Consider the following 115,343-nt stretch of genomic DNA (forward strand, 5'->3'; position numbering starts at 1 on the left):
TTTGTTCAAATCCAATAGGCAAGGCATAGTCAAATGTAGCAAGGTCTTTGTTGGTATCCATGAAAAAGCTGCGATCCATTTGTCTGAAATAGGTGATGATTTCTTTTCTTCGTTCGCTCATCACGTTCACCCCCTTTCTCGTATTGTGTTTTTAGTAAACAAAGCGATAGCTGAGTCATGCATTTTCTGAACAGTCTTGTTACATTGAGTTTAATGAAAAACGAGCAAGCTGTATAGGAAGTAGACTGGAATTTATCCAGAAAAAGAGAGGGCGATTCGTATGGGTTTTCAACAAATGGTTATGAGGTCAATTGAAGAAGGTATTCATCAAAATGATCAGAGATTGGAACTTGCTACTTTTGGGATGGGCTGCTTTTGGGGACCGGAAGCACGCTTTGGTAGCATGCCAGGAGTGGTCCGAACCTGTGTGGGTTTTACTGGCGGAACAACACCAACGCCTACGTACCGGCAAATGGGCGATCACACGGAAACAGTTCATATCAGTTTTGATCCACGAGTCATCAGCTATGAAGCTATCCTTCGAGAATTCTGGCAAAATCATTACCCAAATCGCGATAATTATAAAGGGAGACAATATATTTCTTTAGTCCATTACCATACAGAGCAGCAGCGCAAAACGATTGAAAACATTCGAAAAGAAATGGAAACACAACTCCGTGAGCCAATTGAAACGGAAATTGCACCTTTTGGTGAATTTACGTTAGCTGAAGAACGCCACCAAAAATATTATTTGAAACGGTACCCAAAGGCTTTAGAGCAACTGGCAGAACTTTTTCCTGAAAAGGAATTATTAACAGACTCGACTTTTGCTGCTCGGCTAAACGGTTTTGTAAAAGGCTATGGAACAAAAGACAGTGTGCGAGAAGACATAGCGCAGTGGCGTATCGGAACCGTTGAAAAAAAATGGTTGACTGATCTTTTTTTGAAGTTGAAATGGTAGATGGGCTTTTACCTGAGATTGGATTTTGTCAGAAACTGTAGGAGATTAAAGTGCTAACCCATATAATAGAAAGAAAAGAGAAAAGTAGGAGATACCTAGTGGATCAAACAACATTGCTGTTAGCTTTACTGCCAATTGTCGTAATTCAATTTGCACTAATGATTTTTGCTTTAATCAATTTGATAAAAAACCCCAATCCGAATGGTCCGAAATGGATGTGGGGAATCCTGATTGTTATCGTCAATATTTTAGGACCGATTCTTTACTTTGTAATCGGGAGGAGAAACTATTGAATATAGTGGAAGTGGAAAAACTAACAAAGCGTTACGGACAACAAGAGGTTGTGAAGAAACTTTCTTTTGTATTAGAAAAAGGCACTGCTACCGCTTTAATCGGTCCGAATGGAGCAGGGAAAACGACAACCTTGTCGATGTTAGCCAGTTTACTGTCTCCTTCAAATGGAACAATTACACTAGCTGAAAATTTGACCATCGGTTTCCTTCCTCAGTATCCTCAATTTTTTCCGTGGTTGACAGCGTTAGAATTTGTGGAAATGGCTGCGAAAATAAGTGGGATTGAAGCGAGAAAAGCGAAATTGCAAGCAACTCGCACCTTGGAATTTGTAGGACTTGAGACGGCAATGAATAAAAAGACAGGCGCTTTTTCAGGGGGAATGAAACAACGCCTTGGCCTTGCGCAGGCTATTGTCCATCAGCCGAAACTTCTTTTATTGGATGAGCCGATTTCAGCTCTAGATCCGACGGGGCGACGTGAAATCATGGATTTATTGAAATCACTACAGCAGGACACAACAATTCTGTACTCTACTCATATTTTAAATGATGCAGAAGAAATGACTGACCAGTTGTTGTTTATGAAAGATGGGTGTTTGATTGAGCAAGGATCTCTAAGCGAAGTCAAGAATCGGCATGCCGCCCCGCACATTCGCATACAGTTTCAAAATCAGACTCAAGCGTTAGACTTTGCTAGGAGACAGTCATGGGAATCTGAGGTGAAAGAGAGTTTTGTGTTTTTGCCTGTTCATGAAAACTATCCAAACATGCAGCAAGTTCTTCGTATTCTGGCTTCTGAACAACAGGGCATTATAGGGGTTGAATCACAAGCGGCTTCGCTAGAAGAAATCTTTTTAAAGGTGGTCGCTGCCAAATGAAGCAATTTCTTATTTTAACGCAAAAAGAGTGTTTGGAAAATATACGGAATTATAAAATTTTCTGGATACCCGCAGTTTTCATTCTTTTAGGGATTACCGAGCCTGTAGTCAATTATTTCCTTCCTCAAATCTTGGAGTCCTCCGGCGGTTTACCAGATGGCGCAGTGTTAGAATTACCAACACTTATGCCAGAACAACTATTGATAGCAGTCATGGAACAATTTCAAACGATTGGTATAGCTGTACTGATTTTAGCTTATATGGGAAGCATAGCTGGAGAACGAAAAAGCGGGACAGCCACTTTGCTGTATGTTCGACCACTTTCTTTTTCAGCTTATTTTCTAAGCAAATGGTCAGTCGCATCTGTTGTTTCCTTGGTTAGTGTCTGGCTTGGCTTTCTGGCGGGCTATTACTACACATTCCTTTTTTTTGGAGAAGTTGGATTTGGCAAGCTTGTTCAACTAATGGGAACTTATAGCATTTGGGTAGTGCTCATTCTAACGATTGTTTTAGCAGCAAGCGCCGTTTCACCAAATGGTGGAATTGCAGCGGCGGTTGCATTTGCAATATACCTGATCTTGCAATTAACGGATAGCTTATTCGGTACGACTTGGTCGATTTCACCGGTGAAAATCCCACAGTACGGAGCGGCTTGGTTAACGGGATCTTCCGATGGAGGTAGTCTCGTAGGAGCTATAGGGATAGCTATTTTATGTATTTTTCTTTTAAGCGTTTTAGGTAGTGTGGCAGCACGAAAAAATAAAGCCAAGACCAAAGTTTGAGTTGCCACTCACCAATCTACTGAGAAACTTGCACGTTTTTTAGTACAACGAGTAGCATGGATTAAAGGAGTGGGAACAAATGCTACATCATGTAGAACTCAATGTTTCAAATCTAACTGAAGCTAGGTCATTCTATAGCGAACTGCTACCACTACTGGGCTATGTATTATTTCAGGAGTGGGAACAAGGGTTCAGCTACAAATCAGGTCCTACCTATCTTGTTTTTGTTCAAACACAAGAGGAATTCTTACAAACGTCTTTTCATCGCAAAAAAACCGGATTGAATCATTTGGCGTTTCATGCAATTTCATGTGCGCAAGTAGACGAAATGACTGGAAAAATGAGACAATTGGGTGTGCGAATTTTATACGAAGACCTTCATCCCTATGCAGGTGGACCAAATTGTTATGCAGTTTTTCTAGAGGGACCTGATCGTTTGAAAATCGAAATTGTAGCACCGATTTAAGTAGATTAAAAGATGGAGCCGACTCCAATTGTTCGAATGAGAATTGAATAGAGGTTAGTTTATGAAAAAAATGATCGGACTTATGTTGTTAGTGTTACTAGTGGGGAGTGGCATTTGGGTCAGTAACAAGTGGGTGCAAACTACGGAATACACGGTAGCTTCTAAAGAGTTGCCAGTTGCTTTTGATGGAGCAACTGTTGTTCAGGTATCGGACTTGCACAATGCCACCTTCGGAAAAGATCAATCTTCACTGATTGAAAAGGTATCGGCAGCCAATCCGGACGTCATTTTTTTGACGGGCGATCTTATCGATAGTAATCGTTATGATTTGGAGGCTAGCTTGGTGTTAGTTGATGCGCTTGTGGAGATGAGTAAAGTGTATTACGTGACGGGAAACCACGAAGTGGCTTCCAATAAGATTGAGGAAATAACAGCTGCGTTACGTAAACGGGACGTCGTGGTTTTGGAAGATGAGCAAGTTGAATGGAAAAAAGCACAATCGTCAATCCAGATTGCAGGAATTAACGATCCTTTGACAGAGCCTGAGATACACGAAGACGAAGCTACACAGGGGAGTCTTGAGCATGCGCAACTGACTGACAATTTTACCTTGTTGCTAGCACATCGTCCTGAATATTTTCCGATTTATGCAGAAGCTGGAGTAGATGTAGTGTTTTCAGGACATGCCCACGGCGGACAAATTCGAATTCCTGGCCTTGGCGGTTTAGTTGCTCCAGGACAAGGCTGGTTTCCGAAAGTAACGGAAGGGATCTTTGACAAAGATCAATCGAAAATGGTTGTTAGCCGTGGCCTTGGCAATAGTACTTTTCCCGTTCGTATTTTTAATCTGCCTGAAATTGTCGTAGTGACATTGAAGAAAGAGTAAAGCAAAAGTCGACGCAGCTTTTCTTTCTTCAATAATCATCTGACCATCTTTTTGAATCTAGAGATGCCTGATAGTCTGAGATAATGAACGCAAACAAGGAGGTCTACTTAACGTGATTAAAAAAAGAGAAGTGACATTGCACCGCTACTCCTCCAAACGATCAATCGGTTACGATTTGCCAACACATCAGCTGGAATTTACACGATTGCCTATAGAAATTATTGAAAAAGATGCTAAAGATCCGTTAAAGCATTTTATTATTATTAAAGCACGCGGAGAAGATGCCGGTTTTTTCGAATTGGATGAATCGGAAGACCGTAAAAAATATTCGAACAACCCAAAAGCCTTATTGTTGAGAGGGTTTTCTGTGAATCCAAAATATCAGGGGCGAGGAATTGCGACAGGGTCTATCTATGCACTGCCAGAGTTTATGGAAATGGAGTTTCCAGATTTTGATCAAGTGGTGCTAGGCGTCAATGCGCGTAACATCCCTGCACAACGCTTGTATCAAAAAGCGGGATTCGAAGATACAGGTAGACGAATTATGCGCTCTAAAGGAGAGCAACTTGTAATGTCTTTATACACCAATAAAGCCAAGTGAGATATCGTTTCTCACTTGGCTTTATTGATTTTTTAAAAGAATCACGTTTCTAGGGCTTCCAGTTTTTTATCCGAAATAAAGATACGTATGCAAGTTGCAGCCTGGATTAAAAGGCAAAGTACAGCTAGGGCAAATAGATGCACAGGCTAAATATTCATCGATAGTAAGTTCATGCCCACAGCTCCCGCACAGCACTGCTTTTTCTTGGAACCGGTCTTTTGGCCAAACTTGGTGGTTGCCACAGCCTATAGCTTGGTGGCATTCGAAGCAGGGGAAGTATTGCTGACAGCAAAAAAACTTGATGGCAATTCGATCGATAGCTGAATGGTAATGAGCACAACGTGTTTCCGCATCTACGCTGACGCCTTTCACTGTGTGGTGATGAGACATAGTAACTCGTCCTTTCTGAAACGGTAATATGTTTTAAACTAGGCAGTTGTTTGAGGCTGATAGAATTAGCGGTCACTGGAGTTCGTCGGAAATCTTAGCTTATTTTATAGGGTTCAGTTTCTTTCTATGCTACTATTAAAGAGACGAAACTACGAATCTAATTCTTCGGGGCAAGGTGAAATTCCTTACCGGCGGTGAGCAGGAAACTGCAAGTCCGTGACCCGGTTGGACGATGGCAAGCATAGGCCACTATGTTTGAAGCGTCCAAACGGTGGAGCTGGTGAAATTCCGGCACCGACAGTTACAGTCTGGATGGGAGAAGAATGTAGAAATCGGCTTCGTTATGTGCCTCTTCTTTTCAATGCATTTAAATTGAAAGGAGGAATTTGTATGACCAAATACCTTTATCAGGGAGTAGTCTCTGGAAATACAAATCAACGGTTTTTAACCCTGCTCATTTCCTCACTGGAAAAAGAGCTTCTTCAAGGTACGAAAAATGGCCGTCTACTATGCCAACTTGATAAAGAAGCAGGGCACATTGTGTTATGGATTCAAACTCTTCTGAAATATTCTTTCCTCACCACCTATATGCCCCACGGTGGAAAGCGCCCGAAAACTCGTAAGACCACAATTGAATACGTTTTTGCGAACAGAATGGAGGAGTGTGCCTAAATGTTTACAGGTATTGTTGAAGAACTTGGCCATGTTGCTTCAGTTCGCTCTAAGCCACAAGCAATGGAGTTAACTATTTCTTGCACGCTTATTTTAGAAGACGTTAAACGTGGAGATAGTATTTCCATTAACGGCGTTTGTTTAACTGTATCAACATTCAGTTCTAGTACCTTTACCGTTGACGTGATCCCAGAAACGGTGAAATCTTCAACGATGATTGGATTAAAGGTAGGTTCACAGGTAAATTTAGAACGTGCTATGCCAGCTAACGGACGTTTCGGCGGTCATTTTGTTAGTGGCCATATTGATGGCGTTGGCGTTATCCGTTCTGTGAAAAAAGAAGCGAATGCGATCACGAAAACAATCGAGCTTGAACCTCAGTTGATGAAGTATATGATGCTAAAAGGATCAATCGCAGTAGACGGTATTTCTTTGACGATTTTTGCTATTAGCCATAATACTGTGACGATTTCTCTTATTCCGACGACGCAAGAAGATTCGCTATTAGGAGAAAAAGGAATTGGTGAAAAGGTCAATATCGAATGTGATTTACTGGCCAAATATACCGAGCGAATTCAAACAGCAGAACCAAAAATCAGTAGAAGCTGGTTAGCAGAAAACGGATTTTAGAGGAGGCGCGACACACATGTTTTACACGGTAGAAAAAGCCATCGAAGATTTAAAGAATGGTAAAGCCATCATTGTAATTGATGATGAAGACCGAGAAAATGAGGGCGATTTTGTCGCATTGGCAGAATTCGCATCTCCCGAAATCGTCAATTTGATGGCGACCGAAGGAAGAGGATTGATCTGTGTGCCACTTGCCCAATCAATCGCTCAAAACTTACAAATTGGTCTTATGACAGATCATAATACAGATGAATATGGAACGGCCTTTACAATCAGTGTAGATCATAAAGATACAACGACAGGCATTAGTGCTTTTGAACGTTCTCATACAATTACTAGTTTAGCAAAATCAGATGCTCAAGCAGCTGATTTTAAGCGCCCAGGCCATATCTTTCCTTTGATCGCAAAAGATGGCGGCGTCTTAGAGCGGACCGGGCATACTGAAGCCGCAGTGGATCTAGCCAAGCTTGCAGGTTCACCTCCAGCAGGAGTTATATGTGAAATCATGAATGCTGATGGCACAATGGCGCGTGTTAACGATTTGTTACAAGTGTCAGAACGTCTCGGTCTAGGTATTTTGACGATTAAAGATTTAGTAACGTACCAACAAGAACAGCAAAACAGGACAACTTATTAATCGACTAGAGGAGATGGACTTAAATGACGATACATTTTGAAGGTTATTTAAATGGCGAAGGATTACGAATCGGAATAGTGGTTGGACGTTTTAACGAGTTTATTACGAGTAAATTATTGGGCGGTGCAGAAGATGCGTTAAAACGCCACGGTGTTAGTGAAGAGGATGTGTCGATTGCTTGGGTACCTGGAGCTTTTGAAATTCCACTTGTGGCGAAGAAAATGGCATTAAGTGGAAAATACGATGCAATTATCACACTAGGGACAGTTATTAGAGGCGCTACTCCTCACTTTGACTATGTTTGCAGCGAAGTCGCTAAAGGTGTTTCAAGAGCAAGTGACCATGCAGATATTCCAGTTATTTTTGGTGTTTTAACAACAGATTCTATTGAACAGGCGATTGAACGCGCTGGAACAAAAGCTGGAAACAAGGGCTGGGAATCAGCAGCTGGGGCCATTGAAATGGCGAATCTTATGAAAAAATTATAATCTCTTGCTCCTGAGCTTTTGCTCAGGAGTTTTTTTGAGGTTAAAAGACGAGATTTGGGGAATGTGATAGGTAAAGGAAGTGTATGATGGTTATAAACAAGCGAAACATTCTAGGTTTTGAATTCGAACCAATGAAAATCACAAGAGGATGATGAGTATGGAAAAAACAGTTTACTTAATTAGACATTGCCAAGCAACCGGACAGGCACCGGACGCGGACTTGACTGCAATGGGGCAAAAACAAGCAGAAGAATTAGCAAGATTTCTTCAACAACGACAGATTATCCATTTTGTTTCGAGTCCGTTTACACGGGCTATCCAATCGATCGAACCGGCAGCAGACCAACAAGATTTACCGATTCGAATTGATGAGCGTTTGGCTGAACGAGTGCTGAGCTCTGAAGATTTGCCAGACTGGATGAAAAAATTAGAAGAGTCCTTTAATGACGACAGCGTAAAATTCACTGGAGGCGAATCAGGGAAAGAGGCAGCAGACCGTGCCATGGAAGCATTGAGTGAGATGGATGACATGACTGCAGCGGTAACTCATGGCAATTTGTTGGGGTTACTATTAAAACGAATTGACGACGATTATGGGTTTTTGGAGTGGCAAAAGCTGACTAATCCTGATATTTATAAAGTGATAATAAAAGATGGTCACCTTTTTGCACATCGCGTGTGGAAATAAGTACATAGAAAAACCGGCAGTGCTTTCGCTGCCGGCTGGTTAGGTTTAAAGTGTATTGCCTTCATTCGGAATTGGATTGTTCTTAAGCATACCGGCCAAATGATAAGTGTTGTAGGCAAGTCGTTGAATCGCTGCTTTAGTAAACTCATTTTCTCTGCCAGCATCCATATAAGAAGCTCCAGGACCTGCTTCACCAACCCAATAAGCATCAACGTTTGGTGGAATGACAAACCCGATATGAGAAAGGGCGTAAAGAACGGATGCAGCAGCATGCTTAGCGCCGTCTTCGTTACCCGTAATTGCAACACCGCCAACTTTATTGTAGAAAACGGATTGTCCTTTATCATTGGTGACACTGCTACTGCCATAAAGACGTTCAATGGTTTGCGTAGCCAATGAACTTTTTTCTCCGAGCCATAAGGGGGTACCGATAATGACAATGTCTGCTGCCATGACTTTTTCAAATACTTTAGGCCATTCATCGCCTTCACCCATATCTTCTTGAACACCGTAAGCAACGTCATAATCGGCCAAGCGGACAATTTCTGATTCTACTCCTAGTTGATTGTAATGAACTTGAACATCATTGATGAAACCTTCTGTGTGAGAAGGGTCCTTTGAACTTTTTAGTGAAGTATTGATGAAAAGTGCTTTTAATGTTTGCATCGTATCGCTCCCTTTAGGTAGTCAGGTTCTAAAAATGACGTTAACAATCGTTTTTCCGATAAAGTGTTGAGCAAATCAGTCCACGCTTATGTAGTAAGCGTCAAAATAATTTGCACGATATCTTCTTGAACAACTGTAGAAAATAAGAGCCTGCTTATCATTAAGTCTGTCTTGCCTTTCATGTACATTTAACTATTCCCTTTTTAACTAACTATATGCAACATTCAACTTTAAATGATCGTCTTTAGAAATGAGGTGTTTTAAATGAAGAAAACAGCTGTCATGCCATATATACTCATTTTTTTCTTATTGTTTATTAAAATAAGTGCTTTTCGCGTGCTCATTTTTGACGCGAAATCCTTTTGGCATATTGCTTTGGTTGAATTTCCACTATGGGCTTTCTTGCTGTCAGTTGTATTACTGGTAGCTCATAAAAAACTGTGGCAAGCAGTATGGATTTTTAACTTATTGGTCTCCGTCATCTTCTTCACTGTCACACTTTATCTGCGCTATTATTCTACGATTCCTTCTTACTATGATTTACAACAAGCGACTCAGTCTAGCTCTGTCAGCAATACCATTGCGATGCTATCAACTCCATGGGATTTCTTGTTTTTCCTTGATGCTGTTTTGCTCGTATTTCTTGCTCGTCGTTGGAGAAAACCGGTAAAATTGCCGGCGATAAAACATATAGCTGTTAGCATGGCGGTCATATCAGCAATATCAATTGGTTACGCTATCGAGCAGCCAGTTATTGACGTTTCCTATTTCGCAAAAGAAAACGGCTTTCTCCAATCTCAAGTAGTTCAACTGTATAATCGCTCGACCGATACGGCTCATGCCTCTTCGACTAAGTTATCGGAAAAAAAGCTAGAGGAACTTAAAGGCAATAAATATGTGAAAGTGAGTGAACAAGAAAGTTTTGGAAGGGCTAAAGGACGAAACTTATTCGTTATTCAAGTAGAGTCTTTACAGAATTTCGTCATTGGCAAGACGTTGAATGGCCAAGAAATCACACCAAATCTTAATAACCTATTAAGTGAAAGTGCTTATTTTTCAAACGTTTTCCAACAAATAGGAGCTGGTACGACTTCTGACGCGGAATGGATTGTTAACACCGGTTTGTATCCGCAAGGAATGATTCCTACAGCCAATAGTCTTTCAGGAAAGGAAGCACCTTCACTTGCACGAACATTGAAAAAAGAGGGCTACGGTTCTGCTACCTATCACGCAGATGATGTGACTTTTTGGAATCGTGACGTTCTTTATCCGGTTCTTGGTTATGAAGAGGTGTTCTCGATTGATGACATCCCGAACGTCAAAAATGTCGGTTTTGGTCCTGCGGATGAAGTGCTGTTTCGTTTTGCTGCAGATGAACTTCCGCGCCAGCTTGAAACCTATGAACGCATTTACGCGAATATTGTAACCGTTACGAGTCATACACCATTTGAATTGCCATCATCTATGCAGCATCTAACTTTGCCAATTGAATACGAAGGCATGTATGTTGGAAATTACCTGCAATCAATTCGTTACGCAGACGAACAGATTGGTTTTTTCATTCAGGAACTAAAAAATCGTGGAATTTATGACGAATCCCTAATTGTTATTCTAGGTGATCATTCAGGTATGCATGGTACATTAGTGACTGAAGAAGACCAGCAGTTATTGAGTGACTTTCTCGGACATGACTACTCATTAAAAGATCAATTTACTATTCCGCTTATTTTTACTGGGGGAAACTTGTTTGAAGAAAAAGAAATGACGCGTTTGGGCGGTCAGACAGACATTATGCCAACTGTGTTAGCGTTACTCGGAATTGAACACAATGCCCCGGTGATGGGACACAATCTGTTTGAGTACAAAAAAAATTTACTGGGTATGCGTTATTACATGCCAGGAGGTTCTTATATTCAGTCTGAACAATTGTACAAAGCGCCTGGCGCGAAACTGCCAGGTGTACTACACGATTTGAAAACGATGGATGAACGTAAAAAAAATAGTGATGCAAAAAAACATCATAAAGATACAGAAACTTTGATGAACTATGCGGATACGTTGCTGACAGACTATATGAAGGACTAAGTTCGCTCGTCTAAAAGAAAAAGATTATAATAATCAGTAGATGAGAGATGAGGGGCTGTCTATGGTGAAAGAATTCGAAAAAGAAGTGATGCGCGCTATGGATAAGATGTTTGAAAGTGAAATGAAGAAAGTCAATGACTCACTCAGTCAAGATCTGTTAATTTCCTTGATCGGTGAAGTGAATGCAGGAAAATCTTCTACCATCAATAAGATTATTGGAGCAGAAGTTGCGAGCACCAATCCGATGCCTGGAGAAACAGTTAGCGTAGATCCCTATAACATTCACGGGTTGGAAAACATTAAATTTATGGATACTCCCGGATTGAATGATCCTAATGACGAGAATCCCAAAAAAACCTTAGAGTTTGTACAGAAATCTGATATTGTGCTGTTTTTCTTAAACGCTGCCGGAACAGTATTTTCTGAAAGCGAAAAAGAGAAGTTTAATGAAATCAAAAAACACAATAAAGACATTTTGATTGTCCTAAATAAAATTGATGCGGCGGAAAACATACCATCCATCGTTCAATTCGTCCAAGGACATACAGGTCATAAATACAAAGTCATTCCAATTTCCTCGAAAACAGAAGAGAATTTGGAGACTTTAAAAAAGGAAATTCTTTTTTTGCTCGAAAAGAAGGGGAAGGATTTGCTCTTCGCTAAAAGCTTGAAAGAAAAATCCTCTGCGGCTACGCGTTGGATTATCGGTGCTGGCGTTTCAGCAGGCGTCATCGGAGCATCACCTATCCCTGGATCAGATGTAGTACCGCTAACATCTTTACAAGTCGGGTTGATTATCAAGTTATCGAAACTTTACGACAAACCGTTAACTAAAAAAGCAGCGAAAGACATGATTGTGATTACCGCGACACAAACAATCGGTCACACGATTTACCGGCAGGCATTAAAGTTCATTCCGGGAGCAGGATCTATTATTGGTGGCACAGTTGCTTCGTCCATGACGCTAGCACTTGGCTATGGTGTGAAGTATGCTTATGAAAATAACATGGCTATTGACTACGATATGATCGGAGACTTATTCGTAAAGCTGAAAAAACGTGAGAAAAAAGCCTGATGACTAAAAATCGCCCCTCTCCTGCAGAGGGGCGATTTTCAATTTGCTTGCGTCTTTCGAATTTGTCATTTACCTTTAGAAGAAAGGTTGGCGGAGGTGCGGGATGAAGATATTGGTTGTAGAAGATAATCCAAGTGTTAGTTCGATGCTGGAGCTGTTCTTTTCGAAAGAAGGCATTCAAGGTGAATTTGCAGCTGATGGACTAGAAGGCTACCAGAAATATAAAGAGGGCACACACGATTTGTTAATCTTGGATTGGATGCTTCCAGGAATGGACGGTATCGCATTGTGTCGCAAAATCCGTGAAGAAGGAAGTGCAGTTCCGATTATTATGCTGACTGCAAAAGATAGTGAATCTGATCAAGTGATTGGTTTTGAAATGGGAGCTGATGACTATGTCACAAAACCGTTTAGTCCGTTAACGTTGATGGCGCGTATTAAAGCAGTTACTCGCAGAACTCAAAAGATGGAAGCCACTTCAGATCTCATCGAAACTCTCCATTTTACTGTCAATAAGGAAACTCGGAGTGTCTTAAAGGATGCACAAGAAGTTGATGGTTTAACGCCTAAGGAATTTGATTTGTTGGTGTTTTTCTTGCAACACCCAAAACAAGTGTTTAGTCGTGAACAGTTATTGGAACAAGTATGGGGCTACCAGTTTTACGGTGATGAACGAACAGTGGATGTTCACATTAAACGACTTCGGAAAAAGATAAATGGCGGAGACAAGCTATTCCATACCGTATGGGGAGTGGGCTATAAATTTGAAGAATACGCGAATTAAATATTTCTATCAGCTGATTGCTAGTCATATGAGTATTTTGCTGATTGCTTTTTTGATTTTGAGTGTTTTGTTCGTTCGTTATGTAGATGACTTTGCGTATAACGAAAAAGCACAGGAATTGGAGAATTATGGTGAACAAATTATTGATGAACTCGGTCACAAGCGTCCGGGCACTAACTTGCAGTCATATGTCTCAATCTTAAAAGCACAAAATATCAGTTTTATCGTTTTTGATCAGCAAAGTCGTATTTTGTATCCGGTGTCGGGCTCTTTTCCACCTGTTGAGCTGACACCAGAAGAATGGAACGTTATTGAACAAGGCGAAACTCTTATCGTTAATCGTGATGTTGAGCGGTTCGGTTTTACGGTAACATTTGTAGCGATGCCTTATTTTGAAAATGACCAGTTGGCTGGTGGCGTCTTGCTTGCTTCTCCTGTTAGTGGGGTAAGTGAAATGATCGCTGAGTTAAATAAAACCTTGACCACTACTATTTTAATTGCGTTTGCGATAGCTTTGTTGTTTAGTTTATGGCTTTCTAAAATGCATGTTAGCCGAATTCAGCGAATGCAAAAAGCGACTTCTATGATTAGTGAAGGTCATTATGATGTCAATTTGCCTGAATCGAATTTTGATGAGTTCGGTGATTTAGCACATGACTTTAACAAAATGGCTGCGAAGCTCCAGCAATCGAATGAAGAAATCGACCGGCTGGAAAATCGTCGCCGTCAATTTATGGCAGATGTGTCACATGAAATGAGAACACCACTGACCACCATTGCGGGCATCATGGAAGGTCTTCGTAACAACATGATTGAAGAAAGCCAACGGGAAAAAGGCATTCGTCTAGCGAGTGAAGAAACAAAGCGCTTAATGCGCCTCGTTAATGAAAATTTGGATTACGAGAAAATTAGATCTAATCAAGTCGTGCTAACTAAAGAAGAAATTGATGCAGATGAGCTATTAGAAATTATTCAAGAACAGCTTTATCAGCAGGCAAAAGATAAAGGCAATACAATTGTCATTCACACGAATCCAGGGGATATTATCTATGGAGATATGGATCGTCTCATTCAAATCCTGATGAACATCGTCAAAAATGCGATTCAGTTTACTGAAGGAGGTACCATTTTCTTAACCACTTATTCTGAAACCGACCACATGTCGATTGTTGTTGAAGATAACGGGGCGGGAATTGATGTCGAGGAAATTGATTTGATTTGGCGTCGTTTCTATAAAGCAGATTTATCGCGCGGAAGTGGCCAATTTGGATTGGGCTTATCGATTGTTAAGCAATTGGTGACGCTGCATGATGGAGAAATTGATGTGGAAAGTAAAAAAGAGCAAGGCACGAAATTCATTATCCGCTTGCCACATAAAAAATGACTTGGGACAAACAGTCTCAAGTCATTTTTTTGAGGAAAATAGTTGATTGTTAAAACTCTAGTCATAGTTTATTCATAATTGCTTGATAAGCTAGAGATAACAACTTAGGAAAAGAGGAAATAAGTATGAAAAAACTTTTATACATTGGAATTGGTGTACTAGCGGCAAGCGCAATTTTTGTGATGGTTGCATTTTCAGGGGACGACTCAGTAGCTTCAGTAGGAGATAAAGAAATCACCAAAGAAGCCTTGTATGACAAAATGGTCGCTTCTGCTGGTGCAGCGACACTCGACGCAATGATTTCAAACGAAGTGGTCAATCAAGAAGCAGAAAAAGCAGACATTAAAGTGACTCAAGAAGAGCTCGACGCAGAAATGGCAGTCTATGAAGAAAGTTATGGTGGGGCGGAAGCACTTGAACAAGCACTGGCGTCAAGCGGAATGTCGATAGCAGATCTGGAAGACGAAATGAAAATTTACTTGAAAGTTGAAAAAATCATCGGACCAGATATTAACATAACAGATGAGCAAGTCAGTACGTATTTTGAAGAAAATAAAGAGTCTTTTGAACAGCCTTCAAAAGTTGCAGCAAACCACATATTGGTAGGCACTCAAGAAGAAGCAGACGAAGTCAAAGCGAAGCTTGATGATGGGGATGACTTTGCCGAACTAGCAGCAGCATATTCTACAGATACAAGCAATGCTGACAATGGCGGTGCACTAGGTGAATTTGGTGCAGGAGAAATGGCAGCAGAGTTTGAAGCAGCAGCATTTAGTATGAAAGTTGATGAAATCAGTGAGCCTGTAGAAACGGAATATGGCTTCCACATCATCCAAGTGACTGGAAAAACAGATGCAGCAGATGCAAATTTAGAAGACAGCAAAGAACAGATAAAAGAAACTTTATTTGATGAAGCATTAAATACAAAATATGCTGAATGGCTAGCTGAAAAAATCGAATCATACGATATCGTCAATACTTTAACAAAATAGAGGAGGAGAACACATGGGGTATTATAATTCAACTGAACCTAAAGGAAACAAAAAAGGCTACTTTGCTTCAAGCTTTACAGGGTTACTTGCAGGGGCGTTATTGGTAGGAGTCATTTTGCCGAGTGTGACTGATGGAGAAGTGGCAGGGACTGAACCGACGTCCACCAGTCAGGAGGTCAGTGGCTTGCAAACAACATCTTCAGTTGTCACTTCAGATGTAACGAAGGTTGTTGAGAATACAACAGATGCAGTGGTCGGGGTTTCCAATTTACAAGTAGCACAACAAGATCCTTTCGCTGCACAAACTAGTGAAAAAGAGCAATCGCAAGAAGCGGGTGTCGGATCTGGCGTCATTTATAAAAAAGATGGCGACACTGCATATGTTGTGACGAATAACCATGTAGTAGAAGGCGCGGAAAAAGTGAAGGTCACGTTATCAGATGGGACAGAACTTGATGCAGAAGTACTGGGAACAGATGTCTGGACTGATTTGGCGGTGTTGAAAGTTCCAGCTGCGAGTATCAAAACGGTAGCAGAATTTGGAGATTCATCGGTATTACAAGCAGGTGAGCCAGTTATCGCTATTGGTAATCCATTAGGCCTGCAGTTTTCAGGATCAGTAACGACGGGTGTCATTTCAGGAACAGAGCGCTTAGTGCCAATTGATATAAACCAAGACGGCACAGAAGACTGGCAGTCAGAAGTTCTTCAGACCGATGCTGCTATTAGTCCCGGAAATAGCGGGGGCGCGTTGATTAATGCACAAGGGCAAGTAATTGGCATCAACTCCATGAAAATCGCTCAAAGTGCTGTAGAAGGAATTGGCCTGGCGATACCGATCAATACAGCCATTCCAATTATCTCAGATCTGGAAACGCAAGGAACGGTAAGCCGACCATCAATGGGAGTAGCGATTTTGGACTTAGCAGAAGTCCCTGCACAATATCGCGGCAGTCAATTGAACTTGCCAGCTGAAGTTGAAGGGGGCATCGTCGTTCAATCGGTAGTTGAAGGTTCAGGAGCGGCAACAGCAGGGCTAGAAGCATATGATGTCATTGTTGAACTAGACGGCAAACCAGTGAATTCTGTATTGGAACTTCGTCAATACTTGTACAACGAAACGAAAGTCGGAGAGACGCTGAAAGTGAAAGCTTATCGAAACGGAGAGTTTCAAAATTTTGAGCTGACATTAATGGAAAATAGCTAAAACACGAAGAAAAAGGGGAGCTCTCAAAAGTCATGAACAATGACTTTTGAGGGCACCCCCTTTTTATTATGGATAAGTTGAATTGCCTGATAGAAAAATTAGTTAGAAACGCCAAACCAATCTGTTCCAATTCCGAAGCCGATCAGGATGAGAACTAGTATAACAAAGATGATAATACCGAGTTGCAATGGCTTGTAACCGGTAACTTTCGGTTCCTGTAATCCTTGTTTATCTTCAGGTGGACGGCGTTTTGCTTCTTCTTCGGTCTCTTTCATGTATTTCTTTTTGTCGTCGTTGCTCATTTGAATGCCTCCTCGAAGGTGCTAGTAGTTTTCTTTACCCTGTTAAGAAGAAGTTCAATCCATGAACTTTTCTTCTGACCGCAGCTCACGTTGAGTGAGTTTCTGAGCCAGTTCACGACCGAAAAGCTGTGAAGATTGCGGATCGCGACCTGTTAGAATTTGTTTGCTCCCCCAGACCACATAGGCGTCGTGATTGCTCTCTTCGTGGTAATTGCCAATCTTCTTTAATTCATCTTCAAGGCTAAAAGGTAATAGTTCGACAACCTCTTTTGGCTCTTTGTTATTTGGGTAGCCGGTTACTTTCAACCCTTCTAAAAGATGGTGACCGTCCCTAGTTTTTGTATAAACCAGTGGTGCCGGTCCGTGACAAACAGCGGATACAATACCGCCCAATTCATAAACGACATTAATCACAGCGTGTAAGTCTTCGTTGTGTGCTAAGTCAAACATTGCCCCATGTCCGCCAACGATCATAATGGCGTCGTAGTCGCTAGCTTTAACATCAACTATCGGTGTCGTCTTATCTGCCATACCTGATTCGTATTGCTTTTTGTAGATACCATCTGGATCGTAATCTTTACTTATACTGATTGGATCTACAGTAGGTTTACCGCCATCAATAGAAGCAAGTCCGACAGTATGTCCTTCTTTTTCAAGCTCTAGTGCAGGAGCAAAAAGTTCTTCTGCCCACCATCCTGTTACGTAATTATGTTCTTCGTTTATATAGCCATTTGACAGTACTGCCAATACTTTCGCCATTCTTTTTTCCTCCTGTTTGGAAAAGTCTTTGTTCTTTCATTTACCCTGTAAAGAAATCCTGAAACGTAGTGGATACAGAGTGTTTGGATTTGGGTTCGGAGATATGCTAGGATTATTACATGAAACGAGAGAAGAGGTAGATCACTTGAGAGAGTTAAACCAAAAAACCCAAGTGACTTTGCTTGAAGCTATGCTCGATGGCAGCAAAGTTGGGACAATTGTGACTGATCCGTCACAGCAGGACAATCCAATCATTTATACAAATAGAACCTTTATCGAAATGACCGGATATACGCAACAAGAAGTAATTGGGGAAAACTGTCGTTTCTTGCAGGGACCTGAAACAACAAAAGAAGATACTGAAAAAATGAAAAAAGCTATCGCCAATAATGAAAAAGTGATTGTGACTTTATTAAATTATCGCAAAGACGGTTCTCCATTCTGGAACCGACTAGTAATTGAGCCTGTCTGGATAGACGAGAAGCTTTATTTTATCGGCACGCAAACGGACATTACGTTAGAGCGTGCTCAACAACAGGCGATTATGGCGAACGAAGACGAGATTGAAAAATTAATGCTCCCTATTTTATCCGTACAGGAAAATGTTGCGACCGTTGCACTTGTCGGAACTATGGACATTCAGCGCTTTGAAATGTTGAAAGTGAAAATTTGCGAATATGTTCAACAGCATCGTATTGAACATGCAATTATCGACATCACCGGTCTGACTTGGAACGAAAAATCACCGCTTTATTGGTTTTCACAAATTTACGAAGCACTTCGAATTATGGGAAGTAAACTTTATGTAACGGGTATTTCTGCGGTTGCTGCTCAGCAGTTTGTTAGTAATTTAGATCGTGACAGTCGCTTAGTTACATTTTCAACAATTGAAAAAGCATTGAATTTTATTGCACAAGAAGAAAGTGGGAAAAGTCGCTTGAGACAAAATAAATAATGACGACAGTTGCTAAAAACAGCCCCGGCATACGCCGGGGCTGTTGTATTTTACGAACTAATATAATCTCCACCATTAATATGAATTGCTTGTCCTGTTACGTAGGTAGAGTCTTTAGAAGCTAGATATACGTAAGCTGGCGCCAATTCAGAAGGTTGCCCACGTCGCTCCATTAATGTGTCGTTCCCTTGGTTTTTGACTTTTTCTGCATCAAAAGTTGAGGGGATAAGAGGTGTCCAAATAGGACCAGGTGCAACTGAATTTACGCGGATGCCTTGTTCTGCAATGTTAGCAGACAACGAGCGAGTAAAGCTTGTGATTGCTCCTTTGGTTGACGAATAATCAATTAGTCCAGGAGCACCGCGGTAAGCAGTTACGGATGAAGTATTGATGATACTGTCTCCTTTTTGAAGATGTGGGAGAGCAGCTTGAGTTAGATAGAACATACTAAAAATATTAGTAGAGAAAGTTTCCATTAATTGATCAGGGCTAATCGCTAGAAAATCATCTTGTGGAAACTGTTTACCAGCATTGTTCACTAACACATTCAATTGACCGAATTCAGAAATAACGTCTACTATAAGCTGATTGCAATTTTCAACGTCACTGACATCGGTGGCAAATTTAATTGCCTTTGCTCCGTAAGACTCAATCGCTGCTATTGTTTTTTCTGCATCTTCGTGTTCGTCGAGATAGGCGATAGCGATGCTGGCACCTTCTTTAGCATAGGCCACTGCTACTGCACGACCAATCCCACTGTCTCCGCCTGTAATAAGTGCGACTTTTCCTTCAAGTTTTCCAGAACCTCTATAGTCTTTGTCATCATAAATCGGTTCAGGGTTCATTTGCTTCTCGGACCCCGGCTGTGTAGATTGTTCTTGAGGTTCAACTTGTTCATCTATTTTTTCGAATTCATCTCTCGCCATTGTAAATCCTCCTCTAGTTTAAGTAGTACTAGTTGCATTATTCCCGTTGGTAATCCACTTAAACACTGGAGAGCAGAACTAGATTAATCGAGTTCAAAAAAGGCAGTGCCCGTTTAGAGAGGGCACTGCCGATGTTTAAGCGATCGTTATTCTGCGGCAATGACGCCACAGGCAATGCGGTCTCCAGAGTCACCAGAAGGATCGGTTTTTTGATCATCTTCTCCTGCGTGAATAACAAGCGCAGTTCCGCCTTCTTTGAGTAGTGAATCCTCTTCGCCAATTTCAAGCGTCACATTTTCGGCAACAAATTCTTGTGAGACGCTGCCGTCTTCGCCTACTTCAAGGTTCGGCAAGTCACCGGCATGCGGACCGTCAGCGTTGTCCATACCATGCATCGTACTTTCTGGATTAAAGTGATCACCAGCTGATTTGAAGTCAGGAACTTCACACATACCTTCTTGGTGGAAGTGAATACCATGCATGCCTTGTTCTAAATTTTCTGCTTGAAGTGCGACCGCGACACCGCTGTCTTCTTCAGTCAATTCAGCAGTGCCTATTGCATCACCGTCACTGTTCATTAATTCGACGGTTACCATCAGGATTTCGCCATCGTTATTAGTAGCTGCTCCTTCAGTTGAATCTTCACTGCTGTTGCTGTCATCGTTCGTTTCTTCTGTTGCGCCATCAGATTCCGTAGGCGGATCTTCTGTCGTGTCATTGCCACAAGCTGCTAAAAGGACTAAAAAGCTTACGATTAAACCGAACAACAACCAACGCTTCATCTGAATTCCTCCTTTAAGATCGTATTACCTTTCCTTACACGTAAAAGGTCGAGAGTAAACGCAATTTTTCAAAACAGCTTCTTTTGTAGGAGAAGAAATTCCAATAAAGGGAAGCTCATTTTCTGTAAGAGGAATAGATAAAAAAATGCTCCACTTCTGACTAATCACGAAAGTCAGAAGTGGAACACTTAAAGCAGTAGTGAAAGAAATCGCACTTACCGATAAAAATTCAGGTGAAATCAGTCGGTTTTCTAGTTTTTCTTTTGCGAAAAACTAGTGCAAAACCAAAAAGGGTGGATACTAAACTTACAGCTGCAGCTGACTTAAAAAAGGGCGGTCGATAAGCAAGCGAAATGTCGTTATCGCCTGCCTCTAGTGGAATTGCCATAAAGGCAAAGTCGGCTTTTGCTACCTGTACTTTTTTGCCATTTACGTGTGCTTGCCAGCCGCGTTCATACGGAATGGATAGCTTTAAGAAGTCATCGTTGTCTTTATTGGCATAATCCAAGCGAACCTGACTGCCATCAATTGATAAATTGCTAGACAAGTCTGGTTGCGCAGCTTGTTTGCGCAAAGATTCATAGGAAGCAGAATAAACTTGGATATCGGTTATGTCATAGCTTCCTTTTGGAAGACGAATTTCAATGGATTCATCAGCAGGTATGCGAATTGTTAAGTCGTCTACAAATGTTTTGTAAATAGACTGATTGGACTTTCTTGTTGTTTGGTAATCATTCACTTCAAGTAGGAAGCCTTGATCGGCTGCCTTTGTTTCTAAATGGAAAGAAACAAATAAGTCATCAGTGGATAGCGGTAGGTTTTCTACGGTTAAGTTCAAGCCGCCTGTTCTCTCTACGACTGTTAGGACATTGTCATGATAAGTAGCCCCAATTGTAGCTTGGTCAAAGGCAAGGATGTTTTCATTCGACTCTGGCAAAGAATCCGTATCTTGACTGCGATCTAGTACAACCCCAGTCAGCATCGCTTGTTCACGCATTAGCGGAGATAGCTTAGCCAATTGCTGTTCTTCGTAAACCGTGGAAGTCGACCGTGCAAACGGCAAAACGTAGTCGTTTTCATAGACGATATACTTTTCGGAAGAATGGATCTCATTAAAGCCATAAGGAATATTGGTGTCTCCACGCGAGCGAATCACGTATTTGCCCTGTAGCATGCTGTACAAGTTGGCACGGTTGCCGAGTGTGGCGTAACGACTAACACTTTCACGTCCCATATCAATTTCAAGATCATACAAATAAAAATACAATAAGTTTTTGTTTAAAATACTAGAATACGCACTTAGTCCTTGGAAGTCTTGAACGATTGGCGTGTTATTGCGGACCCCTTCCATCCAATCAATTCGATAAAGTTCGTCGCTTTCTTTTGTGTGAATAAACTCAATGAGTGTATTGATTTCAGGGTCATCATAGTCGACTCCCGTTATCAATTCTTCGCTAACTTGTGAGATATCACCTTCATCCAGAATTTTTTCGGTTTGGTAAAGGTTAGCAAACAGCAAAGTCCAAACTAAAACGGATGCCATTAACAGCCATTTAACTATATCTTTATTGAAATTTACGTATAGAGCTAGCAGCAACAATGTCATGATGAGCGCGCGAATCGCAAGTGTTGAGAACTCTGAGTCCATTTCAAAATACTCGTCGTTTCGAACGTAATAAACAAAACTTAAAATCGTTAGTATCGCTGGAAGTAGAAAACGCCATCGTGTAAACTTATGCAATTGATCAAATGCGACCGCAACGGCTCCGCCCATAACTAAGGATAAAAAATACTCCCAACGGTATTGCGGAGCAGAAAAGCCGTTAAAGGCACTGCCAATCATCGGACTATTGTGCATAATTATCGCGACGATTCCAAGTAGTGCAAACAACCGGAATGTTTTATGGTTATACAGAAACCAGCAAAACAATACGAGGACGAAAAATGCAGGCAAGACAATAATTGAGCTACTGAACAAAATATTATCAAGTAGTTCATTTTTCCAAAGAATTTCTTGCTTAAAATCGGGTCTATGGTTGTTTAAATAGGCATAGACAGCAGGCACAAAAGAAACTGCACTGATACCTGCACCAATCAGTCCGGCGATCAAAAAGCTCATTATACTTTTCTTTTTGGTTTGTTCATTCGTAGAGAGTGGGATAAACAGACGGAACAGAATATAAAGTGCAGTTAACAAAAAATTGATATAAGCAAAATAGAAATTGTCAATCATTGATACGGCGATAGCTACTAAAAACCAACCAGGCTTTTGTTCGCGGAAGATTTTTTCGACACCAAACAATAGCAGTGGAAGCCATAAATAGGCATCTGCGAAAAATTCCCAATACGTAGCGTGGCGGAAATACATTCCTGATAAACCATAAAGACAAGCACCTATAAAAGCAGCAGATTTTGAAATGTTCATATACATAAATAATCGAGTAGTGATAAATAGCACAGTGGCCAGACGAATAATGCTGATAAAAACAGCAGCATTTGCCCAAAACAAGACGTCAGTTGTCTGGATAATATTCGCAAATTTTAAAAGGGCAACGATCATTACTGAAACTAGAAACACAATAGATGTAGAAAAATAATAAGACAGTTCGCTGAATGTGCCAGCTCCTAATCCAAAATCAAACGAGTAGAAAAACTCTCCCCGTGTATATTGTTCAAATAGAAGATCCTTAAAAGGGAGCATTTGAGAGAGTCCATCGTTAATACCTACCATGAAATGCCCATTTGCCCATTGGCGGAGAAAAACAGTATGACCGATTGCTGACAGCAGCAAGCTGAAAAACAATAGAACAAGAGCAGGGCGCAGTTTTTGCATAGAGTCACCGTCTTTTTTTCTTATTTTGGAGAAGGCGTATCTTTAAGAATTTTACTCGATACGACAAATGTTATGGGAACTGTAAACAATACGGCTGCAAAAGGAGCGATATTGCTATTGAGGTGAAGAAATTCTACGAAAATAAAAATTAATACAGTAGAAACCGACATGTTAACGACTTGAGTTAATGGAAAGTATAAGTATTTCTTAAGTGTAGGCTTTATGCGATACGTGACATAGCAGTTTAAGAAAAAAGAGATGTTCAAACTGATTAAGAATCCGACAAGATGTGCCAGAAGGTAAGGCAAATTGAAAACATTGTGAAGCAACAAGTAAATCGAGTAATAACTCAAGGTATTAAGGACCCCAACAAAGACGAAGCGAGTAAATTCAGTATTCAGCGCTTTAGGATTCATTGTATTCATCCGCATTGCTAACATCTACAAGAAAGTGTGGGCGTTGTTTGGTTTCATTGTAAATACGTCCAATATATTCACCGATAACTCCGAGACTGATCAATTGAATGCCTCCTAGTAACAAGATTGCTGTAATTGTCGTAAAGTACCCGGGAGCTCCAATACCTTCTTGCATAATATTGTATAACGTAAAAAAGATATAAATGAGCGACAGGAACAAAACCAAAAAGCCTGAGTAAAAACAAACGCGTAAAGGCTTCATATTAAATGAAATGATGCCGTCGATGCCGTAATTGACGAGACTAGCAAATGACCATTTGGAGTCGCCGTCAGTGCGCAACACATTTTCGTAGTTGATGGTCTTTTTGCTGAGCCCAATCCAAGAAAACAAACCTTTGGAGAATCGATTACTTTCGCTCAACGTTAAAATGGCATTAATGGCTTTGCGACTCAGAAGCCTGAAGTCTCCTTCCCCGTCTTGCAAATCAACATCGGTAATCGAGTTGATCAGCTTATAGTAAAGTGAAGAGAATAGCGAACGAACTTTAGAATCGCCCGTGCGTGAACGTTTCGCCACAACTTGGTTAAAACCTTCCTCGTAGCCGGTAACCATTTCCCCAATCAAAGTGGGAGGGTGTTGTAAATCACTATCCATAACGATGGCGGCGTCGCCTTTAATGCGCTTCAAGCCGGCGAGCATAGCAGACTCTTTTCCGAAGTTACGTGTCAATGAAATGTATTTTACATTCTCATGCACTTCGGCTAATTTTAAAATCTCTTGGAGTGTGGAATCGCTGCTGCCGTCATTGATGAACATAATCTCATAACGATATGGAAGCGCCTCAAGTTCCTGCGCCAACTTGGCATACATGGAAGCGATATTGGCTTCTTCATTAAAAGCCGGAATGACAATCGAGATAAGCTTCATTATTGGTTGCTCCTTTCAAACTGCTTTTGAACATAATTTTTTAGCTTGTATTGGCTACCTTAATTAAGAACTATGCCTGAAAATGAAACTTCTTAGCGTTAGATACGTATTAGTATACGTCAGGTGTTTTAAGAAAGCATTTGTCTGAAAATTCAGCGTGAACTTACAACCTGTAAAACTTCAGAACGTGAAATTTGAAAAGATGATGCCTGAATTTTCGGGTTTTCTGGTAGGTTCTATTCGTTGAATTTTACATGGCGGACCAATACCATTAAAATAGAATACATACTGATGAATGGAGAGTGTTAAGAATGGCGATCAATCTCGTAAAAGGTCAAAAAATCGATTTAACAAAAGGACGTTCATCGCTTTCAAGCATAATGGTTGGATTAGGATGGGATCCTGTCGCAACTAAAAAAAGCGGAGGCTTTTTAAGCGGCCTATTAGGTGGCGGCGGTGGCGGTGCTGAAGTGGACTGTGACGCATCTGTCTTATTGCTAGACGAAAATGGCAAGCTGACAGCCAAAGAAAACTTAATTTATTTTGGTAACAAGAAAAGCAAAGATGGCAGCGTAGTTCATTCGGGCGATAACTTAACTGGAGAAGGCGAAGGCGACGATGAAGTTATCAATATCGACTTGAAACGTATTTCACCTTCTGTTCATCGCTTAGTATTTGTTGTGAATATCTATAACGCTAAACAGAAGAAACAAGATTTCGGCATGATTGAAAATGCCTTTATTCGCTTAGTCGACAATCAGTCGAAAGAAGAATTGGTTCACTACAACCTTACCGATAATTATGCAGGTAAAATGTCGTTAATTACAGGCGAACTTTACCGTCAAGGTGCAGATTGGAAGTTTTCAGCTATTGGTGAAGGCGCAATCGAACCTGATATCGGATCAATCGCAAACAAATATTCTTAAGGAGTGTTGAGAAAATGGCAATTAACTTATCAAAAGGTCAAAAAGTAGATTTAACAAAAAGCAATCCGGGCTTATCTAAAGTAATCGTAGGCTTAGGTTGGGACACAAACAAATATGATGGCGGACAAGATTTTGACTTGGATTCTTCCGTCTTCCTCTTAAACAGCGAAGGCAAAACGGCTTCAGAAGCTGATTTTATCTTCTATAATAATACAACGGGTGCTGCTGGCGCTGTAGAGCATACGGGTGACAACAAAACGGGCGAAGGCGACGGAGATGACGAGCAAGTAAACTTTAATTTGTCAGCTATTCCAGCTTCAATTGAGAAAGCAACTTTTGCCATCACGATTCACGATGCAGAATCACGCAGTCAAAACTTTGGCCAAGTGAGCAACTCATATGTACGCATCATCAATGGAGACACAAATGAAGAGTTGATCCGTTACGATTTAGGTGAAGACTTTTCAATTGAAACTGCAGTCGTTGTCGGGGAACTTTACCGTCACGGAGGCGAATGGAAATTTAACGCCATTGGCAGCGGTTATCAAGGCGGCTTAGAGTCTCTTGTGAAGGACTTTGGCTTAAACAGCTGAGTTAACGATGGAAAAGCAAGGAGACTATCTCCTTGCTTTTTGTCCATTCATATACGAAATGATAATTTGAACGGGCTGTAGCTAGCAGCATGCCGGGAGGGATCACGCATGAGACATTTTAACGGATTGACCGATTCTGATTTAAAGACTTTTTTTAAACATTCCCCGGCAGAATTTAACCGTGATACGGAACGGGAAACCTTAAGCTTGGCGTTGGGTGCAGCGCTTTATACGCCGGGTTCTAGAGTGGATTTTGCTCAGAAAATTTTAACTGGTGATTATAATAACGGCGTATTTGCTGGTCTTACAACACTAATCGTCTGTTTGGAAGATGCAGTAGCTGATACGGAACTAAAACAGGCAGAAAAAAATACAGTGGGCGAGTTCAAAAAACTGGAACAAGCGAATGCAGAGCAACTCATAGCTGGACCAGCTTTGTTTTTGCGAGTTCGCACACCCGAACAATTAGACCAATTAGTAAAAAATGCAGGAACGGCATTGAGTGTGTTGACAGGAATCGTTTTTCCGAAATGCTCACCTGTAACGTTGCCATCATTTTTTGAAGCGCTCGACCGTGCTAGTGAAGTGGCTGGTAGAATGCTGTATGCATTGCCTTTGCTCGAAACGAAAGAAGTGCTGTACAGTGAATCTCGTGAACAAACTTTGTCAGAACTATACAGTATTATGCAATCACAAGCAGAGCGGATTTTGACGGTTCGCGTGGGAGCTACTGATTTTTCTAGCCTTTACGGCTTACGTCGGCCCGCGGAACGGACAATTTACGATGTTCATGTTATTCGAGACTGTTTGATGGCTATCTTGAACCGTTTTGGGCGTGCAGAAGACGGATTTACGGTTTCTGGACCTGTCTACGAACATTTTTCAAGTGGGGAGCGGCTATGGCTTTCTTCTAAACCGGAAGAAACCTTATGGGAAGAAGTTCAACTGGATATTCTAAATGGCTTTAAAGGAAAAACCTGTATTCATCCGTCGCAAATTTCAATCGTCAATGCAGGTCATATCGTCACACTTGAAGCTTACGAAGACGCTAAACTAATTCTAAACGAAAGCAGCAAAAGAAATGGTGTCTTGCAAAGTGCTAAACGCAATAAAATGAACGAAGTAAAGCCGCATTTGAGTTGGGCGAAAAAAATTGCCGCTCAAGCGGAAGTCTACGGGGTGCTCAATGAAAACTATCAACCAATCGACGTCCTCAATCATATCCGGGCCAGTCAAGTATCAAATCAATACTAAATTATGGGATAACCTAAACATGAATATCTCAGTTACCTATGCTTATCAAGGTTTATCAGCGGAATCGCTGTTTTCTGTCGCTTTGCGTGTGAATAAAAACCGTCAATTTTTGTTTGTCAGCAAACTAATTGCTAAACATCTAGCTGTTCATCCTTCTTTAGCTCTTGGAACAGGTACTTTATTGGCTTCTTTGCTGATGGAAGAAGTTGGGGTTGGAGGATATCCAGAGACGCCTGCTCTTGTCAAAATGATTGAAACGGGCGTAGTAAATCGTGACATAACCCTACAGTCGCTTGAATTTAAAAAAACGATGCCCCAAAAAACAGTGTTTATTGGCATGGCAGAAACAGCAACAGGTCTTGGCCATTCGGTTTTCCAACATTTTGAGGAATCTGCTTATATTCACACAACACGTGAAGAGATTACCGGCATTACCCCATCTTTTGTCTTTGAAGAAGAACATTCCCACGCAACGTCCCATAAAGTATATGCGCCTTCAGGTATGCTTGAACAAGCAGAGACGATCGTGTTAATCGATGACGAGATTTCTACGGGTAACACCTTGTTAAACTTGGTGTGTGCATTAGATGATCAATTTCCCGGAAAGAATTACGTGTCTTTATCCATCCTTGACTGGAGAAGTGATAGTCAAAAGGAAAAAATAGAGAAAATAATGGCTGAGCGGCAGATTGATTTGAAGGTTTTATCATTAATGACGGGCCAATTTGAATTGTTGCACAGCACAGCACCTACTGAACCTGAAATGAGTTTGTTGAGTGGTGTGGGACACAGAACTCCACATACCGAACTGGGCAGTGAAAAATTAACAATCGGCTCAAAAACGGGACAACGATATATTTCGCAAACAGGGCGTTTTGGCCTTACAAGTGAGCAACACGATGAAATAGGTAGCTGGGCAAAAACTGCGGTTGAAAAACTTGTGAGTGTAAGCGATAAGGCATTAGTTATTGGAGTAGGAGAGAATATGTACTTACCTTTGCGTTTTGCCTTAGCACTAGAAGGAAACGCACTCGTCCAAACGACGACACGCAGTCCAATTTTTGCTTCGCCAATGGCCGATTATCCGATTAAGGAAAAAGTTAAGTTTGAGCTACCAGATGCATTCGGAGTTAGCCAATTTATCTATAATTTAAATGAAGTGGAAATCGACCGAATTTACTTGATAGCTGAATCCGTCATTGCACTATCCGATTGGCAGCCGCTTCTCACATACTTGGAGAAAAAAGCGCCAGTAGAATGGATTTCTCTAACAACTACTAAAAGGAGTGAAGAAATCGAATGATAGCTACCGGTTTAGTGAAAACGAGTTATCCGAAAGAAGACATCACCTTCCTATTAAAAGATGTAAGCAACGAATTTACTGAAAGTACGTTGGAAGAGCGTGAAAAAGCGGTTCAGACCGGGGCACACTATGCAGAACGACTGCCAATGGAATATCGTCCTTCTGATGAATATACCAATCTTTATCACGAAACAGTAGGTAAGACGAAAGAGCAATTAGGCTATTTGGTTGGACTCGTAACGCGTCGTATTTTCATGAATGCGGGAACAGATGACATTGTGCTCGTATCTTTAGCACGTGCTGGCAGTCCAATCGGTATTCTGATTCGTCGATACGCCGAGCAGGTAATGAAGATGGAGTGGCCGCATTACAGTGTTTCTATTTTACGCGATAAAGGAATTGATGAGAAAGCAATCGATTCAATTCGCGCTGCACATCCGACAAGCCGTATTCAGTTTGTCGATGGCTGGACCGGCAAAGGGGCTATTCAAAAAGAGTTGACTAAAGCAGTTAATAGTCTCAATAAAGAAAAAAACATGAATTTATATGATGACATGGCAGTGCTAGCCGATCCAGGTGCATGCGCAGTATTGTTCGGTACGCGTGAAGATTTCCTTATTCCAAGTGCTTGTCTAAATGCGACCGTATCAGGACTGGTAAGCCGCACAATCCTTAACAAACAGTATATTGGTGAAAATGATTTCCACGGTGCCAAGTTTTACGGGGAATTGCTTGATGAAGATTTATCGAATGACTTTATTGATCAAATTACTGCTTGCTTTTCGGAAACGCAAGAGCAAGTTAAACAAGAGGCTGTTTCAACTCCTGTAATAGTAGAAAGAACTTGGCAGGGCATGGAGGAAGTGGAAGCAATTGGTCAGCAGATGTATAGTGAAACCGACTTTCATTTGATTAAGCCAGGTGTTGGTGAGACAACGCGCGTACTGCTTCGCAGGAGCCCTTGGAAAGTTTTGGTTAATAGTCTAGATAACCCGGATGTCCATCATATTTTGATGCTGGCGGAAGAGAAAAAGGTGCCGGTAGAAGTTGTTCCCGACTTGTTTTACCGAGCGATTGGCTTGATTCGCTCAGGTAAAGAAATATGACGGTACTGTTCGCTAGTGATTTAGATCAGACGTTAATTTATTCCCGCAATTCGATGGGGATGGAAGTAACGGAAGAAGAGTTAGTTGAAGTAGAGCGCTACGAGGGAAAACCACTGTCGTTTATGACGAAAAAAAGTCAATCAGCGCTTTGGCATATTTCTGCTTCGGCATTCTTTTTGCCCGTGACTACACGGACACAAGCTCAATACGAGCGAGTGACGGGTATTTTTAACGGACAGCAAGCACCGCGGTTTGCGATTGTATCTAATGGCGCCGTCATTTTGGAAAACGGCAAACCAATCAAAGAGTGGTCTGAAGAAATTCGCCAGCAGTGTATCAGTCGGAAAACCATTATTTCAGAATTGCTACCGGAAATTGAACGTCATTTTTCGGAGGACTGGGTACTAAAAGTTAAAGAAGCGGAAGAGTGGTTTGTTTATCTGATTGTCGATCGTGCACGTTTTCCAACAGACAAGCTGGATTTCTACACAACCGTATTTAAAGAGCTTGGATGGGGAATGTCCCTGCAAGGTAGGAAGCTTTATTTTATGCCAGAAAGCATTACGAAAGCAGCTGCCGCGATGTACATTAAGGAACGTATAGGTGCCAGTTACGTTCTGGCAGCTGGAGATTCGCTACTCGATCTGGATTTACTAGAAAGTGCCGATTATGGCATGGTGGCATCTCACGGCGAAGCAGTAAAAAGTAGAGTTTCGATGTCCGGACATATTCATAAGACCGATACACATGGCATTAAAGTTGGAGAGGAAATCTTGGCTCGTGTTGCTGAGATTTCATTGCAGCGTCAGTAAGCAACAAAGCAAGGAGAGATTCCAATGGTTCAATTGAATCCAATCCCCGCTAAAACCTGGGATCCAGAAAAAATCGGGGAGTGGCTGAAAAAACCGATTGTGGATCACAGCGAAACCAAAATTGAAGAAGACCGCATTACGTATCCACAGCTACTCGGACAAGTTACAGGGATGACACTTGATGCCGATGACTATTTCGCGTCTATTTATGACGTCATCGAAGCATCAGATGGACGGATAATTCGACTTTCTGATCGAATGAACAAACATATTGAGCAGGATCGTCTTCGAACACTTCAAGATTTGTTCGAAATGAATAAAAAAGAAAATGGGTTGTCACCCAATCGAATGGTAGCGTTTCTTGATGGCAAAGGACTGCTACCTAGATTAAAAGACGCGGATTTGAACAGACGTCTACGACTTGTATTGATTGATATTTTGAAAGCTTTTCAAACGCAATCCGGAGGAAATACAACACATTCCTCTTTTCGTCGCGTAACGACTGACTTAGTTAAATGGATGTTTAATCACATAGCACCAGAAATTGAAAAGCTAGAGTTGGAAAAAGGTTTGCCTGGCTTTTTATGGTATGGCAGCGTTTCAGAAAGTGAAACTTGGTTTTTGAAGCTTTCAGCAGCGTTTGGCTTCCACGTCGTTGTCTATGATCCTAAAGGAGAGCGTTGGTTTGAAAAAGCAGTTGGAGCTGAAGGGCTTCATAGCCACAGTTTTCAAGTGAACGCCGAAGCACTTCTTCCTTTTCCAGATGAAAAGCCGAAACGTGTGGGAACGGTCGCATATCGTGCAACTCAAGAAGTAGATCGTCTTTTGCATCACGATGATTCCGGACTTTATAAGCCCTTCCAATTTAAATCGTATTTGACTCGCTCGGTTCGACTTAAAACGACGATGGACGAAGCTTTCATGCTTGCTAAAGAACGTGCAATGGTGCGGCCGTCTTTTTCTGTAGCAAGTGGAAGTGTCAACATTCCTGTCGTTTTTTCTAAGCTGATGGGTATTGAAAAGGACCGCAAACGCTTTTGGGACAATGTTCATAAATTGACTGAGCGGGAAGACACAAAACTAGTTCGAAGCTTTCCTTTTGTGGAAGAACGAAAAGGCAATCAGCAATTCCATTACCGTGCTGCTCTCGGAAAAAACGGACTGTTGGATCCGGAAAAAATGAAAGCTGCGCATTGGTGGAAATACAATAAATTGCCAGATGGTGTTCAGACAGCAATTGCAGCAGCAATCGCGAGACATGCGGAAAAGCCAATTCTTGTGCCTCAACATGGCGAATCGTTTGAAGAATTGCAGCTTTATGCTTTTTCGCAATCGATGTCGCTGCCAGATTCAGTAATTCAGTTGATTCAATTATTCGATTATCCGCAGTTCGTACCCACAATGCTCTTTTATAACGAAGAAAAAGACGGTGAGTTGAGCCGTGCCGATGCCAATGCGATTGCGTTGATTCATATATTTGGACTCGATGTCATTATCATCAATCCACAGGGGCATCAAGATGTTGAACGCTGGATCGATTCCGAATCATTCGATACACACTGGCTTGATGAACGAAGCTTTAACGAGCCTTACCGAGAGCCTTCTGTCGTGAAAAAAATATTAAAAAAATGGCTATAGCCAAAAAGGAGTGAAAACCGATGACCAATATGCCAGAACAAATTGAACAACAGGAATTAGTAATGAAAGATGAAAACCAATTAAAGGTTCAACTAAAAAAAGATCCCGAAGTTCTTCAGTTGGCTGCGAAAATCGATCCCAAAAACCAAATCGCTTTACTGGAATTTGGTCGTGAACCAGCGAATGAAATTTCAGCTTTTACTGGAAAAGTATTGAATTCTGTTCAAGCAAATAGCATGGAAGAGTCTAGTGAATTGTTGAAGCAACTCGGAAAAATCATGGATAAATTCGATAAAAAGGATTTTGTCGAAAAGAAAGGTTTCATGAGCAAGATTTTCAATAAAGGAAATAAAGTGATTGAACAATTGTTTAACAAGTATCAGACGATGGGATCTGAAATCGATAAAGTATACGTTGAAATTACAAAGTATGAAGGCGAAATGAAAAAGTCAACGACGACTTTAGAAGAACTATACAATCAAAACTTTAATTACTTTATGGAACTGGAAAAATATATCGCAGCAGGTGACATTAAAGTGGAGGAATTGAGAGCTCAAGAGCCAGCAGTCCGTGCAAAAGCGGAATCTGGTGATCAAATGGCTTTGATGGAATTAAACTCCTTGCAAAATGCGATTGAACTTCTAGAACAGCGTGTTTACGACCTGGAAATGGCGAAACAAGTTTCTTACCAGTCAGCACCTCAGATCCGTATGCTCCAGCGTGGTAATACGAAACTAATTGGGAAAATCAACTCGGCTTTCGTGACAACCATTCCGATTTTTAAAACTGGTTTAATTAATGCGATCGCGGCAAAACGTCAAAACCTAGTTGCTGAATCGATGAGTGAATTAGATCGCCGTACGAACGAAATGCTACTCAACAACGCGAATGATATTTCACGTCAAAGTGTAGACATTGCAAGAATGTCCGGTCAACCGAGCATCAAGATTGAAACCATTGAGCAGACATGGGAGACTATTATGCAAGGGATGAATGACACGCGCGAGATTGAGCAAGAAAATCGCAAAATGCGTGAAGAAGGACGTCTCCGCATCGAAGAATTACAGAAGAAGTATGAAGATACTCAACGTAAAGCTAACTAATCGAGGAGGAAAATTACAATGTCAGCAATCAACCTTTCAAAAGGACAGAAGATCGACTTGACTAAAACAAATCCGGGACTCACGAAAGTGGTCGTTGGTTTAGGCTGGGATACGAACAAATATAGCGGCGGAGGAGACTTCGATTTAGATGCATCCATTTTCCTTGTAGGTGAAAATGGCAAATCACGTGGACCGGAAGATTTTGTTTTTTACAACAATCTTGAAGGCGGCAACGGTTCGGTTGTCCACACGGGAGATAACTTAACTGGAGAAGGCGACGGCGATGATGAGCAAGTAATCGTTGATTTGCCGAACGTTCCTGCAGACATCCATAAAGTAGTGTTTACCGTAACCATCCATGAAGCAGATAGCCGTAGCCAAAACTTTGGTCAGGTTTCCAATGCTTTTATCCGTATTATGAATGAAAGCTCGAACGAAGAATTAATCCGTTATGATCTTGGAGAAGATTTTTCGATTGAAACGGCGTTAGTAGTTGGAGAATTGTATCGCCACGGCAACGAATGGAAATTTAACGCAATTGGCAGTGGCTATCAAGGCGGCCTTGCGGCATTAGTAAATGATTTTGGGTTAAATTAATTGAAAATGGGGCTGTCCCAAAAGTCATGAAAAAATGACTTTTCGGGGCAGCCCCATTTAACATTTATGAGAAAAGGCTGATGTCCATTTCGACGGACGCTTTCCGCGGGCACGGCCTCAGCCGGCTACACCGTCTTCACCACGCGTCGCTCCCACTGGAATCGCTGTCTCCGTTCCCATCAGCCATTCGAAACCTAAATCAGGATACAAAAAACCGTTCATTTCTTTAAAGTGAAAATTTCCATACTATCGTTACAGAAAGGCCGATTTTATGTAAAATCCGAAGCAGACTTCCCCGTATGAAGGATTACTAACGGCTTTTTTTGACAGCCATGGCCAAGATTCTATCTGTCGAGTCCATTACATCAAATAAATCCTCTAAATTGAGCTTTCCACAAAACTCTTAGTGAAAAATTTGTTTGCCTTATAAACAGCAGGTAAGCAGCGAGGTCGATTTACAATATCCTTTTTACTCTGTACATGCTTAACGTAGGTTTTTATGTTCATCATCAATCGATTGATTTATGTGTACACATCCATTGACGTAAAATCATCCTCTAACAGCAACTTAATTAACGTTAAATTATGAATATTCGATACATTTTTTTTTATCTATGCTATCCTCGAAAAGAAAGATATAAAACTGAGAGGGTGACAAGCGATGGCAACGATCGATCGAATCAGAGAAATCAGGCGAACTCTTCACGAAAACCCAGAATTAGGTGGAGAAGAGTGGGCAACTTCAAAACTGATACAAGAAGAGTTGCAAAAAGCCGGTATTTCATTCAAAACAGGTTTTGCAAAAACGGGTGTTTTAGGTGTAATCGAAGGTGGCAGCAAAGGTGGAACAGTCGCATTACGTGCTGACATTGATGCCCTGCCAATCTTGGAAAAGACGGCTATCGACTTTAAATCTAAAGTAGATGGCAAAATGCATGCATGTGGCCATGACGCGCACACTTCAATGTTACTCGGAACTGCCTTTAAGCTACAAGAAATGAAAGGTCAATTGTCTGGTCGTGTGCTGCTCATTTTTCAGCCCAATGAAGAAACATCACCAATCGGTGGAGCAAGACCAATGATGGAAGATGGATTGTTTGATGAATTTCAGCCTGATGTCATCTTTGGACAGCATGTTTGGCCTGATCTGCCAGTCGGACAGATTGGCGTGCGTGATAAGGAAATGATGGGGGCTTCTGATACCTTAACTTTCACAATAACAGGTGCTGGGGGACATGCCAGTATGCCTCATCAAGGAAAAGACGCTATTGTTATAGCAGCAGAGTTCATCTCATCGCTACAGTCGATTGTTAGCCGTAATGTAAATCCATTGGAATCTGCAGTAATTACTATTGGCACAATCAATGGCGGATATCGCTACAACGTAATAGCAGATCAAGTGGTCTTAAAAGGGACGGTTCGTACCTATAGTAAGAAAGCTAAAGCGACAGTAAAACGTCGCCTAGAAAATCTTGTAAAAGGTTTTGAAATTGCGTACGAAGTAGAAATCGATTTTGATTATGTCGATGGCTACGGAGCCACGATAAACACTCCTAAATGGGCAGAGTTAGTGCGCGGAAGTGCAGCTCAACTATACGGAGATGATGCGTTGCCTGTGTTGGATCCATCTATGGCCGGAGAAGATTTCTCTCGTTTTCTAGAAAAAGTACCGGGAGCTTTTTATTGGCTTGGTTGTTCGAAGGAGGACGTGGAGCATCCTAAACCTTTGCATGATCCGGAATTCTTTTTTGACGAATCAGCTTTAGAAATTGGAGTCGAAACGATGACGAAAGTGACAGTTAACGCACTAAATATATTGAAAAAATAATTTTTTTGAGAGCCAATAATAAGTAGATAGGATAAGTTCATTACCGGAAACACTTGATTATTCGTTCGTTATTTGGCTATAATATTCAAAACATTAAATTTATATATGAAGAGGGGGCCTACTATGAAAAAACAGGTACAAAATGGAGACAAGCAAGGAATTTTCATCCGCTTTCTCAATATCATTGAAAAGTTGGGCAATAAACTACCTGATCCGTTCATGATTTTTGTGTATTTAGCAGTCGTTGTCATAATCGCATCTTTTATCTTTAGCTTATTCGATGCTTCTGTTGTCCATCCAGGAACTGGAGAAACCTTGGCTATTCAGAACTTGTTATCGGGACTAGGACTTCAATATATTGTAACTTCCATGTTGGAGAACTTTACAGGATTTGCTCCATTAGGAACTGTATTGGCTATTATGCTTGGAATCGGCTTAGCTGAAAAAGTGGGTTTATTGGAAATTGTAATCCGTAAAACTATTTTAAAAGCACCCGCATCGCTCGTTACATATGCTATTGCATTCGTAGGAATTATGGGAAATATCGCATCTGACGCAGCTCAGATTTTAATACCTCCTCTAGCAGCAATGGTGTTTTATAAGATTGGTCGTCATCCACTTGCGGGATTGGCTGTTGGATTTGCCAGTGCTGGAGCTGGATTTACAGCGAATTTATTGATTGTCGGAACGGATGCGTTGCTGTCGGGTATCTCGACAGAAGCAGCAGCTATTCTTAACGATCAGATTATTGTTACACCAGCGGATAATTGGTACTTCAATATTGTTTCAGTTTTTGTGCTGACGGTAGTTGCGGCTTTAGTGACAGAAAAAATCATTGAACCAAAACTTGGGGAATATGAAGGCGACAAAATAATTGATGTCAGTTCTGAAGAAAATCCGAAAGCCAATAAAGGATTGTGGAACGCGGGATTAGCTGGACTGGCTTATATTATGATGATAATCATCCTAATTGCATGGCCAGATTCAACTTTGCGTAACGAAGAAGGTGGATTGATACCATCCCCGTTCTTGACTGGAATTGTACCGTTTATACTAGGCTTATTTATTGTGCTTGGTGTTGCTTATGGGAAAACCGTTGGTGTCATTAAAAACTCTCGTGATGCAGTAAACTTTATGGGCGAATCTATTAAAGATATGTCAGGATTTATTGTACTTATATTTGCAGCTTCTCAATTTATCGCTTACTTTACATGGACAAATATTGGAACATGGATCGCGGTAAATGGTGCAGAATTATTGACTCAAATCAATTTCACTGGAATATATCTCATTGTCGGATATATCCTCTTTACGTCCATGCTGAATTTCCTGATTTCTTCAGGATCTGCTAAATGGGCTCTAGAAGCACCCGTTTTTGTGCCACTGTTCATGCAATTGGGTTATCATCCGGCATTCACGCAGATGGCTTATCGGATTGGAGATTCTTCCACCAATATTGTGACTCCTCTAAATCCATATTTTATCGTCGTTCTGTCGTTTGTAAGAGAATACGATAAAAAAGCAGGAATGGGAACTTTAATTTCGTTGATGATTCCCTATACATTGTCTTTCCTTATTGTTTGGATTATCATGTTCCTAATTTTCTTCTATGCAGGATGGCAATTTGGCCCAGGAATCACACCTTATTTATAAAAAAGTTTACTTTATGAGGAGGATAATAAGTGGTAGAAATAGTAATCGATGACCAGCTACAAGAACATATGATTGAATGGCGACGTGATTTGCACAAGCATGCAGAATCTGGATTTTTGGAGATGCGCACTGCTTCTCTTGTGGCAAGACATCTTTCCAAACTTGGGTATTCACTAAAAATAGCTGAAGAAGTGATGAAAGCTGACCAGCGAATGGGTATGCCAAGTCCCCAAAAATTGGATGAGCATTATAAATGGGCTGAACAGAATGGCGCCGATCTGGAATGGCTGCCGAACTTCAAGAATGGCATGACGGGAATCGTCGCTGTGCTTGAAACTGGAAAGCCAGGTTCGGTCCTTGCTTACCGTTTTGATATGGATGCGTTGGATATTCAGGAGGAACTGGTTAAAGGTCATCTTCCATTCGACCTAGGTTTCCAATCAGTCAACGCTGATAAAATGCATGCCTGTGCACATGACGGGCATACTTCGATTGGGCTTGGCTTTGCGAAAACCTTAATGAACAATAAAGAAAAGCTGACAGGTACAATCAAATTGATTTTCCAACCAGCAGAAGAAGGGACACGTGGAGCAAAATCAATGGTAGCGGCAGGTGTCGTTGACGATGTTGATGTCTTCATCGCTATGCACCTTGGTACTGGAGTTCCAACAGGTGAATTTGTGGCAGGCAATTCGGGTTTCTTAGCAACTACAAAAATCGATGTTATTTTTAAAGGTAAAACTTCTCACGCAGGTGGTAAACCGGAAGACGGGCGCAATGCGCTAATGGCGGCCTCTTCTGCAGTTCTTGGTTTATATGGTATTCCTCGCCACTCAGCAGGGGCTTCACGAGTCAATGTCGGGGTTCTGAATGCGGGCTCTGGTCGTAATATTATTCCAGGGTCTGCTCAAATGAAAATTGAAACGAGGGGAGAAACTTCTGAAATTAATGACTATATTCGATCGCAGGCGTTTGCAGTGTTATCAGGTGCTGCGGCAATGTACGGCGTAGAAGTAGCAACAGAAGTTGTTGGGGAAGCCAAAAGTAGCATTCCGAGTAAAGAACTTGTCGACATGTTGTACGATGTTGCCCAAAGTTCACCATATTTCACTAAAACAATTGACTGGTCTACCGATTCGGCAGGTTCCGAAGATGCAACGTATTATATGGAACATGTTAAAGCAAATGGAGGATTGGCCACATATTGTGTCGTGGGTAGTGATTTGGCAGCTGGGCATCATAATGAACGGTTTGACTTTGATGAAAAGTCGATGCTGTCAGCCGTCGACATACTATACCGTTCTGCATTGAAATTAAATAAGGTATAAAGAAAAGACGGCAGGATTTCCTAGGCCACTGAAAATGCTTCTATCGAAACTAGGAGAGACAAAAAAAGAAGACAGATTGGCAGATTATCCTGTCTTCTGTCTCCTTTTTTTATTTTGCGCTGAGTAACTCAAGTCTTCATTTCAATTTCACAGTAAAATTGTCATGCCGTTGAGTGTAGCTTCGGATGACGTGCGATATCCATACCAATTCTTCAATTACAATGTTCTTAGCTTCAGTTTTATATCGCTCTTTGGCGGTCTGCCTGAAGAATTCACTTTCTTGGAATGCAAGTTGATTTACATACTCGGTTGATTTAATGGTTATGGAATAGGTCTTACTTTTAGCTCTTTCTTTGTAACAGCCTTCTCTCAGCAGACAGCTTTTGACTGCTTGCTCTTTTTTTATTTCACAGCAGAAGGCTTGACGTCTTTAGGAATAGGACAAGTATAGGGTTCTTTTTTTCGCTTTTCCGTATGTTCGGCTTTGATTGCCTGAAGATCTTCAGGGTGGGTAAATAAATGAATGGCGGTGTTTGCCATAGCTTCAGATGATAACAACATGCCACTATGTGCAAATGAACTAATGCCTTGTGTTACCATCTGCCAAGTATGAAGAGGAGTACCGATAGCTGAAGTAGCAGTCGTTAATTGAGCAGTCGGAACAACCCAGCTAACATCAGATACATCTGTGGAACCAGCCATAACTTCAGCGGAAGGAATATACTCAGAAATAATATCCGACAGGTATTTGCCCTTGAACTCGCTACTGTCTCCGCTATAGCCAAACGACTTCATACCAGCAAGGGAATTTTCTTTTTCGCCTTCAGATAAAGTCTTCCAGATGTCTTTGGCGAATTGCTGTTCTTCTTCGGTGGGCTGGATAGCTCCAGCTTCATGTAATTTTTCGTTTAGAATTAATTCCAATCTTCGATTTGGTTCGTAGTTGGAACAAGCTTTATCGAAGATGATGGTCATTTCAGTTTCCGTCATCAATGCGGCACCTTGAGCGATTTTACAGATGCGTTTATAAATATCATCAACTTGAGCGACTTTAGGCGCGCGAATTAAGTATAGTACTTCCGCTTCTGACTGAACAACGTTTGGTGAAAATCCGCCGCTATTGGTAATGGCGTAATGCATTCTTGCTTCTTGGACGACGTGTTCACGCAAGTAATTGACGCCCACATTCATTAACTCAACTGCGTCTAGAGCGCTGCGTCCTAAATGTGGAGAGTTAGCTGCATGTGAAGCTACACCTTTGAACCGGAAATAGACTTGGTAATTAGCAAGACTCGATAGACTCATGATGGAATTAGCATAAGAAGGATGCCAGGTTAAAGCGATATCCAGATCATCAAATATTCCTTCACGTACCATAAAAGTTTTGCCGGAACCGCCTTCTTCTGCTGGACAGCCATAGAATTTCACTGTTCCTTTAGTGTTATTATCGATAAGAAACGCTTTTACGGCAGATGCTGCTGCCAGAGCGCCAGTTCCAAGCAAGTTATGACCACAGCCATGGCCAATGCCGCCTAATTTTATGGGTTCTTGTTTTGTTAAGTTAGCTTTTTGGCTAAGTCCAGATAAGGCATCGAATTCACCAAGAAACCCGATGACTGGTTTACCGCTACCATAGGATGCGATAAACGCGGTTTCAATACCGCCAACGCCATATTGAACGGAAAACCCTTCTTTTTCTAGTTCATTAGCTAAAAAAGAAGCAGATTCAAATTCTAAATAGCGTGTTTCGGGATGTTCCCAAATGTATTGGCTAATTGATTCAAAATGATTTCTGTTAGTTAATAAATATTGATGAACAGAAAAATCAGTGGACATATCAGCATCTCCTTTGGAATAAATTTATACTCAGTATAGCAAAAAGACATGTAATTCTAAAATGAAAATTGAATTGATATATTTTGTTGAATTATAAAAATATTTTCTTTTTTCTACACTCAGTGCCTTCTAGGTTTATATAGGATGGAAACGTTTCCAAAGAAAACTAATTATTTTTTATATATTGACAATGGATTTTCACCTGTATATGATGGAGTCAATTCAAATATACAGAATAACTATGTTGATGGAGATACGCTTCGTGTAGAGAAATCTTAAGAGAGCTGATGGTTGGTGAGAATCAGTGATTTCGACATTTAGCAGCACTCCTGAATAGATGGATTGAATACCCCAGTAGGTCCATCCGTTTCATGTCCGTTACGCATGTGAACCAATGAGGCTGTCTATTTTGTGACAGTGAATTAGGGTGGTACCGCGAATCAGACTCTTCGCCCCTTACATTTTTTATGTGAGGGGCGAGGAGTCTTTTTGTCGTCTTTCTACAATTACTGGCCCAAATATCGGGTAATCGAGAGGGGAATAGAGTTTATTATGCTAACAGACCAACAAATTTTGCGAATCCCAGGACCAACGCCAATTCCGCCAAGTGTGCAACGCGCTATGGCTCAACCAATGATCGGGCACCGCGGACAAAGTACATCCGAAATGATCAGCGACATCAGACCAAGATTAAAACGTGTTTTTGGAACCAAACAGGAAGTTATGATTTTAACGGGTAGCGGAACCGCGGGACTAGAAGCGGCGGTTGTTAATACAGTAGCTCCCGGCGAAGAAGTTTTAGTTCTTGTAACAGGAGCATTCGGAGAACGGTTTGCAAAAATTTGTAAAGCATATGGCATTCAAACTCATGTTTTCGAAGTGGAATGGGGCTTAGCAGTTGACCCACAAGCAGTAAAAAGCTTCTTATTGGAGCATCCTGAAATCAAAGTGATTTTCTCGACTTTCTGTGAAACATCAACGGGTGTCTTGAATCCAGTCAAGGAGTTAGCTGCTGCAGTTAAAGAAGTGTCTGACGCACTTGTTATCGTCGACGGCGTCTCTTGTGTAGCCGGTACAGAAACTGAAATGGATAAATGGGGAATCGATGTTGTGGTGACGGGTTCACAAAAAGCCTTTATGTTACCTGCAGGTCTATCGTTTATCGCAGCAAGTGATCGTGCTTGGAAGAAAATCGAAGCTAATCCGCAACCACGATTTTATCTAGATCTTCAAAAACATCGCGACAATCTATTAAAAGATACAACACCATTTACTCCAGCACTGTCGATTTTATTCGGCTTGCAGCAAGTATTAGAGTTGTTAGAAGAGGAAGGACTCGAACAAGTATATGCGAGGCACCGTCTGATGAAAAATATGACACGTGCTGCATTCAAGGCACTCGGCATACCGTTGCTGACTTCTGACAAAGATGCATCACCAACCGTCACAGCTGTAAAGCCGGATGACTTTGATGCAGAACAATTCCGCCACGTGATGAAAAAAGAATTTGCTCTTGAAATAGCAGGTGGCCAACAGCATTTAGCGAAAAAGATTTTCCGAATCGGTCACATGGGCTATTGTTCTCCGGCAGACATGTTTCAAACACTAGCTGCAATGGAAATTGGTTTAATGAAAATTGGCAAGAAAATCGAACTTGGTAAAGGAATTGCCGCTGCACAGCGAGTCTTTTTGACAGAAGGAGAGAATAACTAAATGACTTTTCACATACTAATCAGCGATCCACTTAGCGAAGAAGGCATTTATCCTTTGCGTCAGGCAAACGGCGTAAATATTGTGATCGAAACCACCTTAACGCCGGAACAACTAGAAGAGCGTATTGATGGGTTTGACGCGTTACTTGTTCGAAGCCAGACGCAAGTAACGCGTGAATTGATTGAAAAAGCGTCTAACTTGAAGATTATTGGACGTGCAGGTGTTGGCGTAGACAATATTGATTTAGAAGCTGCGACAGAACATGGGATTATCGTCGTTAATGCACCGGACGGCAATACAAACTCAGCTGCAGAGCATACGATGGCCATGATGATGTCGATGGCGCGCAAAATTCCTCAAGCCTTCCATGCCTTGCGCAACCAGCAATGGGACCGTAAATCTTACGTAGGTGTCGAGCTAAAAAATAAAACGCTTGGAGTAGTTGGATTTGGTCGAATCGGTCAGGAAGTAGCAGCGCGCGCTAAAGGACAACGGATGAACATCATTGCCTATGATCCTTTTCTAACGGCTGAAAAAGCGGAAAAGCTTGGAGTGGATTTTGGATCGGTTGAGGATGTACTGAAAGTAGCGGATTTTGTTACAGTTCATACACCACTTTTGAAAGATACAAAGCACTTGATTAACAAAGAAGCATTTGAAATTATGAAAGATGGCGTCCAGATTATTAATTGTGCACGTGGTGGAATTATTGATGAAAATGCACTGTTTGATGCTGTGAAGTCTGGCAAAGTGGCTGGAGCCGCGCTTGATGTATTTGAGCAAGAGCCGATGGTTGATTTTCGTTTATTGGATTTACCTGAAATTATTGCAACCCCCCATTTGGGTGCGAGTACGTTTGAAGCGCAAGAAAGCGTAGCAGTGGATGTCAGTATGGACGTCGTCAGTTACTTTACAACAGGAACTGTCCGGAATTCAGTGAATTTGCCATCCGTACCGAAAGAAATCATGAAAAAAATTGAACCTTATTTTGATTTGTCAGAGCGATTGGGTGCTTTTTTGACGGATCTGACAGGTGCCACTGCTGAAGAAGTCACCATACGCTATGCTGGAGAATTAGCTAATATGGATGTTAGGCCGTTAACGCGTAACATGTTAAAAGGCATGTTGAAGCGTCATCTTGGTAAACAAGTTAATAATGTGAATGCCTTATACCTTGCCAATCAAAAAGGTATTGTCGTTACTGAACAAAAGACTACAGAATCAAAAGGCTTTACGACGTTAATCACAGTAGAAGTAAAGACTGCGAATGGCGTTAGAAAAGTGGCTGGAACTTTATTAAATGGACAAGGAGCTCGCATCGTTAAAGTGGATGATTATTTAGTGGATGTCGTGCCAGAAGGTCATCTCTTGTACGTTCGCCATAATGACCGTCCAGGTGTCATTGGTCGCGTGGGTACGCTATTAGGCGTTGAGGATGTCAATATTGCTACGATGCAAGTAGGGCGTTCAATTATTGGTGGAGATGCGATTATGATGTTGTCTATTGATAAACCAGCAGACACAAGTAGTTTAGCGAAATTAGCAAAATTAGATGAAATCCAAGGCGTTACTGCTATCAACTTATAATAAATAGAAAGGGCTGTCACCATAAGTCATTTTTTATGACATTTGGTGACAGCCCTTTTGCTATTCCTGGAAAGATCGGCTAATTGCTAGTGTAACAAACGCTTTGTTATGAATAGTCACGTATTTCTCGCTTTTTGATTACAGTTGTTCTAATAACTGAAGCAATTCTTCTAAATGTTGAATTTCGTAAGTTGGAATGATTGTTTCATGGGGCGCTTTCTGCTCGCGGTTGATCCAAACAGAGCGAATCCCTGCTTTTTCAGCACCGATGATGTCCGTCATTAAGTTATCACCAACCATCAGCACTTCTTCGGCTAGAACATTAGATTTCGATAAGGCATACTGGAAAATACTCGGATCGGGTTTGCCTTTTCCATACGCACCAGAGACAATAATCTGGTCAAAAAATGGTGCGATTTCAGGTGTAATTTCAAGTTTAAGCTGCTGTAAGCTAGGCGAGCCGTTAGTCAATAAGAGCAATTGGTAATGTTCTTTCAAGTCTGCCAATACTTTTAAGCTTTCTTCATACAGTACAGGATTTCTTTTACGTGCTTTCGGAAAAAAGTCGGCTAGTTGACTACCGATCTTAGCACAGTTTTCAATACCAATATGCTGTAAACCAAGCGTCCAAGCATCTTGGCGATAAGTTGGCACGATGGTTTTCATCTGTTGAAAATCTGTGCCTTGATCGTCAAAGTTTCCCCATAGACCTTCAAAAGGATTGATGCCAATCATTTTGGTGAAAGCGTATGTATCATATCTCGCGTAAAGCTCAGTTGCTACCATTCTTACCGCTGTTTCCAAACCCGAACAGTCTTGACCAGTTAGTTCTTCGGCAAAACTACACGTTTCCTGGAACGCTTTTTCAACACTTTTCTTATCCCACAACAAGGTATCGTCTAAATCGAAAAAAATCGCTTTGACCATCAGTGTAAGCTCCTCCTGACAAGTTCTTTAGTTTGTTCAAGTGTACTGGAAAAATGAACAAAAACATAGGGAGTTCAGAATTCTGTCACTGAACATTACAAAGCGTGGATGCTATTATATGTGCAGGGAGTGAAAACAATGACAATCAGCAATTTGACTATGTCTTTATGGGAAGAAGCCATTGACTATATAAGTATTTGTTTTGATGAACTGGGCAAGAGCGAACACCAAAAAGCAGATAGATTGCTTGAAGTCAAAATGGAAATCACCAATACGGGGACTTATACACACAGCTATGAAGAATTAGAACATGGTGCACGGATGGCGTGGCGTAATAACAATCGCTGTATTGGTAGGTTATTTTGGAATTCACTAACAATTTTTGATGAACGACATCAAACATCTGCAGAAGGTGTTTTCGATGCACTAATTCGCCATATTGATTTTGCAACAAACGATGGAAAAATTCGTCCAGCCATTACCATTTTTCGACCGGCTACAAAAAATGAGCAACCGATGAGGTTATGGAACCATCAGCTCGTTCGGTATGCAGGATATGAAACTGAAAACGGTATTATTGGAGATTCAAGTTCGATAGAATTCACTAAACAATGTCAAAAGCTTGGCTGGCAAGGAGAAAGAACAGCTTTTGATATTTTGCCATTAGTGATAGAAATGCCAAACCGTGAGCCTGCATTAAAAGAAATTCCACGACAATCGATTAAAGAAGTTGAAATCGATCATCCAGAAATCTTAGCATTTTCACAGCTCGGTTTAAAATGGTATGGAGTACCGCTTATTTCGGATATGTTGCTTGAAATTGGAGGCATTGAATACCAAGTAGCGCCTTTTAACGGCTGGTATATGGGAACAGAAATTGGTGCGAGAAACTTAGCGGATGAAGATCGGTATAATGCCTTGCCAGAACTAGCAAAATTGATGAACTTAAATACACAGTCAAACCGTTCTCTATGGAAAGACAAGGCTTTAGTTGAATTGAATATCGCGGTATTGGAATCGTTTCAAAAAGCTGGAGTGACCATTGTCGATCATCATACAGCAGCAAAGCAATTTAAAAATTTCGAGAAAAAAGAACAAGCAGAAGGACGAGATGTAACCGGCAACTGGGCTTGGCTGATTCCGCCCATGTCTCCAGCAACAACTCACATTTTTCATAAGCCTTACAAAAATAATGTTGTTAAACCAAATTATTTTCATCAACAAACTCCTTATCAAATAAACTAAAGAAATTTTACAACCATATGTTAGAACAGGCAGTGATATCCTTTAAATGGATAAAAACTGCTTTTTTTAACCGCAAAATACGTTACATTTAAGTGATTTGTATTATAATAGTAGTTAGTGACTATTATCTAGTGTAAGACATTATAGAGAGAAGGAAATTTAATGGGACGTAAATGGAATAATATTAAAGAAAAGAAAGCATCTAAAGATGCCAACACAAGCCGAATTTACGCGAAATTCGGACGTGAAATATATGTAGCAGCCAAACAAGGCGAACCAGACCCAGAATCAAACCAAGCTTTAAAAGTAGTGTTGGAACGAGCAAAAACGTATAGTATTCCGAGAGCAATTATCGACCGAGCAGTGGACAAAGCTAAAGGTGGATCGGAAGAAAGCTTTGACGAATTACGCTATGAAGGATTTGGACCAAATGGCTCAATGGTCATTGTAGATACGTTAACGAATAACGTTAACCGTACGGCTTCAGACGTCCGTGCAGCTTTTGGCAAAAACGGAGGCAATATGGGCGTCAGTGGTTCAGTTGCTTATATGTTCGATCACACAGCGGTATTTGGTATTGAAGGCAAAACAGCTGACGAAGTTCTTGAGTTGATGATGGAAGCGGACGTTGACGTGCGTGACATTATGGAAGAAGAAGATGGAGTTATTGTCTATGCAGAACCTGATCAATATCATTTAGTGCAAGAAGCGTTTAAAACTGCCGGCATTACAGAATTCACTGTAGCTGAATTGACAATGCTTGCTCAAAACGAATTGCCATTGCTTGAAGATGCACAGGAACAATTCGAGAAAATGATTGATGCAATTGAAGACCTAGAAGATGTTCAGCAAGTTTATCACAACGTAGATTTAGATGGATAATTCTGAGAAAGTATAGTTAACGATATTTTCCGAAGCTTACCGTACGATTCCGCTGGGCTGGAACCGAGTCTTCTTATCTTCTTTTTATAAGTAAAAGTGAGGTATTATCTTGTTTAACGTTCTAAGGAAACACTTTGAGTAAAATCAAAGTGTTTCTTTTTTATGGATTATAATCTGATAATTCGAAATTTGACTTGTAATTCAAAAATAGAACGACTATAATAAAATTGAAGAAATAGTATAAATATTTCGTCTTTTTATTTAGGGATAAATGTAAGGGCTTTCAAAAAGTTGCTTAGTAAGAAATTCTGACTTTTAAAAATTTAAAACATGATAAAAAATTGGGGGAAATATAAATGCTGAAAGAGTTATCACCGAAGGCAGATGAGTTGAGAACAAAATTATTAAGGTTTATGGAAAATTATGTGTATCCAAACGAAGCTACAGTTGAGAAATATCGACAACAAGCAGAGGATCGCTGGACCATTGCACCGATTATTGAAGAACTGAAAGAAAAAGCAAAAGAACAAGGGTTATGGAATTTGTTTTTGGACCATCCCGAATACGGAGCTGGATTATCGAATTATGACTACGCTCATTTATCCGAGATTATGGGACGTTCGTTAATTGCACCTGAGTTGTTTAACTGTAATGCACCAGATACTGGCAACATGGAAGTGTTTGTGAAATACGGAACAGATGAGCAGAAAAAGCAGTGGCTTGAGCCTTTACTGCGCGGAGAAATTCGTTCGTGCTTCTCGATGACCGAGCCTGCTGTTGCTTCTTCTGATGCAACGAATATCCAGAGCAGTATTGTGCGGGATGGCGATGAATACGTCATCAATGCGAAAAAGTGGTGGACAACTGGAGCAATGGATCCTCGTTGTAAAATTGCAATTGTTATGGGTAAAACAGATCCAAATGCAGCAAAACACCAGCAGCAATCGATGATTCTCGTACCTTTTGATACACCTGGAGTCGAAATCATCCGACCATTGACAGTCTTTGGATACGACGATGCACCACAAGGTCATGCTGAAGTACACTACACCAATGTACGTGTTCCCGTATCTAATATGTTGCTGGGTGAAGGACGCGGCTTTGAAATTGCTCAAGGACGCTTAGGACCCGGACGCATTCATCATTGCATGCGTGCGATTGGTGCTGCAGAACGTGCACTTGAACTGTTATGCAAACGAGCGGATAGCAGAGAAGCGTTTGGATCTACGCTGGCTGATAAAGACGTCATCCGAGAAATTATTGCAGAAAGCCGAATTGAAATTGAACAAGCACGTCTTTTGACTTTGCATGCAGCTCACAAAATCGATGAAGCTGGGGTGAAATCGGCACGTAAAGAAATCGCCATGATCAAAATTGCGGTGCCGCGCGTCTCCATTAATGTGATTGATCGTGCGATACAGGTTTTCGGCGGAGCTGGACTCACAGAAGATTTTCCGTTAGCAGCACATTACGCCAATGCTCGTGCTCTGCGTTTAGTTGATGGTCCGGACCAAGTGCATTTGCGGGATGTTGGCCGCCTTGAACTACGCGAACAATTAGAAGAAATAACAACTGTGAAATAAAGGAGGTGTGATAGGAGGAAGGGTATTAACCATCCATCAAATTCAAGTCGAATAGCCTCGAATTCTTTACTGTCACATTTCACAGAGTCAAAAAGTAAGAGGAGTTATTAAGTACTTCACTTTTGAGAAATTCATATCGTTAAATCAGAAACTATCATTGGAGGGGAACACATGAATATTGTCAGCATTTTAGCACAAAACGCATTAAGACATCCAGATAAACCAGCACTTGTTTTTGAAGACAGGTCATATACGTATCATGAATTCAATAGAATGGTTAATCAGCTTGCTAACGGTTTAATCTCTTTGGGTATAAAAAAAGGAGAAAAAATCGCATTGATGATGAAAAACTCAGATTACTTTGCAATTTCTTATTATGCAGTTGCTAAAACTGGTGCGGTGATTGTGCCGATGAACTTCAGACTAGTTGCACGAGAAGCGAATTATATTCTGGATCAATCAGATAGTGTTTTTGTTATTTGTGATCAAGAATATGAAAAAATGATTCACGATGCTAGCAGTACGATTCCTGCAGTTCGCCAAGTGATTACAGTAGAAACAGCAGAAAACAAAGGCAGTCTCTCTTTGCAAGATGTATTATCAAAAAATAGTGCTGAACCGGCTGTCGAAATCAACAACACGGATGATCTTCATATTTTATATACATCAGGAACAACAGGTAACCCAAAAGGAGCGGTTTTTGATCACGAGCGCGTTTTGAATGTAACTGTTGGGTGTATTGGATTGCTCGGTTATAACACGCGCGAAAGATTTATTCATGTAGCACCTTTATTCCATGCGGCTCAATTGGTTATTTGTATGACGAGTAGTTTTTTGTTAGGTGGATTCAATGTAATTCATAAAGAATTTAATCCAGAAGCCATGTTACGAGATATCGAAAAATATAAGATTACTAGTCTTTTTGCCATTCCAACGATGTTCAAATTCTTAATCGAATTCCCAGGTGGAGAAAAATACGATGTCTCTTCTATTCAACGGTTCCTATATGGCGCAGCTCCGATGTCTAGAGAAATGGTCAATCAGACGATGAAATTCTTTAACTCGAACAATTTTTACAGCTTGTGTGGATTAACAGAAGGTGGACCATCAGGCATATACCTATCGCCGGAAGATCATAAAGAAAAAGTGGGTGCTTCTGGTAAAGACGGGCTATTGTTCACAGAAGCTAAGTTAGTTACGCCGGAAGGACAAGAAACAGAACCCAACATGGTGGGAGAATTTGTTCTTAAAGGTGATACGGTAATGAAAGAATATTATAAAAAACCTCAAGAAACTGCGGCAACACTTAGAGATGGGTGGTTATACACAGGTGATTTAGGTTACCGAGATAAGGATGGCTACATCTATATTGTAGACCGCATAAAAGACATGATTATTACAGGTGGAGAGAATGTCTATTCTGTAGAAGTGGAAAACGTTTTAGGAACTCATCCGAAAATTGCAGACGTCGCAGTAATCGGATCACCTGATGAGCAGTGGGGTGAAATCGTAACAGCTGTTATTGCAAGCAAGCCAAACGAGACCATTGAACTGGATGAACTTGAAGCTTTTTGCCGACAACATTTATCGGGATATAAAATCCCGCGTAAAGTTGTCTTTGTAGAAGCGTTGCCTCGTAATACTTCTGGCAAGCTAATGAAATACAAACTAAGAGAATCGGTAAAAAAGTAATAAATGCAGAATAGCATGTATAGAAGGACAGTGAGGTCAAGCTTGAATCGAACATCTCAGGCTTCTTCTGCATCCGAATAACTTACCTGTCATCAATACTGACGGATAAACAAGGAGGGATAAAATGAAAAAAAATGCCCGCGTACTTGGTGTAGATATGGTTGAGTTTTCGAAACCAGGAACAAATGAACCCTACGAGGTGATGGCTGCTAAAGCAGTAAAAGGTGCACTTACAGATGCAGGAATTGAATACCGAGAAGTGGAACAAGCTTTTGCTGGATATGTTTATGGAGACAGCACTTGCGGCCAACGAGCATTATATGATATTGGAATGACGGGTATCCCGATTATTAATGTGAATAATAACTGTTCATCAGGTTCTTCCGCATTGTTCATGGCTCGTCAAGCTATTGAATCTGGTGAAGTCGAATGTGCTCTGGCATTTGGTTTTGAAGAGATGAAACCAGGGGCCTTGGGAAGTGTTTGGGAAGATCGCACACCACCACTCGGCTGGATGATAGATCGTTTGGAAGAAATTGATCCGAATATCCCGAATTCTCCGGAAGCGATTAAAATGTTTGGCGCAGCTGGTAGTGCATATTTAGAAAAATATGGAGCAAACCCAAATATCTTTGCGAAAGTAGCTGTCAAAACGCGAAATCATGCTGTTTTGAATCCATATTCTCTTTTCAACAATAAACTATCGATTGAAGAAGTTATGAATGCACCACTGTTGTATCCAACATTAACTCGTCTCATGGCCTGCCCACCAACTTGTGGTGCAGCTGCTGCTATCGTATGTAGTGAAAATTTTGCAAAAAAACACGGTGTAGAGCATGCGGTTACAATCATTGGTCAAGCGATGACGACGGATACGGTCGTTACTTATGAAAATCCAATGACACTCGTGGGTGCTGAAATGACGCAGCGTGCAACAAAGATTGTCTATGAAAAATCCGGATTTGGACCACAAGATATTGATGTTATCGAATTACATGATTGTTTCACACCAAATGAAGTGATCACTTATGAAGGGCTTGGACTTTGTGGTGAAGGAGAGGCAGAAAAATTTATCAGTGATGGGAACAATACACACGGAGGAAAATACGTCATCAATCCATCAGGTGGATTAATGTCAAAAGGACATCCACTTGGAGCAACCGGATTGGCCCAATGTACAGAACTCGTATGGCAATTGCGTGGACAAGCAGGCAAACGTCAAGTTGAAGGAGCAAAAATTGCACTTCAACATAATTTAGGGCTTGGCGGAGCATGTGTAACGACCATGTATCAATTAGGTTAACATTTGGAATAGGAAGTAATAGGAAAAGCTCGAAAATATGAATGCTATTATTTCCTTATTTTTTTATTCTATTTTTGAACGTGTATTCAAAAATAGAACGGATATTGATTTTACATTATAAGCGTATTTCTAGGGATAATGCAGGATGGATCTATTCTATAAGAAAGAGGGATTCTCATGTCATTACATGCACAAAAAATTGCGAAGAAAAAAGAAGACATTATTAAAGCGGCCACTGCGATCGTCACAGAAAAAGGATATCTAGGAACGACCATGGAAGAAATTGCTGCTACCTTGTTAATGACAAAAGGCTCTGTTTATTATTATTTCGATAATAAACAAGACTTGTTGTATCAATGTTTCATCTTATTGCTAAACGAAAGCATTGCCAATATCGAAAAAGTAGAACAACAAAACATACCATATAAAGAAAAATTACACCAAGCGATGGTTGTGCATATCGTGTATGTATTACGCGAAAGAGGCGAATTTGAATTAGTAACGAAAAAGGAATCTTTTTTCGATGGAGAACAATTAGAGCATATTCTTGCGCTTCGAAATGATTACGAGCAACTATTTGATCGAATTATTGCTGGAGGTGTCAAACAGCGAGTTTTTCTACCAGTAGACATAAAAATCGTTCGAAATCTTATACTTGGGGCCATGAACTGGATGATTGAATGGTATTCAGAAGATGGAGAAAAAAACCTTGATGATTTTGCCGAGACAAGCGCTAGTTATTTAATGAGACTTGTCTTATATTCTGAAATAGAAAATGGAGGAATAGAAAATGGATTTAAGTAAACTGGTAGCTGTAGTAACGGGCGGGGCATCTGGATTGGGAGCAGGAACGGTCCGGAATTTAGTTAACAGCGGTGCGAAAGTAGCTATTTTCGATTTGCAAGAAGGGTTGGGAACAGAACTTGCTGGAGAATTAGGTGAAGCAGCTATATTTTGCAAAACTGATGTGACAGATGAAGCAAGTGTAACGGCAGCGTTAGATCAAGCGGTAGAAAGGTTTGGTTACGTAAACACGTTAGTAAATTGTGCAGGTATTGGCGTTGCAGAAAAAACAATGGGGAAAAAAGGTCCACATAGTCTGAAATCATTTTCTAAGGTTTTAGAAGTGAACTTAATCGGTACGTTTAATATGATTCGCCTTACAGCTGAAAGAATGTCGGAAAACACACCAAATGAAAACGAAGAGCGAGGCGTCATCGTTAACACAGCTTCAGTAGCTGCTTATGATGGTCAAATTGGTCAAGCGGCATACAGTGCTTCAAAAGGTGGGATTGTTGGAATGACATTGCCTATTGCTCGTGATTTGTCTTCAGTAGGCGTGCGTGTTGTGACAATCGCTCCAGGCCTTTTTGATACACCCGCTTTCCAGGGGCTACCAGAAAAGGCAGTAGATGCATTAGGGAAAATGACGCCGTTCCCATCTCGTTTAGGGAAAGCTTCAGAATTTGGCTGCTTGGTTAATTCTATTATTATTAATCCCATGTTGAACGGTGAAACGATTCGATTAGACGGTGCGATTCGCATGCAACCTCGTTAAAATAGCTTTTTTGGATGAGCTAGATTTTGTTAACTACGAAGGAGGAATAAATAACATGACGCAGTTATTATCTGTAGAAAAAAATGCTGGAATTGCAACAGTATTTATCGACAATCCACCTATGAACGTGTTGAATCAGCAGGTTATTCGCGAATTAAATAAAGTGTTTTCTTCTTTAAAAGAAGATGAAGAAGTGGTTGCGATTATTTTGACGGGACGGGGAGATAAAGCCTTTGTTGCAGGAGCAGACATTAAAGAATTTCCGGAAAGAACATCTACCAAGCCCGAGGAAGGACCTACAGTTCATGAGATTTTTAACATGATTGAGGACCTCCCAAAACCAACAATTGCTGTATTAAACGGCTATACACTTGGCGGTGGACTTGAACTGGCATTAACGTGTGACATCCGGATAGCAGAAGAACATGCTCAAATTGGTTTGCCTGAAGTGAAACTTAGCTTGCTTCCGGGTGCAGGAGGCACACAACGATTACCTCGATTGGTGGGTCCTGCTAAAGCAAAAGAACTATTATTCACGGGTGATTCGCTGTCAGCAACAGAAGCAGAGCGTTTAGGACTTGTGAATTCGGTTGTTCCACAAGGAGAAGGATTAGCAGCAGGAGCGAAACTCGCTGAAAAATTTGCAAGACAGTCTCTACAAGCTTTGTCTCGACTCAAGAGGCTTGTAAATGTGATGGATGAGCAATCATGGAGTGAAAGTTTGGCGCTAGAAGAGAAATTATTCGAAGAACTATTTGCGACAGAAGATGCCAAAGAAGGCATAACTGCATTTATTGAAAAACGCAAACCTGTATTCAAGCATCGCTAATAAAATAAGTGGAGAAGTGTGGGAGGAATTTTTATGATGAAGAGATCTTTTCTGACCGAAGACCATGAAATGTATCGGGATGCATTAAAGAAGTTTTTGCAAAAAGAAGCGGTTCCTCATTTTGATCAATGGGAAAAAGATAAAATGGTGCCACGATCTTTTTGGGAGAAGATGGGGAAACAAGGTTTTCTTTGCCCTCAAGTAGATGAAAAATATGGGGGTGCAAATGCTGACTTTGGTTATGCGACCGTGTTTATAGAGGAATTTGAAAAAGTAGGTACCGGGTTAACGGGACCTGGACTCCATAATGACATCGTTATTCCGTATATTGAATCTTATGGGTCTGAAGAGCAAAAGCAACGTTGGCTGCCGAAATCATTAACTGGAGAAATGATTTCGTGTATCGCGATGACTGAACCAAATACAGGTTCTGATTTAGCGGCTATTAAAACGACAGCGATAAAAGATGGCGATGATTATATCATCAATGGGGAAAAGACGTTTATTACGAATGGCTTTAGTGCAGATATCGCAATCGTTGTTTGCAAAACAGATCCAACTGCAGAGCCAGGCCACACAGGAATTAGTTTAATTGTGGTAGAAGCTGGTACAGCTGGATTTACAAAAGGCAAACAGCTAGAAAAAGTAGGACAACATGCAAATGATACAAGTGAGTTAATTTTTAATGACGTCCGTGTACCTAGCAGTCATCTATTAGGTGAAGAAGGAAAAGGCTTCTTGTACTTAATGCAAAAGCTACAGCAAGAAAGATTGATTATTTCTATTTCGAGTATAGCGTCGATCGAAAGAATGTTAGACATTACGATGGATTACGTGAAGCAAAGAAAAGCTTTTGGAAAAAGAGTTAGTCAATTTCAAAATACGCAATTTAAGTTGGCTGAACTCAGTTCAGAGCTGCAAATTGGTCGTGCTTTCGTCGATAAATTGATTGAAAATCATATGGCTGGAACAGATATCGTGACAGAAGTATCGATGGCAAAATGGTGGACCACGGATTTAGCGCAAAAAGTTGCCATTGAATGTATGCAATTGCACGGCGGATATGGTTATACAGAAGAATACGAGATTGCAAGACGTTATCGTGATGTGGCAGTAACGTCTATTTATGCCGGTACAAACGAAATCATGAAAGTAATTATTGCTAAAAATTTAGGAATAAAATAAACGTCAATTTATTAGCAAAGGAAGAGGTATATGGGACTTTTAAACAATTTAAAAATACTCGATTTTTCAACGTTATTGCCAGGTCCATTTGCGACATTGATGTTAGCAGATTTAGGCGCTGAAGTTTTGCATGTGCAACGACTGACAGAAGAAAAATTAACATCAATGGAAACCTACCTCAATCGTTCTAAAAAATCAATTGCGTTAAACTTAAAAGACGAAACTTCAATCGAAAAACTCAAAGAACTTGTAAAAGAGTACGATATTGTATTAGAACAATTTCGACCTGGTGTAATGGACAGGCTAGGTCTAGGTTATGAGCAATTAAAAAAAATAAATCCTAGAGTCATTTACTGTTCGTTAACAGGGTTTGGTCAAACAGGTCCATACCGTGATCGTCCTGGTCATGATATTAACTATGTGTCGATCGCTGGACTAGCAAGTTATTCAGGTACGGAACGGGACGGACCGGCAAATGTCGGAACGCAAATTGCAGATATTGCAGGAGGCTCTTTGCATGCGGCGATTGGTATTTTATCTGCTTTTATTTACCGCGAAAGAACCGGTGAAGGGCAATCACTGGATATTAGCATGACAGATTGTAGTATGTCATTAAACGCTATAGCAGCTGCTCCTTATTTGGTGGATGGAGAAAAACCGGCACCCGAAAAAATGCTATTAAACGGCGGTACATTTTATGGGTATTTCAAAACTAAAGACAATCGATACGTTTCAGTCGGTAGCCTAGAACCGAAATTCCGTATTCTATTATGTGAAGGGCTAGGTCGAACAGATTTAACTGAACTGTCTATGAGCCAAAAACCAAACGACATCGCTGACTTTAAACAAGCTGTAAAAGAATCATTTTTAAACAAGACATTTAAAGAGTGGAACGAGATTTTCGGTGAAATTGAAGCATGTGTAGAACCCGTACTGACATTAGAAGAAGTAATGCATCACCCGCATTCGATGGAGCGAGAGATGTTCGTAGATGTACCAGATTTACAAAACGGATTTCAAAAACAAATTGCTTGTCCAATCAAATCATCGGTTTTCACTCCAGAATATAAACATATTGGATTAAGGGCAGGCGCAAATAATTGTGAATTCTTTTGAAAGATTATTCCTCCAATCAGATCATTAGTAGGAACAAATAGGGTCTCTATTTGTTCCTACTAATGATTTTCTTATATGTAAAGGTGTTTAAGTTTAAAGAGTTCATGCTAGAGACCATTTTAAAGCTTCAGGGGATTGTCAAATCTTCTCCATAAGCAGAATATTTTACTTTATATACCCCTGGTGGTATATTGAGTTTATAAAATGATTGAAGGGAATTGATGATATGTTATTAAGATATTTCTACGATGATAATTTAGCGCACGCTTCATATGTAGTAGGCTGCCAGGCAACAGGAGAAGCAGTAGTAGTAGATCCAATGCGCGATATAAGTGCTTACGAAGAGCTTGCTGCAAAAGAAAACTTGAATATTGTCGGTGCTCTTGAAACACATATTCATGCGGACTTTGTTTCAGGTTCACGTGAACTTGAAAATCGTTTTGGTGCAAAATTATATCTGTCTGACGAAGGTGATGCAGATTGGAAATATCAAAATATCAATCATTTACATCACCAATTAGTAAAAGGTGGCGATCAGTTTAAAATCGGGAATTTGATTTTTGAAGTGATGCACACCCCGGGCCATACACCAGAAAGTATTTCATTTTTACTAACGGACCGCGGTGGTTCGGCAGATAAAGCAATGGGTATTTTCACTGGAGACTTTGTGTTTGTAGGAGATGTTGGTCGACCAGATTTACTTGAAAAAGCTGCAGGTGTCGAAGGAACTTCTAAAGCAGGCGCTAAAGATATGTTCGAATCACTTGAGCGCTTTAAAAAACTACCAGATTATCTTCAAGTGTGGCCAGCTCATGGTGCAGGAAGTGCATGTGGTAAAGCGCTTGGCGCCGTACCTTCTACTACTGTAGGTTATGAGAAAATGTTTAACTGGGCATTGCAATACGACGAACTTGAAGCATTCCAAACAGAATTATTGGATGGTCAACCTGAACCACCTGCTTACTTCGCTGTGATGAAATCAGTGAATAAAACAGGTGTAGAGTTAATGAAAGATTTGCCAAAACCACAAGTGATTGGGTCTGCAGATGAGTTGAAGAAACTAATTGCGGATGGCCAGCAAGTTGTTGATTTACGTGCTTCTGCTCTATTCGGCAATGGCTATATTCCTGGAACGATTAACATTCCATTTAATCAATCATTTGCTAACTGGGCTGGATGGATTGTAGATTACAAAAAACCGTTATACTTGCTGCTGGATCCAGAGTCTTTAGATCAAGTAGTTGAAGTATTGCGCTCTGTCGGTATTGAAGGAGAAATTAGCTACGGAGATGTTTCGAAGCTAATTGAAGAAGCGGGAGAATTAGAGTCATATAAGAGCGTATCTCCTGAACAAGCGAAAGAAATGATCAAAGACGGCAAAGCCAATGTGCTGGATGTTCGAAATCAATCTGAGTACGATGAAGGTCATATTGAAGGAGCCAATCACATTATGATGGGTACATTAAAAAAACGATTGGATGAAGTTCCGGCAAGTAAAACCATTATTGTACAATGTCAGTCTGGAGCGCGTTCAGCGATTGCTACAAGTCTTCTTAAAGCGAATGGTTTTGATGATTTGGTTAACCTTTCAGGTGGCTATTCAAAGTGGAAAGAAGAACTATCGGTTTAGCTATGAAGTTTGAGAGAAATTAAAAATCATAAGATTAACTTGTGAAAAAGGAGCGATGAAATGATAACAAGTGCACTGCTGATTGGGTTGCCAGTTTCTATGGTAGCCTACAGTGTCTATAAAAGACACATGCCGGTCCACGGAATAAAACAAGAGCAGCTGGATCAAATTGACGCTGACTCTTGTGCTTTGTTGGATGTCCGCGCCTATAACGTATCCGATAAAGAATTGGTTTCTGGAGCCTTTAATCTTCCTATATCCTATTTCACAAGAGGTTATCGAGAAATACCAAAAAAACCCATCCACTTGATTGCAGAAAATCAACTAGAGAAAAACTTGGCGACTCGTCTGCTTCATCAAAAGGGATTCCACGTAACGAGTTATAGTTTAATAGGAAAAGACAAGATGCAAACGGCATGTTGTTAATTCGAAAACTATGTAAATGTACCTTAATTTACATAGTTTTTTTGTATTTCAAAATAATAATTTCATTTTAAGAAACTATGTATTCGGTGAATTACTTAAAAGTTGTGCGGACTGTGTACTTTCCTATAAAATAGTTTTTACGTCTAGATATGAAAGAGGGAAATGGATGAAAAAACCTGGATTGACTGTAAAAGTGCTGACTGGACTTATCCTTGGGGCGATCGTTGGTTTATTGATAAACCTATTCACACCGGGATCATTTGAAGCAATAAATACATATTTATTTGTGCCACTCGGCCAAATATTTTTAAGTTTGATTAATATGCTTGTTGTACCACTTGTCTTGTTTTCTATTATACTCGGAACGGCTGGTCTTGGAGACCCTGCCAAATTAGGGCGTATTGGGATTAAAACAGTTTCTTATTTCTTGGTGACAACTACCATTGCGATTATTATAGGACTATCATTAGCGGCTATTATTCAGCCTGGGCTTGCAGGAGACTTTGATTTGTCTTCTGCTGAATTTGAAGTAACAAAAGCGCCTTCAGTTGGTGAGACTTTATTGGACATGATTCCGACCAATCCGATTGCGGCTTTAGGAGAAGGCAATATGCTACAGATTATTGTTTTTGCTGTGTTTATCGGACTGGCATTGACGGCTCTTGGCGAAAAGACCAAAGGACTTGTCCATTTGTTTGAACAAGGCAACGATGTCATGATGTACTTGGTTGGCGTCGTGATGAAATTTGCTCCTTACGGTACATTTGGTTTGATCGCTACGGCGGTTGGATCTCAAGGATTTTCTGCGATGAAAGCGATGGGATCTTATATGTTAGTGATTTTAGCGGCACTTTTCGTGCATGCAATCTTCACTTACGGAGGAACGATTAAGTTTTTAGCAAAGAAAAACCCGATTTGGTTTTTCAAAAACTTCGCCCCAGCAATGAGTGTAGGCTTTAGTACATCGAGTAGTACGGCAACTTTACCGATTTCAATGGAAGTGGCTCAAGATAAATTAGGTGTGCCCAAGTCTGTTAGTTCGTTTGTTCAACCTCTAGGTGCTACCATCAATATGGATGGAACAGCTATAATGCAAGGGGTTGCAACAATGTTCATCGCACAAGCATACGGAGTTGAACTGTCCACGATGGATCTTGTCACGGTCGTATTAACTGCTGTATTAGCGAGTATTGGTACGGCAGGGGTTCCAGGTGTCGGCTTGATTATGCTTGCCATGGTGTTGAGCAGTGTTGGACTTCCACCTGCTGGTATTGGTTTAGTAATCGGAATTGACCGTCTATTGGATATGACGCGTACCGCAATTAACATTTCAGGAGACGCTGCCTGTGCAGTTTATGTAGCAGAAACTGAAAAAAATAGAGAGTTACGAACAAAAAACATGAATGCTTAATATAACAAGGACAGAGGCTGTCTCATAAGCCTCTAAAATAAAACAGACAGAAAAAAGGAGTTCCTTTTCTCTGTCTGTTTTTTGGATTTTCATGGAGAATGTAAAATAGGGGCCAATGTTACACTACTGAACTCGGTGTGCACTTTTCAAGGTTCTTAGGTAAAATATCCGGAAAGTTCGATTGTCCTTGATCGGACGGAAGACACGTTCTACGTCAATTTTGTGTCACTCATTCATCTTCAAGAATTGTGTTGGCCTTGGCTACGGAAAGCATCCGTACATATCCTCCGATATCTGTCGCATACAAAAGAGCTAGACTCACAAGTCATTGTTTATAAGCTTTTGAGACAGCCTCTTTTTATGAGTAGGCAAAAGTATGTAGCATTCAATTGCTCTTAATTGGATAGATGGAAAATGTTCACATTGACAAGAAAACCGCTCCATTATATAGTGTGTGTAACCGGTTACACATTGGTACAAGAACGGAGTCGTTTTGCATGACTACTATCAAAGATGTTGCAAAAAAAGCAGGAGTTTCAGTAGCGACAGTTTCACGGTTTTTAAACAACAGCGGTTATGTCAGTACAGAAGCTGCTCAAGCGGTAACTGTTGCAGTAGAAGAGCTGAAATACGAACTGAACCCGATTGCACGCTCATTGAACACGAAAAAATCAAATCTGATTGGTTTGATTTTGCCAGATATCACCAACCCTTTTTTTCCGGAACTTGCACGAGCAGTGGAAGACGTTGCGTTAACCTATGGCTATACAGTCGTGTTATGCAATTCAGACGAAGATCCCGAAAAAGAAAAAAACTACATTGAGACATTAAAGAAAAAATACATTGCTGGATTTATCGTAACTTCTAACCAACTAGATGCTCCGCATTATGCGAATGCCAATGTACCAATTGTGGCATTAGATCGAACAATTAATGAGAAAATACCAACGGTCTCTTCAAATAACAAAGAAGGCGCAATCATGGGAACGAATGCACTGTTAGAAAGGGGATGCAAACACATCCTATTTCTTAGAGGTCCAGAGAAGTTAAATCCGGCGAACGATCGTTATGAAGGATTTATGGAAGCCATTCAACGTTCGAATGTGCGGTATCAAGTTGTCACATGTCCTTTTCATTTTGCAGATTCACAAAAAATTGTTGAATGCATACTCCAAGAAAATCCGCTAATTGATGGAATTTTTGCCAGTAGCGACGTTTCAGCAGCTGGTGCTTTAAAAGCAGCAGGAACTGCTGGAAAGCATGTACCCGACGAATTGCAAATTGTCGGTTTTGATGGAGTTGCAATGGGAGCGATGTTATCACCAGGATTGACTACGGTCGCACAAGACGTTTATAAAATGGGTGCAGTTGCAACGCGTGTTTTGATTAAACGCATTGAAAATAAGAAGATCGAACAAAATTTTTATGAAGTTCCGGTGAAGTTAGTCATTCGAGGAACAACAAGGAGCGTGGTGGAATGATTACTGTAGTTGGCAGTATTAATATGGATTTGGTCATTCAAACAGACCGCTTTCCAAAGCAAGGTGAAACAACTCTAGGAACTTTGTACACGACAGTACCAGGTGGCAAAGGAGCAAACCAAGCTGTAGCAGCTGCAAGATTAGGCAATAAGGTCCAGATGATAGGCGCAGTCGGACAAGATGCATTTGGGACCGAACTAGTAGCTGGACTTGAGAGCGAAGGGATTCAGGTTGAATCAATCAAACGAATCGATGGTGCCAGTGGTATCGCCAATATTCTCCTATCCGAAGGAGACAATCGGATTATCGTTGTACCAGGGGCCAATCACAGTGTAACAGCTGAAGAGATAGTCGCTTTTACTGAACAACTAGCGGCTAGTGATTTGGTTATTATGCAATTAGAAACGCCGATTCCTGTTATTCAGCAGACATTAAAAATTTGTCATCAACATGGCGTACCGAGTATTTTAAATCCAGCTCCTGCAAGTGGATTTACAGCTGATTTCCTACCATATTGCACCTACCTAACGCCAAACGAAACAGAAGCAGAAGAAATTTTTGGTGACAATTGGGAAAAGGCGCTGGAAGAATATCCAAACCGTCTTGTCGTCACACTTGGACAAAAAGGCGCACAGTTTTATGACGGACAAAAGCATGTCCTAGTTAAAGGTTTCTCTACTAAAGCAGTTGATACCACTGGAGCGGGTGATACATTCAATGGTGCACTAGGTGCGGCATTAGTAGAAGGCCAGGGGTTTGAAGAAGCGGTCCGTTTTGCTAATGCTGCGGCATCTTTATCGGTAGAAAAATTTGGTGCACAAGGCGGTATGCCGAATCGAGCAGCTGTCGAAGCGCGGATGACAGGTGAGCGTTCATGAAAAAGCACGGCATGATCAATCGTGACATAGCGGGTGCATTGGCTCTTTTTGGGCACACTGATTTGCTGGTGATTGGTGATTGTGGTTTACCCATTCCAAAAGGAGTTTTATGCATCGATTTGTCTTATAAAGTAGGGGAACCGGCATTTTTAACGATATTGGACGCTGTTCTTGCAGACTTTGAGGCAGAAGCTGCATTTATTGCGCGGGAAATAACTAACGCTAATCCCCAAGTAGAGCAAGAAATTATGAAGAAGTTAAAAGCTGATTATATTACGCATGAAGAATTGAAAGTTCTCAGTAACCAGGCAAAATTGATTATCCGCACAGGAGAAGCGACACCGTATGCCAATATTGTCCTTCGCTCTGGCGTTATTTTTTAAAAAGGCAGGTGACTACGATGATTACTATGACGGATATCTCCAAATCGTTTAATGGCAATAAAGTATTGAAGAATGTTCATTTTTCTTTAGAAAAAGGTGAAATTCATGCGTTGATGGGTGAAAACGGCGCAGGCAAGTCAACCTTGATGAAAGTGATGTCTGGAATTTACGCGCGAGATTCAGGGACGGTTGAAGTAAAAGGGCAGCAAGTCAATTTCACTTCACCAAAGCAGGCAGAGAATGCAGGCATTGCGGTAATTCATCAAGAGCTGAACATTCTGCCTCATCTGTCGATTTCAGATAATTTATTTCTTGGGCGTGAAGAAACAATCGGCCGGACAGGAATATTAAAAAACAAACAGATGGAAAAGAAGACACATCAAATCTTGCTAGACCTTGGATTGAATATTAATCCAGCTGATCCGGCAAGTACACTATCAGTTGGAAAGCAGCAGATTGTAGAAATTGCGAAAGCGTTATCGGTGGATGCAGAAGTCATTATTATGGATGAACCTACTGCAGCATTAACTGATCGTGAAATCGAGAGTTTGTTTAAGACGATTCGTGAACTTCAAAAACGTGGGGTATCTTTTATTTATATTTCTCATCGTATGGAAGAAATATTTTCACTATGTGACCGAATTACGATTTTGCGCGATGGTGAGTTTGTCGGAGAGCGGAAAATTAGTGAAACTACATTTGATGAAGTTGTCCAAATGATGGTTGGTCGTGAACTTGGAGAACGTTTTCCAGAGCGGAGATCAGAACTTGGAGAAATTAAGCTAGCTGTAAAAGGTTTATGTCGAAAAGGATGCTTTGAAGATATTTCCTTTGAACTGCGAAAAGGTGAAGTATTGTCGATTGCTGGACTTATGGGAGCAGGTCGTACAGAAGTGGCACAGGCGCTGTTCGGTTATAAGAAATTTGAGCGTGGTGACATTGAATTTGACGGCAAAAAAGTGAAGCTTGATACACCTAAAAAAGCAAAGGAAATGGGTATTGGTTATGTAACGGAAGATCGGAAATCAGAAGGACTCGTTGTCGATTTTTCTGTGGAAGAAAACGTGAGCATGACTAATTTTGGAGCCATCTCCAAAAACGGATTAATTTCCAAAGACAAAGAACGTAAACTTTATGATTCTATGGTCAAACGTCTTAGAATCCGAACCTCAGGACCTAACCAATCCGCAAAATCGTTAAGTGGTGGAAATCAGCAAAAAGTAGTAATTGCAAAATGGCTAGGCATTGAACCGCAACTGCTGATTTTAGATGAGCCAACACGCGGCGTTGATATTGGTGCGAAAAAAGAAATCTATTCGATTATCAATGAGCTAGCTGAACGAGGTGTCGCGATTTTAATGATTTCTTCAGAGTTGCCAGAAGTCATCGGCATGGCTGATCGCGTCTTAGTCATGCATGAAGGCAAAATAACAGCGGATTTATCCAAACATGAAATGACACAGGAACGAATCATGCATTTTGCTACAGGAGGTGGAAAACTTGCAGTTGAAGACTAATAATCAATCCATAATTCAAAAAGTAGCACCATTTATTGGGTTAATTCTTATTATGGTAATTATCACGATTTTAAATCCAGACTTTTTATCTGTATCCAATTTAATGAATGTGCTCCGACAAGTATCCATTAACGCGCTGATTGCTTTCGGCATGACTTTTGTTATTTTGACAGGAGGCATCGATTTATCTGTTGGTTCGACTCTTGCATTAACGGGTGCCGTAACAGCAGGAATGATGGCCAGTGGAATCGATCCGATTTTCGCCATGTTACTAGGACTTTTGCTTGGTGCTGTTCTTGGAGCAATTAACGGAATTATTATCGCGAAAGGAAAAGTTGCACCATTTATCGCTACGCTAGCAACAATGACTATTTATCGTGGACTGACATTGGTATACACGGATGGTCGTCCAATTTCAGGCTTAGGCGATAGCTTAACTTTCCAAATGCTAGGTAAAGGATATTTCCTTGGAATTCCCATTCCAGTAGTAACCATGATTGTTAGTTTCGGGATCTTGTATTTCATCTTGAAAAAGACAACGTTTGGTCGTCGTGTTTATGCAGTAGGTGGCAACGAAGAAGCATCCATTTTATCAGGGATCAATGCAGATCGGATAAAAATTTACGTTTACTCACTGCTTGGGTTACTCGCAGCACTCGCTTCGCTCATTTTAACGTCACGGTTGAATTCGGCTCAGCCGACTGCTGGCGAGATGTTTGAACTTGATGCCATCGCAGCTGTAGTACTTGGTGGAACAAGTCTGATAGGCGGTCGTGGATGGATTGTGGGTACATTAATTGGGGCCTTGATCATTGGGGTACTGAATAATGGCTTAAATCTTATCGGGGTTACTTCCTTCTTCCAACAAGTGGTGAAAGGTGCAGTCATATTATTGGCGGTTCTTCTGGACCGTAAAAAAACAGCATAAGGGGTGTAGGAAAATGAAAAAAGTACAATTGGGGTTCATGTTAATGGTAATGATGATTTTGGCGGCTTGTTCAATGGATGCTCCGGGAACAAGTTCTGATGAAGAAAGCGATGACAGCGGCGAAGCAAACGGTGATTACACAATCGGTTTTTCTATTTCAACGTTGAACAATCCATTCTTTGTTACATTGAATGAAGGTGCAGAAGCAAAAGCGAAAGAATTAGGTGCAACATTAACTGTAGTAGATGCACAAGACAATGCTTCAAAACAAGCAAGTGACGTAGAAGATTTAATCCAGCAAGAGGTAGATTTAATCATGATCAATCCAGTTGATTCTGAAGCGGTTGCAGCTGCAGTTGAATCAGCCAATGCTGCAAACATTCCAGTCGTTACGGTTGACCGTAGTGCTGCAGGAGGAGAAGTCGTCTCTCACATTGCGTCAGATAATATTGCGGGTGGAGAAATGGCGGCAGAACATCTTATTTCAATTGTAGGCGAAGGCGCTAAAGTTGCGGAACTTGAAGGAGTTCCAGGATCTTCAGCTGCACGTGAGCGCGGAGAAGGCTTTAACAACATCGCTGCAGACAAGTTGGATATTGTGGCTAAGCAAACCGCGAACTTTAACCGTGCTGAAGGCTTATCCGTCATGGAAAATCTTCTTCAAGCAAACCCGGACATTACGGGAGTGTTTACTCATAATGATGAAATGGCCTTAGGTGCTCTTCAAGCAATAGAAGCTTCAGGAAAAGATATTGCCGTAGTTGGATTTGATGCTACAGAAGATGCTGTAAAAGCAGTGGAAGAAGGTCGTCTTGCTGGAACAGTTGCACAAAAACCTGGAATGATTGGTGAAATGGCTGTTGAAGCGGCTGTTCAATCACTTGATGGTAAAGAAGTAGAAGCATCCATTCCAGTTGAGTTGGAATTGATTAAATAACCAACCATTACTGGTTGTCACTAAGCTGTAGCTTTCTCAAATCATTTGAGAAAGCTACAGCTTTTTGTATGTAGAAATTACCGTAAAGGGTTACTGCAATATATTTGGCGACTGACTATTCAGACTTCTGTTATACTAGTGTTAAAAGCAGTATGGGGGGTCAGTAGATGAAACATGTATGGACAGTGAAGTACAGGGAACATACAATTTGCGTCATCAATACATGGACCAATGAAAAACTGTTTGTCGATGGTGTTTTACAGGATGAGCAGGTCGGCTTGTATTTCACTTCTCGATTAGTTGGAAAAGTGAAAAGTGAAGACGGTGAATACGAGGATATTAAAGTATCGCTTAGTACTAGTTTGTGTAGAGTACAATGCCGCATGTTTGTTGGAGAGCGATTAATTTATACAACAAAATTGCAAATGGGTGGATGACTGTGGAACAAAAAACGACTAGAGAATGTGCATATAAATAGTGGGAATCTGCAAGAGTCAAAGCTCATGCAGGTTTTTTGCTGATTGTTCAAACAAATGTGGATAAACGAATTTCTAGTATTCTACAGTGAAAGTCTGTATGTTTAATCTATTCAGTTTCTTTAAGGGGGGTATACATAAATGAAACCAATTATTGGTCTTACCGCGTCTCTTGAACTAGGACGTGATGAATATGGTATCGAAATTGCTGACACTGAAGCAATTTTAGCGGCGGGAGGTCTGCCATTCATGCTTTGTCACTTAACAGAAAAAGCGGATATTGACGAAATTGCTGAACATATTGATGGGTTGTTTTTGGCAGGAGGCTACGACATTGACCCAACCGTATTTGGTGAAGAGCCGCATCCAAACCTGGGTGTCATCATTCCGTCTCGTGATGCATTTGAATTAGCGTTAGCAAAAAAAGTAATGGCGTTAAACAAACCCATATTAGGCGTATGTCGAGGAGCTCAAGTAATAAATATTGCTGTGGGTGGCGATATGTATCAGGACATCTCTACACAAGTAACAGCAGATTTGGTGCAACACCAGCAAAGAGCACCACGGTTTCACGGCTCTCATTTTGTTAAGGTCGGAGAAAGCACACTCCTGCACCGATTAACAGGGATGCGGCGGTTAAAAGTGAATAGCCGCCATCATCAGGCGAATCGACTGGTACCTAAGCCTCTGATCATTAGTGGGGTGTCGAGTGATGGCATTGTAGAAGCGATTGAAAGCACACAGCACCTCTTTGTTTTAGGAGTGCAATGGCATCCTGAAAATATGGCAAGAGTTGCAGACCCAGCATCACTCGGAATTTTCAACGGATTTATCGAAGCATGCCGAGAAGAAGGAGATGAATAGATGCAAATTTTTGATACACATTGTGATGCGCTTCTAAAGCTGCAGGTAGCAAAACGAAATGCGTTATTTAACGGAGAGTTGTTAGACTACCAACATTCAGATTTACTGGATACCAATTTCAACCGGCTCAAAGCGGGAGGTGTAAAAGTACAGTTTTTTGCTGTTTTTGTTCATCCAGACTTTCCATCTGATGAAAAATGGCAGCATGCACTCGAACAAATCGATCTTTTTTATAGTGAAATCCTTGGAGGAAATCCACTGATGAAGCACATCAAGAATTGGCAAGACATCGAGTGGCTAAAAGATGATGAAATTGGCGCGGTTTTGACGCTTGAGGGAGCGGATGCGTTTGGTAACGACTTGGCAAAACTTCGCCATCTTTACCGGTTAGGTGTGCTGTCAGTAGGGTTGACTTGGAACAACGCCAACCTATGTGCTGATGGAGTTGGCGATCCACGTGGTGCAGGTTTAACAGTGCTAGGAAAAGAAGTAGTTCTTCTTAATAATGAACAGCATGTTTTTACTGATGTTTCTCATTTATCCATAAATGGATTTTGGGACGTGATGGAACTAGCAAAATATCCAATTGCCAGCCACTCGAACGCCCGTGCTCTTTGCGATCATCCGCGCAATTTGAATGACGAGCAAATTCGAGCGATGTTCAAAAATAATGGAATGATCGATGTCGTATTTTGTCCGCAGTTTATTAACAAAGACAGTGATCAAGCGACAATACCGGATTTGATTCGTCATATTGATCATCTTTGTTCGCTTGGTGGAGTTCGCCAAGTGGGCATTGGATCAGACTTTGACGGAATTTCCTCGTACATTACAGATCTTAATAATGCATCCGAATTTCCTAACCTGATTGACGCGCTACAAAAACACTATACAGCTACAGAAGTAGAAGGCTTTATGTATCGGAATTTTCTTGAACACCGTCCCGGAATTTAAATCTATAAAACGATGGTCACATAAGAAATCCCTTTCACATAAATGCGAAAGGGATTTTTTTAATATTTATTCATAGAGGATTCCGTATTTTCGATAGAAGCCTCACCTTGTGCGACGGCTTCAGGTGAAGCAGCTAGTCGACGTCTATGCAAAATTGCGTTTATTTCAGCGCCAATGACTAAAATTAGACCGGTCAAGAAGAACCATAGCATCAAGACAATGAGTCCTCCAAGGCTGCCATAAGTCGCGGAATAACTGCCGAAGTTTGACACATAGATGGAGAAGCCAAATGACACGACTTGCCATAAAACAGTTGCGATGACAGCTCCGATAATAACTTCTTTAAATGGAAAGTTTTTATCGGGAGCAAATTTGTACATGAATGCCAAAACGATACTCATGACTGCGATTGAAATGACCCAACGTAAAACTTGAAAAATGATTTCAGTTTGTTCAGGAAGACTAAAGAACGATTTAATCATATCGATAATCGTACCACCGAAGATAGGTAAAATAAGTGCAACGATGACCGCAATTAGCATGCCCAGTGTTAACACAATAGCTGTTGCTTTCAATTTGATAAACGAACGCGTTTCTTCAATGCCATAAGCTTGGTTGGTAGCATTAATAAAAGCAGACAGCGCATTCGATGCAGACCAAAGCGTACCCAGTATACCAAATGTCAACAAGCCACCTGATGGCGTAGTGACCACACTCACAATTGTATCTTGGAATGTAGAAGCCACTTCTCCTGGTAGTATGGTACCGATGAAATCTACGGCACGTTGTGGATCAATTTGCAGATAAGGCAAAATTGCCAGCAGCAAAATCAACAAAGGAACAATGGCTAGTAAATAATAATAAGCTTGTGCTGCAGCTAGTGTTGTCGCGTTATCTTTTTTGAATTCATTGCCGAGCTCTTTAACAAATCCCATAGCTTTACTCATATGACGCCCTCCATTTAAAAAATTAGTTACTTTGTATATGCCCTATTAAAGAATACATTAACCCTTAAATAGTAATAAAAGAATAATTAGAAAGCCACGACAAATCATTTTAGTCCGAAAAAAAGGAACTGTCCCATAAGTTCCAAAAAAAGACGAAGAAAAAGAATTTTTTTCTTCGTCTTTTTTTGGAGTGAGTGCCCTGAAAGCAGTTGGCAGATGCCGGCTACTTTCAGGAGATTGAGGATCAATGCCACAATCCCGAAATTTCATCGAGGTCCTGGAGTAGAAATCGTCGGAATGGACATCAGCCTTTTCTCACAAATGCAAAAAAGAGCTGTCCCAAAAGTCATGAAAATGACTTTTGGGACAGCTCTTTAAAGCTTATTTCGGCAATAGATCACAGGCGACTTTTAAGATATGGTGATTCTCCATTTCAACAATAGACCATTGACAACCTTTTTTTACAAAGCGATCACCAGTCTCAGCTTCAATTAGCTGATGTTGTATCCATCCCGCAATCGTATCAATATCTTCGCTGTCTTCAAACTCAAAATCGAAACGTTCTTCCAAATCTTTTAACAGGACGCGACCGTTTAGAAGATAGCGTGTCTCGCTTTCCTTAATAATTTCCTCATCTTCTTCTTCATCAAACTCATCTCGGATTTCTCCGACAATTTCCTCTAGTATATCTTCCATTGTAATCAAACCAGAAGTTCCACCATATTCATCAATGACAAGAGCGATATGCGTGCGATCTTTTTGCATTCTTACTAAGGCATTTTGAAGCGGTGTTGTTTCATGGAAATAAGGGAGATCGTGAATAAGTTCCAACATTTCAAAATGCCCGTTAACAGCGTAATGCGTCAACACTTCTTTCGCATTGATAAATCCAATTAAATCGTCTTTGTCTCCGTCTTTTGCGATAGGATAACGTGTAAAACGATGGTCACGGATTTCAGCTAGAAGTTCCTCAGCTGATAAGTCATCTGAAAAGGCAATCATCTGAGTGCGAGGAATCATCACATCTTTTGCACTGCGTTCATCAAAAGCAAAAATATTTTGCATATAAGACAATTCAGTTTGATTGATTTCCCCACTTTGGAAGCTTTGAGCCATGATAATTTTCAACTCTTCTTCTGAATGAGCTTGATCTTCTTTGGCAGGTTCCACACCAAAAATCCGTAACAGAATGCGAGCAGAGCCATTCAGAATGAAAATAAACGGATACATGATTTTACCAAACCAATAGAGAAAAGGTGATAATAATAGCGTCATGCGTTCAGCAAATTGAAGCGCTAGCGATTTTGGAGCCATTTCCCCGATGACAACGTGCAAAAATGTCACAAGCGAGAAAGCGATAAAAAATGAAATGACAGTAGAAGCGGAAGAAGGAACATCGAGCATTTCGAACAAAGGAAGCAAGAGCCGTTCAACAGTAGGTTTCCCTAACCAGCCTAATCCAAGAGCGGTAACAGTGATACCAAGCTGACAAGCTGACAAATAATAATCAAGATCACTGGTTATTTTTTTGACCAGTACGGCTTTTTTGTTTCCTTCATCAATCAATTGGTCGATGCGCGACATCCGGACTTTAACGACGGCAAATTCCGAGCCGACAAAAACAGCCGTTAACGCGATTAGCAAGACGAGTAAAGCTAGATTCAATATAAGTATGGGGTCCAATAAATTCCCTTAAATAAGGGATTCACCTCCGAAAGTAGTTGTTGAAGTTAAATTTACCATAATTTTACCGTTAAATATAGAGTAAAGCTTAATGCTCAGCAATGATCTGACGCGTGAGTTCTTTCACATCAATGGCTGTATCCTCATTAATTACATCATCTAGCATAACATTTTTAAAATAGCCAACACTCGTAGGTAGCGGCAGACCGAGCAGTTTAGTCAAAGCAATTCGATACATGACAACAAACTCCTTGTCGGTATTCCCGCGTTTTAACTCTGCAAAAGCTTCGTAAAATTGATCGAGTTTATCTGCCATCTCCAGCAAACGTCCTTCAATCGTTGCGTCTTTTCCTTCTTTCATACGGTCGAAAAAGACATCGCGGAATTCTTCTGGAATCTCACGAAGGATAAATTTCTCCATCATGCCTTCCTCCACTTTCGCAATCATTTCTTTTAATTCGGGAGATGCGTATTTGACAGGTGTTTTAATATCACCAATAAACACCTCTGCGAAATCGTGATTGATTGTTTTCTCATACAATGATTTCCAATCAATTTCTTGACCGGAACGTTCTTCGATTGTTGCAAAAAACATAGCATACTGACTGACTTTCCAGGAATGTGCTGCAACATTATGTTCTTCAAACTTAAACATTCCAGGTGCCCGAATAATTCGTTCCAAATCATTCAATGAAGTAAAAAAACGATGAATTCCCATAAAAACGCCTCCTCTAAAAACAACCATATAGGTTGAACTAATGATTGCTACTTGTCGATATTCCGCAAACCAGCCTGCTTGCCAGAGCCATGCCCAAAACGATGTAGAAAAGTCGCGTTCTTTCATCTGACAGAGATGAATTCCAATACATAGGTAATTTTCCTATCTTCAGCATACACGATTTTTAGTATAATAAAAATGATACTGAAAAAGCACGACAAAGGAGAAAAAAAGCATGACGGGTAAAACACATATTATCGGTGGCATAGCAGCAAGTCTTGCTTTTGCACAAATTACGAACTATGAACCAGTTCTTTTAGTAGGAGCAGGTGTGCTTGGGGCAGTGATTCCAGACATTTGTCATGGCGGGAGCAAAATCGGACGAAGCCTGCCTGTTCTTTCAAAAATAATCAATGGTCTTTTTGGTCACCGTACATTTACGCATAGTTTATTGTTTCTGGCATTAATCGCATGGTTACTAAGCAAATTCATGCCGGTTGAAGCTATTTCAGCAGGTTTGTTAGTAGGAATGATCAGTCATATTGTATTGGATATGGCAACGAAAAGAGGCGTTAAATTCTTTTTTCCATTCAAGTGGACGGTTCGTTTTCCAATAACCGCTACTACAGGAGGCGCTTCTGAATCTTTGGTTTTCGCTCTTCTGTCTCTTCTGACCGTGTACTTTGGATACGGTGTTCTTCTTGCGCTCTAAGTGTTTCACTTTTAGGCCTTAGGGATATAAAAGCAAAAACTGATAGCAATATAGGAGTTGAAGGGCGACGATTTTAAATCGTCGTCCCTTTTTTGGAATTTTTTAGCGGGAAATAGAGTTATCTTAGTTTTCAACCTTGTTTCTATTGATAGAAAACTATACAATTACAGGAATAAATATTCAAAAAATCTAAAAAAATGGAGGGATCGTATGATTGCTGCAACATGGAATTGGATGTGGGAAAAGCATGATCAGGCCAAAGATACATTTCGTCTTTTTACCAACCCAGGAGCAGGTATTCCTGATGATCGTGACCGGGCAGAAGATGCCGGATCTTACGATGAACGTAAGAAAAAACGCAGCTATAATACACCTCAGTTAATTGGCTTGTTTCTCGGTCCGCTGCTATTTCTTTTAACTTTGCTTTTTTTTAATCCTGAAGGACTACCGCCTGAAGCGAGAGCGATACTGGCCAGTACTATTTGGATTGCGACTTGGTGGATTACGGAAGCTATTCCGATTCCCGCAACATCGCTTCTGCCCATTGTTCTTTTTCCAATGACCAACGGGCTTGATGTAAGCGCTACAACTTCGGCATATGGCAATGATACAATTTTTCTTTTCATGGGTGGCTTTATGATTGCTCTGACAATGGAAAAATGGGATTTGCATAAGAGAATTGCCTTAACGATTATTTCAGTCATTGGTACAAACACAGAACGCATCATTCTTGGCTTTATGGTGGCTACTGGGTTCTTATCCATGTGGATTTCCAATACAGCGACGGCCATGATGATGGTACCCATCGGTTTGGCCATTATCTATCAAGTATCAGAAGCGCTGAAAGATGACGCTTCAATTGATACCTCAAAAGAAAATTTTGGTTTTGGTAAAGCACTGATGCTTGGAATTGCTTATTCTGCTTCACTTGGCGGGATTGCGACATTAATCGGAACGCCACCAAATACACTTTTAGCAGGGGCAATCAATGAAATTTACGGGATTGAGATTACTTTTGCTCAGTGGATGCTATTTGGTGTACCACTGGCGTGGATTTTTATTTTAGTTGCTTGGGTTTATCTAGTGAAAGTGGCTTATCCGCAAAAGTTGAAGCATTTACCAGGAGGAAGCGAAGTAATCCGCCAGCAGAAAAAAGACTTAGGCGTAGCTTCTTATGAAGAAAAAGCGGTCTTTGTGGTTTTCGTAGCAGTAGCGCTTGCTTGGATTAGTCGTTCATTTGTTCTCGATGCTTTTGCACCCAACCTGGAAATGACAGATGCAATGGTCGGTTTAATCGCCGCAATGATTTTGTTCATTATTCCATCCAAGAATAGAAAAGGTGATAATTTGTTAGACTGGGCGACAGCAGTCAAGTTGCCTTGGGGCATTTTGTTGTTATTTGGTGGAGGGTTAGCTATCGCTGCCGGATTTACCAATTCAGGTCTTTCTGAATGGATTGGAAATCAATTGATTGGACTGCAAGGTGTGAATGTTTTAGTCATTGTGTTGGTCGTAGCGGCTCTTGTGTTATTCCTGACTGAGATCACTTCAAACACAGCGACGGCTTCGATGATGTTCCCAATTATGGCATCACTTTCAGTAGCTCTTAGCATTCATCCGTATGCATTGATGGTCACTGCGGCCGTTGCAGCATCTTGTGCATTTATGTTGCCAGTTGCAACACCACCGAACGCAGTCGTTTTTGGCTCCGGCTATTTGAAGATTTCAGATATGGCTAAAGCTGGACTTGCGCTTAATATCTTTGGGATTTTCTTTGTTGGACTCGCCGTGTTCTATTTCTTGCCGCTGGTTTGGGGCATTGACTTACTAACGATTCCAGATGAATTTCTAAAATAGCGTTATTTATAGCAAAAGCAGGCTTACCTTCCGGTAGAGCCTGCTTTTTTTCTGTAAAATGTAACAGCTGCTATGTAAAGAAGTGGCAAAATGGCGGTAAAAAGAACAAGACCTGTCCAACCACCAGAGGTCCATAAAGGACTTAATAGAGAACTTCCGGCTGCGACACCCGTGTAGTAAGCTACTAAATACAAACTAGAAGCACTGCCTTTATGGTGAGTTGCTTGTTGACTTACAGAAGCAGCAGTTAAAGAGTGAGAGGTAAAAAATCCAAGGCAAGTTACGCAAAGGCCGACAACAATCATCCAAAGGTATGGACTAAGTGTCATAAAAATTCCAGCTGATAAAATAAACACGCCTGCTAAACGAACATTGCGCAAGCCAAACTTTTCAGCAACTCGACCAGCTATTGGTGAACCGATAACACCAATCCCATACGCAAAAAACAAATAGGATATGGCCTGTAGCGACATTGTAAAGGGAGGCGCCTCTAAATAAAAAGGTAAGTACGTCCAAATACCCGTAAAGGAAATTTGCAAAATTGTACCAAGACCAAAGACGATGAGTAGTGCAGGATTTTTTAAGTGAAACAAGAAGCCTTCTATATCTTTTGCAAAGCTTACTTGGCTAGCTTTAAAATTTCGTGATGGCGGCAGTAAATAAAGGACAACAACGAATATGAAAAGTCCCGTCACGGCAAAAGCATAAAAGGAAATTTGCCACGAGAAATGGTCAGTTAGGAAGCCTGTTAAAAAACGTCCCAACATCCCGCCGAGCGCGTTACTAGAAATATAAAGAGCAGTGGCATAGGCAATATTTTTTCTATCGATTTCCTCGCTGATATAAGCAAGTGCTGCAGCAGGAACACCTGCCAGCGCAAAGCCTTGGATAAAACGAAGAATTAGCAGGATAGAAAATGAATCGGTCAAAGGAATGACGAAAAAAGGAATGGCTGAACCGAGTAAAGAATAAATGATATACGATTTTCTGCCGTTACGATCAGAAAAAAATCCGAGAATAATGAGTCCAAGTATTAAGCCGATAATGGTTAGTGACAAAGACAAGCTAGCCGTAGAGATCGGAACTTGAAATTCTTCTACAAAAACCGGAAGCAAGGGCTGTACAGCGTACATGTTTGCAAAAATAAATAAAGAAGCAAACAGAAGACTGAGGATGATTTTCCAAAATTGACGGTCTTTAACAGTATAGCGTTGCGAATCCATAGGTCACGTCCAATCGATACTCACTTTTTTTGTCTTAAGTAAATCAAAGAAATGACTTAAGAGTGAAGAGGCTTCATTATTTTCTATTCTACATAAGTTTATCGAAAGATTTTACTTTTTCGGTTAGATAGATGTGAAAGTTGATATTTCACAACGAGAGCGAGGAGAAATAGAGACTTTACGTTAAATTTCAACAAAATAAACAATTACAAAAGTAAACTTTCTCATCATAATGGAACAAAAAACCCGCATGCACAAAGGCAGCGGGAAAATTTTATAATTTATTGAAGAAAGAAAGAACTTGTTTTTTTGTAGGTTCTTGCAAACGGTAGCGCAATTCTTTGTTCTGGGTATTAACGATATGATAGGCCGGATTTTCAGCAACTGTGAATTTCCAATGGGGTTTGGTATTTTTCTTTTTAATTTGAAGTTCAGGAAGCATCATCTTTTTAGTGAAGCTTTCAAGTTTCGCCATTAAAAAGGTATCCATGTACCGTACGAGCAAAAAGCCTTGTTGACGTTCCGGATCGAACTTCGCCAAATTGAATTCACTGACGTCAAATCCCTTTTCATATCGCTGAACAGACGGGGACAGTACAAAACAATCTTCATTCATAAAGATAGTTGAGTTTCCTTGTTGTTTCAGCCCTAATTCTTCAACCAGAAAATCCTTGTTGACGAGACTCATTTCGCGTGCAGTAGCCATGTGATTCCTCCTAATATAACTCGTTGTTCTTCTATTATAACACTATTTAGCCATTTAAGGGACCTTAACGAATTTTCCGTTGATTTTGAGTCTAAGAGAGTGCAAAGGCTCAGGGCTATCGATTTAAAGGGATAAAGAGCGGTACTAAAAGTCAAGCCACAGCAGGACGAAAAAACTAGAAAAGTGAATAGTGTTACAATCTTAACATGTCATAAGTTGTCTGAATTTTATCCTCGTAAAAGACAAAAAGGATAAAAGATCGAATTTTCTGTTATATTTATAGTAAATGATAAACAGAGGAAGGAGCGATTAAGATGTGTGGAAGATACTCGCTGTTCACTGATTACGCAGTATTGATTGAGCGTTTTACTATTGAAACGTCAAAAATTGATCAACATAGCTATTCAAAAAGCTATAATGTAGCACCTTCGCAACAAGTCCTATCAATCATCAATGATGGAGACAAAAATCGCCTTGGTGAACTCCGCTGGGGGCTGATTCCTTCATGGGCAAAAGACGCGAAAATTGGTTATAAGATGATCAATGCCCGGGCAGAAACGGTAGCGGAAAAACCTAGTTTTCGCAATGCTTTTAAAAAAAGACGCTGTTTGGTAGTGGCAGATTCCTTTTATGAATGGCAGCGCGCGGGCGCAGAAAAAATTCCAATGCGAATCAAATTAAAAACTGGAGAACCTTTTGCTTTTGCAGCTATTTGGGAATCGTGGACAGGACCTGATAACAAAATCATCAATAGCTGCTCGATCATAACGACAAGTTCAAATGCTTTAATGGAATCTATTCATGATCGAATGCCTGTTATTTTATCAAAAGAAGACGAAAAAACTTGGTTAGACCCACGTGTGGAAGATATTGAGATATTGAAGACCTTGTTGAAACCTTACCGAGCTGAAGATATGGAGGCGTACCGTGTCTCTGAAGAGGTCAATTCTCCGAAGAACAATAAACCCGAATTGATTGAAAAAGTTGGCTGAATCACGGAACCTTTACTGATCCAACTAGTCAAAGGGGGAATAACAATGAAGAGTGGCTTGGTATTAGAAGGTGGCGGAATGCGCGGCGTTTATACTGGGGGAGTGCTTGAGAAGCTACTAGAAGAAGAAATTTTTGTGGATTACGTAATTGGGGTTTCGGCAGGTGCTTGCCATGCATCTTCTTATGTCTCTAGACAAACCGGTCGTAACCGGGAAGTGACCATCGGCTATGTGAACCACCCTGAATATATTTCAATTAAGAATTTGCTGACTAAACGTGAGCTTTTTGGCATGGATCTGATTTTTGATAAAATTCCAAACAGTTTGGTGCCTTTCGATTACGACGGATTTTACACTTCAACAGAAGAATTTGTAGTAGGTACCACAGATTGTCAGACAGGAAAAGCGGTATATTTTGAAAAGCAACGTCGACCGGAAGATGTGTTGACAATCGTCAGAGCTTCTAGTTCTTTGCCTTTAATGTCGCAGCCAGTAAAGTTTGACGGTAAACTATTGATGGACGGCGGTATTGCGGACCCACTTCCAATTCGTAAAGCACTATCAGATGGGGTGACCAAACCAATCATTATCTTAACTAGAGAAAAGGGCTATCGAAAAAAAAAGAGTCGATTTGCGAGAGTTCTACCATCGTTTGTCCGCAAGTACCCTGCTATTGCAAAGACAATGGAAAATCGGCACCTGTATTATAACGAAACGATGGAATTTATTGAGAAGTTGGAAAGTGAAGGTTTGGCTTTAGTCATCAGACCCTTTAACTTGTATAAGATCAAAGGCATCGAACGAGATCCTAAAAAGCTCGAAATTTTATACAATCAAGGCTATCAAGATGCGACAGACAAATTCAATGAAGTACTTTCTTTTCTTCAAAAATAACTTTTGCAATTTTGGAAAACACATCGTGGTAAAATTAGTTGAGGTGATTGATTTATGATTTGCAAACTAAATCATCAAGATGAACAAATTGCTAAAAATATTCAGCAAATCCAACAGCAGGGTTACCGTATAGAAGCTGAAATGATGGGGTTTTACGGAATTCCACAGCTCCATGAACCAATTTTGGAAATCCAACACAGTACAGAAGTATTTATCGGATTCAACGAAGAGCAATTACAAGGAGTCATTTCTTATCAGGTCGAAGAAGGACTGATCGATATCCACCGGCTAGTTGTTGCCCCTTGTTATTTCCGAAAGGGTGTTGCTAAACAATTAATCGAATATGTATTGAGAAACTACCGGGGATATGAATTCATCGTTAGTACCGGTACTGCAAACAAACCGGCAATTGCTCTTTATCAAGCGTTTGGTTTTCAAGAAAAACGACTAATTGAAGTAGCACCCGGTATTTATTGCACACAATTTAGCTTGAGCAATTAAATGCAAAAATACGATAATCAAATTCTAAAATAAAAGCTTGAGGTGTATTTATGAGATTAGATGACATTGATCGAAAGATATTGGCGTTACTGACCGGCAATGGCCGGATGTCATACGTAGATATCGGTAAAGAATTAAATTTATCCCGTGTTGCGATTCGTGAAAGGGTTCACCAGTTAACGAAGGCGGGAGTTATCGAAAGTTTTACAGTGGTAATCAATAGTGAAAAAGTCGGCAAAAAAGTTTCTGGATTTTTTGAAGTAGATTGCGAACCTGCTTCTTTGGTGGAAGTCGCTCAAGCTTTAGCAGACAATCCAAGTGTCGCGAGTTGCTATCAGATGACAGGACCATCCACTCTTCATATGCATGTGCTCGTTGACGATTTTGCTGGCCTTGAAAAATTCATTAACGAAGAACTATATGCGCTCGAAGGAATCACGAGAGTCGAAAGTCATATTCTCCTCCGACGATTTAAAAGTCGTACAGGAATGAAATTATAAAAGCCTGCAGCTTAAAAAGCTGCAGGCTTTTATAATTTCAAATTTCATAACATCTAGTGAATGTGCAAATAGTATGTAAGTTGAATGAAAGAAATCGACTTTTCTACATCGCTTCGGCCGCTTTGGGCATGTCTCTCGCAAGAAGCCAGGCAAAGTTCACCAGTCTTCTTACTTCGCCCAGCCTGTGGACCCGAAATCACAGCTGTTTTGTGGAATACCGAAAAATGGACATGATTAGTTCAACCTATAAAGTTATTTTTTACTTTAAGTTAGGTAAAAACGGATTATAGTGAACTTTAAGAAAGCATAAATATTAAAAAAACATATTTTCGTAATTTAGATGTAGCTTTTTGAACAGTATTGCACTATAATCAAAATTATCAAATTATTTCTTTTGGGAATCAATTTATACTAAATGCTTAACAAATGATTGGAGGGGTAAGATTGATTGCTTTAATAATACGCAGAACTTTGCAATTGCTGTTCCTGTTGCTCGGTATTTCATTTCTTGTATTTTCTTCAATGTACATTGCTCCGGGAGATCCGGCTGCTGTGATTGGGGGACCAACAGCTACAGAATCAGATATTACAGCAATTCGAGATAACCTCGGATTGAATGATCCTTTTCTTACTCAATATGTAAGATATGTGGGGAACGCAGTTCAAGGAGATTTTGGGTATTCTTATCAAACTACCCAACCAGTAGCAGATGCAATAATGATTAGATTTCCCAACACCTTGAAATTAGCAATTGCCAGCATGATTGTAGCGGTAATCATCGGAGTCTTGACCGGCCTAATTTCTGCATTAAAACAAAATTCTTGGTTGGATATCTCCGCCACAACCTTCGCACTAGCTGGGATTTCGATTCCGAATTTCTGGTTAGGTGCTCTATTGATTTTAGTATTTGCTGTAAATCTTCAGTGGTTGCCAGTTGGGGGAATGTCCAATCCCTTCTATACAATCGATGGTATTAAAGAATTAATTTTGCCTGCAATCACTCTCGGAACGGGTTCTGCGGCTATGATTGCACGAATGACTAGATCTTCTATGCTCGAGGTAATTCGTGCTGACTATGTTCGCACGGCACGAGCAAAAGGGGTTAAAGAAAGAAATGTGATATGGATTCATACGTTAAAAAATGCCATGATTCCAATCATCACTGTTATTGGCTTGAATTTTGGTCTCCTTCTGGGTGGAACAATCATTACTGAAAAAGTGTTTGCTATTAATGGTGTTGGACGTTTAATGATTGATGCCATTGCAGCCCGCGATTTTCCAATGGTGCAAGGTTCTGTTTTACTCGTAGCAACTTTGTTTGTAGTAGTAAATTTAATCGTGGATATCGTGTATACGTATATCGATCCACGTATCAAGTACGAGTAGAAGGGAGCGAGGAACCATGACCACAGTTCAAGCAGTGAAATTGAAGCCTAAAAAAAGAGAAAAGTATTATGTAACAACGATCAGACGATTGCTTAAGAATAAATTAGCTGTCGTAGGATTAATCATTGTCATCTTACAAATATTAATAGCGATTTTCGCGCCATTTATTACAATTCACGATCCTATCAAACAAAATCTAGCAACCAGTGAAATGCCTGTTTTCAGTGAAGGACACTGGCTCGGAACAGATAATTACGGGCGTGATGTATGGAGTCGAATTGTCTATGGAGCTCGTATTTCTTTAGTAGTAGGAAGCGTGGCTGTCACTTTGGGACTTGTCGGTGGAATTATTTTAGGAATGTTGGCAGGTTATTACCGGAAAATGGATGCTGTCATCATGCGCTTTGTAGATTTACTGTTTTCGTTTCCCGGAATTTTGTTGGCTATGCTAATTATTGCAATTCTTGGTACAAGCCTAGTAAATGTAGCAATTGCGATTAGTATCTGGTCGATACCTACTTGTGCTCGTATTGTCAGAGGTTCAGTACTATCAATAAAAGAAAAAGAATACATTATGGCTATGCGTTCAATGGGAGCATCGGATCTTCGCATTATGACTCGTCATATTTTGCCGAATGCTTCAGCACCAATTATCGTTTTTGCTACTATGCGAATGGCTACAGCGATTTTATCGACAGCTGCTCTTAGTTATTTAGGACTCGGTGCTCAGCCGCCAACACCTGAGTGGGGAGCAATGATTTCGCAAGGACAAGATTTTATGTGGTCATCACCTCATTTAACTATTGTACCTGGAATTGCTATCATGTTGACCGTCTTTGCTTTTAACGTATTGGGCGATGGTCTTCGCGATGCGCTTGATCCAAACATGGATTTACAACAATAAAACATATAGGAGGAATTTATTCAATGAAGAAAAACTGGCTACTTTTATTAACATTAATCGGGTTACTAATTTTGAGTGCTTGTTCAGAAAGTACAATTCCAGAAGATGCAGAAGGTAGTGAAGGTTCAACTTCTTCAGAAGCTGTAGAACAAGAAGTGATTTACGCTTCTACTACAGATGCAGTCGGGCTTTCACCAACGTTGACAAATGATTCGGTATCTTCAAGTGTCATGTCTCAGGTTTATGAAAACTTGTTTGAACGCAATCCTGAAACAATGGAACTTGAGCCGAAATTGGCTGAGTCCTATGAAAATACCGATGAATTAACGTGGGTCATTAAGTTAAAAGAGGGCATTAAATTTCAAGACGGCACACCATTTAATGCGGAAGCAGTAAAGTATACATTTGAAAAATTAGTCGATCCAGCTACTGCAGCACCACGGGCTTCTCTACTGGAGCCAATTGATACGGTTACAGCAGTTGACGAGACAACTGTAGAAATTAAGACGAAATATCCATACGGCCCTTTGTTAGCTGCCTTGTCCCACTCAAATGCAGCGATTATTTCTCCTACTGCTGATGAAGCACAGGATTTGATGCAAAACCCAGTAGGCACAGGTCCTTTCAAATTTGGAAGTTGGAGCCAAGGAGATCAAATCGTGTTGGAAAAGAACGAAGATTATTGGGATGGAGCTCCTGACCTAGATAGAGTGACATATAAAGTTGTACCTGAAATTTCAACAGCTATTTCTATGCTGCAAACTGGTGAAGTAAACTTTATCGATGCTTTGCCATCAGAGCAATTGTCACGTGTTGAATCTTTAGACAATGTGGAAGTTACGAAAAAGGAAGGAACGCCTGTTTATTACTTAACATTTAATCATTCGAAAGAACGCAATAAAAACCCGGATTTCCGTAAAGCGGTAGCAAGTGCAGTAGACCGTGATGCTTTCGTTGAAAAATTGAATGGTCTCGGTGTTAGAAGTGATAGCATTCTTGGGCCTCAAGTATTTGGTTATGAAGAATCAGCAGACAACGGTGGAACAGCCTACGATCCAGAAGCAGCTAAAAAACTGGTGAAGGAAAATGGATTTGGTGATGAACCGATTAAATTACTTGCAGCCAATCGCGACAACTTTATTTTAATGGCTGAAATTGTACAATCTCAATTGACAGAGGCAGGATTCAATGTAGAAATTGAAACAATGGAATGGGCTACTTTTCTTGATACAGCAAGAGCAGGGGAATATGATTTAACATTCCTAAGTTGGTCCAATGTGACAAGTGATGGTTCCGAAATGTTCTACCCGAACTTCCATTCTGATAACGTGGGTGCTTCGAACCGTGCACAGTACAGCAATCCGGAATTTGACAAACTTGTCGAAGCTTCTCGTACAACAGTTGATCAAGAAGAACGTAAAAACTACTTGGCACAAGCAAATCAATTGATGCTTGATGAAGATGCAGCTATTGTGATGTATCACGGCGTAGTGACTGCTGCTACGGATCAATCGATTCAAGGACTTCAACTCGATCCAAATGGCCAATGGTTCTTACAAAAAGTAATAAGAGAGTAGGGTGAATATGGCAGAGACATTACTTGAAGTGAAGAATTTAGTGACATCATTTCGTACAGCGGAAGGTTCATTACAAGCAGTTAGAGATGTCTCTTTCCATGTAGATAAAGGAGAAACCTTATGTATAGTCGGAGAATCAGGATGCGGTAAAAGTATTACTTCGCTATCTGTGATGCGACTGTTGCCTTCAAACGGCACTATTGAAAGTGGAGAGATTCTACTAGATGGTGAGCCTCTCGAAAAACTTTCACATGAACAGATGCGTAAACTTCGAGGTAATAAGATGTCAATGATTTTCCAAGAACCGATGACCGCATTGAATCCAGTGCTAACAATTGGCTACCAATTACGTGAACCTTTACTTTTGCATCATAAATTATCGAAAAGCGAAGCCAGTAAACAAAGCATCGAATTGCTGAAGCAAGTTGGAATTCCTAATGCTGAAAAACGGTTGAATCAATATCCTCACGAATTAAGTGGAGGGATGAGACAGCGTGTCATGATTGCGATGGCACTTGCTTGTCATCCGAGTTTACTAATTGCTGATGAGCCGACAACGGCTTTAGACGTAACGATTCAGGCACAAATTTTAGATTTAATCAAAGATTTAAAAGACAAATTAAATATGGGGGTGTTGATGATCACCCACGATATGGGTGTTGTAGCAGAAGTTGCCGATCGAGTTATGGTCATGTATGCAGGGAAAAAGATAGAAGAAGGACCAGTACGTGAAATTTTTGAAAATCCACAGCATCCCTATACAATTGGTTTATTGAATTCAGTACCAAATGTAGATGATCCAGAATTTGAATTAGAACCGATTCCCGGGAATATGCCAGGGTTAAATGAAAAAATAACGGGCTGCCGCTTTCATCCACGCTGTATGTTTGCTATGGATAAATGTAAAACAGACGTACCTCCAGAGTTCAATGCAGGAAAAGGTCATCAGGCAAGCTGTTGGCTGTTAGACAAGGAGGTGGAATTTGTTGACAACAATCAAAGAAAAATCACCCTCGAAGTCTGAAATTTTACTAGAATTAGATGGAGTAAAAAAATACTTTCCAATTAAAGGGGGTATATTGAAAAGAGTCATAGGAAATGTCAAAGCGGTGGAATCAGTTTCCTTAAAACTCTATAAAGGCGAAAGTCTTGGAGTCGTAGGAGAGTCAGGATGCGGCAAGTCGACTCTCGGCAGAACAATTTTGGGACTTGAAGAACTTACTGATGGGAAAATTTTCTTTAATAAGCAGGAGATTCAAGATTTAAAGCGAAAAGAGAAGAAGAAGTTTGTTAAGGAAATGCAGATGATTTTTCAAGACCCTTACGCATCCTTAAATCCTCGTCAGCGAATCGGTCACGCATTGGATGAAGTGTTCAAGATGCATACGAATATGCCTTTGCAAGAAAGAAGAGATGCAGTGGAGGATTTATTGAAGGAAGTGGGACTGAAATCAGAGCATTATGATCGTTATCCGCACGAATTCAGTGGAGGGCAACGACAACGCATTGGAATCGCGAGGGCAATTGCCCTGAATCCCCAGTTTATCATTTGTGATGAAGCTGTTTCAGCGTTAGATGTGTCCGTACAGGCCCAGGTGTTAAAGCTTTTGAAAACCTTGCAGGAAAAGTATGATCTTTCTTATTTATTCATTTCACATGATCTAGGAGTAGTTCGTTATTTTTGTGATCGCGTATTGGTCATGTATTTGGGTCATACAGTAGAGATGAGTGATGTGGCTAACATTTTTAAAAATCCACTTCATCCCTATACTCAAGCTTTATTGTCTGCAATTCCAAGGCCGACAGTAGATGCGAAAAAAGATCGAGTACGTTTGGTGGGAGATATGCCAAATCCATCAAATCCACCTTCAGGTTGTCCATTCCATACGCGTTGTCCTATCGTACAAGAAAGATGTAAAGTAGAAAAACCAGCCTTTATTGAACATGAAAAAGATCATTTTGCAGCTTGCCATTTTGCCGGATAATCAATAAGCCGAATGCGGAAGCGTTTCCGCATCCGGCTTTTATACTGACAGGAGGAGTTTTTATGGACTATTTACACAACCCATTTACAGCACAAAGACATACCGTATTTTCAAAAAAAGGCATGGTGGTTACGTCGCAGCCATTGGCGTCGCAAGCAGGCATTGAAATTATGCAAAATGGAGGTAATGCCATCGATGCAGCAATTGCCACAGCAGCGGCTTTAACGGTTGTTGAACCTACCTCAAATGGTATCGGTGGGGATGCCTTTGCGCTTGTCTGGGTCAAAGACAAGTTGCACGGCTTAAACAGTTCAGGTCCCGCACCAAAAAGTATTTCTCCTGAAGCGGTCAAAGCTTTAGGGTACGAGAAAATGCCGACGCACGGTTTAGTGCCTGTGACAGTTCCTGGAGTTCCAGCTGCATGGGCTGAATTATCGAAGAAATTTGGTAAGTTGTCTCTAGCAGAAGCTTTAAAACCAGCAATCCGTTACGCAGAAGAAGGTTATCCATTAACACCGATTCTGGGTAAATATTGGCAAGCAGCCTACGCTAAATACAAAGATTCGTTTACAAGCGAAGAATACCAAGGATGGTTTGATACGTTTGCACCAAACGGCAGAGCACCTGAAATTGGAGAAATGTGGTCATCTCCTGGTCATGCCAAAACATTAGTAGAAATTGGTCAAACCGATTCACGTTCTTTTTATGAAGGAGCAATTGCAGAAAAAATAGATGCTTTCATGAAAAAACATGATGGATTCTTATCTAAAGAAGACTTGGTAGCGTTTGAACCCGAGTGGGTAGAGCCCATTTCAACTGAATACCGTGGTTACGAAGTGTGGGAAATCCCACCAAATGGACAAGGCATGGTTGCTCTTATGGCCTTAAACATATTCAAAGAATTAGCACCACCGAAATGGCAGTCTGCTGAAACTTTCCATGAACAAATCGAAGCGATGAAGCTGGCGTTTACAGATGGTAAAGCGTTTATCACAGAGCCAGAAAATATGCCAGTCAGCACGCAGCATCTATTGTCTCAAGAATATGCGGCAGCTCGGGCTAAAACGATTAACGAAACTGCTGCGGATCCTGTACCGTACGAATTGCCTAAAGGCGGTACAGTTTATTTATCTACTGCAGATGAAGAAGGCAATATGGTTTCTTATATCCAAAGCAACTACATGGGTTTTGGTTCGGGAATTGTTATTCCAGAAACAGGCATAGGGTTACAAAACCGTGGAGCGGATTTCTCATTAGATGCAGAACATCCGAATGTATTGGCTGGAGGAAAACGAACATTCCATACAATCATTCCAGGATTTCTTACGAAAAACAAAAAAGCAGTTGGTCCTTTCGGCGTGATGGGTGGCTATATGCAACCTCAAGGACATTTCCAAGTGATTACGAACACCATTGATTATTTAATGAACCCACAAGCAGCACTCGATGCACCAAGGTGGCAATGGATTGAAGGCAAGACCGTTCTTGTTGAGCCGGACTTCCCTAACTATTTGGCACAAGGCTTAACACGAAAAGGTCATCATATCCAAGTAGCAACAGACAGTGGCAGTTTTGGAAGAGGACAAATCATTTGGCGCAACCCTGAGACCGGCGTATTATCCGGGGGCACTGAATCGCGTACAGATGGGGCGGTGGCTGTTTGGTAGGCGTCAAGAAAGTGGAGAAGCAGCAAGTCCAGCGTTCCCACTTGAAAATCAATAAGGACCTTTTTTTCGCATTTTTCCGCGTAGGTCTTCTCGGATTTGGTGGTGGACCTGCTGCTATTCCTCTTTTTCATCGTGAAGCTGTTGTCAATTACAACTGGATGACAGAAGACGAGTTCGGAGATACTTTAGCGTTGGGAAATACGATGCCAGGACCTATTGCGACGAAAATGGCAGGCTATATCGGTTATCGTGTTAATGGGGTAATGGGTTGTCTTGTCGCACTGGCTGCGTCAGTCATTCCGACAGTTATCTTAATGATTGTTTTGTTGGGCATTTTACAAAAATACAAAGATCTTGAATGGGTCAATAGCATGTCAGCCGCAGTGGTTCCAGTTGTAGGCGTTATGTTGGCGGTAATGACGTGGGATTTCTTTCAGAAGTCAGGAAAAGCTTTAGGGTTAGGACGCGCCATTCTATTCACAGCGATTGCCATTATTTTACTAGAACTAATGGGAATCCATCCGGCTATTATCATCGTAGGTATTTTGATTGTTTCCTTCACTTCATTTAAGAAGGGAGTCGGACCGAAATGATTTACTGGTCTATCTTTTTAGCGTTTTTTATCCCCGGTATTTTAGGCTATGGCGGGGGGCCGGCCTCAATTCCGCTTGTGGAAAAAGAAGTAGTAGACCACTACGGCTGGATGACCACCCAAGAGTTTGGAGAAGTTCTCGCTTTGGGAAATGCTTTGCCAGGTCCCATCGCAACGAAAATGGCAGGATATATTGGTTATATGGAAGGCGGCATCCTTGGCTCTATTGTTGCTTTAGTTGCTTCAGTGGCCCCGTCACTTATTTTAATGGTGCTGTTGATGGTCACTCTTTTAAAGTACAAAGATTCACCAAAAGTCCAAAACATCACCAAATTAGTTCGCCCTGTAATTGCTGTCTTGTTGGGTGCCATGACATTGCAGTTTTTTATGACATCTATTGATACATCAGGAACTGTACAGACTGTTATTCTAGTAGTCGTTAGCTACTGGTTGTTAGAAATGAGAAAAGTTCATCCAGCCTTCGTTATAGTAATGGCACTCGGTTATGGTGCGGTGTCTGGAATCCTTTAGTTTTGTGTTTTCGAAAAAAATAAGTACACGAAGTCATCCGATTAGGGGTGGCTTTTTTTATGTGGTGAAAAAGACAGGCATTATGATTTACTTTTAATTCAAGAACGTATATTGTAGATAACGAGGATAATTATTATCTACAATCGAAAGAGGGTGATTTGGGTGCACATGAAACCAGGTGTAGAACAATCTGTATATGCCGTTCTTCTATTAAATATGTTGCCTGATAAAGCGGTGCTACCAGGAGAAGCAATTAGTCAACAACTGGGAACTTCGCCAACTTATTTTCAAAAGCTTTTGAGGAAATTGGTCAGTGCGGGCTTAATCACTTCTGTACCAGGAGTTAAAGGCGGCTTTAAATTAAACAAAAATCCTGAAGACATTAGCGTATTTAATATATATGTAGCCATTGAAGGACAACAATCGCTTTATTCACCAAGTGGGGTGTTAGGAGATTTGCTGGAACTTGAAGAGCCTGAGCGGTGCTGCTTGCTGACAGATTTAATGATCCAAGCAGAAAATGCGTGGCGCGACCGGATGGAACAAGAAACAATTGCTTCTCTTTCCGAAAAGATGAAAGAACAACAGTTTCAAGAAAAAACGAAAAAACTGACCGATTGGCTGTCTCAAAAATTAGTCGGTTAAAAGCGAAAAGAGGAATAATGATGATTGATAGTTTACCACGTATTAACCAGTTAGCAAAAAAAGCGCGAGAAGAAGGACTGACCAATGCAGAAAAAGTAGAACAACAAGTATTGCGTGAAGACTATTTGCGTTCAATTCGTGGGCAAGTAGAATCAACTGTCACTAGTATGAAGGTTATCGATCCACTTGGTGAAGACGTTACTCCTGAAAAAGTACGAACAAAAAAGAAAATAATCTAATCATAGAAAGTTTAAACTAGAGAGGAAGAACAAGATGAACGATTATTTAGTGAGAGCATTGGCCTATGATGGACAAGTGCGAGCGTATGCTGCCCGGACGACAGAAACTGTAGCGGAGGCCCAGCGTCGCCATTATACATGGCCGACTGCATCTGCAGCACTTGGAAGATCCATGACGGCAAGCGTAATGCTAGGCGCCATGATGAAAGGCGAAGAAAAGTTGACGATCCGTATTAACGGTGGAGGCCCAATTGGCACTATTTTAGTGGATGCCAATGCAAAAGGCGAAGTTCGAGGCTATGTGAGCAATCCGTTAACTCATTTTGATTTGAACGAACAAGGAAAACTTGATGTCAAAAGAGCAGTCGGTACAGAAGGAACGTTAGCAGTTTCCAAAGATATTGGATTGCTTCAACCGTTTGTTGGACAAGTTCCGATCGTGTCAGGTGAGTTAGGTGAGGATTTTACGCATTACATTACAACCTCAGAACAAATTCCGTCTTCTGTAGGAGTTGGTGTAATTGTGAATCCTGACAACACGATTCAGGCTTCAGGTGGGTTTATCATTCAATTACTACCTGGTACAGAAGAAAGCATTATTGAAGACATTGAAGCGCGTCTAAAAGTAATTCCGACAATCTCAAATATGGTGCGCCAAGGTCTATCACCGGAAGATATTTTAGATGAAGTGCTGGGGAACGGAAACGTCAAAGTACTAGACGAAATGCCTGTGAAGTTTCAGTGCCAATGTTCAAGAGATCGTATTTCTAACGCGATTCAAGGACTTGGTGTTGCCGAAATTGAAGACATGATTGTGACAGACGGCAAAGCAGAAGCACAATGCCATTTTTGTAATGAAAACTATCTGTTCTCGAAAGAGAATTTGGAAGATATGTTGAAAACAGAAGCATAAGTAGAACGAGAGGTCCACGCACGTTGTTGCGATGGACCTTTTTTATTGGAATGATAAAAAAGGTATGTTATTATTATCTTGAATTCGAGATATATATTGATGCAATAAAAAGTAGAAGCAATTGGAGGTTATTAGAAGATGAAAAATATTTTTAAACAAGGCACGAATCTATCAAAACCAACTTTACTTATGCTCCATGGAACGGGTGGGAATGAAACGGATTTATTAGCTATTGCGGCTCATATCGATCCGGAAGCATCTGTGTTGAGCGTTCGTGGAAACGTCTCTGAGAACGGCATGCCACGGTTTTTTAAACGCCTATCAGAAGGTATATTCGATATGGAAGATTTAAAAATCCGTACGGAAGAGCTGTATAACTTTATTGGTCAAGCAGCGGATGAACATGGCTTTGACCGCACACAAGTTGTTGCAATTGGCTATTCGAACGGAGCCAATATTGCAGCTAATTTACTGTTCACGTATACTGGCGCATTAAAGGGAGCTATTCTTCATCACCCAATGGTTCCAAATCGTCATACAGATTTACCTGATTTGGCGAATACTCCTGTATTTATCGCAGCGGGTACAAACGATCCGATTTGCCCAGCAGAAGAATCAATAGACCTTGAAAAATTATTAAGCGATGCCGGTGCAGAAGTAGAATTGCATTGGGAAAATTTCGGTCATCAATTGACAATGCCAGAAGTAGAAGCTGCAAAAAACTGGTATGATAAGTTATAAAAGGAACCTTCCTCGAGAAATTGAGGAAGGTTTTGTTGGTTTTGATACCATTCATAAAGCTTCTCGTTACGATAGGGTGCGAGTTTTTGACAAAGGCTGTGGGTTTCATTCATGATAAGAGAAAAGAAAGCTTAGGAGGAAAGAGATGCAAAATAATCCGCATATTCGAGAACAACTAGAGGCTTGGGTAGAAGAAAATAGAGGTCATGCGATATTAGGAAATACTGCACAATACATCCCAGCACTTGGAAAGGAGGATCCGAGTCAGCTTGGAATTTGTATGGTGGACGACAATGGAAATTATTATTGCGCAGGCGATACGGACAAAAAATTCACTTTACAGAGCATTTCAAAAGCGTTGACATTTATCGCACTCAGCTGCAACTACGGATTGGATTTCGTATTAGAACGGGTGGATGTAGAACCAACAGGAGAAGCGTTTAATTCCATTATTCCGTTTGAAATTCATCGACCGAACAAGCCGTTTAATCCTTTTATCAATGCTGGAGCCATCACTATTTCGGCATTGCTGCCAGGACAAACGAGTCAGAAAAAATATGAATTTCTGCTCCATTTTCTAGAAGAATTAGTCGGGCATCCATTGGAACTTGATAAAGAAGTCTATGATTCGGAATGGGCATCCTCACATCGTAACAGGGCGCTTGCTTATTATTTGAAAGAAGCAAAATTCTTAGAAATTGAAGTAGAAGAAGCACTAGATATTTACATTCGGCAATGCGCAATTAAGGTGAGTACGAAAGATTTGGCGTTAATCGGTTTGATCATCGCCTATGATGGTTTTAATCCCATTACAAAAGTAAAACATTTTTCAGAAGAAATCGCTCAAGTTGCCAAAGTCCTCATGGTGACATGTGGCATGTATAATTCATCTGGAAACTTTGCAGCTCATGTTGGCATTCCAGCTAAAAGCGGTGTGTCAGGTGGTATTATGGCCGCAGTGCCACCGAAACTCCATTCGCAAACTTATGAGTTTCGGGCAGGTGCGGGCATCGGTGTTTATGGTCCCGCCATTGATGTGCAAGGGAACAGTGCAGCAGGTACGATGATGCTGCGTCAAATTTCCAAAGAATGGGATTTGAGTATTTTTTAATAGTACCCCGCAAGCTGTCATAAGCTTGTGGGATTTTTTTTGTGAAAAATTTGTATGAATGTGTTTTAAAAAGCGAGACAGGGTAATAGGAGAATGAATAACAAAAGCAGAAGGAGTGGCAAAATGACAAAACAACCTGAAGTGAACAAAAACAGCAAAGATGAGCAACTTGAGCAGTACCGAGTAGATGATTCTGGCAAAAGCCTAACAACCAATCAAGGATTGAAAATGGCTGAGGATGAATTTTCGTTAAAGGCTGGTGAACGTGGTCCTACCTTGTTGGAAGATTTTCATTTCCGGGAAAAAATGACCCATTTTGATCACGAACGTATTCCAGAGCGAGTCGTTCATGCCAGAGGATATGCTGCACATGGTGTATTTGAAACATATGACTCTTTAGAGCATTTAACGAAAGCAAAATTTTTATCTGAAAAAGGGAAAAAGACACCCGTATTCGTGCGCTTTTCTACTGTTGCTGGATCAAAAGGGTCTGCTGAGACCGTACGAGATTTGCGCGGTTTTGCTACGAAATTTTATACTGAAGAAGGAAATTACGATCTAGTTGGAAATAATGTACCGGTATTCTTTATTCAAGATGCCATCAAATTTCCAGATTTTGTTCACGCAGTAAAACCAGAGCCACACAATGAGATGCCGCAAGCTGCAAGTGCCCATGATACGTTGTGGGATTTTGTCATTAACAACCAGGAAACTGCACATACGATGATGTGGTTAATGTCAGACCGTGCAATCCCCCGCAGTTTTCGAATGATGGACGGTTTTGGCGTACATGCTTTCCGTTTCATCAATGCAGAGGGCAAATCACATTTCGTTAAGTTTAGCTGGAAGTCTACGCTGGGTACCCATTCACTTGTCTGGGATGAGGCGCAGAAAATTTCTGGAAAAGACCCAGATTTCAATCGCCGTGATTTATACGATTCAATTGAACAAGGAGATTTTCCAGAATGGGAATTGGGCGTTCAAATTGTCGCGGAAGAAGATGAGTATAAATTTGACTTTGATTTACTAGATGCGACTAAACTATGGCCGCAAGAAGAAATTCCAATGCAGATGGTTGGCAAAATGACCTTGAATCGCAACGTGGATAATGTCTTTGCCGAAACAGAACAAGTAGCTTTCCACCCAGGACATGTGGTACCTGGAATCGATTTTTCTAACGATCCCTTGCTTCAAGGGCGTTTATTTTCTTATACCGATACGCAATTGCTGCGCTTAAACGGTCCGAATTTCCATGAACTGCCGATTAATCGACCAGTATGTCCGTTTCATAACAATCAGCGAGACGGTTTTGGCCGACAATCGATCAATAAAGGACGAGTCGCTTATCAAAAAAGTTCGTTTACCAATAATACACCAGCTCCTGTAAGCGAGGCTGAAGGCGGCTATTCTCATTACCAAGAGAAAATGGAAGGGCGTAAAGTCCGTGCCCGTAGTGAAAGTTTTAAAGACCATTTTTCACAAGCTACGATGTTTTGGAACAGCATGACAGAACCGGAACGAAAGCATATTATCGAAGCCTTCAGCTTTGAGCTTGGGAAGTGCCAAGAAATTTGGATTCGTGAAGGAGCCATTGAAATGTTTACAAATGTTAACTTGGAAATGGCACAAGCTATAGCTAAAAATATCGGAGTGACGCCTCCAACAACGGGTGGGTCAGCTGTCACCAAAGTTTCTCCTGCATTAAGTATAGACAATACGATTAAATCGGCTGCTACCCGTAAAGTGGGTGTATTGGTCGATACAGGTTTTAACGATGCCGAAGTGCTGAAGATTCTTGAAAAACTCAAAACTGAAGGCGTACAGTATGAAGTTGTTAGTGAAATGCAAGGCAAGCTAGAAGGTTCAAGTGGCAAAAAACTGGAAGTTGATCATACCTTCACGACGACTGACCCAGTGCTCTATGATGCCATTTATGCGGTTGGTGGACCGGATGTCAGCAAGAAATTCGCTAAAGAAGCGGCACGTTTCATCGGTGAAGCATTCGACCATTACAAACCGATTGGCGCTACACATGACGGTCAAAAATGGCTTGAAACAGCAGGAATCGAAAGCCAACCAGGCATAATAGGAAGCAATCATGCTGATTTTGCAACAGCATTCATAAAAGCAATTGCAGCCCACCGTCACTGGGATAGACAAGTCGAATAAAGAGTCGAAAAACTGATTTTATTTTTAAAAAGGTTTAAGAAAATGAAGGTCGGGTAATTTCTAAACTAAGCAAACATATTCATATCATGAAAATTGGAGGAATTGTAAATGACTAACAATAAATTTATGGGTACGTTCGATAACGAAACAGAGGTATTAAGTAAAATTGAAGAACTAAAAGCACAAGGTTCTAAAGAAGATGATATGTACGTAATGGCTCGAGACGAAGGCCAGATTTCGATGGTACGCGGACGGACAGATGTAGACTATAAGTCATCCGAAGGAAATTGGATGGATAAATTCATGGGCTTCTTGTCAGGAGACGATTCAACACGGGAAGCATTTTCCGGTATGGGAGTCGATAAAGACGAAGCAGATCGGTATTACAACGAAGTACAAAACGGCAAGATCCTATTATTTGTAGACCGTGAGTATGGTGCAAACTATGAAGGTCAAGCGCCATATGATAATACTTCAACAAGTACTGAAGCAGGGACAATGGGAGCACCAGGAATAGGAAGCAATAGAAACCATCTAGATGACGAAGCTGTAGGCAGAGACGGTCTAACAGTGGACACAAATAATGAAAACGACGTTTATTACAACAAGAAAAATGATACATTTAGTCGAGACACAACTGACACAGCAGGTGTTGGAAAAGATGCAGGAACAGGCTTTGGTCTTGGGTCTGATCGTACAACGGAAGATTTAAATCGTACAGATCGTCTTGATGGGACAGACAAAAACTTTAACCATGGAGACACAGAAGAAGAGAAACTTCGTTTACACGAAGAACGTTTAAGTGTTGACAAAGAACGCGTGCAAACGGGTGAAGTCAATGTTGGAAAACACGTTGTCGAAGAAAACCAAACAATTGAAGTACCAGTAGAACGTGAAGAAGTCTATATAGAGCGTCGCCCAGTAAATGAAGAAACAACAGGGAATTCCTTTGATAACAATTCTGGATTAACAGGAGATGCATATCAAGAAGGCGAAAACATCCATATTCCCGTGACAGAAGAACGCGTTGAGGTGACAAAAAAAGATGTAGTAGCTGAAGAAATTATAGTTGGAAAACGTAAAGTACAAGACACAGAAACTGTAAATGAAACAGTTCGTCACGAAGAAGCGGATATCGACGAAGATACTATTTCAACAAAAGACAAGTTAAATCATGATGATCACAAAGATCGTGATCGTTTCTAAAGAAAATCTAGTTGGAGGCGGGGATTAATCCCCGTCTTTTTGTTCGTCCAACAGGAATAGCGTATAGTAGAAAGAGGCAAGGAGGGATAGCAATGGATGGTAAAAAAAGAAGTGACGTTAAGCCAGGCATTGAAGTACATGTGATTTTAAAGCAAGATCAGCGTTCAGGCAAGAAAACACACGGTGTTGTAAAAGATTTGCTAACAAATTCTGCGACACATCCACATGGCATCAAAGTTCGCTTACAAGATGGACAAGTAGGACGGGTCTGTGAGATTTTATCAGGAAAATAGAGCTTCTTTCACTTTTGTGTAAGAAAGCACTGTGCACCAAGCCTCTTTAATAACAAGGACTATATTAACACAAAAACGGATCCATTAAAATGGGTCTGTTTTTGTGTTAATATAGGGATATTGAAAAATGAAGGAGTCTCTCAAAATGAGCCAATTCTTTGAACGTAAAAAACAGGAACTTGGAGTTCAATTAAATAAAATACAGCGAAAAGCAGTAGAGCGTACAGAAGGTCCTTTGCTGTTGTTAGCGTGTCCGGGGTCTGGAAAAACGACTACGATGATTATGCGTATCGGTTACCTAATCGAAGAAAAAGGGATATCTCCGCAACGTATCAAAGCGATTACATTTAGTAAGGCATCTGCTAATGATATGCTCGAGCGGTATAAACGATTTTTCCCAACGCTACAGCCAATTGATTTTTCGACTATCCATAGCTTAGCCTTTCAAATTACGCGTGATTATTTTTCAGGATCTCGTTACGTCATGATAGAAGGCAGTGAGACAAATGGCCTTCATAAGAAGAAACTCCTTCGTGAAATGTACCGAACGGAAAATGACGAGCCAATTACAGATGACCAATTAGAAGAGTTGATTTCTTTTATTAGTTACGTGAAAAATAAAATGCTGCCTAGGAAACAATGGGCAAAATTGAAAGAACCTTTTCCTGGAGCAATCGAAATCCTGAAAACTTACGAAGCGTTTAAAGAGAACTATGACGTAAGGTTAGTTGATTTTGACGATATGTTGTCGTTAGCCTACGAAGCACTGGAGAAAGACAAAAGTTTGCTTGCGAAGTACCAAGGACGCTGGGATTATGTCATGACAGACGAAAGTCAGGATACTTCATTGATTCAACATGCCATTGTAGAAAAAATAGTAGCTCGCCATCAAAACCTATGTGTTGTAGCTGACGATGACCAGTCAATTTATACATGGAGAGCTGCCGAACCGACTTATTTACTGAAGTTTAGAACAGTTTACCCAGACGCTTATATTATGAAAATGGAGCGTAATTATCGCTCCTCCCAAAATATTGTGCATACAGCTAACGAATTTATCAAAACCAATAAAAAGCGGCATGACAAAAACATGTTTACTAAGCAACCTGAAGGAGACCCCATCGTTTTAAGGCGCTTAGGTTCAGAAGAAGCACAATTTAAGTACGTTATGAAAGAGCTCAAGGAATTGACAGATTATGGAGATGTGGCGATTTTATACCGCAACAACTCGTCTTCAACTTTATTGATGAGTGAACTTGAACGTTTAGGCATTCCTTTCTATATGAAGGATTCTGATAATCGTTTTTTCTCTCATTGGATTGTAGAAGATATGTTAAATTTTATGCGTTTTAGCCTGAAGCCAGAACGCATTGATATTTATTCGAAAGTTGCCTCTAAAACGAATGCCTATTGGTCAGGGAGCCAATTGAAAATACTAAGTCGCATGAATCCGACAGAGGAACATGCTTTTGATCAAATCAATTTAACAATTACCTTAAAAGACTATCAAATTAAAATTTTAGCTGAACAGAAAAAATGGTTTGCTGCGTTGAATGGCATGAAGCCGTTGAAAGTGATTCGAACAATTCGTGGGGAAATGGGCTATGATCAAATGCTCGCGAGTCGTGCCGAGAAGTTTGGGATGAAAATGACATACCTGGCTCAGATTTTGACGACATTGGAGCAAATTGCAGAGCCGCTTGAATCCATGACAGCTTTTGCAAAACGCCTAAAGCAGTTAGAACAAGTAACACAACAAGCGAAAAAAGAGAAAACTGACGATATGCTAACCTTATCAACATTTCACAGCTCTAAAGGTTTGGAATTTGAACGAGTTTACATGATTGACTTGGTAGAAGGAGTCATACCAACTGAAGAAGATGGGGAAACTCCTGACAGTTTAGAAGAAGCGCGCCGCCTATTTTACGTTGGCATGACAAGAGCTAAAAGCCATTTAGAATTGATTAGTTACGGAAGTGAGTCTCGGTTTGCGGATGAAGTACGCAACTTAGTCGTTCCTGAAAAAAGAATGGCAACGCCACAACGAACTGCAACGAAAACACCTATCAAAGTAAAAGTACCCGACAATCCGAATGCCATTCATTCAGAAGATGTATTGCGTGAAGGGGTTCAGGTTAGGCATCGCGTCTTTGGAGCCGGGGAGATTGTCGAACGAGATCAAGAACGTATCTCCATCCAATTCGCAAAAGAACGCAAAGAATTGATGATTGATATTTGCCTAAGTTATCGGTTATTAGAGATGATTAACTAGCGCCTCTGTGAACTTACAGATGTGACATACAGAAGAACGCGGGGAAATGGCAATGAAAATAAGGGATTGGGATCGAAGTTTAAAAGTGCGTCTAATCGGCGAGTTTTTTATGAATACAAGTTATTGGATGGTATTCCCGTTTTTAGCAATTTACTTTGCGGAAGAGTTTGGTAAGGGGACCGCAGGATTACTGCTAGTTATTTCGCAAATGTTTTCTGTGGCATCAAACTTAGTCGGTGGCTATTGTGCAGACCGATTTGGACGTCGCCGCATGCTAGTAGTGGCCTCTACTGCTCAAGGCTTGTCGTTTTTGCTATTTGCCTTTGCCAATTCTCCGTGGCTGCAGTCTCCTGAACTTGGCTTTGTCGCGTTTACACTTGCTGGAATGTGCGGTGCTCTTTATTGGCCAGCAAGTCAGGCGATGATTGCAGACGTTGTGCCGGAAAAATACCGTAGCGATGTTTTTGCCATTTTTTATACGACTTTAAATATCGCAGTTGTAGTAGGTCCGTTGTTCGGAGCGATTCTGTTCTTTTCTTATCGCTTTGAATTATTGCTAGTGGTTACAGTGATTTCGATGCTTCTAAGTGTAGTTTTACGATTGCTTACAAAAGAAACCCTCTCACAAGCTATGGTGGAAAAATGGCAGTCGCAAACAGCAACTGGGTGGGTCGGAGCGATTTCGAAGCAATTTAAAGAGTACGGCTTAATTTTTAAGGATCGTCTGTTTCTCCTTTTTATTATTGCTGGCGTGTTAGGTGCACAGACATTCATGCAACTAGATTTGCTTATCCCGGTCTATTTGAGAGAAACAATTGATAGTCAAACAGTGGCTTCTTTGTTTAACCGAGAATGGTCTGTTACTGGAGAAACCTCTTTTGGTTTGTTGCTAGCTGAAAATGGATTGTTTGTGGCATTACTAACAGTAGTTGTGACTCGGTGGATGACGAAGTTTCCGGAAAAATGGGTTTTCTTTACTTCCGCTGCTTTCTACGGTTTAGCTATGTGGTTGTTCCCGTTAACTGATTGGTTTTGGATGTTTGTAATTGCGATGGCCGTATTCACCTTTGCTGAACTGATGGTGGTCGGTCTGCAGCAAAACTTTATCTCCAAACTTGCACCAGAAGACATGCGTGGGCAATATTTTGCAGCTGCTAGTTTACGTTATACCATTGGGCGCATGATTGCACCGATCTCCATCCCCATGACAGCCTGGTTTGGTTTTCCATTGACGTTCGGTGTATTGGGGTTACTGGCACTTGCTAGTGGTTTTGTCTACTTGCTTATGTTTCGATTATACGAAAAAAGGCCTTCCTATTGAGGAAGGCCTTTTGCTTTGCTTTACTTTTGGTCTTTAGCTAATTTAACTAGCATATGTGCAAGCATGTGTTGCTCTTCTTTATCGCCAACCTGCCATAAGCGGTGCAATAAATATTCTTCACTATTTTTAGGATCTTCTTTTTTCGCAAGATAAGATGCAACTTTTTCAGCTAGTTGTGCGATGCGCTCTTCGCTCAAGCCCAATTTCTCGCCCATCTCAACTTTGTCACTTAAGTAATTCATGAATACAGAAAAATCTGCTAAAATTTTGTCTTTTTTCTGTTGGTCTGTATTTTCTAGTTTATCTTCAACTTTTTTATTGATGTTTTCCATTTGTTCGCCCAACTCCCTTATGGTTTTTCAATACACTAACTATTTACCACCACAAAGAAAGTTTAAACATAAAATTTAAAAACGTTCAGAAGATTCGTTTAAATAGAATCGATAAGGGTAATGAGATAACAAGGATGGAATATAAGAAGGAGGATGATTGAATGACCTTATACGACAAAATTCAGGAATTGAAAAGTTTTGAATGTCCAGACCGCTGCGTGTTAAGTGTATATTTAAATACCAATCCAGCTGATTCAAATGCTCAAAACGGAGCATGGAAGATCCATCTGAAAAATGGCTTGAAGCGATTAGATGAATATTTAACAGCTTCGAACAATGAAAAAGAAATAAAAGCATATAAAAATTTGCGAAAAAAAGTGGAAAAAGAGATTTTAGACAATCAAAACGATCTTCAAAAAGGTGTTGTCATTTTCGCTTCAGAACACGAAGATCTTTGGTCAGTGCATTATGTACAAATCCCTGTGAAGACAAGTTTCCATTGGGAAAACAAACCTGTCCTAGAAGAGCTTCGTTATATGTACAAAGCTTATCCATACGCAGGTATCGTGTTGCCAGGATTTAAAGGGATTCGTGTCATTGATACGTCTATGGGAATTATCAATGAAGAATTTTTTTATGAGTTTGATTCAGGACTTGAAGTCTGGACAGAACAAAAGGGCGCACGAAGTTCAGGTCGAGTAGGAGCTGGAGGCGGTAGCACAGTCACTGGTGGTGGCGGTGGAAGTCCAGCCGATGAATTAGATCATCGGTTAAGAGAAAACTTAGAACGTTTCTACAAAGACATGGGCGGAAAAATGGAGAAGCTGAGAAAAGAACGCAAATGGGAAGAAATTCATGTAGTCGGCGAAGCCGAACATGCTAAATCATTTGCTAAAACACTTCAACAAAAACCAAAAAGCTGTGTCTATAAAAACTTGATGAATAATGATTCTGGGAAAATTCTACACGAAGTATTCGAAGTATAAATAAAACACCTCAGCAACTTTGCTGAGGTGTTTTATTTAGGTTTAGGGCAAAATGTGCACGTATTAAAAGATGGCATTTCTTTGTACAAGCAACAGGTTTTTCTAAGCGGTTTTGAAACAGCTTGTTGCAAGGAAGTGTCACCAAGTAATTTCGCAAGATAAGAAGTTTTAATTGGCTTCCAATTTTCTTCATTCATAAGCCATTCTAAGTCTGCTGCGACTTTTCGTGGATTTCGGGTTTCTAGATTAGCGTAAAACCACAAGACAGAACCGAGCACGTTTTCCCAGCAAGTGATAGGAGAGATTTTTATGTGTTTTTTAAATTCATTGAGCAACTCGTTTACTTGTCTATGAAGAATATCATGAAACGCTTGGAACCTGCTGTGTGCGTCAATCGGTTGAAATGTCGACGACTTCGCATGGACCTGTAAAAGAGGAAGTCCATAATTATGAACACGGTCAAATGCTAATTCACGCCAATCGACGGAAAAATACCCGTTGTATTGATCGATTAGGCTAAACTGAGCGGTTACGTAAAGAGCATATTGTCGAAAAAAATAAGATACTGCGACGCCGGCGTTGTCAGTTCCACACCAGTGTTTTAATTCTTCGATCATTGTGGGGACATCTTGACTAAGCGGCTGTTGTGGAATGCGGTCTGTTGCAACAGATTGCGTGCTTAGCAAGTATTTGGCTTGTTGCGGGAAAGTCACCATGATTCACCTCTTCAGTTATTATGCTACGTTAAAAGGGAAGAGTTTGCAAAGTCATCAAACAATCTAACAAGAGCTATTCGCCTATTATTTTATTGAGAAGTCGATTAAACTGAGGAAAAGGAGTGAGGAAATGGAATTTTCTATTTTAACAATCGACCACGTTCAAGTTGCAGCACCTGCAGAGGAAGAACAAGTTGCAAGAAACTTTTATGCGGAGATTTTGGGAATGCAAGAGATTGAAAAACCAGAAGCGCTAAAAGGTAGAGGAGGTGCCTGGTTCGAGTTTGGTAGTCAGCAATTGCATGTAGGCGTAGAAGAGCCTTTTTCACCAGCAAAAAAAGCACATCCGGCATTTCAGGTAGCTGGTTATGAGAAGTTAAAGGAACACTTATTAGTAAACAAAATTGAATTGAAAGAAGACAATAGCATTCCAGGTGTCGAACGATTTTTTGTTTTTGATCCGTTCGGCAATCGGCTAGAATTTCTGAAATAAAAACGCCAATGCCCGACGTCAGGGCATTGGCATTTTATAAATGGTTTTAGTAGCAGGTAAAATGGTGATTGGAGCCACTGCTATACATAATGATAAATAAGTGCATATCAAAAGCTGCCCAGTAAATAGGCAGCTTTTAGAAAAAATTATACGGTTTGAAGAGCGATTGCTGGACCGAAGAATTCAAAGTGAATTTGTTCTTCTTTCATGCCGAGTGCTTGCAGTTCTTGAATCATGGCTTCCATGAATGGAACAGGTCCACATACATAAACATCACCTGTGATATCGACGTATTCTTCTAAAACCGTGCGTGTAATATAGCCTTGTGGCTGGTCAGAGTAAAACGTTTTATAGCGTGCATCAGTCATAGTCGCAACGTATTTCTGAATATCCTTATCGAAAGCATGCATAGATTCATTGCGCGCAGCGTGAAGAAATGCAGTTGGACGTTCTGGAGTTAACGTAGCCACAGTTTCAAACATGCTCATCATCGGTGTAATGCCGACACCACCACTTACAAATGCGACGGGTGTAGTTTTTTCAGTATCAAGAACGAACTCACCTGCAGGAGCACTAACTTCAAAGCGATCGCCTACATTCATTTCGTCATGAAGATAAACAGAAACGCGGCCGTTTGGATCATTGTCTGCATCGCGTTTAACGGAAATACGGAATTCGTCTGCTTGAGCTGCTTGAGAAAGACTATATTGACGGTTGAACAAATACCGCTCTCCCGGAATTGACATGCGTAAAGAAATATATTGGCCGGGCTGATAAGCAGGAACATCTTTTCCATCAGCTGGTTTCAAGTAGAAAGAAGTGATACTTTCGCTTTCTTTTTCTTTGCGGACAATTGAAAAGTCTTTAAAGAAACTCCAGCCGTTTTCTTGAGATTCCATTTTTGCATACATTTCTTTTTCAACGCCGATAAAGGCATCTGCGATTACGCCATATGCTTCTGCCCAAGCATTGATGATTTCATCGGTTGCTGCATCGCCTAAAACTTCTTTAATCCCTTTTAATAAATATTCTCCAACAATCGGATAATGTTCCGGCTTAATTCCCAAACTTACGTGTTTGTTAGCAATTTGGACAACTGCTGGAAGAATAGCTTCTAGATTATCGATATGGACAGCTGCAGCATAAACCGTGTTTGCCAATGCAGCCTGCTGACGACCTTTTTTCTGGTTCGCGTGATTAAAAATATTTAAAAGTTCAGGATGCGCTTCAAGCATGTTCTTGTAGAATACAGTCGTGATCGCTGTTCCGTGTTCTTCTAATACCGGTACTGTGGATTTGATGATCGCTCTTGTTTCTTGTGATAACATAATCAATCTCTCCTTTTGTTTTCTATATCTTGACTATACTCCTCTAATTCCTTTAAAGATATATTTAAAATACATCTTTAAAATTTGGACACAACTAATTTCACAGAAAAGTCACAACAAAGAAAAGCGGAAGCGACCATGTAGCTCCGACAGGCATAAGGCAGATCAGCAGTGTGGCGTTCTGTGCCACGCAGTTGAGTTGACATATGACCCGAGGAGTTGGTCGCTGGAGCCTGGACAAAAAGAAAAGCGGAAGCGACCGTGTAGCTCCGACAGGCATAAGGCAGATCAGCAGTGTGGCGTTCTGTGCCACGCAGTTGAGTTGACATATGACCCGAGGAGTTGGTCGCTGGAGTCTGGACAAAAAGAAAAGTGGAAGCGACCGTGTAGCTCCGACAGGCATGGGGTGGATTCGACACACGATATTTTTTGGTCGTTAAACTAAAAAAACCATTAAATGGATATACAGTCGATATTCATTCAAATACTGTCCGTTTGGCGAGGAATACTGTCCAAACCAGGAAAATACTGTCCAAATCTATCAAAATACTTCATATTTCACCTAAACACTTCTCTACGCATAAAAAAAGTCCAGCATAAGCTGGACTGGAATGCATTTATTCACTATTCGTATTTAAATCCATAGCAGGCCCAAAAAATTCGTAGTGAATCTGTTCTTCTGGAATGCCCATGCGATGTAATTCACGAATCATAATCTCCATAAATAGCGCGGGTCCACAAACATAGACATCACTTGCAGGATCGACATATTCCTCAAGCATTTCCCGGGTAATAAAGCCGTTGGGTTCATCTGAATAAACAGCTTTATAGCGAGCATCGTCCATCATCTCAGCGTATACTTGAATGTCATTATCAAATGCTTGCTGCAGTGGATTACGAGCGCCATGTAAGAAGGTGGTCGGACGCTCTGGTGTAGATTTTGCAACTGTTTCAAACATACTCATCATCGGCGTGATGCCAACGCCGCCACTGATAAATGCGACCGGAGATGTCTTCGTCATGTCGAGGACAAAGACTCCGGCTGGAGCACTAATTTCAACGTGATCACCTTCATTGACACCGCTGTGCAAGTAGTTAGAAACGACGCCATTTGGATCGTTGTCATTTTCACTCTTTACCGAGATACGGAATTCATCTGATTTCGGTGCTTGAGAAAGGCTATATTGTCGAATAACTAAAAACTCTTCACCAGGCATAGAAAGCCGTATCGAAATATACTGACCGGGTGTATAAGGCGGTACGTCAGATCCATCTGCAGGTTTCATGTAAAAGGAAGTAATGACTTCACTTTCTTTTACTTTACGTGTCACAATAAAATCTTTAAAGAAAATCCAGCTATTTTCCTGCTCTGCCGTTTGTTTATACATGTCTTTTTCAACACCGATAAAGGCGTCTGCAATAACGCCATAAGCCTCAGCCCAAGCTTCAAGTATGTCATCAGTTGCAGCATCCCCGAGTACTTCCTTCATAGCTTTTAATAAGTATTCGCCAACAATTGGATAATGTTCAGGCAAGACACCGACACTCACGTGTTTATGAGCAATTTGAACAACTGCTGGAAGAATTTCCTCGAGGTTATCGATATTAACGGCTGCTGCGTGAACCGCATTAGCTAGTGCAGCTTGTTGACGACCTTGCGCTTGGTTTGCTTGATTGAAAATATTCAATAATTCAGGATGTGCCACAAAAAGATTTTCATAAAATTGAGTAGTAATTGCCACACCATATTCCTCTAAAACGGGTACAGTCGACTTAACAATTGACCGAGTTTGTTCTGATAACATAGTAAACACTCCTTTTCGTATTTTGAGGTTCATTTGCTTTCGAAAGAACCAAAAAGTCTCTATAATAAACAATCAGAAGAGGTGAGTAAAATGAGATTGACCATGTATACTGATTTCTCATTACGTGTTTTGATTTATTTAGGCACAAAAGATCCAGAAAAGTTAACGACCATCCAAGAAATTTCTGACGCTTACAATATATCTAAAAATCATTTAACAAAAGTTACATTTGAGCTTGGAAAAGCTGGATTTATTCATACAGTAAGAGGAAGAGGTGGTGGTATTCGTCTGGCAGATCTTCCACAACATATTAATATTGGTACAGTAGTAAGAAGAATGGAGGATGACTTCGATTTAGTTGAATGTTTTAATTCAGCTACAAATCGTTGTCCCATTTCATCAATTTGCGGACTACGTGGTGCTTTAGGCAAAGCACTCAACGCATATTTATCAGTACTGGATGAATATACGCTTGAAGACCTCATGTTTAATCGAGAAGGGCTCCGCGAAATTCTAAAGACATAAAAAAACGGCTCAATCTCTTGAGCCGTTTTCATATTTATAATTCCAGAGCTTGCGGCTCTTGCCCTTTTTTATTCATTAACCGTACGCGATCAGGTTTAATGGCTAAAATAACAAGATTTGGATCATCAGGTCCTTCAAACCAACCTTCCAAATGCTCGTTCCAAACTTTGTCAATCATTTCACGATCATCATGTATCGACATGGTTCCTTCAATTTCTAAGAACGAATCGCCAACTCCTTCGCCTTCGTATCCCAAAAGAATATGAGCATGAGGATTAGCTTCTAGCTCGTCGACTTTTTGCGTTTTTTTACTGGTGGCGGTGTAAAGTGTAAAATCATCGTTAAAAAAAGTCATATAACGCGAATGAGGCTTATTGTCTTTAATTGTAGCGAGAGTTCCTACGTAACTTTCCTCTAAAATTTTTAACGCTGCTTTTTTAACGTCTTCTTGATTCATCCATATCACTCCTTTTGTCTTTGTATTTATCTATTCCTTTTTAAACTTTAACTAAACATAAAAGACCCGCTAGAAGGAGCGGATCTTTTATGTTTGTTCTATTCCATTATTTTAGGTGTTCGATTAAATGCACTTGGCAGCACCATACCAATTAAAATAATGAAGATTCCTCCGATTTGAAGGGGTGTCAACACTTCGTCCAGAATAATAACCGATGCGAGAACAGCTACTGGCAATTCCATGGCGCTTAAAATGGAGGCAAGTCCTGAACCAACACGCGGAACTGCGATGGAGAAAAAGTAAATAGGCATAATAATACCGAAAAACCCGAGTAACAAGCCGTAAACCCACAAACCTTCAGCGAATAATTGTCCATTCCAAACAATTTCGGGTGTTTGAAAAAAGCCAACAATAATCGCTGCGAAAAGTGATACGTAAAACAGACGAGCTGACGTGTCCATACCGTCGATTTGCTTGCCGTTGACAAACATGAAAGCCGAAAAACAAAAAGCAGCTCCAATTCCCCAAGCCCATCCTTGCCAAGGAATCGCGCTTAGATCTGTTCCGATGATTCCAGCGGCAAACAGTGTTCCTGTAAATAATAAGATTAAAGAAAAGACTTCTGTTCGTTTCAGCCATCGCCGATTGACGATACAATCAAGGAACATACCGATCCATGTAAATTGGAACAATAAAACAACTGCTAGTGAGGCGGGAAGATAGTTAAGAGAGTGTGCGTAAACCATACCGGTAGCAGCTGTGAAACTGCCGGACAGCAGTAAGATTTTCCAACCTTTAATTCTTGGCATTTTGCGCTGTGTTATAAAAAATAAAAGGGCAGCTAATACGAACCCTATAAAATATTGACTAGTCACGGCTTCAGCGGCTGTGAAACCATTTTTCATTGCGACTTTTATAATAGTTGAGAGAATTCCATAACAGCTTGCTGCTACGACGACCATAAGTGGATAAATCCAGTTTTTCATTTTCTTTCACTCCTGTTCAAACGAGAATCATAGCATAAAAAAACCATAGAGAATAGTCTCTATGGTTTTTTAAAAAAAGTACTTACTTTTATGAACATTCATAGTTATTATTCTGGGAATTTTTCTTCGCTTGAAGAATTACTTTTCGTTCCGCGTTTATCACTTTCTTCACGCTTTTCTTGTTTTAGATCTTCCATCGGGATGGTATCGACAGTCATTTCTTCTTTGTGCATTTCCGTAAGTGTTTTTTTATCCGTTTTGTACTGTTCAGGATTATCCATGGGACCGCCATCGCTTATGTTACGATCTTCATCTTTAAATGGTTTTTTGTCTGACATGTCAAGCACCTCTTTCTTTTTTGTGTTAGTCTTTATATTCCTTAAATGAAACTTTTGAAACATACAAGAGACCACAGTTTCTATATGCCCAAACAATGGTTTCAGCCTTAACATGTTGGCAATAGAGCAACCGATTAATAGGGTACTTAAAATCATTCTGAAAAAATAAGAACTATGATAAACTGAAACGAACGAGCGGGAGGAATTTTAAAATGGATGTAAAATCAGCAATAACAGTAGGTGGTTTGAATTTTGAATGGGATTTAACCAAAGGACGTTTTTTGTTTGAAGGACAAGAATCAATTCTTTTCTGGACAGCAACAGCGATGAAACTTTTTTTCGATTCTATAGAAGAAATTTCTGGTAAAGATGCGGCGGACGTTGTACTAGAAACGACAGGGTTTCGTCAAGGTCTACTAGTAGGAGAATATTTTCGACACATGGAAAATGTCTCTGTAACAGAAGCTTCTAACTTAATTACAAATACATACGCCTCCGCAGGATGGGGGTTAGCAGAAATAAAAAAACTAAACGAGGAAACACTTACGCTTGAAGTGCATTTAAAAAACAGCTGGGAACATATAATTAATGTGGCACAAAAAAAGACGCAAGGAGGCAGTTTTTTGCCTGCCCATTATGCCGGAATTTTTTCTTCTTTATTTAACGAAAATATTTGGTATAAAGTTGTGCACCATCAAATAGACGGTTTTGAAGAAAGCATTATTCAATACTTTCCTTCAGAACAAACGATTGAAAAAAATATCCACCACTTTTCTCGGCTAAAAGAAGCGGAAAAAATCAGCGAACTGGAACGATTAGTAGATGAAAAGACAAAAGAATTAAATGAAATGATCAAAGAAATTTCTTCACCGCTTATTCCAGTTCTTCAAGGGATTGTTGTTGTGCCACTACTTGGGACATATGACGAGGCTCGTGCAGAAGAGTTATTAGTCAAAACGCTCCAGAATATGCCGAATCACAAAGCTAAGTATTTGATCTTAGATTTGACAGGGTTAAATAATAATTTTACGCAACATGCGGCGATGCTGATTGAAAAGCTAGGGTTAGCGGCATCGTTGATTGGTACACAAACGATATTGGTTGGCATCTCGGCAAAAATGAGTATGACCATCACAGAGGCAGGCATCAACTTATCAAAGTTCCAATGCTTTCAAACTCTTCAACATGGTATTCACTATGCCCTTGCACAAAATGGTAGAAGTATCATCTAAATAAAAAGGTACATTGGATCCTGTCCAATGTACCTTTTTATTTATTCCGCGGACTTTACAATTTCGATAATTACCTGTGTTGCTTTCTCCATATTTTCCGCAGAAATGAATTCGTATTTTCCGTGGTAATTCTCACCACCTGTGAAAATGTTCGGCGTTGGAAGCCCCATGTACGACAATTGAGAACCATCTGTACCGCCACGAACAGGCACAATGTTCGGCTTGATTTCTAATGCAGTCATAGCGTGCTCTGCGCGATCGACAATTTCCATAACGGGTTCGATTTTTTCCCGCATATTGTAATATTGATCTTCAATTTCTAGCAGAATGGCTTGTTTGCCATATTGCTGTTGGAGCTTTTCCGCAACTTCTTCCATATGCCGTTTTTTATCTTCGAATTTATTTTTATCGAAATCACGGATAATATAGCTCAATTCCGCTGTTTCAATATCGCCAACAAAATTATTCAAATGAATAAATCCTTCATAGCCTTCTGTTAACTCAGGAACTTCATGTTTCGGCATTTCCTGTTGGAATTGAATAGCTACTGTTTGCGCATTGACCATTTTATCTTTTGCTGATCCCGGATGAACGCTTTTCCCTTGAATGGTCAGTTTCCCGCTCGCTGCGTTAAAACTTTCGTACTGCAACTCGCCAAGAGGGCCACCGTCCATGGTGTATGCATATTGTGCACCAAAGCGTTCGACGTCAAATTTATGTGGGCCGCGACCAATTTCTTCGTCTGGTGTAAAGGCGACGCGGATTTTTCCATGCTCAATTTCAGGATGAGCATTTAAATATTCCATTGCAGTCATGATTTCAGCAATACCGGCTTTGTTGTCTGCGCCAAGTAATGTCGTGCCATCTGTTGTGATTAGCGTATGGCCCACGTAGTCTTTTAAAGAAGGAAAATCCGACACAGTCATCGTAATGCTGCTATTTAGTGAGATGTCCTGTCCATTATAATTATCAATACGTTTCGGATTAACGTTTTTTCCAGTAAAGTCTGTCGCAGTGTCAACATGTGCCAAAAAACCAATTACAGGGACTTCTCTGTCGGTATTGGCCGGAAGCGTGCCGAAAAGGTAACCGGATTTATCCATATCGACATCAGTCAAGCCAATGGTTTTCATTTCCTGTTCCAATTCACGGAGCAAGTCCCACTGCCCAGTTGTAGAAGGGGTGGTGGTACTAGTGAAGTCGGATTGTGTATCGATTTTGGCGTAACGAACGAGTCGTTCAATTAAAGTCTCTAACATGTATAAATCCTCCTAGAATAAGTTCTGTACAAGTTGAATGGTGTTACCGACTTTTTAGAGTTATGGAACAGCAACTTCAACCCATATAGTAGTAGTTTAGCACGAAGTGGGAAAATGGTGAAAATTCTGGTCACAAAAAAACGACGCCCGGCAAGGGACATCGTTCAATTAGTTTTGCTTTTTCAGTTTTAATGCTTTTGTATGCGCAGCTTGTACTTCCTCTAATAGAGCAGGTTTTGTCAGCAATAGATACCCAGTAGTAGCTAATGCTTTAGCGCCTTTGATCAACGCATTATTGCCTTGCTCTGATTTAGCAGCTTCACGAAACTCAGCAGTATGGGCAATTAGGCTTTCGGGACCAATTTTAATATAGCCATGTGCAGTAGGGACTACGTAACTAATGTTGCCAGCATCGGTAGAACCAAGGCCAGAAATCCGGGAATCTGCTACCGCCTCACCTAGTGCTTCAAGCTCGCTACGAACAATCACATCCAAAGCGGGTGTAATGACCAAGTCACGCACTTCATTTTGGAAACGTTCGATTTTCACTGTAGCACCAGTTGCCAATGCCGCGCCTTCAGCAATCGCTCGAATTTTACGAGCAGTGTCAGCTGTTTTCTTCCAAGAATCACCCCGAATATAAAAGCGTGCCGCCGCATATTCAGGAATGATGTTCGGTGCATCACCTCCATGAGTGATAATCCCGTGGATACGTGCATCTGAAGGTAATTGCTGACGCAAAGCATTGATGCTATTAAATAGCTGCAAGACCGCATCAAGTGCATTAATGCCTTGTTCAGGAGAGCCTGCTGCATGCGCGGGCTTACCGTAAAAGTGGAATTCCAATGGATCAACAGCAAGGGAAGGACCGGTGACAGCTGAATTTCCAGAAGGATGTAGCATCAAAGCCGCATCAATACCTTCGAGCAGGCCGTGTTTAATGAAACTGCCCTTGGCGCTACCATTTGGACCGCCTTTTTCTGCAGGTGTTCCAAGAACGACAACTCGGCCACCTATAAGGTCTAAGGTTTCTGATAATGCAATGGCGGCAGCGACGCTAGTGGTTCCAATAATGTTGTGGCCGCAGGCATGACCGATTCCAGGCAGTGCATCATATTCAGCAAGGTAAGCGATTGTTGGCCCAGAAAGTGAGCTTTCTTTACTGGCAAAAAAAGCAGTGTCGTGACCGGCGACGCCTTTGTCAACGGTAAATCCTGCGTCTTCAAGCAAATCAATTAATAAAGAACTCGCATAAAACTCTTCATTACCAAGTTCAGGTTTGGCGTGAATTGCCTGGCTTGTTTCAATATATATCGTACGTTGCGAGTCGATGGATTGAGAGATGATCTGTCTTGCTTCCTTAATAAGGGTCATTGGAATTCCTCCTATATAGATAACTTCTTATTGGTAATCGACAAGCTCATCTACTGTAACAACAGTTGGAATTTGAGCACCTTTTGTATGCTCAATAATAAATTCAGCGGTATCTTCCTGTTGATAAATCTCGACGATTTTCTGGTAAGCTTCATTATCAGCGTCTTCAGCGTTTGCAGCAATCAAGTTAATATACGGTTTAGCCGTATCACTTTCGCGAGCGATTGGATCTTTAGTTGGGTTTAATCCCGCATCAACGGCAACACCATTGTTGATAATTGAAGCAGCCACATCAGGCATTGCACGTGGTGTATGACCAGACACCATAGGGACAATTTCAATATTTTTGGGGTTTTCGATAATGTCTTCTGCCGTTCCAGTAAGTCCAGCATCGTCAGAAAGTGTGATCAATCCTGCTTCGTCGAGAAGTAATAGTGCGCGGCCCATGTTGGTCGCTTCATTGGGAGTTGCGATTTGTGAACCTTCAGGAATATCATCGATAGATTCGTATTTATCAGAACACAAGCCCATCGGTGCAATGACGGTCGAACCAATCGGCACGATATCAATACTATGCTCAGCAACAAATTCATCAAAATAAGAAATCGTCTGGAACGCATTCAAATCCAGTTCCCCTTCAGCTAGCGCTAGGTTCGGAGCTACATAATCAGAAAAAGTTTGAATTTCCAACTCAATTCCTTCCTTCTCCGCTTTGTCCGCAATATAATCCCAAATCATTGTATCCGAACCGCTAATGCCAAGTGTTACGGTCGTTTTGCCTTGTGCATTGCTATCGTCTCCACAAGCAGCCAAAATGAATACCAGTAGTAAAAATAATGTTGCTGTTAAAATTTTTTTCATGAGTAATTCCTCCATTTTTAAGGTGTATTTTACTAATTACGTCTGACTTGCCTCGATAATACATTTCCAAAAGATTGAACGCCTTGTACCAGTATGACCAAAATAGCTACTGTGATGAACATTACGACCGTGTCGAATCGTTGATATCCGTATGTAATGGCTAAGTCCCCAAGACCACCGCCGCCAATAGCGCCAGCCATTGCAGAAGCACCAATAAGTCCAACTACAGCGATTGTCAAAGCAAGAACAAGTGAACTTAACGCTTCGGGAATCAAGAAGCGAAAAATAATTTGCAATGGAGAGGCACCCATTGCTTGTGCGGCCTCGATCACACCTTTATCGACTTCAAGCAAAGAGTTTTCAATTAACCGAGCAATGTATGGCCCCGCATAGAAAACTAGTGGAACGATGGCTGCAGCTGTACCAATCGATGTACCAACAATGAGCCGAGTTAATGGAATAATAGCAACCATTAAAATAATAAAAGGAATAGAGCGAAAAATATTGATGACGACATTCAATACTTTAGACACAATTTCATTTTCTAACAAATGTCCATGACGTGTAACGACTAACAAGATACCGAGAGGAAAGCCAATCAATAGCGAAAATCCAAAAGCAACACCTGTCATATAGACGGTTTCCCATAAAGCTTCCAAAATTTGTTCGTAATTAACTGACATAATCAATGACCTCCTCTATTTGAATAGTGCTGTCCCTAATAGAAGATAAGGCACGTTCCACTTCGCTTGACTCTCCAGAGAATTCGACAATTAAGTTACCGTATGGAACACCTTGCAATTCGGTAATATTGCCGAATAGTACATTCAAATCAACGTTAAAGTCACGTGACACTCGGGACATGAAGGGTTGACCGACTGATGTGCCAGTAAACTGCAACCGGTATATGACCTGATTATTTTGTTTATCTTGAATTTGTGCTAGCAGCGATTCAGGCAACTCGTCGTTCATAACAGAGCGAACAAATCGTTTGGTGGTAGCCTGCTGTGGATTAGAGAAAACGTTAAAGACGCTTCCTTGCTCAATAACTTTCCCTGCTTCAAGCACGGCCACTTTGTCACAGATTTCTCGAATGACGCCCATTTCGTGTGTGATGAGCAGGATGGTAATATTGTATTCTTTATTGATTTTGCGAAGTAGGTCCAAAATCGATTTCGTCGTTTGTGGATCAAGTGCTGATGTTGCTTCGTCGCATAACAGAACGGAAGGATTCGTTGCAAGAGCACGAGCAATGCCGATGCGTTGCTTTTGTCCACCTGACAGCTGGTCTGGATATTTTTGCGCCTGATCTGCAAGTCCAACGAAATCGAGCAACTCTTTTACTTGTTTTTCGATATCATTTTTCGATGTGTTAGCTAACAGGAGCGGCATAGCAACGTTATGATAAACCGTTTTTGAATGGAGTAAATTAAAATGTTGGAAAATCATACCGATATCTTTTCTGATAGTACGAATTTCTTTGCTAGATAGCGTCGAAATATCCTTTCCGTGAATTAATACACGTCCTTTAGAAGGACGTTCGAGCAAGTTTACTGTGCGGATTAATGAACTTTTACCGGCTCCACTAAAGCCAATAACTCCGTAGATTTCGCCGGTTTCGACAGTTAAATCGATGCCATTCAATGCATGGATTTCCTGTTTACCTGATTGGTAGGTTTTGGCGACGCCTTCGAATTGAATCATAGTAAGTAGACCTCCTCATGCTGTATTGTTATTCAAATCGTTAATGCTCACAATCCGTCGAGAAACTAGACAAAAAGAGCCCTCTTTTTTCTTAACCATAAGAAAAAAGAGGGCTCCTGTTGAAACCATCTAATTCTCATCTTCCAAATGCATGGATGCATTTGCAGGAGTTGGCACAGTTTTTGCGGTTAAACAAATCTGCTGCCGAAACGTCATAGGGCCTGTCCCTCGGTTTCTCTGGATAAGAAAGTGATGTATGCTATTCGATTCGTGATTCCTACTTTATGGCGGAATAACAAAAAAGTCAAGATGAATATTGAAATTTATTTTTTCATCTTCAAAATTCATTGTATTCCTTTCTAAATGGACGGGGTAGGTTTCTTTCGAAAAACTGATGATACTGTAGGTTCATTGCCACTCTTTATTCGTATAATATTTTCTCGATGTTTCCATACAGCCATCATGAACAGGACTAGCGCTATTAGTAACGGCCATAGACCGACTGCAGGGATAAAGGCAATTACAAAATACACGGCGTACAAAACGAATACGCCAATGACAAGATAATTTGTTACTAGTGAAACAACGATCAATAACAATAATCCGAGCAACCCGAGCTTCCAGTCAAGCGCTATCATTACACCTATTACAGATGCTGTACCTTTTCCGCCGTCAAAGTTCATATAGAACGGAAAATTATGACCAACTATTACGGCAGCTCCTGCAACGAACAAGAGGGTCCAGATTGTTGCAGTTGAAAAGCTACCTAAGTCCACTAACAAACGTAACCCCGCAACAACAGCAAAGCCTTTGAAAACGTCAATAAAGGCAACGAGCAAACCATATTTCCAGCCCAGCACGATGGCTGCATTAGAAGCACCGGAATTTTTTACGCCCGAATTTTTGATGTTAACGCCTGATACGGCTTGTGCAACAAGTGAACCATGACAACAACCGATAAAATAACCTGTAATCAATAAGAGCAAAATCCAAATGACCATCATTAATTCCTCCTCTACACTAAAAGATAACGTTTGAAAGTGGGCAAGGTTTCAAAATTTTTTGACTAATAAGCTTGACAAACGCCAATAAAGTTTTTATACTTCACAACAAGATCAAAAATTAAATCAAATACTCTTATCAAGAGTGGCGGAGGGATAGGCCCTGTGATGCCCGGCAACCGACAGACATTTTGTTTGTAAAGGTGCTAATTCCTACAGAATCGATTTTCAGGTTCTGAGAGATAAGAGGAGGAAACTCCGTAATTTACGGCCCTCTTCTTAGCGAAGGGGGCTTTTTTCGTCCCCTTTAGCATGTGTTACTACTAAAAAAACAGGGGGAATAGAAAATGACAAACTTTAAACCAGAAACATTATTATTACACGGAGGACAACAACCAGATCCAACGACAGGCTCTAGAGGTGTTCCTGTTTATAAAACCACTTCGTATGTTTTTAAAAATACACAGCATGCACAAGACCTCTTTGGACTGAAAGATACAGGCAATATTTACTCACGCATTATGAATCCGACAGTCGATGTCTTTGAACAACGAGTAGCGTTACTAGAAGGTGGTACTGCAGCAGTTGCTCTTTCTTCAGGAATGGCCGCTATTGCTTTTTCCATTTTGAACATTGCAGAAGCGGGTGATGAAATCGTAGCAGATAGCAGTCTTTACGGTGGCACTTACAATTTGTTTGCTAACACGCTACCACGCTATGGCATTACAACAAAATTCGTCGATGCGACCGATCCAGAAAATTTTAAAGCAGCAATTACAGATAAAACAAAAGCGATATTTGGTGAAATTATTGGTAATCCAAGCTTGAATGTTTTTGATGTCGAAAAAATAGCAGAAATTGCCCATGCTAACGGATTGCCGTTATTGATCGATAATACATTTGCCTCTCCTTACGGCAGCAACCCGATTGAGTTTGGTGCAGACGTCGTCATTCATTCTGCGACAAAGTGGATTGGCGGACACGGAACGACAATTGGTGGCGTTGCGGTGGATGCTGGGAAATTCAATTGGGACAATCCACGTTTCCCAAATTATACACAGCCTGACGAAACCTATCATGGACTGCGGTACGGCATTGATGTACCAGGTGCAGCTTTTGCGACAAAACTTCGCGTTCAATTATTACGTGATTTTGGCCCTTCACTGAGCCCGGATAGTGCTCATGCTTTACTGCAAGGATTAGAAACTTTACATTTACGGATTCCAAAACACAATAGCAACGCTCAAATTATTGCAGACTACTTAAAAAAGCATCCACAAATCGAGTGGGTAAACTTCCTTGGATTTGAAGAACATCCTTCTCATGAATTGGCGAAGAAATACTTGAAAAATGAAGGTTATGGATCGATTGTCAATTTTGGTATCAAAGGTGGAAGAGAAGCAGGACGTAAAGTGATTGATCACATAAATCTCTGGTCTCATGTAGCCAATGTAGGAGACGCCAAGTCGCTAATTATTCACCCGGCTTCTACGACACATCAGCAATTGAACGATGAAGAGTTAACTGCATCTGGCGTAACGGAAGAGTTGATTCGTTTGTCTGTTGGATTGGAGAATGCAGAAGATTTAATCGCTGATTTGGAACAGGCCATACAGGCAGCAGTTTTGGAAAAGGTATAAGGAGGGATCGTCATGAAAACAGTATCCATTGGCTCATTAATCCTGGACTCTACTAAGACGATAGATGATGTGG

Annotated in this window: 115 protein-coding genes, 3 riboswitches and 1 other annotated feature (2 of these 119 cut by a window edge); of the genes, 85 read left to right on the forward strand and 30 right to left on the reverse strand. The window is 40.7% G+C overall.

All coding sequences use genetic code 11. The features are described 5' to 3' along the window. Window positions 1-121: the 5' portion of a protein-L-isoaspartate(D-aspartate) O-methyltransferase gene (locus QMF37_RS00570; RefSeq protein WP_078080735.1), read on the reverse strand. It extends 464 nt beyond the left edge of the window; 121 of the gene's 585 nt are visible here — the first part of the coding sequence; the start codon lies at window positions 119-121; its stop codon lies off the left edge, out of view. Between the two features lie 159 nt (window positions 122-280). Between QMF37_RS00570 and msrA the strand changes: the two genes are divergently transcribed. The 7 genes from msrA (at window position 281) to QMF37_RS00605 (ending at window position 4,867) form a co-directional block, all read left to right on the forward strand. Then, on the forward strand, window positions 281-961 hold the full coding sequence (gene msrA / locus QMF37_RS00575) for a peptide-methionine (S)-S-oxide reductase MsrA (protein WP_058384248.1): 681 nt from the start codon (window positions 281-283) through the stop codon (window positions 959-961). Window positions 962-1,059: 98 nt separating this feature from the next. Beyond that, window positions 1,060-1,254: a PLD nuclease N-terminal domain-containing protein gene (locus tag QMF37_RS00580; RefSeq protein ID WP_071153334.1), complete on the forward strand. Its 195-nt coding sequence runs from the start codon at window positions 1,060-1,062 to the stop codon at window positions 1,252-1,254. Next, window positions 1,251-2,132, forward strand: coding sequence for an ABC transporter ATP-binding protein (locus QMF37_RS00585; protein WP_151897519.1), 882 nt, complete (start codon window positions 1,251-1,253; stop codon window positions 2,130-2,132). The genes QMF37_RS00580 and QMF37_RS00585 overlap by 4 nt, the downstream gene beginning before the upstream one ends. Beyond that, entirely contained in the window at window positions 2,129-2,914 is a 786-nt protein-coding gene (locus QMF37_RS00590) for an ABC transporter permease (RefSeq protein WP_058384250.1), read from the forward strand. The genes QMF37_RS00585 and QMF37_RS00590 overlap by 4 nt, the downstream gene beginning before the upstream one ends. Before the next feature lie 79 nt (window positions 2,915-2,993). Further along, on the forward strand, window positions 2,994-3,380 hold the full coding sequence (locus tag QMF37_RS00595; protein WP_283475954.1) for a VOC family protein: 387 nt from the start codon (window positions 2,994-2,996) through the stop codon (window positions 3,378-3,380). A gap of 61 nt (window positions 3,381-3,441) precedes the next feature. Then, on the forward strand, window positions 3,442-4,266 hold the full coding sequence (locus QMF37_RS00600) for a metallophosphoesterase (protein ID WP_058384252.1): 825 nt from the start codon (window positions 3,442-3,444) through the stop codon (window positions 4,264-4,266). 112 nt (window positions 4,267-4,378) lie between these two features. Continuing rightward, window positions 4,379-4,867, forward strand: a complete 489-nt coding sequence (locus QMF37_RS00605) for a GNAT family N-acetyltransferase (RefSeq protein ID WP_078080733.1) — start codon at window positions 4,379-4,381, stop codon at window positions 4,865-4,867. A gap of 66 nt (window positions 4,868-4,933) precedes the next feature. Here QMF37_RS00605 and QMF37_RS00610 read toward each other — a convergent pair whose 3' ends face one another. Continuing rightward, the gene (locus QMF37_RS00610) at window positions 4,934-5,257 is read right to left on the reverse strand and encodes a CHY zinc finger protein (protein ID WP_078080732.1); all 324 of its coding nucleotides are present in this window, start codon (window positions 5,255-5,257) and stop codon (window positions 4,934-4,936) included. Window positions 5,258-5,414: 157 nt separating this feature from the next. Beyond that, window positions 5,415-5,585, forward strand: a riboswitch (FMN riboswitch). Window positions 5,586-5,647: 62 nt separating this feature from the next. Here QMF37_RS00610 and QMF37_RS00615 point away from each other — a divergent pair. From QMF37_RS00615 to QMF37_RS00635, 5 genes are all read left to right on the forward strand, one after another. Continuing rightward, window positions 5,648-5,929 (forward strand): hypothetical protein, encoded by a 282-nt coding sequence (locus tag QMF37_RS00615; protein ID WP_071154716.1) that lies wholly within the window; start codon window positions 5,648-5,650, stop codon window positions 5,927-5,929. Continuing rightward, window positions 5,930-6,559, forward strand: a complete 630-nt coding sequence (gene ribE, locus QMF37_RS00620) for a riboflavin synthase (RefSeq protein WP_078080731.1) — start codon at window positions 5,930-5,932, stop codon at window positions 6,557-6,559. A gap of 16 nt (window positions 6,560-6,575) precedes the next feature. Further along, on the forward strand, window positions 6,576-7,196 hold the full coding sequence (ribB, locus tag QMF37_RS00625; protein WP_078080730.1) for a 3,4-dihydroxy-2-butanone-4-phosphate synthase: 621 nt from the start codon (window positions 6,576-6,578) through the stop codon (window positions 7,194-7,196). A 23-nt stretch (window positions 7,197-7,219) separates the two neighbouring features. Continuing rightward, the gene (ribH, locus tag QMF37_RS00630; protein WP_078080729.1) at window positions 7,220-7,684 is read left to right on the forward strand and encodes a 6,7-dimethyl-8-ribityllumazine synthase; all 465 of its coding nucleotides are present in this window, start codon (window positions 7,220-7,222) and stop codon (window positions 7,682-7,684) included. 157 nt (window positions 7,685-7,841) lie between these two features. Then, a complete protein-coding gene (locus QMF37_RS00635; protein WP_078080728.1) occupies window positions 7,842-8,372 on the forward strand; it encodes a histidine phosphatase family protein in 531 nt (176 codons plus the stop codon). Window positions 8,373-8,417: 45 nt separating this feature from the next. Here the strand turns inward: QMF37_RS00635 and QMF37_RS00640 are convergent, their stop codons facing one another. Next, window positions 8,418-9,038, reverse strand: a complete 621-nt coding sequence (locus QMF37_RS00640) for a flavodoxin family protein (protein ID WP_058384258.1) — start codon at window positions 9,036-9,038, stop codon at window positions 8,418-8,420. A gap of 264 nt (window positions 9,039-9,302) precedes the next feature. Between QMF37_RS00640 and QMF37_RS00645 the strand changes: the two genes are divergently transcribed. From QMF37_RS00645 to QMF37_RS00670, 6 genes are all read left to right on the forward strand, one after another. After that, window positions 9,303-11,123 (forward strand): LTA synthase family protein, encoded by a 1,821-nt coding sequence (locus tag QMF37_RS00645; protein WP_078080727.1) that lies wholly within the window; start codon window positions 9,303-9,305, stop codon window positions 11,121-11,123. 61 nt (window positions 11,124-11,184) lie between these two features. Continuing rightward, the gene (locus tag QMF37_RS00650; protein ID WP_078080726.1) at window positions 11,185-12,198 is read left to right on the forward strand and encodes a GTPase; all 1,014 of its coding nucleotides are present in this window, start codon (window positions 11,185-11,187) and stop codon (window positions 12,196-12,198) included. Between the two features lie 103 nt (window positions 12,199-12,301). Beyond that, complete coding sequence (locus tag QMF37_RS00655; RefSeq protein ID WP_071154122.1) at window positions 12,302-12,982, forward strand: response regulator transcription factor; 681 nt, start codon at window positions 12,302-12,304, stop codon at window positions 12,980-12,982. Beyond that, window positions 12,963-14,366 carry a sensor histidine kinase gene (locus tag QMF37_RS00660; RefSeq protein ID WP_245830211.1) on the forward strand — a complete coding sequence of 468 codons (1,404 nt, stop codon included), beginning with the start codon at window positions 12,963-12,965 and terminating at the stop codon, window positions 14,364-14,366. Before QMF37_RS00655 ends, QMF37_RS00660 begins: the two co-directional genes overlap by 20 nt. A gap of 125 nt (window positions 14,367-14,491) precedes the next feature. After that, complete coding sequence (locus QMF37_RS00665) at window positions 14,492-15,358, forward strand: peptidylprolyl isomerase (protein WP_071154124.1); 867 nt, start codon at window positions 14,492-14,494, stop codon at window positions 15,356-15,358. Between the two features lie 13 nt (window positions 15,359-15,371). Continuing rightward, window positions 15,372-16,565 carry a S1C family serine protease gene (locus tag QMF37_RS00670; RefSeq protein WP_283475971.1) on the forward strand — a complete coding sequence of 398 codons (1,194 nt, stop codon included), beginning with the start codon at window positions 15,372-15,374 and terminating at the stop codon, window positions 16,563-16,565. 98 nt (window positions 16,566-16,663) lie between these two features. Here QMF37_RS00670 and QMF37_RS00675 read toward each other — a convergent pair whose 3' ends face one another. Then, a complete protein-coding gene (locus QMF37_RS00675; RefSeq protein WP_058384264.1) occupies window positions 16,664-16,867 on the reverse strand; it encodes a hypothetical protein in 204 nt (67 codons plus the stop codon). A 54-nt stretch (window positions 16,868-16,921) separates the two neighbouring features. Beyond that, window positions 16,922-17,626 (reverse strand): type 1 glutamine amidotransferase domain-containing protein, encoded by a 705-nt coding sequence (locus QMF37_RS00680; RefSeq protein WP_071154125.1) that lies wholly within the window; start codon window positions 17,624-17,626, stop codon window positions 16,922-16,924. A 145-nt stretch (window positions 17,627-17,771) separates the two neighbouring features. On the opposite strand from QMF37_RS00680, the gene ytvA reads away from it, so the two are divergent. Further along, window positions 17,772-18,581 (forward strand): YtvA family blue-light photoreceptor, encoded by an 810-nt coding sequence (gene ytvA / locus QMF37_RS00685; protein ID WP_245830209.1) that lies wholly within the window; start codon window positions 17,772-17,774, stop codon window positions 18,579-18,581. Window positions 18,582-18,631: 50 nt separating this feature from the next. Here ytvA and QMF37_RS00690 read toward each other — a convergent pair whose 3' ends face one another. From QMF37_RS00690 to QMF37_RS00710, 5 genes are all read right to left on the reverse strand, one after another. Then, a complete protein-coding gene (locus tag QMF37_RS00690; protein ID WP_078080724.1) occupies window positions 18,632-19,507 on the reverse strand; it encodes an SDR family oxidoreductase in 876 nt (291 codons plus the stop codon). A 146-nt stretch (window positions 19,508-19,653) separates the two neighbouring features. Further along, entirely contained in the window at window positions 19,654-20,289 is a 636-nt protein-coding gene (locus QMF37_RS00695) for a superoxide dismutase family protein (protein ID WP_071154126.1), read from the reverse strand. 229 nt (window positions 20,290-20,518) lie between these two features. Then, the gene (locus QMF37_RS00700) at window positions 20,519-23,122 is read right to left on the reverse strand and encodes a YfhO family protein (protein ID WP_071154127.1); all 2,604 of its coding nucleotides are present in this window, start codon (window positions 23,120-23,122) and stop codon (window positions 20,519-20,521) included. A 20-nt stretch (window positions 23,123-23,142) separates the two neighbouring features. Next, window positions 23,143-23,538: a GtrA family protein gene (locus QMF37_RS00705; RefSeq protein ID WP_058384270.1), complete on the reverse strand. Its 396-nt coding sequence runs from the start codon at window positions 23,536-23,538 to the stop codon at window positions 23,143-23,145. Further along, on the reverse strand, window positions 23,528-24,466 hold the full coding sequence (locus QMF37_RS00710; protein WP_071154128.1) for a glycosyltransferase family 2 protein: 939 nt from the start codon (window positions 24,464-24,466) through the stop codon (window positions 23,528-23,530). Before QMF37_RS00710 ends, QMF37_RS00705 begins: the two co-directional genes overlap by 11 nt. Window positions 24,467-24,777: 311 nt before the next feature. On the opposite strand from QMF37_RS00710, the gene QMF37_RS00715 reads away from it, so the two are divergent. From QMF37_RS00715 to QMF37_RS00770, 12 genes are all read left to right on the forward strand, one after another. Beyond that, window positions 24,778-25,392, forward strand: coding sequence for a TerD family protein (locus QMF37_RS00715; RefSeq protein WP_058384272.1), 615 nt, complete (start codon window positions 24,778-24,780; stop codon window positions 25,390-25,392). A gap of 14 nt (window positions 25,393-25,406) precedes the next feature. Then, window positions 25,407-25,985 (forward strand): TerD family protein, encoded by a 579-nt coding sequence (locus tag QMF37_RS00720; protein ID WP_283475979.1) that lies wholly within the window; start codon window positions 25,407-25,409, stop codon window positions 25,983-25,985. 108 nt (window positions 25,986-26,093) lie between these two features. Continuing rightward, the gene (locus QMF37_RS00725; protein WP_071154129.1) at window positions 26,094-27,239 is read left to right on the forward strand and encodes an HpcH/HpaI aldolase/citrate lyase family protein; all 1,146 of its coding nucleotides are present in this window, start codon (window positions 26,094-26,096) and stop codon (window positions 27,237-27,239) included. A gap of 19 nt (window positions 27,240-27,258) precedes the next feature. Continuing rightward, the gene (locus tag QMF37_RS00730; protein WP_245830207.1) at window positions 27,259-28,542 is read left to right on the forward strand and encodes a phosphoribosyltransferase domain-containing protein; all 1,284 of its coding nucleotides are present in this window, start codon (window positions 27,259-27,261) and stop codon (window positions 28,540-28,542) included. Further along, the gene (locus QMF37_RS00735; protein ID WP_071154130.1) at window positions 28,539-29,648 is read left to right on the forward strand and encodes a cysteine protease StiP family protein; all 1,110 of its coding nucleotides are present in this window, start codon (window positions 28,539-28,541) and stop codon (window positions 29,646-29,648) included. Before QMF37_RS00730 ends, QMF37_RS00735 begins: the two co-directional genes overlap by 4 nt. Next, window positions 29,645-30,460, forward strand: a complete 816-nt coding sequence (locus QMF37_RS00740) for an HAD family hydrolase (protein WP_283475982.1) — start codon at window positions 29,645-29,647, stop codon at window positions 30,458-30,460. The genes QMF37_RS00735 and QMF37_RS00740 overlap by 4 nt, the downstream gene beginning before the upstream one ends. 24 nt (window positions 30,461-30,484) lie before the next feature. Next, complete coding sequence (locus QMF37_RS00745; RefSeq protein ID WP_071154131.1) at window positions 30,485-32,098, forward strand: YceG family protein; 1,614 nt, start codon at window positions 30,485-30,487, stop codon at window positions 32,096-32,098. A gap of 20 nt (window positions 32,099-32,118) precedes the next feature. Then, on the forward strand, window positions 32,119-33,201 hold the full coding sequence (locus tag QMF37_RS00750; RefSeq protein WP_058384279.1) for a toxic anion resistance protein: 1,083 nt from the start codon (window positions 32,119-32,121) through the stop codon (window positions 33,199-33,201). Window positions 33,202-33,219: 18 nt separating this feature from the next. Further along, window positions 33,220-33,798 carry a TerD family protein gene (locus QMF37_RS00755; protein ID WP_058384280.1) on the forward strand — a complete coding sequence of 193 codons (579 nt, stop codon included), beginning with the start codon at window positions 33,220-33,222 and terminating at the stop codon, window positions 33,796-33,798. 661 nt (window positions 33,799-34,459) lie between these two features. Beyond that, on the forward strand, window positions 34,460-35,626 hold the full coding sequence (locus QMF37_RS00760; RefSeq protein WP_283475988.1) for a M20 metallopeptidase family protein: 1,167 nt from the start codon (window positions 34,460-34,462) through the stop codon (window positions 35,624-35,626). A 123-nt stretch (window positions 35,627-35,749) separates the two neighbouring features. Further along, entirely contained in the window at window positions 35,750-37,279 is a 1,530-nt protein-coding gene (locus QMF37_RS00765; RefSeq protein WP_283475989.1) for an AbgT family transporter, read from the forward strand. Window positions 37,280-37,308: 29 nt separating this feature from the next. Continuing rightward, window positions 37,309-38,607 (forward strand): amidohydrolase, encoded by a 1,299-nt coding sequence (locus QMF37_RS00770; protein ID WP_283475991.1) that lies wholly within the window; start codon window positions 37,309-37,311, stop codon window positions 38,605-38,607. A gap of 402 nt (window positions 38,608-39,009) precedes the next feature. Here QMF37_RS00770 and QMF37_RS00780 read toward each other — a convergent pair whose 3' ends face one another. Beyond that, window positions 39,010-40,443, reverse strand: a complete 1,434-nt coding sequence (locus QMF37_RS00780; RefSeq protein ID WP_283475993.1) for a M20 family metallopeptidase — start codon at window positions 40,441-40,443, stop codon at window positions 39,010-39,012. A gap of 235 nt (window positions 40,444-40,678) precedes the next feature. Beyond that, window positions 40,679-40,903, forward strand: a binding site (T-box leader). Between the two features lie 92 nt (window positions 40,904-40,995). On the opposite strand from QMF37_RS00780, the gene QMF37_RS00785 reads away from it, so the two are divergent. After that, on the forward strand, window positions 40,996-42,156 hold the full coding sequence (locus QMF37_RS00785; protein WP_283475995.1) for a pyridoxal-phosphate-dependent aminotransferase family protein: 1,161 nt from the start codon (window positions 40,996-40,998) through the stop codon (window positions 42,154-42,156). Continuing rightward, entirely contained in the window at window positions 42,157-43,743 is a 1,587-nt protein-coding gene (serA, locus tag QMF37_RS00790; protein WP_283475997.1) for a phosphoglycerate dehydrogenase, read from the forward strand. Between the two features lie 138 nt (window positions 43,744-43,881). Here the strand turns inward: serA and QMF37_RS00795 are convergent, their stop codons facing one another. Beyond that, window positions 43,882-44,670: an HAD family hydrolase gene (locus QMF37_RS00795; RefSeq protein WP_283475999.1), complete on the reverse strand. Its 789-nt coding sequence runs from the start codon at window positions 44,668-44,670 to the stop codon at window positions 43,882-43,884. Between the two features lie 138 nt (window positions 44,671-44,808). On the opposite strand from QMF37_RS00795, the gene QMF37_RS00800 reads away from it, so the two are divergent. The 22 genes from QMF37_RS00800 to QMF37_RS00905 all read left to right on the forward strand — a co-directional run bounded on the left by QMF37_RS00800 (window position 44,809) and on the right by QMF37_RS00905 (window position 67,948). Then, window positions 44,809-45,915 carry a nitric oxide synthase oxygenase gene (locus QMF37_RS00800; RefSeq protein ID WP_283476001.1) on the forward strand — a complete coding sequence of 369 codons (1,107 nt, stop codon included), beginning with the start codon at window positions 44,809-44,811 and terminating at the stop codon, window positions 45,913-45,915. Window positions 45,916-46,077: 162 nt separating this feature from the next. Continuing rightward, window positions 46,078-46,797 carry a YebC/PmpR family DNA-binding transcriptional regulator gene (locus tag QMF37_RS00805; protein ID WP_283476003.1) on the forward strand — a complete coding sequence of 240 codons (720 nt, stop codon included), beginning with the start codon at window positions 46,078-46,080 and terminating at the stop codon, window positions 46,795-46,797. A 356-nt stretch (window positions 46,798-47,153) separates the two neighbouring features. Further along, window positions 47,154-48,380 carry an acyl-CoA dehydrogenase family protein gene (locus tag QMF37_RS00810; protein ID WP_283476006.1) on the forward strand — a complete coding sequence of 409 codons (1,227 nt, stop codon included), beginning with the start codon at window positions 47,154-47,156 and terminating at the stop codon, window positions 48,378-48,380. Between the two features lie 171 nt (window positions 48,381-48,551). Further along, window positions 48,552-50,072, forward strand: a complete 1,521-nt coding sequence (locus QMF37_RS00815; RefSeq protein WP_283476007.1) for a class I adenylate-forming enzyme family protein — start codon at window positions 48,552-48,554, stop codon at window positions 50,070-50,072. 124 nt (window positions 50,073-50,196) lie between these two features. Next, window positions 50,197-51,375, forward strand: coding sequence for a lipid-transfer protein (locus QMF37_RS00820; RefSeq protein WP_283476008.1), 1,179 nt, complete (start codon window positions 50,197-50,199; stop codon window positions 51,373-51,375). A gap of 177 nt (window positions 51,376-51,552) precedes the next feature. Further along, window positions 51,553-52,179: a TetR/AcrR family transcriptional regulator gene (locus tag QMF37_RS00825; protein WP_283476009.1), complete on the forward strand. Its 627-nt coding sequence runs from the start codon at window positions 51,553-51,555 to the stop codon at window positions 52,177-52,179. Next, window positions 52,166-52,933, forward strand: a complete 768-nt coding sequence (locus QMF37_RS00830; RefSeq protein ID WP_078080709.1) for a 3-hydroxyacyl-CoA dehydrogenase — start codon at window positions 52,166-52,168, stop codon at window positions 52,931-52,933. Before QMF37_RS00825 ends, QMF37_RS00830 begins: the two co-directional genes overlap by 14 nt. 55 nt (window positions 52,934-52,988) lie before the next feature. Further along, window positions 52,989-53,762: an enoyl-CoA hydratase/isomerase family protein gene (locus QMF37_RS00835; RefSeq protein ID WP_283476011.1), complete on the forward strand. Its 774-nt coding sequence runs from the start codon at window positions 52,989-52,991 to the stop codon at window positions 53,760-53,762. A 36-nt stretch (window positions 53,763-53,798) separates the two neighbouring features. Continuing rightward, window positions 53,799-54,947 carry an acyl-CoA dehydrogenase family protein gene (locus QMF37_RS00840; protein ID WP_283476321.1) on the forward strand — a complete coding sequence of 383 codons (1,149 nt, stop codon included), beginning with the start codon at window positions 53,799-53,801 and terminating at the stop codon, window positions 54,945-54,947. Window positions 54,948-54,977: 30 nt separating this feature from the next. Continuing rightward, the gene (locus tag QMF37_RS00845) at window positions 54,978-56,063 is read left to right on the forward strand and encodes a CaiB/BaiF CoA transferase family protein (protein WP_283476013.1); all 1,086 of its coding nucleotides are present in this window, start codon (window positions 54,978-54,980) and stop codon (window positions 56,061-56,063) included. Window positions 56,064-56,289: 226 nt separating this feature from the next. Beyond that, window positions 56,290-57,693: an MBL fold metallo-hydrolase gene (locus QMF37_RS00850; RefSeq protein ID WP_283476015.1), complete on the forward strand. Its 1,404-nt coding sequence runs from the start codon at window positions 56,290-56,292 to the stop codon at window positions 57,691-57,693. A gap of 60 nt (window positions 57,694-57,753) precedes the next feature. Continuing rightward, window positions 57,754-58,119, forward strand: a complete 366-nt coding sequence (locus tag QMF37_RS00855) for a rhodanese-like domain-containing protein (RefSeq protein WP_283476017.1) — start codon at window positions 57,754-57,756, stop codon at window positions 58,117-58,119. A 166-nt stretch (window positions 58,120-58,285) separates the two neighbouring features. Continuing rightward, a complete protein-coding gene (locus QMF37_RS00860; RefSeq protein WP_078080707.1) occupies window positions 58,286-59,530 on the forward strand; it encodes a dicarboxylate/amino acid:cation symporter in 1,245 nt (414 codons plus the stop codon). Between the two features lie 497 nt (window positions 59,531-60,027). After that, on the forward strand, window positions 60,028-61,011 hold the full coding sequence (locus QMF37_RS00865; protein WP_071153104.1) for a LacI family DNA-binding transcriptional regulator: 984 nt from the start codon (window positions 60,028-60,030) through the stop codon (window positions 61,009-61,011). After that, on the forward strand, window positions 61,008-61,889 hold the full coding sequence (gene rbsK / locus QMF37_RS00870) for a ribokinase (protein WP_071153105.1): 882 nt from the start codon (window positions 61,008-61,010) through the stop codon (window positions 61,887-61,889). Before QMF37_RS00865 ends, rbsK begins: the two co-directional genes overlap by 4 nt. Next, window positions 61,886-62,272: a D-ribose pyranase gene (rbsD, locus tag QMF37_RS00875; RefSeq protein ID WP_058384300.1), complete on the forward strand. Its 387-nt coding sequence runs from the start codon at window positions 61,886-61,888 to the stop codon at window positions 62,270-62,272. The genes rbsK and rbsD overlap by 4 nt, the downstream gene beginning before the upstream one ends. 17 nt (window positions 62,273-62,289) lie before the next feature. After that, complete coding sequence (locus QMF37_RS00880; protein ID WP_071153106.1) at window positions 62,290-63,789, forward strand: sugar ABC transporter ATP-binding protein; 1,500 nt, start codon at window positions 62,290-62,292, stop codon at window positions 63,787-63,789. Further along, a complete protein-coding gene (locus QMF37_RS00885; protein WP_283476028.1) occupies window positions 63,773-64,717 on the forward strand; it encodes an ABC transporter permease subunit in 945 nt (314 codons plus the stop codon). The genes QMF37_RS00880 and QMF37_RS00885 overlap by 17 nt, the downstream gene beginning before the upstream one ends. A gap of 13 nt (window positions 64,718-64,730) precedes the next feature. After that, window positions 64,731-65,654 carry a ribose ABC transporter substrate-binding protein RbsB gene (gene rbsB, locus QMF37_RS00890; protein ID WP_071153107.1) on the forward strand — a complete coding sequence of 308 codons (924 nt, stop codon included), beginning with the start codon at window positions 64,731-64,733 and terminating at the stop codon, window positions 65,652-65,654. 167 nt (window positions 65,655-65,821) lie between these two features. Continuing rightward, window positions 65,822-66,091 (forward strand): hypothetical protein, encoded by a 270-nt coding sequence (locus QMF37_RS00895; RefSeq protein WP_071153108.1) that lies wholly within the window; start codon window positions 65,822-65,824, stop codon window positions 66,089-66,091. A 180-nt stretch (window positions 66,092-66,271) separates the two neighbouring features. Further along, the gene (locus QMF37_RS00900) at window positions 66,272-66,994 is read left to right on the forward strand and encodes a gamma-glutamyl-gamma-aminobutyrate hydrolase family protein (protein ID WP_078080705.1); all 723 of its coding nucleotides are present in this window, start codon (window positions 66,272-66,274) and stop codon (window positions 66,992-66,994) included. After that, window positions 66,995-67,948, forward strand: a complete 954-nt coding sequence (locus QMF37_RS00905) for a dipeptidase (protein WP_078080704.1) — start codon at window positions 66,995-66,997, stop codon at window positions 67,946-67,948. Between the two features lie 59 nt (window positions 67,949-68,007). Here QMF37_RS00905 and QMF37_RS00910 read toward each other — a convergent pair whose 3' ends face one another. The 3 genes from QMF37_RS00910 to QMF37_RS00920 all read right to left on the reverse strand — a co-directional run bounded on the left by QMF37_RS00910 (window position 68,008) and on the right by QMF37_RS00920 (window position 71,296). Then, window positions 68,008-68,895, reverse strand: coding sequence for a YihY/virulence factor BrkB family protein (locus QMF37_RS00910; RefSeq protein WP_071153109.1), 888 nt, complete (start codon window positions 68,893-68,895; stop codon window positions 68,008-68,010). Window positions 68,896-69,276: 381 nt separating this feature from the next. Continuing rightward, window positions 69,277-70,560: a hemolysin family protein gene (locus QMF37_RS00915; RefSeq protein WP_078080849.1), complete on the reverse strand. Its 1,284-nt coding sequence runs from the start codon at window positions 70,558-70,560 to the stop codon at window positions 69,277-69,279. Between the two features lie 106 nt (window positions 70,561-70,666). Then, window positions 70,667-71,296 carry an HD domain-containing protein gene (locus QMF37_RS00920; protein WP_058384309.1) on the reverse strand — a complete coding sequence of 210 codons (630 nt, stop codon included), beginning with the start codon at window positions 71,294-71,296 and terminating at the stop codon, window positions 70,667-70,669. Window positions 71,297-71,531: 235 nt separating this feature from the next. Here QMF37_RS00920 and QMF37_RS00925 point away from each other — a divergent pair, with 235 nt between their 5' ends. Beyond that, window positions 71,532-72,008 (forward strand): metal-dependent hydrolase, encoded by a 477-nt coding sequence (locus tag QMF37_RS00925; protein WP_283476036.1) that lies wholly within the window; start codon window positions 71,532-71,534, stop codon window positions 72,006-72,008. Between the two features lie 210 nt (window positions 72,009-72,218). After that, window positions 72,219-73,865: an SLC13 family permease gene (locus QMF37_RS00930; RefSeq protein ID WP_283476038.1), complete on the forward strand. Its 1,647-nt coding sequence runs from the start codon at window positions 72,219-72,221 to the stop codon at window positions 73,863-73,865. A 23-nt stretch (window positions 73,866-73,888) separates the two neighbouring features. On the opposite strand, the gene QMF37_RS00935 is transcribed toward QMF37_RS00930, so the two are convergent. Both QMF37_RS00935 and QMF37_RS00940 read right to left on the reverse strand, forming a co-directional pair. Then, window positions 73,889-75,088 (reverse strand): MFS transporter, encoded by a 1,200-nt coding sequence (locus QMF37_RS00935; protein ID WP_283476040.1) that lies wholly within the window; start codon window positions 75,086-75,088, stop codon window positions 73,889-73,891. 274 nt (window positions 75,089-75,362) lie between these two features. After that, entirely contained in the window at window positions 75,363-75,794 is a 432-nt protein-coding gene (locus tag QMF37_RS00940; protein WP_058384313.1) for a hypothetical protein, read from the reverse strand. Window positions 75,795-76,108: 314 nt separating this feature from the next. Here QMF37_RS00940 and QMF37_RS00945 point away from each other — a divergent pair, with 314 nt between their 5' ends. The 22 genes from QMF37_RS00945 to QMF37_RS01050 all read left to right on the forward strand — a co-directional run bounded on the left by QMF37_RS00945 (window position 76,109) and on the right by QMF37_RS01050 (window position 98,233). Next, a complete protein-coding gene (locus QMF37_RS00945; RefSeq protein WP_283476042.1) occupies window positions 76,109-76,786 on the forward strand; it encodes an SOS response-associated peptidase in 678 nt (225 codons plus the stop codon). A 39-nt stretch (window positions 76,787-76,825) separates the two neighbouring features. Further along, on the forward strand, window positions 76,826-77,680 hold the full coding sequence (locus QMF37_RS00950) for a patatin-like phospholipase family protein (RefSeq protein ID WP_283476323.1): 855 nt from the start codon (window positions 76,826-76,828) through the stop codon (window positions 77,678-77,680). A gap of 54 nt (window positions 77,681-77,734) precedes the next feature. Continuing rightward, on the forward strand, window positions 77,735-78,181 hold the full coding sequence (locus QMF37_RS00955; protein WP_283476044.1) for a GNAT family N-acetyltransferase: 447 nt from the start codon (window positions 77,735-77,737) through the stop codon (window positions 78,179-78,181). Between the two features lie 50 nt (window positions 78,182-78,231). Further along, window positions 78,232-78,681, forward strand: coding sequence for an Lrp/AsnC family transcriptional regulator (locus tag QMF37_RS00960; RefSeq protein WP_283476046.1), 450 nt, complete (start codon window positions 78,232-78,234; stop codon window positions 78,679-78,681). A 444-nt stretch (window positions 78,682-79,125) separates the two neighbouring features. After that, window positions 79,126-80,067 carry a nickel ABC transporter permease gene (gene nikB, locus QMF37_RS00965; protein ID WP_058384317.1) on the forward strand — a complete coding sequence of 314 codons (942 nt, stop codon included), beginning with the start codon at window positions 79,126-79,128 and terminating at the stop codon, window positions 80,065-80,067. A gap of 16 nt (window positions 80,068-80,083) precedes the next feature. Beyond that, a complete protein-coding gene (locus QMF37_RS00970) occupies window positions 80,084-80,971 on the forward strand; it encodes an ABC transporter permease (RefSeq protein ID WP_071153114.1) in 888 nt (295 codons plus the stop codon). Window positions 80,972-80,994: 23 nt separating this feature from the next. After that, window positions 80,995-82,548: an ABC transporter substrate-binding protein gene (locus QMF37_RS00975; protein ID WP_283476049.1), complete on the forward strand. Its 1,554-nt coding sequence runs from the start codon at window positions 80,995-80,997 to the stop codon at window positions 82,546-82,548. A gap of 7 nt (window positions 82,549-82,555) precedes the next feature. Further along, the gene (locus QMF37_RS00980; protein ID WP_283476051.1) at window positions 82,556-83,572 is read left to right on the forward strand and encodes an ABC transporter ATP-binding protein; all 1,017 of its coding nucleotides are present in this window, start codon (window positions 82,556-82,558) and stop codon (window positions 83,570-83,572) included. Next, complete coding sequence (locus tag QMF37_RS00985; RefSeq protein ID WP_078080848.1) at window positions 83,535-84,533, forward strand: ABC transporter ATP-binding protein; 999 nt, start codon at window positions 83,535-83,537, stop codon at window positions 84,531-84,533. Before QMF37_RS00980 ends, QMF37_RS00985 begins: the two co-directional genes overlap by 38 nt. Window positions 84,534-84,595: 62 nt before the next feature. Further along, complete coding sequence (locus QMF37_RS00990; RefSeq protein ID WP_283476053.1) at window positions 84,596-86,200, forward strand: gamma-glutamyltransferase family protein; 1,605 nt, start codon at window positions 84,596-84,598, stop codon at window positions 86,198-86,200. An 11-nt stretch (window positions 86,201-86,211) separates the two neighbouring features. Next, on the forward strand, window positions 86,212-86,793 hold the full coding sequence (locus QMF37_RS00995) for a chromate transporter (protein ID WP_283476055.1): 582 nt from the start codon (window positions 86,212-86,214) through the stop codon (window positions 86,791-86,793). Continuing rightward, entirely contained in the window at window positions 86,790-87,323 is a 534-nt protein-coding gene (locus QMF37_RS01000; protein WP_283476057.1) for a chromate transporter, read from the forward strand. The genes QMF37_RS00995 and QMF37_RS01000 overlap by 4 nt, the downstream gene beginning before the upstream one ends. A 162-nt stretch (window positions 87,324-87,485) precedes the next feature. Beyond that, complete coding sequence (locus tag QMF37_RS01005) at window positions 87,486-87,968, forward strand: RrF2 family transcriptional regulator (protein WP_071153116.1); 483 nt, start codon at window positions 87,486-87,488, stop codon at window positions 87,966-87,968. 20 nt (window positions 87,969-87,988) lie between these two features. Continuing rightward, window positions 87,989-88,207 (forward strand): DUF896 domain-containing protein, encoded by a 219-nt coding sequence (locus tag QMF37_RS01010; protein ID WP_283476059.1) that lies wholly within the window; start codon window positions 87,989-87,991, stop codon window positions 88,205-88,207. A gap of 34 nt (window positions 88,208-88,241) precedes the next feature. Beyond that, a complete protein-coding gene (gene hslO / locus QMF37_RS01015; RefSeq protein ID WP_149456024.1) occupies window positions 88,242-89,120 on the forward strand; it encodes an Hsp33 family molecular chaperone HslO in 879 nt (292 codons plus the stop codon). A gap of 138 nt (window positions 89,121-89,258) precedes the next feature. Further along, window positions 89,259-89,861: an alpha/beta hydrolase gene (locus QMF37_RS01020; RefSeq protein ID WP_071153118.1), complete on the forward strand. Its 603-nt coding sequence runs from the start codon at window positions 89,259-89,261 to the stop codon at window positions 89,859-89,861. A gap of 145 nt (window positions 89,862-90,006) precedes the next feature. Further along, complete coding sequence (locus QMF37_RS01025) at window positions 90,007-90,972, forward strand: glutaminase (protein WP_283476064.1); 966 nt, start codon at window positions 90,007-90,009, stop codon at window positions 90,970-90,972. A gap of 123 nt (window positions 90,973-91,095) precedes the next feature. Beyond that, window positions 91,096-93,141, forward strand: coding sequence for a catalase (locus tag QMF37_RS01030; RefSeq protein ID WP_283476065.1), 2,046 nt, complete (start codon window positions 91,096-91,098; stop codon window positions 93,139-93,141). Between the two features lie 108 nt (window positions 93,142-93,249). Beyond that, window positions 93,250-94,347, forward strand: coding sequence for a DUF2382 domain-containing protein (locus QMF37_RS01035; protein WP_078080698.1), 1,098 nt, complete (start codon window positions 93,250-93,252; stop codon window positions 94,345-94,347). A 92-nt stretch (window positions 94,348-94,439) separates the two neighbouring features. Beyond that, on the forward strand, window positions 94,440-94,640 hold the full coding sequence (locus QMF37_RS01040) for a YwbE family protein (RefSeq protein ID WP_058384330.1): 201 nt from the start codon (window positions 94,440-94,442) through the stop codon (window positions 94,638-94,640). Between the two features lie 145 nt (window positions 94,641-94,785). Continuing rightward, window positions 94,786-96,912, forward strand: a complete 2,127-nt coding sequence (locus tag QMF37_RS01045) for an ATP-dependent helicase (RefSeq protein WP_283476068.1) — start codon at window positions 94,786-94,788, stop codon at window positions 96,910-96,912. A 52-nt stretch (window positions 96,913-96,964) separates the two neighbouring features. Further along, entirely contained in the window at window positions 96,965-98,233 is a 1,269-nt protein-coding gene (locus tag QMF37_RS01050) for an MDR family MFS transporter (protein ID WP_071153161.1), read from the forward strand. A gap of 20 nt (window positions 98,234-98,253) precedes the next feature. On the opposite strand, the gene QMF37_RS01055 is transcribed toward QMF37_RS01050, so the two are convergent. After that, the gene (locus QMF37_RS01055; protein ID WP_049693048.1) at window positions 98,254-98,565 is read right to left on the reverse strand and encodes a DUF3243 domain-containing protein; all 312 of its coding nucleotides are present in this window, start codon (window positions 98,563-98,565) and stop codon (window positions 98,254-98,256) included. Window positions 98,566-98,726: 161 nt separating this feature from the next. Here QMF37_RS01055 and QMF37_RS01060 point away from each other — a divergent pair, with 161 nt between their 5' ends. Further along, window positions 98,727-99,551 carry a VLRF1 family aeRF1-type release factor gene (locus tag QMF37_RS01060; RefSeq protein WP_058384332.1) on the forward strand — a complete coding sequence of 275 codons (825 nt, stop codon included), beginning with the start codon at window positions 98,727-98,729 and terminating at the stop codon, window positions 99,549-99,551. A gap of 32 nt (window positions 99,552-99,583) precedes the next feature. On the opposite strand, the gene QMF37_RS01065 is transcribed toward QMF37_RS01060, so the two are convergent. Then, window positions 99,584-100,267, reverse strand: a complete 684-nt coding sequence (locus QMF37_RS01065) for a hypothetical protein (RefSeq protein ID WP_245830203.1) — start codon at window positions 100,265-100,267, stop codon at window positions 99,584-99,586. A gap of 130 nt (window positions 100,268-100,397) precedes the next feature. On the opposite strand from QMF37_RS01065, the gene QMF37_RS01070 reads away from it, so the two are divergent. Then, complete coding sequence (locus tag QMF37_RS01070; protein ID WP_071153121.1) at window positions 100,398-100,760, forward strand: VOC family protein; 363 nt, start codon at window positions 100,398-100,400, stop codon at window positions 100,758-100,760. A gap of 146 nt (window positions 100,761-100,906) precedes the next feature. Here QMF37_RS01070 and hmpA (QMF37_RS01075) read toward each other — a convergent pair whose 3' ends face one another. Together hmpA (QMF37_RS01075) and hmpA (QMF37_RS01080) are read right to left on the reverse strand one after the other, a co-directional pair. Then, window positions 100,907-102,091 carry an NO-inducible flavohemoprotein gene (hmpA, locus tag QMF37_RS01075; protein ID WP_481861789.1) on the reverse strand — a complete coding sequence of 395 codons (1,185 nt, stop codon included), beginning with the start codon at window positions 102,089-102,091 and terminating at the stop codon, window positions 100,907-100,909. 614 nt (window positions 102,092-102,705) lie between these two features. Continuing rightward, entirely contained in the window at window positions 102,706-103,893 is a 1,188-nt protein-coding gene (gene hmpA, locus QMF37_RS01080; protein WP_283476073.1) for an NO-inducible flavohemoprotein, read from the reverse strand. A 90-nt stretch (window positions 103,894-103,983) separates the two neighbouring features. Between hmpA (QMF37_RS01080) and QMF37_RS01085 the strand changes: the two genes are divergently transcribed. Continuing rightward, on the forward strand, window positions 103,984-104,418 hold the full coding sequence (locus QMF37_RS01085; protein WP_071153124.1) for an RrF2 family transcriptional regulator: 435 nt from the start codon (window positions 103,984-103,986) through the stop codon (window positions 104,416-104,418). A 34-nt stretch (window positions 104,419-104,452) separates the two neighbouring features. On the opposite strand, the gene QMF37_RS01090 is transcribed toward QMF37_RS01085, so the two are convergent. The 3 genes from QMF37_RS01090 to QMF37_RS01100 all read right to left on the reverse strand — a co-directional run bounded on the left by QMF37_RS01090 (window position 104,453) and on the right by QMF37_RS01100 (window position 106,199). Then, entirely contained in the window at window positions 104,453-104,875 is a 423-nt protein-coding gene (locus tag QMF37_RS01090; RefSeq protein ID WP_071153125.1) for a pyridoxamine 5'-phosphate oxidase family protein, read from the reverse strand. A 98-nt stretch (window positions 104,876-104,973) separates the two neighbouring features. Continuing rightward, on the reverse strand, window positions 104,974-105,861 hold the full coding sequence (locus QMF37_RS01095; protein ID WP_283476077.1) for an EamA family transporter: 888 nt from the start codon (window positions 105,859-105,861) through the stop codon (window positions 104,974-104,976). Window positions 105,862-105,968: 107 nt separating this feature from the next. Then, on the reverse strand, window positions 105,969-106,199 hold the full coding sequence (locus tag QMF37_RS01100; protein WP_058384339.1) for a hypothetical protein: 231 nt from the start codon (window positions 106,197-106,199) through the stop codon (window positions 105,969-105,971). Between the two features lie 212 nt (window positions 106,200-106,411). Between QMF37_RS01100 and QMF37_RS01105 the strand changes: the two genes are divergently transcribed. Next, on the forward strand, window positions 106,412-107,431 hold the full coding sequence (locus QMF37_RS01105) for an STAS domain-containing protein (protein ID WP_071153127.1): 1,020 nt from the start codon (window positions 106,412-106,414) through the stop codon (window positions 107,429-107,431). A 41-nt stretch (window positions 107,432-107,472) separates the two neighbouring features. Here the strand turns inward: QMF37_RS01105 and pepT are convergent, their stop codons facing one another. The 6 genes from pepT to QMF37_RS01135 all read right to left on the reverse strand — a co-directional run bounded on the left by pepT (window position 107,473) and on the right by QMF37_RS01135 (window position 113,630). Further along, window positions 107,473-108,690, reverse strand: coding sequence for a peptidase T (gene pepT, locus QMF37_RS01110; RefSeq protein ID WP_071153128.1), 1,218 nt, complete (start codon window positions 108,688-108,690; stop codon window positions 107,473-107,475). Window positions 108,691-108,858: 168 nt separating this feature from the next. Next, the gene (locus tag QMF37_RS01115; RefSeq protein ID WP_283476082.1) at window positions 108,859-110,064 is read right to left on the reverse strand and encodes a M20 family metallopeptidase; all 1,206 of its coding nucleotides are present in this window, start codon (window positions 110,062-110,064) and stop codon (window positions 108,859-108,861) included. Window positions 110,065-110,091: 27 nt separating this feature from the next. Further along, on the reverse strand, window positions 110,092-110,925 hold the full coding sequence (locus QMF37_RS01120; protein ID WP_283476084.1) for a MetQ/NlpA family ABC transporter substrate-binding protein: 834 nt from the start codon (window positions 110,923-110,925) through the stop codon (window positions 110,092-110,094). 32 nt (window positions 110,926-110,957) lie between these two features. Continuing rightward, window positions 110,958-111,608 carry a methionine ABC transporter permease gene (locus QMF37_RS01125; RefSeq protein WP_078080695.1) on the reverse strand — a complete coding sequence of 217 codons (651 nt, stop codon included), beginning with the start codon at window positions 111,606-111,608 and terminating at the stop codon, window positions 110,958-110,960. Beyond that, a complete protein-coding gene (locus QMF37_RS01130; protein WP_283476085.1) occupies window positions 111,598-112,629 on the reverse strand; it encodes a methionine ABC transporter ATP-binding protein in 1,032 nt (343 codons plus the stop codon). Before QMF37_RS01130 ends, QMF37_RS01125 begins: the two co-directional genes overlap by 11 nt. Window positions 112,630-112,762: 133 nt before the next feature. After that, window positions 112,763-112,877, reverse strand: a riboswitch (SAM riboswitch). 111 nt (window positions 112,878-112,988) lie between these two features. Next, window positions 112,989-113,630, reverse strand: a complete 642-nt coding sequence (locus QMF37_RS01135) for a glycerol-3-phosphate acyltransferase (RefSeq protein ID WP_283476087.1) — start codon at window positions 113,628-113,630, stop codon at window positions 112,989-112,991. Window positions 113,631-113,763: 133 nt separating this feature from the next. Then, window positions 113,764-113,879: riboswitch (SAM riboswitch) on the forward strand. A 98-nt stretch (window positions 113,880-113,977) separates the two neighbouring features. Between QMF37_RS01135 and QMF37_RS01140 the strand changes: the two genes are divergently transcribed. Both QMF37_RS01140 and metX read left to right on the forward strand, forming a co-directional pair. Further along, entirely contained in the window at window positions 113,978-115,270 is a 1,293-nt protein-coding gene (locus QMF37_RS01140; RefSeq protein ID WP_283476088.1) for an O-acetylhomoserine aminocarboxypropyltransferase/cysteine synthase family protein, read from the forward strand. Between the two features lie 12 nt (window positions 115,271-115,282). Next, window positions 115,283-115,343, forward strand: the 5' end (the start) of a protein-coding gene (gene metX, locus QMF37_RS01145) for a homoserine O-acetyltransferase MetX (RefSeq protein WP_283476089.1). Its footprint extends 953 nt past the window's final position; the window shows 61 of its 1,014 coding nt (coding positions 1-61); it begins with the start codon at window positions 115,283-115,285; its stop codon lies beyond the right edge, outside the window.

Origin of the sequence: Planococcus sp. S3-L1 (genome assembly GCF_030063085.1) — a bacterium.
In the GTDB taxonomy this organism is placed as follows: domain Bacteria; phylum Bacillota; class Bacilli; order Bacillales_A; family Planococcaceae; genus Planococcus; species Planococcus kocurii.

Coding starts and splice junctions, on each gene's coding strand:
- QMF37_RS00710 (WP_071154128.1), bottom strand. CDS start 24,466: ATGAAGCTTATCTCGATTGTCATTCCGGCTTTTAATGAAGAAGCCAAT.
- QMF37_RS01065 (WP_245830203.1), bottom strand. CDS start 100,267: ATGGTGACTTTCCCGCAACAAGCCAAATACTTGCTAAGCACGCAATCT.
- QMF37_RS00970 (WP_071153114.1), top strand. CDS start 80,084: ATGACCACAGTTCAAGCAGTGAAATTGAAGCCTAAAAAAAGAGAAAAG.
- QMF37_RS00930 (WP_283476038.1), top strand. CDS start 72,219: ATGATTGCTGCAACATGGAATTGGATGTGGGAAAAGCATGATCAGGCC.
- QMF37_RS00905 (WP_078080704.1), top strand. CDS start 66,995: ATGCAAATTTTTGATACACATTGTGATGCGCTTCTAAAGCTGCAGGTA.
- QMF37_RS00715 (WP_058384272.1), top strand. CDS start 24,778: ATGGCGATCAATCTCGTAAAAGGTCAAAAAATCGATTTAACAAAAGGA.
- QMF37_RS00820 (WP_283476008.1), top strand. CDS start 50,197: ATGAAAAAAAATGCCCGCGTACTTGGTGTAGATATGGTTGAGTTTTCG.
- QMF37_RS01100 (WP_058384339.1), bottom strand. CDS start 106,199: ATGTCAGACAAAAAACCATTTAAAGATGAAGATCGTAACATAAGCGAT.
- QMF37_RS01140 (WP_283476088.1), top strand. CDS start 113,978: ATGACAAACTTTAAACCAGAAACATTATTATTACACGGAGGACAACAA.
- QMF37_RS00785 (WP_283475995.1), top strand. CDS start 40,996: ATGCTAACAGACCAACAAATTTTGCGAATCCCAGGACCAACGCCAATT.
- ribB (WP_078080730.1), top strand. CDS start 6,576: ATGTTTTACACGGTAGAAAAAGCCATCGAAGATTTAAAGAATGGTAAA.
- QMF37_RS00700 (WP_071154127.1), bottom strand. CDS start 23,122: ATGCAAAAACTGCGCCCTGCTCTTGTTCTATTGTTTTTCAGCTTGCTG.
- QMF37_RS01085 (WP_071153124.1), top strand. CDS start 103,984: ATGAGATTGACCATGTATACTGATTTCTCATTACGTGTTTTGATTTAT.
- QMF37_RS01105 (WP_071153127.1), top strand. CDS start 106,412: ATGGATGTAAAATCAGCAATAACAGTAGGTGGTTTGAATTTTGAATGG.
- QMF37_RS00595 (WP_283475954.1), top strand. CDS start 2,994: ATGCTACATCATGTAGAACTCAATGTTTCAAATCTAACTGAAGCTAGG.
- QMF37_RS00880 (WP_071153106.1), top strand. CDS start 62,290: ATGATTACTATGACGGATATCTCCAAATCGTTTAATGGCAATAAAGTA.
- QMF37_RS00655 (WP_071154122.1), top strand. CDS start 12,302: ATGAAGATATTGGTTGTAGAAGATAATCCAAGTGTTAGTTCGATGCTG.
- QMF37_RS00960 (WP_283476046.1), top strand. CDS start 78,232: ATGAGATTAGATGACATTGATCGAAAGATATTGGCGTTACTGACCGGC.
- pepT (WP_071153128.1), bottom strand. CDS start 108,690: ATGTTAGAGACTTTAATTGAACGACTCGTTCGTTACGCCAAAATCGAT.
- QMF37_RS00760 (WP_283475988.1), top strand. CDS start 34,460: ATGGCAACGATCGATCGAATCAGAGAAATCAGGCGAACTCTTCACGAA.
- QMF37_RS01055 (WP_049693048.1), bottom strand. CDS start 98,565: ATGGAAAACATCAATAAAAAAGTTGAAGATAAACTAGAAAATACAGAC.
- QMF37_RS00945 (WP_283476042.1), top strand. CDS start 76,109: ATGTGTGGAAGATACTCGCTGTTCACTGATTACGCAGTATTGATTGAG.
- QMF37_RS00795 (WP_283475999.1), bottom strand. CDS start 44,670: ATGGTCAAAGCGATTTTTTTCGATTTAGACGATACCTTGTTGTGGGAT.
- QMF37_RS00980 (WP_283476051.1), top strand. CDS start 82,556: ATGGCAGAGACATTACTTGAAGTGAAGAATTTAGTGACATCATTTCGT.
- QMF37_RS00925 (WP_283476036.1), top strand. CDS start 71,532: ATGACGGGTAAAACACATATTATCGGTGGCATAGCAGCAAGTCTTGCT.
- QMF37_RS00825 (WP_283476009.1), top strand. CDS start 51,553: ATGTCATTACATGCACAAAAAATTGCGAAGAAAAAAGAAGACATTATT.
- ribH (WP_078080729.1), top strand. CDS start 7,220: ATGACGATACATTTTGAAGGTTATTTAAATGGCGAAGGATTACGAATC.
- QMF37_RS01040 (WP_058384330.1), top strand. CDS start 94,440: ATGGATGGTAAAAAAAGAAGTGACGTTAAGCCAGGCATTGAAGTACAT.
- QMF37_RS00990 (WP_283476053.1), top strand. CDS start 84,596: ATGGACTATTTACACAACCCATTTACAGCACAAAGACATACCGTATTT.
- QMF37_RS00735 (WP_071154130.1), top strand. CDS start 28,539: ATGATAGCTACCGGTTTAGTGAAAACGAGTTATCCGAAAGAAGACATC.
- QMF37_RS00845 (WP_283476013.1), top strand. CDS start 54,978: ATGGGACTTTTAAACAATTTAAAAATACTCGATTTTTCAACGTTATTG.
- QMF37_RS00725 (WP_071154129.1), top strand. CDS start 26,094: ATGAGACATTTTAACGGATTGACCGATTCTGATTTAAAGACTTTTTTT.
- QMF37_RS00750 (WP_058384279.1), top strand. CDS start 32,119: ATGACCAATATGCCAGAACAAATTGAACAACAGGAATTAGTAATGAAA.
- QMF37_RS01130 (WP_283476085.1), bottom strand. CDS start 112,629: ATGATTCAATTCGAAGGCGTCGCCAAAACCTACCAATCAGGTAAACAG.
- QMF37_RS00730 (WP_245830207.1), top strand. CDS start 27,259: ATGAATATCTCAGTTACCTATGCTTATCAAGGTTTATCAGCGGAATCG.
- QMF37_RS00705 (WP_058384270.1), bottom strand. CDS start 23,538: ATGAATCCTAAAGCGCTGAATACTGAATTTACTCGCTTCGTCTTTGTT.
- QMF37_RS01030 (WP_283476065.1), top strand. CDS start 91,096: ATGACAAAACAACCTGAAGTGAACAAAAACAGCAAAGATGAGCAACTT.
- QMF37_RS01060 (WP_058384332.1), top strand. CDS start 98,727: ATGACCTTATACGACAAAATTCAGGAATTGAAAAGTTTTGAATGTCCA.
- QMF37_RS00740 (WP_283475982.1), top strand. CDS start 29,645: ATGACGGTACTGTTCGCTAGTGATTTAGATCAGACGTTAATTTATTCC.
- hslO (WP_149456024.1), top strand. CDS start 88,242: ATGAACGATTATTTAGTGAGAGCATTGGCCTATGATGGACAAGTGCGA.
- QMF37_RS01000 (WP_283476057.1), top strand. CDS start 86,790: ATGATTTACTGGTCTATCTTTTTAGCGTTTTTTATCCCCGGTATTTTA.
- QMF37_RS00895 (WP_071153108.1), top strand. CDS start 65,822: ATGAAACATGTATGGACAGTGAAGTACAGGGAACATACAATTTGCGTC.
- QMF37_RS00650 (WP_078080726.1), top strand. CDS start 11,185: ATGGTGAAAGAATTCGAAAAAGAAGTGATGCGCGCTATGGATAAGATG.
- QMF37_RS00695 (WP_071154126.1), bottom strand. CDS start 20,289: ATGAAGCGTTGGTTGTTGTTCGGTTTAATCGTAAGCTTTTTAGTCCTT.
- QMF37_RS00815 (WP_283476007.1), top strand. CDS start 48,552: ATGAATATTGTCAGCATTTTAGCACAAAACGCATTAAGACATCCAGAT.
- QMF37_RS01095 (WP_283476077.1), bottom strand. CDS start 105,861: ATGAAAAACTGGATTTATCCACTTATGGTCGTCGTAGCAGCAAGCTGT.
- QMF37_RS00680 (WP_071154125.1), bottom strand. CDS start 17,626: ATGGCGAAAGTATTGGCAGTACTGTCAAATGGCTATATAAACGAAGAA.
- QMF37_RS00780 (WP_283475993.1), bottom strand. CDS start 40,443: ATGTCCACTGATTTTTCTGTTCATCAATATTTATTAACTAACAGAAAT.
- QMF37_RS01010 (WP_283476059.1), top strand. CDS start 87,989: ATGATTGATAGTTTACCACGTATTAACCAGTTAGCAAAAAAAGCGCGA.
- rbsD (WP_058384300.1), top strand. CDS start 61,886: ATGAAAAAGCACGGCATGATCAATCGTGACATAGCGGGTGCATTGGCT.
- QMF37_RS00910 (WP_071153109.1), bottom strand. CDS start 68,895: ATGAGTAAAGCTATGGGATTTGTTAAAGAGCTCGGCAATGAATTCAAA.
- QMF37_RS00665 (WP_071154124.1), top strand. CDS start 14,492: ATGAAAAAACTTTTATACATTGGAATTGGTGTACTAGCGGCAAGCGCA.
- QMF37_RS00675 (WP_058384264.1), bottom strand. CDS start 16,867: ATGAGCAACGACGACAAAAAGAAATACATGAAAGAGACCGAAGAAGAA.
- QMF37_RS00975 (WP_283476049.1), top strand. CDS start 80,995: ATGAAGAAAAACTGGCTACTTTTATTAACATTAATCGGGTTACTAATT.
- ribE (WP_078080731.1), top strand. CDS start 5,930: ATGTTTACAGGTATTGTTGAAGAACTTGGCCATGTTGCTTCAGTTCGC.
- QMF37_RS01120 (WP_283476084.1), bottom strand. CDS start 110,925: ATGAAAAAAATTTTAACAGCAACATTATTTTTACTACTGGTATTCATT.
- QMF37_RS00940 (WP_058384313.1), bottom strand. CDS start 75,794: ATGGCTACTGCACGCGAAATGAGTCTCGTCAACAAGGATTTTCTGGTT.
- QMF37_RS00865 (WP_071153104.1), top strand. CDS start 60,028: ATGACTACTATCAAAGATGTTGCAAAAAAAGCAGGAGTTTCAGTAGCG.
- rbsB (WP_071153107.1), top strand. CDS start 64,731: ATGAAAAAAGTACAATTGGGGTTCATGTTAATGGTAATGATGATTTTG.
- QMF37_RS00850 (WP_283476015.1), top strand. CDS start 56,290: ATGTTATTAAGATATTTCTACGATGATAATTTAGCGCACGCTTCATAT.
- QMF37_RS00860 (WP_078080707.1), top strand. CDS start 58,286: ATGAAAAAACCTGGATTGACTGTAAAAGTGCTGACTGGACTTATCCTT.
- rbsK (WP_071153105.1), top strand. CDS start 61,008: ATGATTACTGTAGTTGGCAGTATTAATATGGATTTGGTCATTCAAACA.
- QMF37_RS01115 (WP_283476082.1), bottom strand. CDS start 110,064: ATGACCCTTATTAAGGAAGCAAGACAGATCATCTCTCAATCCATCGAC.
- QMF37_RS00720 (WP_283475979.1), top strand. CDS start 25,407: ATGGCAATTAACTTATCAAAAGGTCAAAAAGTAGATTTAACAAAAAGC.
- QMF37_RS00935 (WP_283476040.1), bottom strand. CDS start 75,088: ATGGATTCGCAACGCTATACTGTTAAAGACCGTCAATTTTGGAAAATC.
- QMF37_RS00855 (WP_283476017.1), top strand. CDS start 57,754: ATGATAACAAGTGCACTGCTGATTGGGTTGCCAGTTTCTATGGTAGCC.
- QMF37_RS01135 (WP_283476087.1), bottom strand. CDS start 113,630: ATGGTCATTTGGATTTTGCTCTTATTGATTACAGGTTATTTTATCGGT.
- QMF37_RS00615 (WP_071154716.1), top strand. CDS start 5,648: ATGACCAAATACCTTTATCAGGGAGTAGTCTCTGGAAATACAAATCAA.
- QMF37_RS00830 (WP_078080709.1), top strand. CDS start 52,166: ATGGATTTAAGTAAACTGGTAGCTGTAGTAACGGGCGGGGCATCTGGA.
- QMF37_RS00920 (WP_058384309.1), bottom strand. CDS start 71,296: ATGGGAATTCATCGTTTTTTTACTTCATTGAATGATTTGGAACGAATT.
- QMF37_RS00635 (WP_078080728.1), top strand. CDS start 7,842: ATGGAAAAAACAGTTTACTTAATTAGACATTGCCAAGCAACCGGACAG.
- QMF37_RS01090 (WP_071153125.1), bottom strand. CDS start 104,875: ATGAATCAAGAAGACGTTAAAAAAGCAGCGTTAAAAATTTTAGAGGAA.
- QMF37_RS01050 (WP_071153161.1), top strand. CDS start 96,965: ATGAAAATAAGGGATTGGGATCGAAGTTTAAAAGTGCGTCTAATCGGC.
- QMF37_RS00610 (WP_078080732.1), bottom strand. CDS start 5,257: ATGTCTCATCACCACACAGTGAAAGGCGTCAGCGTAGATGCGGAAACA.
- QMF37_RS00755 (WP_058384280.1), top strand. CDS start 33,220: ATGTCAGCAATCAACCTTTCAAAAGGACAGAAGATCGACTTGACTAAA.
- QMF37_RS01035 (WP_078080698.1), top strand. CDS start 93,250: ATGACTAACAATAAATTTATGGGTACGTTCGATAACGAAACAGAGGTA.
- hmpA (WP_283476073.1), bottom strand. CDS start 103,893: ATGTTATCAGAACAAACTCGGTCAATTGTTAAGTCGACTGTACCCGTT.
- QMF37_RS00955 (WP_283476044.1), top strand. CDS start 77,735: ATGATTTGCAAACTAAATCATCAAGATGAACAAATTGCTAAAAATATT.
- QMF37_RS01045 (WP_283476068.1), top strand. CDS start 94,786: ATGAGCCAATTCTTTGAACGTAAAAAACAGGAACTTGGAGTTCAATTA.
- QMF37_RS00600 (WP_058384252.1), top strand. CDS start 3,442: ATGAAAAAAATGATCGGACTTATGTTGTTAGTGTTACTAGTGGGGAGT.
- QMF37_RS00840 (WP_283476321.1), top strand. CDS start 53,799: ATGAAGAGATCTTTTCTGACCGAAGACCATGAAATGTATCGGGATGCA.
- QMF37_RS00805 (WP_283476003.1), top strand. CDS start 46,078: ATGGGACGTAAATGGAATAATATTAAAGAAAAGAAAGCATCTAAAGAT.
- QMF37_RS01070 (WP_071153121.1), top strand. CDS start 100,398: ATGGAATTTTCTATTTTAACAATCGACCACGTTCAAGTTGCAGCACCT.
- QMF37_RS00800 (WP_283476001.1), top strand. CDS start 44,809: ATGACAATCAGCAATTTGACTATGTCTTTATGGGAAGAAGCCATTGAC.
- QMF37_RS00690 (WP_078080724.1), bottom strand. CDS start 19,507: ATGGCGAGAGATGAATTCGAAAAAATAGATGAACAAGTTGAACCTCAA.
- QMF37_RS00590 (WP_058384250.1), top strand. CDS start 2,129: ATGAAGCAATTTCTTATTTTAACGCAAAAAGAGTGTTTGGAAAATATA.
- QMF37_RS00900 (WP_078080705.1), top strand. CDS start 66,272: ATGAAACCAATTATTGGTCTTACCGCGTCTCTTGAACTAGGACGTGAT.
- QMF37_RS01025 (WP_283476064.1), top strand. CDS start 90,007: ATGCAAAATAATCCGCATATTCGAGAACAACTAGAGGCTTGGGTAGAA.
- QMF37_RS00765 (WP_283475989.1), top strand. CDS start 35,750: ATGAAAAAACAGGTACAAAATGGAGACAAGCAAGGAATTTTCATCCGC.
- QMF37_RS00835 (WP_283476011.1), top strand. CDS start 52,989: ATGACGCAGTTATTATCTGTAGAAAAAAATGCTGGAATTGCAACAGTA.
- serA (WP_283475997.1), top strand. CDS start 42,157: ATGACTTTTCACATACTAATCAGCGATCCACTTAGCGAAGAAGGCATT.
- QMF37_RS00745 (WP_071154131.1), top strand. CDS start 30,485: ATGGTTCAATTGAATCCAATCCCCGCTAAAACCTGGGATCCAGAAAAA.
- QMF37_RS01125 (WP_078080695.1), bottom strand. CDS start 111,608: ATGTCAGTTAATTACGAACAAATTTTGGAAGCTTTATGGGAAACCGTC.
- QMF37_RS00645 (WP_078080727.1), top strand. CDS start 9,303: ATGAAGAAAACAGCTGTCATGCCATATATACTCATTTTTTTCTTATTG.
- QMF37_RS01020 (WP_071153118.1), top strand. CDS start 89,259: ATGAAAAATATTTTTAAACAAGGCACGAATCTATCAAAACCAACTTTA.
- QMF37_RS00670 (WP_283475971.1), top strand. CDS start 15,372: ATGGGGTATTATAATTCAACTGAACCTAAAGGAAACAAAAAAGGCTAC.
- QMF37_RS00640 (WP_058384258.1), bottom strand. CDS start 9,038: ATGCAAACATTAAAAGCACTTTTCATCAATACTTCACTAAAAAGTTCA.
- msrA (WP_058384248.1), top strand. CDS start 281: ATGGGTTTTCAACAAATGGTTATGAGGTCAATTGAAGAAGGTATTCAT.
- QMF37_RS00810 (WP_283476006.1), top strand. CDS start 47,154: ATGCTGAAAGAGTTATCACCGAAGGCAGATGAGTTGAGAACAAAATTA.